This is a genomic window from Microbispora sp. ZYX-F-249 (genome assembly GCF_039649665.1).
In the GTDB taxonomy this organism is placed as follows: Bacteria; Actinomycetota; Actinomycetes; order Streptosporangiales; family Streptosporangiaceae; genus Microbispora; species Microbispora maris.
Genome location: NZ_JBDJAW010000012.1, coordinates 54968 through 166969, shown reverse-complemented (window position 1 = coordinate 166969; position 112002 = coordinate 54968). Strand labels below are relative to the sequence as shown.

General features: G+C 72.4%; 108 protein-coding genes and 2 pseudogenes (2 of these 110 only partly in view). 56 read left to right on the top strand and 54 right to left on the bottom strand.

The features are described 5' to 3' along the window. Both AAH991_RS17035 and recD2 read left to right on the top strand, forming a co-directional pair. On the top strand, window positions 1–88 hold the 3' end of the coding sequence (locus AAH991_RS17035; RefSeq protein ID WP_346226807.1) for an SDR family oxidoreductase. Its footprint begins 749 nt before the window's first position; 88 of the gene's 837 nt are visible here — the last part of the coding sequence; its start codon lies off the left edge, out of view; the stop codon is at window positions 86–88. A gap of 108 nt (window positions 89–196) precedes the next feature. After that, the gene (gene recD2 / locus AAH991_RS17030) at window positions 197–2452 is read left to right on the top strand and encodes an SF1B family DNA helicase RecD2 (protein WP_346226806.1); all 2256 of its coding nucleotides are present in this window, start codon (window positions 197–199) and stop codon (window positions 2450–2452) included. A 50-nt stretch (window positions 2453–2502) separates the two neighbouring features. Here the strand turns inward: recD2 and AAH991_RS17025 are convergent, their stop codons facing one another. Further along, complete coding sequence (locus tag AAH991_RS17025; protein ID WP_346226805.1) at window positions 2503–3600, bottom strand: hypothetical protein; 1098 nt, start codon at window positions 3598–3600, stop codon at window positions 2503–2505. Window positions 3601–3744: 144 nt separating this feature from the next. Then, window positions 3745–4839: a hypothetical protein gene (locus AAH991_RS17020; RefSeq protein ID WP_346226804.1), complete on the bottom strand. Its 1095-nt coding sequence runs from the start codon at window positions 4837–4839 to the stop codon at window positions 3745–3747. A gap of 315 nt (window positions 4840–5154) precedes the next feature. Between AAH991_RS17020 and AAH991_RS17015 the strand changes: the two genes are divergently transcribed. The 3 genes from AAH991_RS17015 (at window position 5155) to AAH991_RS17005 (ending at window position 8403) form a co-directional block, all read left to right on the top strand. Then, on the top strand, window positions 5155–6240 hold the full coding sequence (locus tag AAH991_RS17015; RefSeq protein ID WP_346226803.1) for a cytochrome P450: 1086 nt from the start codon (window positions 5155–5157) through the stop codon (window positions 6238–6240). Next, window positions 6237–7046 (top strand): isocitrate lyase/PEP mutase family protein, encoded by an 810-nt coding sequence (locus tag AAH991_RS17010; protein ID WP_346226802.1) that lies wholly within the window; start codon window positions 6237–6239, stop codon window positions 7044–7046. The genes AAH991_RS17015 and AAH991_RS17010 overlap by 4 nt, the downstream gene beginning before the upstream one ends. 190 nt (window positions 7047–7236) lie before the next feature. Further along, window positions 7237–8403, top strand: a complete 1167-nt coding sequence (locus AAH991_RS17005; protein WP_346226801.1) for a L,D-transpeptidase — start codon at window positions 7237–7239, stop codon at window positions 8401–8403. A 50-nt stretch (window positions 8404–8453) separates the two neighbouring features. Here AAH991_RS17005 and AAH991_RS17000 read toward each other — a convergent pair whose 3' ends face one another. Together AAH991_RS17000 and AAH991_RS16995 are read right to left on the bottom strand one after the other, a co-directional pair. Then, window positions 8454–8876 carry an AQJ64_40280 family protein gene (locus AAH991_RS17000; RefSeq protein WP_346226800.1) on the bottom strand — a complete coding sequence of 141 codons (423 nt, stop codon included), beginning with the start codon at window positions 8874–8876 and terminating at the stop codon, window positions 8454–8456. A 44-nt stretch (window positions 8877–8920) separates the two neighbouring features. After that, window positions 8921–9100, bottom strand: coding sequence for a hypothetical protein (locus tag AAH991_RS16995; RefSeq protein WP_142623945.1), 180 nt, complete (start codon window positions 9098–9100; stop codon window positions 8921–8923). A 130-nt stretch (window positions 9101–9230) separates the two neighbouring features. Between AAH991_RS16995 and AAH991_RS16990 the strand changes: the two genes are divergently transcribed. Beyond that, window positions 9231–9668, top strand: a complete 438-nt coding sequence (locus AAH991_RS16990) for a helix-turn-helix domain-containing protein (RefSeq protein WP_346226799.1) — start codon at window positions 9231–9233, stop codon at window positions 9666–9668. Between the two features lie 52 nt (window positions 9669–9720). Here the strand turns inward: AAH991_RS16990 and AAH991_RS16985 are convergent, their stop codons facing one another. The 3 genes from AAH991_RS16985 to AAH991_RS16975 form a co-directional block, all read right to left on the bottom strand. Continuing rightward, on the bottom strand, window positions 9721–10416 hold the full coding sequence (locus tag AAH991_RS16985) for a GNAT family N-acetyltransferase (protein ID WP_346226798.1): 696 nt from the start codon (window positions 10414–10416) through the stop codon (window positions 9721–9723). A 215-nt stretch (window positions 10417–10631) separates the two neighbouring features. Continuing rightward, window positions 10632–11393: a phytanoyl-CoA dioxygenase family protein gene (locus AAH991_RS16980; RefSeq protein ID WP_346226797.1), complete on the bottom strand. Its 762-nt coding sequence runs from the start codon at window positions 11391–11393 to the stop codon at window positions 10632–10634. A gap of 143 nt (window positions 11394–11536) precedes the next feature. Beyond that, complete coding sequence (locus AAH991_RS16975; protein ID WP_346226796.1) at window positions 11537–12685, bottom strand: epoxide hydrolase family protein; 1149 nt, start codon at window positions 12683–12685, stop codon at window positions 11537–11539. A gap of 62 nt (window positions 12686–12747) precedes the next feature. Here AAH991_RS16975 and AAH991_RS16970 point away from each other — a divergent pair, with 62 nt between their 5' ends. Continuing rightward, the gene (locus AAH991_RS16970; RefSeq protein ID WP_346226795.1) at window positions 12748–13707 is read left to right on the top strand and encodes a helix-turn-helix transcriptional regulator; all 960 of its coding nucleotides are present in this window, start codon (window positions 12748–12750) and stop codon (window positions 13705–13707) included. Window positions 13708–13724: 17 nt separating this feature from the next. Here AAH991_RS16970 and AAH991_RS16965 read toward each other — a convergent pair whose 3' ends face one another. Genes AAH991_RS16965 through AAH991_RS16955 form a run of 3 tightly spaced genes read right to left on the bottom strand, consistent with a single transcriptional unit; the run spans window position 13725 to window position 16204 of the window. Continuing rightward, a complete protein-coding gene (locus AAH991_RS16965) occupies window positions 13725–14615 on the bottom strand; it encodes a Vgb family protein (protein ID WP_346226793.1) in 891 nt (296 codons plus the stop codon). Window positions 14616–14620: 5 nt separating this feature from the next. Next, window positions 14621–15277: a CatB-related O-acetyltransferase gene (locus tag AAH991_RS16960; protein WP_346226792.1), complete on the bottom strand. Its 657-nt coding sequence runs from the start codon at window positions 15275–15277 to the stop codon at window positions 14621–14623. 24 nt (window positions 15278–15301) lie between these two features. Next, a complete protein-coding gene (locus AAH991_RS16955) occupies window positions 15302–16204 on the bottom strand; it encodes a sigma-70 family RNA polymerase sigma factor (protein WP_346226791.1) in 903 nt (300 codons plus the stop codon). A 165-nt stretch (window positions 16205–16369) separates the two neighbouring features. Between AAH991_RS16955 and AAH991_RS16950 the strand changes: the two genes are divergently transcribed. After that, window positions 16370–17014 carry a TetR family transcriptional regulator gene (locus AAH991_RS16950; protein ID WP_346226790.1) on the top strand — a complete coding sequence of 215 codons (645 nt, stop codon included), beginning with the start codon at window positions 16370–16372 and terminating at the stop codon, window positions 17012–17014. Between the two features lie 94 nt (window positions 17015–17108). Here AAH991_RS16950 and AAH991_RS16945 read toward each other — a convergent pair whose 3' ends face one another. Together AAH991_RS16945 and AAH991_RS16940 are read right to left on the bottom strand one after the other, a co-directional pair. After that, window positions 17109–18095: a radical SAM protein gene (locus AAH991_RS16945; protein WP_346226789.1), complete on the bottom strand. Its 987-nt coding sequence runs from the start codon at window positions 18093–18095 to the stop codon at window positions 17109–17111. Between the two features lie 121 nt (window positions 18096–18216). Continuing rightward, window positions 18217–19287, bottom strand: coding sequence for a TetR/AcrR family transcriptional regulator (locus AAH991_RS16940; RefSeq protein WP_346226788.1), 1071 nt, complete (start codon window positions 19285–19287; stop codon window positions 18217–18219). Between the two features lie 103 nt (window positions 19288–19390). Between AAH991_RS16940 and AAH991_RS16935 the strand changes: the two genes are divergently transcribed. Continuing rightward, window positions 19391–20596 (top strand): cytochrome P450, encoded by a 1206-nt coding sequence (locus AAH991_RS16935; protein ID WP_346226844.1) that lies wholly within the window; start codon window positions 19391–19393, stop codon window positions 20594–20596. A gap of 59 nt (window positions 20597–20655) precedes the next feature. On the opposite strand, the gene atzF is transcribed toward AAH991_RS16935, so the two are convergent. From atzF to AAH991_RS16915, 4 genes are read right to left on the bottom strand one after another with little or no spacing between them, the layout of a single operon-like run. Then, the gene (gene atzF, locus AAH991_RS16930; RefSeq protein WP_346226786.1) at window positions 20656–22341 is read right to left on the bottom strand and encodes an allophanate hydrolase; all 1686 of its coding nucleotides are present in this window, start codon (window positions 22339–22341) and stop codon (window positions 20656–20658) included. After that, a complete protein-coding gene (locus AAH991_RS16925) occupies window positions 22334–25855 on the bottom strand; it encodes a 5-oxoprolinase/urea amidolyase family protein (RefSeq protein WP_346226785.1) in 3522 nt (1173 codons plus the stop codon). The genes atzF and AAH991_RS16925 overlap by 8 nt, the downstream gene beginning before the upstream one ends. Further along, complete coding sequence (locus tag AAH991_RS16920; protein ID WP_346226784.1) at window positions 25852–26463, bottom strand: urea amidolyase associated protein UAAP2; 612 nt, start codon at window positions 26461–26463, stop codon at window positions 25852–25854. The genes AAH991_RS16925 and AAH991_RS16920 overlap by 4 nt, the downstream gene beginning before the upstream one ends. Next, window positions 26460–27275, bottom strand: coding sequence for an urea amidolyase associated protein UAAP1 (locus AAH991_RS16915; RefSeq protein ID WP_346226783.1), 816 nt, complete (start codon window positions 27273–27275; stop codon window positions 26460–26462). Before AAH991_RS16915 ends, AAH991_RS16920 begins: the two co-directional genes overlap by 4 nt. Before the next feature lie 151 nt (window positions 27276–27426). On the opposite strand from AAH991_RS16915, the gene AAH991_RS16910 reads away from it, so the two are divergent. After that, the gene (locus AAH991_RS16910) at window positions 27427–28152 is read left to right on the top strand and encodes a TetR/AcrR family transcriptional regulator (protein WP_346226782.1); all 726 of its coding nucleotides are present in this window, start codon (window positions 27427–27429) and stop codon (window positions 28150–28152) included. On the opposite strand, the gene AAH991_RS16905 is transcribed toward AAH991_RS16910, so the two are convergent. Beyond that, window positions 28084–29631, bottom strand: coding sequence for an amino acid permease (locus AAH991_RS16905; RefSeq protein WP_346226781.1), 1548 nt, complete (start codon window positions 29629–29631; stop codon window positions 28084–28086). The genes AAH991_RS16910 and AAH991_RS16905 overlap by 69 nt on opposite strands. Before the next feature lie 241 nt (window positions 29632–29872). Here AAH991_RS16905 and AAH991_RS16900 point away from each other — a divergent pair, with 241 nt between their 5' ends. Next, window positions 29873–30196: a DMT family transporter gene (locus AAH991_RS16900; protein ID WP_346226780.1), complete on the top strand. Its 324-nt coding sequence runs from the start codon at window positions 29873–29875 to the stop codon at window positions 30194–30196. 3 nt (window positions 30197–30199) lie between these two features. Here the strand turns inward: AAH991_RS16900 and AAH991_RS16895 are convergent, their stop codons facing one another. Then, window positions 30200–31258, bottom strand: coding sequence for a GlxA family transcriptional regulator (locus AAH991_RS16895; RefSeq protein ID WP_346226779.1), 1059 nt, complete (start codon window positions 31256–31258; stop codon window positions 30200–30202). Between the two features lie 52 nt (window positions 31259–31310). Between AAH991_RS16895 and AAH991_RS16890 the strand changes: the two genes are divergently transcribed. The 4 genes from AAH991_RS16890 (at window position 31311) to AAH991_RS16875 (ending at window position 33305) form a co-directional block, all read left to right on the top strand. Further along, window positions 31311–31706, top strand: a complete 396-nt coding sequence (locus AAH991_RS16890) for a cupin domain-containing protein (RefSeq protein ID WP_346226778.1) — start codon at window positions 31311–31313, stop codon at window positions 31704–31706. A 150-nt stretch (window positions 31707–31856) separates the two neighbouring features. Beyond that, window positions 31857–32528 (top strand): TetR/AcrR family transcriptional regulator, encoded by a 672-nt coding sequence (locus AAH991_RS16885; protein WP_346226777.1) that lies wholly within the window; start codon window positions 31857–31859, stop codon window positions 32526–32528. After that, window positions 32525–32842 carry a DUF952 domain-containing protein gene (locus AAH991_RS16880; RefSeq protein ID WP_346226776.1) on the top strand — a complete coding sequence of 106 codons (318 nt, stop codon included), beginning with the start codon at window positions 32525–32527 and terminating at the stop codon, window positions 32840–32842. Before AAH991_RS16885 ends, AAH991_RS16880 begins: the two co-directional genes overlap by 4 nt. 52 nt (window positions 32843–32894) lie before the next feature. Continuing rightward, window positions 32895–33305: a VOC family protein gene (locus AAH991_RS16875; protein ID WP_346226775.1), complete on the top strand. Its 411-nt coding sequence runs from the start codon at window positions 32895–32897 to the stop codon at window positions 33303–33305. A gap of 259 nt (window positions 33306–33564) precedes the next feature. On the opposite strand, the gene AAH991_RS16870 is transcribed toward AAH991_RS16875, so the two are convergent. From AAH991_RS16870 to AAH991_RS16850, 5 genes are all read right to left on the bottom strand, one after another. Further along, entirely contained in the window at window positions 33565–35007 is a 1443-nt protein-coding gene (locus tag AAH991_RS16870; RefSeq protein ID WP_346226774.1) for an MFS transporter, read from the bottom strand. Between the two features lie 297 nt (window positions 35008–35304). Next, window positions 35305–36024: a helix-turn-helix transcriptional regulator gene (locus AAH991_RS16865; RefSeq protein WP_346226773.1), complete on the bottom strand. Its 720-nt coding sequence runs from the start codon at window positions 36022–36024 to the stop codon at window positions 35305–35307. 8 nt (window positions 36025–36032) lie between these two features. After that, window positions 36033–36698 carry a response regulator gene (locus AAH991_RS16860; RefSeq protein ID WP_346226772.1) on the bottom strand — a complete coding sequence of 222 codons (666 nt, stop codon included), beginning with the start codon at window positions 36696–36698 and terminating at the stop codon, window positions 36033–36035. Beyond that, entirely contained in the window at window positions 36695–37867 is a 1173-nt protein-coding gene (locus AAH991_RS16855; RefSeq protein WP_346226771.1) for a sensor histidine kinase, read from the bottom strand. Before AAH991_RS16855 ends, AAH991_RS16860 begins: the two co-directional genes overlap by 4 nt. A 470-nt stretch (window positions 37868–38337) precedes the next feature. After that, the gene (locus AAH991_RS16850; protein WP_346226770.1) at window positions 38338–38832 is read right to left on the bottom strand and encodes a GNAT family N-acetyltransferase; all 495 of its coding nucleotides are present in this window, start codon (window positions 38830–38832) and stop codon (window positions 38338–38340) included. Between the two features lie 112 nt (window positions 38833–38944). Here AAH991_RS16850 and AAH991_RS16845 point away from each other — a divergent pair, with 112 nt between their 5' ends. Continuing rightward, window positions 38945–39268: a VOC family protein gene (locus tag AAH991_RS16845; RefSeq protein WP_346226769.1), complete on the top strand. Its 324-nt coding sequence runs from the start codon at window positions 38945–38947 to the stop codon at window positions 39266–39268. A gap of 21 nt (window positions 39269–39289) precedes the next feature. Here the strand turns inward: AAH991_RS16845 and AAH991_RS16840 are convergent, their stop codons facing one another. Then, window positions 39290–40918 carry an ABC-F family ATP-binding cassette domain-containing protein gene (locus tag AAH991_RS16840; protein ID WP_346226768.1) on the bottom strand — a complete coding sequence of 543 codons (1629 nt, stop codon included), beginning with the start codon at window positions 40916–40918 and terminating at the stop codon, window positions 39290–39292. Window positions 40919–41171: 253 nt separating this feature from the next. Between AAH991_RS16840 and AAH991_RS16835 the strand changes: the two genes are divergently transcribed. Further along, on the top strand, window positions 41172–41738 hold the full coding sequence (locus AAH991_RS16835) for a TetR/AcrR family transcriptional regulator C-terminal domain-containing protein (RefSeq protein ID WP_346226843.1): 567 nt from the start codon (window positions 41172–41174) through the stop codon (window positions 41736–41738). 204 nt (window positions 41739–41942) lie between these two features. On the opposite strand, the pseudogene AAH991_RS16830 reads toward AAH991_RS16835, so the two are convergent. The 3 genes and pseudogenes from AAH991_RS16830 to AAH991_RS16820 form a co-directional block, all read right to left on the bottom strand. Then, window positions 41943–42578 (bottom strand): annotated as a pseudogene (locus tag AAH991_RS16830) (sterol desaturase family protein); the annotation flags it as partial. Between the two features lie 142 nt (window positions 42579–42720). Beyond that, window positions 42721–43545, bottom strand: coding sequence for a helix-turn-helix transcriptional regulator (locus tag AAH991_RS16825; RefSeq protein ID WP_346226767.1), 825 nt, complete (start codon window positions 43543–43545; stop codon window positions 42721–42723). After that, complete coding sequence (locus tag AAH991_RS16820; protein WP_346226766.1) at window positions 43532–44224, bottom strand: TetR/AcrR family transcriptional regulator; 693 nt, start codon at window positions 44222–44224, stop codon at window positions 43532–43534. The genes AAH991_RS16825 and AAH991_RS16820 overlap by 14 nt, the downstream gene beginning before the upstream one ends. Before the next feature lie 141 nt (window positions 44225–44365). On the opposite strand from AAH991_RS16820, the gene AAH991_RS16815 reads away from it, so the two are divergent. Continuing rightward, a complete protein-coding gene (locus AAH991_RS16815; protein WP_346226765.1) occupies window positions 44366–45805 on the top strand; it encodes an MFS transporter in 1440 nt (479 codons plus the stop codon). Window positions 45806–45844: 39 nt separating this feature from the next. On the opposite strand, the gene AAH991_RS16810 is transcribed toward AAH991_RS16815, so the two are convergent. Continuing rightward, window positions 45845–46834, bottom strand: coding sequence for a helix-turn-helix transcriptional regulator (locus tag AAH991_RS16810; protein ID WP_346226764.1), 990 nt, complete (start codon window positions 46832–46834; stop codon window positions 45845–45847). Between the two features lie 151 nt (window positions 46835–46985). Here AAH991_RS16810 and AAH991_RS16805 point away from each other — a divergent pair, with 151 nt between their 5' ends. Beyond that, entirely contained in the window at window positions 46986–47420 is a 435-nt protein-coding gene (locus AAH991_RS16805; RefSeq protein WP_346226763.1) for a VOC family protein, read from the top strand. A 5-nt stretch (window positions 47421–47425) separates the two neighbouring features. Continuing rightward, window positions 47426–48526, top strand: a complete 1101-nt coding sequence (locus tag AAH991_RS16800; RefSeq protein WP_346226762.1) for a winged helix DNA-binding domain-containing protein — start codon at window positions 47426–47428, stop codon at window positions 48524–48526. A 38-nt stretch (window positions 48527–48564) separates the two neighbouring features. Here AAH991_RS16800 and AAH991_RS16795 read toward each other — a convergent pair whose 3' ends face one another. The 3 genes from AAH991_RS16795 to AAH991_RS16785 are packed head-to-tail and all read right to left on the bottom strand — an operon-like array spanning window position 48565 to window position 51075. Next, window positions 48565–49365 (bottom strand): ABC transporter permease, encoded by an 801-nt coding sequence (locus AAH991_RS16795; RefSeq protein ID WP_346226761.1) that lies wholly within the window; start codon window positions 49363–49365, stop codon window positions 48565–48567. Further along, window positions 49365–50132, bottom strand: a complete 768-nt coding sequence (locus AAH991_RS16790; protein WP_346226760.1) for an ABC transporter permease — start codon at window positions 50130–50132, stop codon at window positions 49365–49367. The genes AAH991_RS16795 and AAH991_RS16790 overlap by 1 nt, the downstream gene beginning before the upstream one ends. A 7-nt stretch (window positions 50133–50139) precedes the next feature. Then, window positions 50140–51075 (bottom strand): ABC transporter ATP-binding protein, encoded by a 936-nt coding sequence (locus AAH991_RS16785; RefSeq protein ID WP_346226759.1) that lies wholly within the window; start codon window positions 51073–51075, stop codon window positions 50140–50142. A gap of 155 nt (window positions 51076–51230) precedes the next feature. On the opposite strand from AAH991_RS16785, the gene AAH991_RS16780 reads away from it, so the two are divergent. Next, the gene (locus AAH991_RS16780) at window positions 51231–51680 is read left to right on the top strand and encodes a universal stress protein (protein ID WP_346226758.1); all 450 of its coding nucleotides are present in this window, start codon (window positions 51231–51233) and stop codon (window positions 51678–51680) included. 29 nt (window positions 51681–51709) lie between these two features. Here the strand turns inward: AAH991_RS16780 and AAH991_RS16775 are convergent, their stop codons facing one another. Next, on the bottom strand, window positions 51710–52435 hold the full coding sequence (locus AAH991_RS16775) for an ATP-binding protein (RefSeq protein WP_346226757.1): 726 nt from the start codon (window positions 52433–52435) through the stop codon (window positions 51710–51712). A 200-nt stretch (window positions 52436–52635) separates the two neighbouring features. On the opposite strand from AAH991_RS16775, the gene AAH991_RS16770 reads away from it, so the two are divergent. Both AAH991_RS16770 and AAH991_RS16765 read left to right on the top strand, forming a co-directional pair. Next, on the top strand, window positions 52636–53031 hold the full coding sequence (locus tag AAH991_RS16770) for a DUF3224 domain-containing protein (protein WP_346226756.1): 396 nt from the start codon (window positions 52636–52638) through the stop codon (window positions 53029–53031). A 29-nt stretch (window positions 53032–53060) separates the two neighbouring features. Then, window positions 53061–54017, top strand: a complete 957-nt coding sequence (locus tag AAH991_RS16765) for a diacylglycerol/lipid kinase family protein (protein ID WP_346226755.1) — start codon at window positions 53061–53063, stop codon at window positions 54015–54017. A gap of 45 nt (window positions 54018–54062) precedes the next feature. On the opposite strand, the pseudogene AAH991_RS16760 reads toward AAH991_RS16765, so the two are convergent. After that, window positions 54063–54260 (bottom strand): annotated as a pseudogene (locus AAH991_RS16760) (short-chain dehydrogenase); the annotation flags it as partial. Between the two features lie 7 nt (window positions 54261–54267). On the opposite strand from AAH991_RS16760, the gene AAH991_RS16755 reads away from it, so the two are divergent. Further along, window positions 54268–55152 carry a DUF2268 domain-containing putative Zn-dependent protease gene (locus AAH991_RS16755; protein ID WP_346226754.1) on the top strand — a complete coding sequence of 295 codons (885 nt, stop codon included), beginning with the start codon at window positions 54268–54270 and terminating at the stop codon, window positions 55150–55152. A 10-nt stretch (window positions 55153–55162) separates the two neighbouring features. Next, window positions 55163–55921 carry a MerR family transcriptional regulator gene (locus AAH991_RS16750; RefSeq protein ID WP_346226753.1) on the top strand — a complete coding sequence of 253 codons (759 nt, stop codon included), beginning with the start codon at window positions 55163–55165 and terminating at the stop codon, window positions 55919–55921. A 258-nt stretch (window positions 55922–56179) separates the two neighbouring features. Here the strand turns inward: AAH991_RS16750 and AAH991_RS16745 are convergent, their stop codons facing one another. Next, window positions 56180–57070 carry a LysR family transcriptional regulator gene (locus AAH991_RS16745; RefSeq protein ID WP_346226752.1) on the bottom strand — a complete coding sequence of 297 codons (891 nt, stop codon included), beginning with the start codon at window positions 57068–57070 and terminating at the stop codon, window positions 56180–56182. A 121-nt stretch (window positions 57071–57191) separates the two neighbouring features. On the opposite strand from AAH991_RS16745, the gene AAH991_RS16740 reads away from it, so the two are divergent. The 5 genes from AAH991_RS16740 (at window position 57192) to AAH991_RS16720 (ending at window position 62506) form a co-directional block, all read left to right on the top strand. Continuing rightward, entirely contained in the window at window positions 57192–58337 is a 1146-nt protein-coding gene (locus AAH991_RS16740) for an FAD-dependent monooxygenase (RefSeq protein WP_346226751.1), read from the top strand. A gap of 80 nt (window positions 58338–58417) precedes the next feature. Next, complete coding sequence (locus AAH991_RS16735) at window positions 58418–59647, top strand: serine hydrolase domain-containing protein (protein ID WP_346226750.1); 1230 nt, start codon at window positions 58418–58420, stop codon at window positions 59645–59647. A gap of 17 nt (window positions 59648–59664) precedes the next feature. Then, the gene (locus tag AAH991_RS16730; protein WP_346226749.1) at window positions 59665–60477 is read left to right on the top strand and encodes an SDR family NAD(P)-dependent oxidoreductase; all 813 of its coding nucleotides are present in this window, start codon (window positions 59665–59667) and stop codon (window positions 60475–60477) included. 96 nt (window positions 60478–60573) lie between these two features. Continuing rightward, window positions 60574–62115 carry an FAD-dependent monooxygenase gene (locus AAH991_RS16725; protein WP_346226748.1) on the top strand — a complete coding sequence of 514 codons (1542 nt, stop codon included), beginning with the start codon at window positions 60574–60576 and terminating at the stop codon, window positions 62113–62115. After that, window positions 62105–62506, top strand: a complete 402-nt coding sequence (locus AAH991_RS16720) for a VOC family protein (RefSeq protein ID WP_346226747.1) — start codon at window positions 62105–62107, stop codon at window positions 62504–62506. The genes AAH991_RS16725 and AAH991_RS16720 overlap by 11 nt, the downstream gene beginning before the upstream one ends. A 1485-nt stretch (window positions 62507–63991) precedes the next feature. On the opposite strand, the gene AAH991_RS16715 is transcribed toward AAH991_RS16720, so the two are convergent. After that, window positions 63992–64819: an SDR family oxidoreductase gene (locus tag AAH991_RS16715; RefSeq protein WP_346226746.1), complete on the bottom strand. Its 828-nt coding sequence runs from the start codon at window positions 64817–64819 to the stop codon at window positions 63992–63994. A gap of 148 nt (window positions 64820–64967) precedes the next feature. After that, entirely contained in the window at window positions 64968–65939 is a 972-nt protein-coding gene (locus tag AAH991_RS16710) for a sensor histidine kinase (protein ID WP_346226745.1), read from the bottom strand. Window positions 65940–66494: 555 nt separating this feature from the next. Here AAH991_RS16710 and sigJ point away from each other — a divergent pair. The 6 genes from sigJ (at window position 66495) to AAH991_RS16680 (ending at window position 72549) form a co-directional block, all read left to right on the top strand. Next, on the top strand, window positions 66495–67343 hold the full coding sequence (gene sigJ / locus AAH991_RS16705) for an RNA polymerase sigma factor SigJ (RefSeq protein ID WP_346226744.1): 849 nt from the start codon (window positions 66495–66497) through the stop codon (window positions 67341–67343). A 212-nt stretch (window positions 67344–67555) separates the two neighbouring features. Then, window positions 67556–68494, top strand: a complete 939-nt coding sequence (locus tag AAH991_RS16700) for an NADP-dependent oxidoreductase (protein ID WP_346226743.1) — start codon at window positions 67556–67558, stop codon at window positions 68492–68494. A gap of 5 nt (window positions 68495–68499) precedes the next feature. Then, complete coding sequence (locus AAH991_RS16695; protein WP_346226842.1) at window positions 68500–68970, top strand: cupin domain-containing protein; 471 nt, start codon at window positions 68500–68502, stop codon at window positions 68968–68970. A gap of 101 nt (window positions 68971–69071) precedes the next feature. After that, window positions 69072–69512 carry a YkgB family protein gene (locus AAH991_RS16690; protein ID WP_346226742.1) on the top strand — a complete coding sequence of 147 codons (441 nt, stop codon included), beginning with the start codon at window positions 69072–69074 and terminating at the stop codon, window positions 69510–69512. Window positions 69513–69568: 56 nt separating this feature from the next. Continuing rightward, window positions 69569–71461 carry a glycoside hydrolase family 15 protein gene (locus AAH991_RS16685; RefSeq protein ID WP_346226741.1) on the top strand — a complete coding sequence of 631 codons (1893 nt, stop codon included), beginning with the start codon at window positions 69569–69571 and terminating at the stop codon, window positions 71459–71461. Window positions 71462–71766: 305 nt separating this feature from the next. Beyond that, a complete protein-coding gene (locus tag AAH991_RS16680; RefSeq protein ID WP_346226740.1) occupies window positions 71767–72549 on the top strand; it encodes a group II truncated hemoglobin in 783 nt (260 codons plus the stop codon). 31 nt (window positions 72550–72580) lie between these two features. Here the strand turns inward: AAH991_RS16680 and AAH991_RS16675 are convergent, their stop codons facing one another. After that, window positions 72581–73081 carry an AAA family ATPase gene (locus tag AAH991_RS16675; RefSeq protein ID WP_346226739.1) on the bottom strand — a complete coding sequence of 167 codons (501 nt, stop codon included), beginning with the start codon at window positions 73079–73081 and terminating at the stop codon, window positions 72581–72583. Window positions 73082–73144: 63 nt separating this feature from the next. Here AAH991_RS16675 and AAH991_RS16670 point away from each other — a divergent pair, with 63 nt between their 5' ends. The 4 genes from AAH991_RS16670 (at window position 73145) to AAH991_RS16655 (ending at window position 76829) form a co-directional block, all read left to right on the top strand. After that, window positions 73145–74065 carry a phosphotransferase enzyme family protein gene (locus tag AAH991_RS16670; RefSeq protein WP_346226738.1) on the top strand — a complete coding sequence of 307 codons (921 nt, stop codon included), beginning with the start codon at window positions 73145–73147 and terminating at the stop codon, window positions 74063–74065. A 132-nt stretch (window positions 74066–74197) separates the two neighbouring features. Continuing rightward, the gene (locus AAH991_RS16665) at window positions 74198–75148 is read left to right on the top strand and encodes a DUF2218 domain-containing protein (RefSeq protein WP_346226737.1); all 951 of its coding nucleotides are present in this window, start codon (window positions 74198–74200) and stop codon (window positions 75146–75148) included. A gap of 46 nt (window positions 75149–75194) precedes the next feature. Further along, the gene (locus tag AAH991_RS16660; RefSeq protein WP_346226736.1) at window positions 75195–75662 is read left to right on the top strand and encodes a ribosomal protein L7/L12; all 468 of its coding nucleotides are present in this window, start codon (window positions 75195–75197) and stop codon (window positions 75660–75662) included. 51 nt (window positions 75663–75713) lie between these two features. Continuing rightward, window positions 75714–76829, top strand: coding sequence for a tyrosine-type recombinase/integrase (locus tag AAH991_RS16655; RefSeq protein ID WP_346226735.1), 1116 nt, complete (start codon window positions 75714–75716; stop codon window positions 76827–76829). A gap of 109 nt (window positions 76830–76938) precedes the next feature. On the opposite strand, the gene AAH991_RS16650 is transcribed toward AAH991_RS16655, so the two are convergent. Continuing rightward, on the bottom strand, window positions 76939–77757 hold the full coding sequence (locus tag AAH991_RS16650) for a MerR family transcriptional regulator (RefSeq protein ID WP_346226734.1): 819 nt from the start codon (window positions 77755–77757) through the stop codon (window positions 76939–76941). Window positions 77758–77840: 83 nt separating this feature from the next. Beyond that, entirely contained in the window at window positions 77841–79295 is a 1455-nt protein-coding gene (locus AAH991_RS16645) for a pectinesterase family protein (RefSeq protein ID WP_346226733.1), read from the bottom strand. Window positions 79296–79542: 247 nt separating this feature from the next. Between AAH991_RS16645 and AAH991_RS16640 the strand changes: the two genes are divergently transcribed. Then, on the top strand, window positions 79543–80301 hold the full coding sequence (locus AAH991_RS16640; RefSeq protein WP_346226732.1) for a MerR family transcriptional regulator: 759 nt from the start codon (window positions 79543–79545) through the stop codon (window positions 80299–80301). A gap of 24 nt (window positions 80302–80325) precedes the next feature. Here AAH991_RS16640 and AAH991_RS16635 read toward each other — a convergent pair whose 3' ends face one another. After that, complete coding sequence (locus tag AAH991_RS16635) at window positions 80326–81162, bottom strand: MBL fold metallo-hydrolase (RefSeq protein ID WP_346226731.1); 837 nt, start codon at window positions 81160–81162, stop codon at window positions 80326–80328. 413 nt (window positions 81163–81575) lie between these two features. On the opposite strand from AAH991_RS16635, the gene abc-f reads away from it, so the two are divergent. Continuing rightward, window positions 81576–83270, top strand: coding sequence for a ribosomal protection-like ABC-F family protein (gene abc-f, locus AAH991_RS16630; protein ID WP_428833997.1), 1695 nt, complete (start codon window positions 81576–81578; stop codon window positions 83268–83270). 106 nt (window positions 83271–83376) lie between these two features. On the opposite strand, the gene AAH991_RS16625 is transcribed toward abc-f, so the two are convergent. Beyond that, entirely contained in the window at window positions 83377–83823 is a 447-nt protein-coding gene (locus AAH991_RS16625) for an SRPBCC family protein (RefSeq protein ID WP_346226729.1), read from the bottom strand. Further along, window positions 83820–84221: a metalloregulator ArsR/SmtB family transcription factor gene (locus tag AAH991_RS16620; protein ID WP_346226728.1), complete on the bottom strand. Its 402-nt coding sequence runs from the start codon at window positions 84219–84221 to the stop codon at window positions 83820–83822. Before AAH991_RS16620 ends, AAH991_RS16625 begins: the two co-directional genes overlap by 4 nt. Window positions 84222–84319: 98 nt before the next feature. Here AAH991_RS16620 and AAH991_RS16615 point away from each other — a divergent pair, with 98 nt between their 5' ends. Both AAH991_RS16615 and AAH991_RS16610 read left to right on the top strand, forming a co-directional pair. Next, window positions 84320–85084: an HAD family hydrolase gene (locus AAH991_RS16615; RefSeq protein WP_346226727.1), complete on the top strand. Its 765-nt coding sequence runs from the start codon at window positions 84320–84322 to the stop codon at window positions 85082–85084. 341 nt (window positions 85085–85425) lie between these two features. Further along, complete coding sequence (locus tag AAH991_RS16610) at window positions 85426–86466, top strand: NAD(P)-dependent alcohol dehydrogenase (RefSeq protein WP_346226726.1); 1041 nt, start codon at window positions 85426–85428, stop codon at window positions 86464–86466. 40 nt (window positions 86467–86506) lie between these two features. Here the strand turns inward: AAH991_RS16610 and AAH991_RS16605 are convergent, their stop codons facing one another. The 5 genes from AAH991_RS16605 to AAH991_RS16585 all read right to left on the bottom strand — a co-directional run bounded on the left by AAH991_RS16605 (window position 86507) and on the right by AAH991_RS16585 (window position 91842). Next, entirely contained in the window at window positions 86507–87256 is a 750-nt protein-coding gene (locus tag AAH991_RS16605) for a GNAT family N-acetyltransferase (protein WP_346226725.1), read from the bottom strand. A gap of 9 nt (window positions 87257–87265) precedes the next feature. Further along, window positions 87266–88693 carry an adenylosuccinate lyase gene (gene purB / locus AAH991_RS16600; RefSeq protein ID WP_346226724.1) on the bottom strand — a complete coding sequence of 476 codons (1428 nt, stop codon included), beginning with the start codon at window positions 88691–88693 and terminating at the stop codon, window positions 87266–87268. A 76-nt stretch (window positions 88694–88769) separates the two neighbouring features. Further along, window positions 88770–90095 (bottom strand): MFS transporter, encoded by a 1326-nt coding sequence (locus AAH991_RS16595; RefSeq protein ID WP_346226723.1) that lies wholly within the window; start codon window positions 90093–90095, stop codon window positions 88770–88772. After that, window positions 90092–90721 carry an ArsR/SmtB family transcription factor gene (locus AAH991_RS16590; protein ID WP_346226722.1) on the bottom strand — a complete coding sequence of 210 codons (630 nt, stop codon included), beginning with the start codon at window positions 90719–90721 and terminating at the stop codon, window positions 90092–90094. Before AAH991_RS16590 ends, AAH991_RS16595 begins: the two co-directional genes overlap by 4 nt. Window positions 90722–90891: 170 nt before the next feature. Next, window positions 90892–91842 carry a helix-turn-helix transcriptional regulator gene (locus AAH991_RS16585; RefSeq protein WP_346226721.1) on the bottom strand — a complete coding sequence of 317 codons (951 nt, stop codon included), beginning with the start codon at window positions 91840–91842 and terminating at the stop codon, window positions 90892–90894. A 63-nt stretch (window positions 91843–91905) separates the two neighbouring features. On the opposite strand from AAH991_RS16585, the gene AAH991_RS16580 reads away from it, so the two are divergent. Continuing rightward, window positions 91906–92562, top strand: a complete 657-nt coding sequence (locus tag AAH991_RS16580) for a YdeI/OmpD-associated family protein (protein ID WP_346226720.1) — start codon at window positions 91906–91908, stop codon at window positions 92560–92562. Between the two features lie 80 nt (window positions 92563–92642). Here AAH991_RS16580 and AAH991_RS16575 read toward each other — a convergent pair whose 3' ends face one another. Both AAH991_RS16575 and AAH991_RS16570 read right to left on the bottom strand, forming a co-directional pair. Further along, on the bottom strand, window positions 92643–93668 hold the full coding sequence (locus AAH991_RS16575; protein ID WP_346226719.1) for a hypothetical protein: 1026 nt from the start codon (window positions 93666–93668) through the stop codon (window positions 92643–92645). A 145-nt stretch (window positions 93669–93813) separates the two neighbouring features. Then, window positions 93814–97086 (bottom strand): efflux RND transporter permease subunit, encoded by a 3273-nt coding sequence (locus tag AAH991_RS16570; RefSeq protein WP_346226718.1) that lies wholly within the window; start codon window positions 97084–97086, stop codon window positions 93814–93816. Between the two features lie 112 nt (window positions 97087–97198). Here AAH991_RS16570 and AAH991_RS16565 point away from each other — a divergent pair, with 112 nt between their 5' ends. The 3 genes from AAH991_RS16565 (at window position 97199) to AAH991_RS16555 (ending at window position 99232) form a co-directional block, all read left to right on the top strand. Next, window positions 97199–97801 (top strand): MarR family winged helix-turn-helix transcriptional regulator, encoded by a 603-nt coding sequence (locus tag AAH991_RS16565; RefSeq protein WP_346226717.1) that lies wholly within the window; start codon window positions 97199–97201, stop codon window positions 97799–97801. A 52-nt stretch (window positions 97802–97853) separates the two neighbouring features. Next, window positions 97854–98627 carry an SDR family NAD(P)-dependent oxidoreductase gene (locus tag AAH991_RS16560; RefSeq protein ID WP_346226716.1) on the top strand — a complete coding sequence of 258 codons (774 nt, stop codon included), beginning with the start codon at window positions 97854–97856 and terminating at the stop codon, window positions 98625–98627. Between the two features lie 179 nt (window positions 98628–98806). After that, window positions 98807–99232: a hypothetical protein gene (locus AAH991_RS16555; RefSeq protein WP_346226715.1), complete on the top strand. Its 426-nt coding sequence runs from the start codon at window positions 98807–98809 to the stop codon at window positions 99230–99232. 40 nt (window positions 99233–99272) lie between these two features. On the opposite strand, the gene AAH991_RS16550 is transcribed toward AAH991_RS16555, so the two are convergent. Next, window positions 99273–99752, bottom strand: a complete 480-nt coding sequence (locus AAH991_RS16550) for a pyridoxamine 5'-phosphate oxidase family protein (protein ID WP_346226714.1) — start codon at window positions 99750–99752, stop codon at window positions 99273–99275. A gap of 133 nt (window positions 99753–99885) precedes the next feature. Between AAH991_RS16550 and AAH991_RS16545 the strand changes: the two genes are divergently transcribed. The 5 genes from AAH991_RS16545 to AAH991_RS16525 all read left to right on the top strand — a co-directional run bounded on the left by AAH991_RS16545 (window position 99886) and on the right by AAH991_RS16525 (window position 104907). Next, a complete protein-coding gene (locus AAH991_RS16545; protein ID WP_346226713.1) occupies window positions 99886–100341 on the top strand; it encodes a GbsR/MarR family transcriptional regulator in 456 nt (151 codons plus the stop codon). A 9-nt stretch (window positions 100342–100350) separates the two neighbouring features. Next, window positions 100351–101163 (top strand): class I SAM-dependent methyltransferase, encoded by an 813-nt coding sequence (locus tag AAH991_RS16540; protein ID WP_346226712.1) that lies wholly within the window; start codon window positions 100351–100353, stop codon window positions 101161–101163. 235 nt (window positions 101164–101398) lie between these two features. Then, window positions 101399–103471 (top strand): cellulose binding domain-containing protein, encoded by a 2073-nt coding sequence (locus AAH991_RS16535; protein WP_346226711.1) that lies wholly within the window; start codon window positions 101399–101401, stop codon window positions 103469–103471. Window positions 103472–103552: 81 nt separating this feature from the next. Continuing rightward, window positions 103553–103930: a MerR family transcriptional regulator gene (locus AAH991_RS16530; protein ID WP_346226710.1), complete on the top strand. Its 378-nt coding sequence runs from the start codon at window positions 103553–103555 to the stop codon at window positions 103928–103930. Beyond that, window positions 103927–104907, top strand: a complete 981-nt coding sequence (locus tag AAH991_RS16525) for an aldo/keto reductase (RefSeq protein WP_346226709.1) — start codon at window positions 103927–103929, stop codon at window positions 104905–104907. Before AAH991_RS16530 ends, AAH991_RS16525 begins: the two co-directional genes overlap by 4 nt. A gap of 97 nt (window positions 104908–105004) precedes the next feature. On the opposite strand, the gene AAH991_RS16520 is transcribed toward AAH991_RS16525, so the two are convergent. The 4 genes from AAH991_RS16520 to AAH991_RS16505 form a co-directional block, all read right to left on the bottom strand. Continuing rightward, a complete protein-coding gene (locus AAH991_RS16520; RefSeq protein WP_346226708.1) occupies window positions 105005–105736 on the bottom strand; it encodes an alpha/beta fold hydrolase in 732 nt (243 codons plus the stop codon). Between the two features lie 9 nt (window positions 105737–105745). After that, a complete protein-coding gene (locus tag AAH991_RS16515; RefSeq protein ID WP_346226707.1) occupies window positions 105746–106384 on the bottom strand; it encodes a LysE family translocator in 639 nt (212 codons plus the stop codon). 60 nt (window positions 106385–106444) lie between these two features. Then, window positions 106445–108592, bottom strand: coding sequence for an RNA polymerase recycling motor ATPase HelR (helR, locus tag AAH991_RS16510; protein ID WP_346226705.1), 2148 nt, complete (start codon window positions 108590–108592; stop codon window positions 106445–106447). Between the two features lie 528 nt (window positions 108593–109120). Then, the gene (locus AAH991_RS16505) at window positions 109121–109732 is read right to left on the bottom strand and encodes a TetR/AcrR family transcriptional regulator (protein ID WP_346226704.1); all 612 of its coding nucleotides are present in this window, start codon (window positions 109730–109732) and stop codon (window positions 109121–109123) included. Between the two features lie 208 nt (window positions 109733–109940). Here AAH991_RS16505 and AAH991_RS16500 point away from each other — a divergent pair, with 208 nt between their 5' ends. The 3 genes from AAH991_RS16500 to AAH991_RS16490 form a co-directional block, all read left to right on the top strand. Then, window positions 109941–110546, top strand: coding sequence for a CatB-related O-acetyltransferase (locus tag AAH991_RS16500; protein WP_346226841.1), 606 nt, complete (start codon window positions 109941–109943; stop codon window positions 110544–110546). Between the two features lie 130 nt (window positions 110547–110676). Next, on the top strand, window positions 110677–111993 hold the full coding sequence (locus AAH991_RS16495; RefSeq protein ID WP_346226703.1) for an erythromycin esterase family protein: 1317 nt from the start codon (window positions 110677–110679) through the stop codon (window positions 111991–111993). A 4-nt stretch (window positions 111994–111997) separates the two neighbouring features. Further along, window positions 111998–112002: the start of a sulfurtransferase TusA family protein gene (locus AAH991_RS16490; protein WP_346226702.1), read on the top strand. The gene runs 292 nt beyond the window's last position; 5 of the gene's 297 nt are visible here — the first part of the coding sequence; the start codon lies at window positions 111998–112000; the stop codon falls past the right edge of the window.

Sequence of the window (112002 nt, the reverse complement as noted above, 5' to 3'; positions counted from 1 at the left end):
GACCGACGTCGTCGAGCAGGTCACCGGCCACGCTCCGCGCACCTTCGCCACCTGGGCCCGCGACCACGCCGCGGACTTCACCGGGTAGCACCCGCGGGAACGCCGTCCCCGGCCCGCCGGCAGGCCGGGGACGGCCCGTCCCCACCCGACCGGTAGCGGTCGGGTGGGCCCCGCCGGGTGGGAGACAATGCGACCCATGACGAATCCTCCCGGAGGCGCCGCGGGCAGGCCGCCCGGCGTGCAGCTCGACGCCGTACTGGAGCGGATCACGTATGCCAACGAGGAGACCGGCTACACGATCGCCAGGGTCGCCACCGAACGGTCGGGCACCGAGCTGCTGACCGTCGTCGGGCCCCTGCTCGGGGCGCAGGTGGGGGAGTCGCTGCGCCTCACCGGCCGTTGGGGCTCCCACCCCAAGTACGGCAGGCAGTTCGAGGTCTGGTCGTACACCACGGTCCTGCCGGCGACGATCCAGGGCATCCAGCGCTACCTCGGCTCCGGCCTGATCAAAGGCATCGGCCCGAAGATGGCCGAGCGGATCGTGGACCATTTCGGCACCGACACGCTGCGGGTCATCGAGGAGGAGCCGAAGCGGCTGGTCGAGGTCCCCGGCCTCGGGCCCAAACGGACCAAGATGATCGCCGCGGCCTGGGAGGAGCAGAAGATCATCAAAGAGGTGATGATCTTCCTGCAGGGCGTCGGGGTGTCCACCTCCATCGCCGTGCGCATCTTCAAGCAGTACGGCGAGGACTCCATCGACGTGGTCCGCAAGGAGCCCTACCGGCTCGCCGACGACGTGTGGGGCATCGGCTTCAAGACGGCCGACACCATCGCGCAGGCCGTGGGCATTCCGCACGACAGCCCCGAGCGGGTCAAGGCCGGGCTGCGCTACACGTTGTCCCAGGCCGCCGACGACGGCCACTGCTTCCTGCCCGCGCCCAATCTGGTGGCCGACGCCGTGAAGATCCTCGAGGTGCCGGCCGACCTGACCACGGCCTGCCTGGAGGAGCTGGTGGCCGAGGAGGGCGTGGTCCGCGAGGAGATCCCGGCCAGGGGGAACGGCGAACAGAACGGGGACGACGGCGAGAGCACCGTCCCCGCGATCTACCTCGTCCCCTTCCACCGCGCCGAGCTGTCGCTGGCCGGCACGCTGCGCACCCTGCTGACCGCCGGGCACGACCGGCTCGGCGTGTTCGCGGACGTCGACTGGCCGGCCGCCCTCGACTGGCTGCGCGGCCGGACCGGCGCCGACCTCGCGCCCGAGCAGGCCCAGGCCGTACGGCTCGCGCTGACCGAGAAGGTCGCGGTGCTGACCGGCGGCCCCGGCTGCGGCAAGAGCTTCACCGTGCGCTCGGTGGTGACCCTCGCCCGCGCGAAGCGGGCCAAGGTCATCCTGGCCGCCCCGACCGGCCGTGCGGCCAAGCGGCTGGCGGAGCTGACCGGGCACGAGGCGACCACCGTGCACCGGCTGCTCCAGCTGCGCCCCGGCGGGGACGCCACCTTCGACCGCGACAACCCCCTCGACGCCGACCTGGTCGTGGTGGACGAGGCGTCCATGCTCGACCTGCTGCTGGCCAACAAGCTCGCCAAGGCCGTCGCCCCGGGAGCGCACCTGCTGTTCGTCGGCGACGTCGACCAGCTTCCCTCGGTCGGCGCCGGAGAGGTGCTGCGCGACCTGCTGGCCGCCCCCGCCATCCCCCGGGTGCGCCTGACGCAGATCTTCCGGCAGGCCCAGGAGTCCGGCGTGGTCGTCAACGCCCACCGCGTCAACACCGGGCAGCAGCCGCTGGTCCGCGAGTTCCCCGACTTCTTCCTGTTCCCCTGCGAGGAACCCGAGGAGATCGCCGCGCTGACGGTGGACGTGGTGGCCCGGCGCATTCCGAGGAAGTTCGGCCTCAACCCGCGCAGGGACGTACAGGTGCTCGCGCCCATGCACCGCGGCGCGGCCGGCGCGGGAGCGCTCAACATCGCCCTGCAGGAGGCGCTGACCCCCGCCCGCGAGGGCATGCCCGAGCGCCGGTACGGCGGGCGGGTCTTCCGCGTCGGCGACAAGGTCACCCAGCTGCGCAACAACTACGACAAGGGCGCGGCGGGGGTGTTCAACGGCACGGTCGGCGTGGTCACCGCCATCACCCCCGAGGAGAGCAAGCTGACCGTGCTGACCGACGAGGACGAGAACGTCGACTACTCCTTCGACGAGCTCGACGAACTCGCCCACGCCTACGCGGTCAGCATCCACCGCTCCCAGGGCAGCGAGTATCCGGCGGTGGTCATCCCGCTGGCCACCAGCGCCTGGATGATGCTGCAGCGCAACCTGCTCTACACCGCCATCACCCGGGCCAAGAAGCTCGTGGTCGTCGTCGGGTCGCGGCGGGCGCTCGGCCAGGCGGTGCGCACGCGGGGGGCGGGCCGCCGCCACACGGGGCTGACCCACCGCCTCCGCGTGCCCTGACCAGCGGCCCTGTTCCGCGTGTCCTGGCCGGCGCGCGCCGCCCGGCCGTGTCAGTACTGCGAGGTGTAGGTCACCAGCGACGGGGAGTCGACCTTGACGTTCCCCTTGTAACAGAAGACGTCGCGGACGTGGACGTCGGAGCCGGCCGTGACCCACAACGTCACCAGGTTGCAGAACTCCGGCCCGGGGCCGTACGCGGTGACCTGCACGTTGCTCGGCAGCACTCCGACCGAGGGGAACGCCACCCAGCGCCGGCCGGTCGCGGTCCTCGTCAGGGTGTTGACCGCGCCGGTGTAGTTGTAGTTGACCCCGGCGGGGGCGGGCGCGTACGGCCCGGGGGTGGCCGGGTCGTTGTCGAAGGTGTAGGCGAAGTACTTCGGCGGCACCGCCGCCCCCATGATCGCCCGCTGCCGCTGGTAGGTGAGGGTCCAGCCGGTGTCGAGCGGCACGTTGGTCGCGTCGTGGCACAGCACCCGGATCTTCTGGGCGTCCTTGGACCAGTCCCAGGCCCCGACCTTGCACCGCGCCGCCCGGCCCGAGTCGACCGCGGTGACCTGGATGTTGCCCGCCTGCACGGCCGAGCCGAGCCCGGGCAGCACGACCGTCCAGGCCCCGGTGCCCGTGTGGACGACGGAGTTGGCGGCGAGCGCCGAGTTGTAGTGGGAGGCGATGGATCCGCCGTCCCAGTAGACGTAGCCGTACGCCTGGCTCGCCGAGGCCAGCGCCCCGCTGCTGGAGGCGAAGACGATGGAGAACAACGTCTGCGCGTGGTGCCCGCCGCCGTACAGCGTGCACCGCACCGCCACCACCTCGTCCGGGCCGTCCTGCCACCACTTCTCGATCTGGCACCATTCCGGCGACTGCGAGATGGCGGTCACGTGCGCGATCCCGCCCCGGGGGATGCCGATCCTCGGGAAGCGCACGAAGTACTCACCGGGGCCGCCGGAGGTGACGCCGACCGTCGGCCCGGGCGCCCAGCTGCCCGCCTGGTAGGCCGGGCTCGGCACGCCGGATGTCGTGTTGACGTAGGCGAATCCCCACACGTCGGGAACCGCCGCGTTCGCGGCCCCCGCCCCGGCGACGGTCGCCGCGGCGGCCACCGCGCACATCAGCAGTATCCGGATGACCATGGTTCGTAACAGGCGCATGTGTCCTCCATGACGGGCGATGCGGTAGTCGTGCGAGAGGCCGCGCCGGCGGTGGCCCGGCGGGTCGTGCCCGGCCATCGGCGGCAGGGGACGCGGGCCGCGTCACCCTGCCACCACGCGGCCCGGCCCGGCGGGCGGATGCCGTCAGTACTGCGAGACGTAGGTCACGAACGACGGCTGGTCGACCTGGGTGGTGCCCTTGTAACAGACCACGTCACGCACGTAGACGTCGGAGCCGTAGGTCGTCCACAGCGTGAGCAGGTTGCAGAAATACGGACCGGGACCGTATGCCGTCACCTGCACGTTGTTGGGCGTCACGCCGACCTTGGGGAAGAACGCCAGGCGCATGCCGGTCCCGGCCGTCCGCACCGTGTTGATCCCGCCCTGTGAGTTGTAGTTGACCCCCGCGGGGGCGGGCGCGTACGGGCCGGGGTTGGCCGGGACGTTGTCGAAGGTGTAGGCGAACAGCTTGGGCGGCGCGTACGCCCCGGTGACCGCCCGCTCACGCTGGTAGGTGAGGGTCCAGCCGGTGTCGTACGGCTTGTCGGCCACGTCGTGGCACAGCACCTGGATCTTCTGCCCCGACGGCGCCCAACTCCAGGCGCCCACCTTGCACCGCGCCGGCTTGCTCGAGTCGACCGCGGTGACCTGGATGTTGCCCGCCTGTACGGCGGAGCCGAGCCCGGGCAGCCAGACCGTCCAGTCGCCGGTCGCGTTGGGGAAGACGGCGTTCACGCCGAGCGCGGAGTTGTAGTCGGAGGCGATGGACGTGCCGTTCCAGTAGAGGTAGCCGTACGCCTCCGTCGCCGAGGCCAGCGCCCCGCTGCTGCTGGCGAAGACGATCGAGAACTTCGCCTTGACGGGGGTGCCGCCGTACCGGTAGCACCGCACCGCCACGATCTCGTCGGAGCCGGACTGCCCCCACTTCTCGATCTGGCACCACTCGGCCGCCTGCGAGACGGCGGTCACGTGCGCGATCCCGCCCTTGGGGATGCCGATCTTCGGGAAACGCACGAAGTATTCGCCGGAGCCGCCGGCCGTGACGCTGACCGTCGGCCCGGCCCCCCAGCTACCCGCCTGGTAGGCCAGGTTCGGCACGCCGGAGGTGACGTCGACGTAGGCGAATCCCCAGACGTCGGGAACCGCCGCGTTCGCGGCCCCCGCCCCGGCGGCGGCGCCCCCGGCGACCATCGCACAGAGTAAAAGTAATCGGGTGAACACGGTACGTAACAGGCGCATGCCGTCCTCCATCGCGGTGGTGCCCAGTGGGCGTACGAGATGTCGACGCCGGGTGGCCGGCGAGTGGTGCCCGGTCGTGAAGCCGTGGAACGTTCTAGGAGGACGAGGGGATCACGATGGCCCTCCCGCCCTGTGATAACCCGCGGACCGATCTTTGAGAAGGCCCAAAGGTCCACACGCCGCACATCGCACATTTAGGCGTGAAACGTTCATCGTTCGACCGGAGCCGAAGGATCACGGCCCTAGCCTGCCCGGGAGGCGACATCCACCACGGAAGGGGTGAAGGGGGCGGCCTCCACGCGCCCCCGGCCACCGATGACGACAGATCCGCCCGCCGTACGGGAACGGCGGCTCACCCGGCACGCGGACGTGCGTGCCGTGCTCGCCGACCCCCGCTTCCTCGTCCCGGCCGCCCCCGCCGCGCCGCTCGGGACCGATTCCGGGCCGGGGATGGCCTGGCTGCGGGGAGCGGTCAGCAGGTTCAGCAACGGAGCCGCGCACGCCCGCCGCCGCGCGCGCGTGCTGGGGCTGCTCGACGCCCTCGACCCCGTACGGCTGCGCCGCGAGGCCCGGGAGCGGACGCGCGCCGAACTGGCGGGCGGGGCGCCCGTCGACGTGATGGCCACGATCGCCCGCCGCGTCCCGGTCGGGGTCCTCGCCACGCGGCTCGGCGTCCCGGAGGAGCGGCGGGAGGAGGTCGTCGCCGCGGTGAGGGCCATGGCCGCCGCCTACCACCTCCCCGCCGTTTCCGCCGCGCCGCCCGCCGGGGACGCGGCCGACGCGGCGGTGGCCGTGCTGGCGGCCGCGCTCGGCGGACGGGATGCGCCCGAGCCGGGCCTGCTGGCCGCCGTGGCGGGAGTGCTGGTCCAGGCCTGTGACGCCACCGCCGGCCTGGTGGGCAACGCCCTCGCCGCGGTGACGCGCATGCCCGCCGACCTGGCCCTGCGGTGGCCGGTCGAGGCGCTGCTGGCCGAGACCCTGCGGTGGGACCCGCCCGTACGGCTCACGCGCCGGGTGGCGGCCGAGGACGCCATGGCCGGGGGAGTCCCCGTGCCCGCGGGGGCCGTCCTCGTGCTGGACCTCGCGGCGGCCAACCGGGACCCCGAGGTCTTCCCCGACCCGCACCGCTTCGACCCTGCTCGTCCTCGCCAGGGGAGCGGCGGGCACGTGCGCTCCGGTGGCGGCCACCTGCGCATCGGTGGCGAGCACCTGGGCTTCGGCGACGGGATCAGGCCCTGCCCCGGGCAGGACGCCGCGCTCGCCCTGGCCGCGGGCATCCTGGAGGCCGCCGCCGGGCACCGGCTCGCCGACCCCGAGCTCCCGTACGAGCCGTCGCCGAACCTGCGGGTGCCCGCCCGGCTCTGCCTGCACGACCCCGACACGACGGAAGGACACCGATGAGCACGCACGCCGAGACGTTCCGGGCGCTCCATCACGCCGAGCGCCCCCTGGTGCTGCCCAACGCCTGGGACCACGCCTCGGCGGCCGTGCTGGCCGCCGCCGGGTTCGCCGCGATCGGCACCACGAGCCTCGGCGTCGCCGCGGCGGCGGGCAAGCCCGACGCGACGGGCGACACCGCGGCGGAGACGCTGGCGCTGGCCGCGCGGCTGGCCGGGCTGCCGTGCCCGGTGTCGGTGGACATCGAGGGCGGCTTCGCGGACACGCCGGAAGGGGTTGCCGAGATCGCCGCCGGCCTGGCCGCCCTGGGCGTGGCCGGGGTCAACATCGAGGACGGCCGGCCGGACGGCACGCTGGCGGACCTCGGCGAGCGGTGCGAGACGATCGCGGCGGTCAAGGCGCGGGCGCCGGAGCTGTTCGTCAACGCCCGCACCGACACCTACTGGCTGGGGGCCGGGGACCTGCGGGCGACGATCGCCCGGCTGCGGGCCTTCGCCGAGGCCGGGGCCGACGGCGTGTTCGTTCCCGGGGTGGCCGCCGACGACGACGTGCGGGCGCTGGTGGACGCGGCCGATCTGCCGCTCAACGTGCTGTTCCTGCCCGGCCGCCACACGGTCGCGGGTCTGGGTGCGCTCGGCGTCAGGCGGATCAGCACCGGGTCGCTGCTGCTGCGGGCCGCCCTGCACGCGGTGGCCGAGACCGCCCGGGCGGTCGCCGGAGGCGGGGACGTCCCCGCCGGCCTCCCGTCGTACGCGGACGTGCAGGCCCTCGCCACGGCGGATGCTGACTGGGTGCTTGATCAGTCTTGACCCGCACCTTACCGTCAGCAGAGACGACTCCACCGGAGAAGCGACCGAAATGTGACCTTAGCGCAGGAGAAAATGACAACATAAGAGGCAACCCCGAATAAGGTCTTATGGTGCCCTTCGCGCTCATGGGGGAGTAGTAGTTGTGCTGAGCACTGGTAGTCGCTCGAGGTGGCCGATCGCCGCAGTCGCCGTGACGTTGGCCGCGGCTCTGTCGGCGTGTTCCGGTGGATCGGACGCGCCAGGCTCGACCGGCGGCGGCTCCGGGGGCTCCGGCGACGGCGCCGCGCCCGCCGTCCCGGCTCCCGCCATCAAGATCAGCCCCGCGACGGGCAGCGCCAAGGTGCGTCCCGACAAGACCGTGGTCGTCACCGCCGCCAACGGCGCGCTGGAGGAGGTCACGGTCCAGGCGGGCGGCGAGACGCTCGAGGGCGAGTTCGACGCCACCCGCACCAAGTGGACCTCCAAGCAGCCGCTCAAGCCCTCCAGCAGATACACGGTGTCGGCCAAGGCCACCGGCCAGGGCGGCCCCGCGACCGCGACCAGCCGCTTCACCACGCTCAAGCCCAAGGTCGGGCTGGAGGTCGTGGACGTCACCCCCGGCATCAAGGGGGAGACCGTCGGCGTCGGAATGCCGATCATGGTGAGGTTCAACGCGCCGGTGCAGGACAAGGCCGCCGTGGAGCAGGCCCTCGAAGTGGACGCGGAGAAGCCGGTCAAGGGCGCCTGGCGGTGGATCGACGACAAGTTCGTCATCTACCGGACGGCCAAGTACTGGCCCGCGCACCAGAAGGTCAAGTTCACCGCGCACCTGACCGGGGTGAAAGCCGGGCAGGACACCTACGGCGTCGAGGACCACAGCACGACCATCAAGATCGGCGCGGCCTGGATCAGCTCGGTCAGCACCAGGACCCACATGATGGTGGTCCGGCGCGACGGCAAGGTCGTGAAGACCATGAAGATCAGTGCCGGCAAGGCGACCACCCGCGAGTACACCACCACCAGCGGCGTCCACCTGACCATGGAACGCGGCAACCCGGTCACGATGATCTCCCCCGGGAAGAAGGAGGGCGACCCCGGGTACTACAAGGAGGTCGTCAACCACGCCGTCCGCATCTCCAACAGCGGTGAGTACGTCCACGGCGCACCGTGGTCGGTCGGCTCGCAGGGCCGGGCCAACGTGAGCCACGGGTGCATCAACGCCCACCCCAGCGACGCCAAGTGGTTCTACGACAACTTCCACCGGGGCGACGTCGTCAAGATCGTCGGCACCGACCGGGCCCTGGAGTGGAACAACGGCTGGGGGTTCTGGCAGATGCCGTTCAGCAAGTGGCAGAAGGGCAGCGCCCTGGAGGCCTGATCCGCTCGCCCGGCCGGCGCCGGGCGTGGCTGACGGCGTCCGCGAGCGCGCTATGACCGCGCTGACATCCCCTCACCCGAGGCGTTCGCGCGAGCGGTCCTCGCCTCCTCGCCCATCAGGTAGTGCACGGTCGTGCCCGGCAGGGTGGGCAACTCGGCCCAGTGGGTGATCGGGTCGTCACAGTACTGCGGGTCGCCGGGGTCCTGCGGGTCGTCACGGTCCCGGCCGTAGGGCGGGCGGACGATGCCGTCAGAGTCGACGAAGCAGTCGCGGTACTCACGCCCGTCCTCACCGATGTGACGGGTGGTGAAGTACATCGGCCGCACCAGCCAGAAGTCCTGTCCGGCGCCCGGATCGCACTCGTCCGCGTCGCCGGACGCGAAACGGCCCGCGATCGCGGCGGCCACGGGCATTCCCTCCTGCGGCAGCCTCTCCCGCGAGTCCACCCACTCGACCTCCGTGCGCATGTCCATCCCAGCTCCGATCCTTCGTCGGGTACGGCCAGTGCGGCGGCGTCCTACTGGACGCCCCACTTCATGAGAGCGAAGGCGCCCACGATCTTCAGCGCGACGAGCGCGATGACCACGCAGAACACGATCAGCGCGGGGCGGTGCTCGAAGTGCTTGCCCTCCTTGAGCGGAGGGCGCTTGGCGACACGCTCGGCGATGCGCTCTTCGATGGGTTTGCGGTGGAACATGAACGCAGACTACCTCCCGGGTCGCCGGTCCCGCTCGCGACCTTGGCCGCTCATGCCCTCAGAACTCCCCAACCTGCCTCTTCGGACAGCTGGATAGGGTACGTGGGGGAGCCGGACGGAGGGGAGTGGGATGCCGCAGCAGCCGTACTCGGTGGAGCAGGTGGCGAACCTGCTGGGCCTGCACGTGAAGACCGTGCGCAACTACGTGCGCGACGGGCGGCTGAAGGCGGTGCGCATCGGCAAGCAGTACCGCATCGCCCGCGAGGACCTGGAGGCGTTCCTGGGCCATCCGGCCGAGCCGCCGGCCGCCGAGACCGCCCGGCGGCGCCGTCACGTCGAGGCCTCGAGCATCGTCCAGATCGACGCCATCGCCCCCGACGAGATGACGACCCTGGGCAACATGCTGATGGCGGCCACCGCGAGCCGTTCCCCCGCCGACCGCCCCCTGCGCGTCGAGACCGTCTACGACGAGGAGCGGGCGAGTCTGAAGATCATCATCGTGGGCGGCGTGGCCGACACCACCGAGGTGTTCCGGCTCGTCACCACGCTGGTGGGGGAGCCCGCCTGACCGCCCGCCCGGCGGGTCCGTGGCGCGCGGCCGAGGCCTCACCCGCAGGCCGTCACGGCGTGCGGAACCCCCGGAACGTCACGGGCCTTCGGGTGTCGAATCCGAGCCGCTCGTAGAGGGCGATCGCGCCGGTGTTCGCCTCGGCCACGTGCAGGAACGGCCGATCGTTGCGGGCCACGACACGCGCGACGAGCGCGCTGACCAGGCGGGCGGCGAGCCCTCGCCCGCGCGCCTCGGGGGCGGTGCAGACGGCGCTGATCTCGGTCCAGCCCGGTGGCCGGAGCCGCTCGCCCGCCATCGCCACCAGCGTCCCGTTCTCGCGGACGCCGAGGTAGGTGCCGAGTTCGCGGGTGCGCGGCCAGAACGGCCCCGGCCGGGTCCGCGCGACGAGGCCGAGCATCTCGGGCACGCTGCCTGCGCCCAGCTCGACCACTTCGAGGTCGTCGGCGCCGGGGTGGTCGGGCCGGCCGCCGGGCCAGACCATCTGGCGGCCTTCCAGCACGAAGACCGGCTCCCAGTCCCGCGGCGGCGAGGCCGGGGAGCTGAACATGTCGGCGAGCTCCCCCCGGCCGAGCAGCCGGGCGAGGTCGGCCCATTCCTCCGCACGCGGGTCTGCCGTGACCGTGGAGAAGGTCGCGACCTCCGGCAGGTAAGTGGCGGCCCCGCCGAGCCGTCGGGCGAGATGCGCGTGGTGACCGCGCAGCGATTCGCCCACCGGGTCGTCCAGTACGACGGCGTCGCGGTCCACGGTCGTGCTGCACCTCTCGTTTCGTCTCGTGTCGTGCTCAGTCGACGGCGGGCGGCCGGGCACGCCCGCTGTCGTCCCGGCCGACGGCCGGGCAGCACAGAACGACGCTTTCCCCGGCGTTCAGGGTACGGCCGAGCGGCGGCTGCCGGCTCCGGCAGCGAATGCGACGCCGGGTGTGGCCGGAGGGAGAGCTTGCCGGCCCGGCCCCGCTCCGCTCAGCCGCCGAGGCCGAGCCGTACGGCCCGCGCGAGGGGTGTGGCGTCGCCGGGGGCCAGCGGATCGGTCAGGAAGAACGGGATCTGGGACATGAAACGCGGCCGCGTCCCGTGGTGAGGCTGGGCGGCGTGGACGAGGTGCGGATGGCACAGGTAGACGTCGCCGGGCAGTCCCGTGGCGTAGGTCTCGGGGCGGTGCGCGCTCGCCTCGTCCAGCAGCGGGCCGGAGGCGAAGAACTCCAGCCCCTGCTCGCCGTGCGGCTCCAGCACGCGGGCGGTGTCGAGGTGGGATCCGGCCCTGATGCGGGTGGGCGCGTCGTCGGGGCCGACCTCCGACAGCAGGACCAGCACGAGCATGGTGCGGGACCTGAGCGTGACCGTTCCCCAGGCGCCGGCCGGTCCGGGGTCGTTCTGGTCGATGTGCCAGCCGGTGTCCCCGGCGTCGGAGGGGTGCGGGAAGCGGACCGGCGTGTTGCCGATGGTGCCGCGCGGCTCCCAGCCGCCCTTGCCGGCGATCAGGTCCAGCGCCTCGGCGAGGCGCGGGCTTCGCATCGCCTCCCCGGACGGGCCCTGCCCCGTCGGGTCGGGGGCCGCCCACACCACCGGCCGCCTCCAGTCTTCCGGCCGGTCGGGGGACAACCCGATCTGCCGCCACAGCTGCTGCCTGATCCGGTCCCCGGTCTGGCGGGGGAAGGCCTCTTCCACCTTGAGGAACCCGTCGGAGACGAAGCGGTCGAGGTCGGTCTCGCTGAACGCAGCCATGGCGGGACGGTAGCGACCTTCCGCGCCCGACGTCGACCTATTTACCCCTCGGTGCCTGACCCGCCGGGGTCCGGCAGGCGGCGGGCCGCGTCGAGCGCGGCGACGAGGCGGGCGACCTCCCGCTCCCCCGGAGGCCCCTCCGGCTACCGGGCCCGCAGGCTCCGGAAGAAGTCCCGGATGTCGGTGACCAGCAGGTCGGGCGCCTGCAGCGAGGCGAAGTGACCGCCGCGGGGGAACCGCGACCAGTGCGTGACGGTGTTCGACAGCTCCGCCAGCCCGCGGATCGCGCGGTCGCCCAGGAAGTTCGCCACTCCCGTCGGGACCGGTGAGGGCGCCGGCCGCCGGCCCCAGGCCTCCGACGCGCTCTCGAAGTACAGCCGCGCGGCCGATCCCGCGGTCGCGGTCAGCCAGAAGATCGTGACATTGGTCAAGACGGTGTCGCGGTCGACGGGGGTGCGCTCCGTACGGGTGGGGTCCCAGTCCACGAACCATTCCAGGTTCCAGGCCAGCTGCCCGGCGGGGGAGTCGTTGAGCGCGTAGGCCAGCGTCTGCGGCCGGGTGGACATCTGGGTGGCGTAGCCGGAGTGGGCGTACCACCATTTCCGGTTGCGCTCCGCCTGTTCGCGTTCCTCACCGGACAGCTTGTCCAGCACGCCGGGGCCGGTCGCCGTCGAGGCGTTGACCAGCGCGTTGACGTGCACGCCGATCACGTGCTCCGGTGCGATCCGGCCGAGCTCGGGGGAGACGATGCTGCCGAAGTCGCCCCCCTGGGCGCCGTACCGGTCGTATCCCAGGCGGCGCATGAGCTCGGCCCAGGCCCGCGCGACGCGGCCGACGCCCCAGCCGGTCTCGCGGGTCGGACCGGAGAACGCGAAGCCCGGCACCGAGGGCGCGACGACGTGGAAGGCGTCGGCCGGGTCTCCGCCGTACGCCCGCGGGTCGGTCAGCGGCCCGAGGATGTCCAGGAAGTCGTACACCGTGCTCGGCCACCCATGCGTGACGATGAGCGGTGTGGCGTCGGGCTCGGGGGAGCGGACGTGCAGGAAATGGATGGTTTGGCCGTCGATCTCGGTGGTGAACTGCGGGACCTCGTTGAGGCGGGCCTCGTGCGCGCGCCAGTCGTAGCCGGTGCGCCAGTGGCCGGCCAGCTCCATGAGGTAGTCCTTGTTCACCCCGTACGACCAGCCGACGCCGGGAAGCTCGTCGGGCCAGCGGGTGCGGGCCAGGCGGGCGGCCAGGTCGTCGAGGTCGGTCTGCGGGATGTCGACGCGGAAGGGTTCCGGTGTGCTCATGGCCGCAAGCGTTGCGCCTATGGAGGACAGCCGCGGTCCTGCACTCAGGTAAATATGGACGGATGTCGGACACTTCCGCCCGTCTGCTCCGGATGTTGTCGTTGCTGCAGTCGCGCCGCGACTGGCCGGGCGCCGAGCTCGCCGAACGCCTGAACGTCACGACCCGTACGGTGCGGCGCGACGTGGGAAGGCTGCGCGAGCTGGGTTATCCGGTCCACGCCGCCTTGGGCCCGGCCGGTGGCTACCGGCTCGGAGCCGGCGCCTCGCTGCCTCCGCTGCTGCTGGACGACGAGGAGGCGGTGGCGGTGACCGTCGGGCTGCGCACCGGCGCCGCGAGCGGCGTCAGCGGGATCGAGGAAGCCGCGCTGCGCGCGCTGACCAAGGTCGAGCACGTCCTGCCGTCCCGGCTGCGCCACCGGGTCCAGACCCTGGAAGAGGCCATGGTCGCGATCCCGCCGCGCGGCGGGCCCACGGTGGACGCGGCCGTCCTCACCGCGATCTCCGCCGCGATCCGCGCCGCCGAGACGCTCCGCTTCGACTACGCCGGCCACCACGGGGGCCGGTCCACCCGGATCGCCGAACCCCACCGCCTGGTCGCCTGGGGCCGCAGGTGGTACCTGGTCGCCTGGGACGCCGACCGGGCCGGCTGGCGCACCTTCCGGGCCGACCGGATCTCGCTGCGCACGCCCAACGGGCCCCGCTTCGCCCATCGTGATCCACCCGGCGGCGACGTGGCGGCCTACCTGCGCAGATCGATCGGCCACGAGATCTGGCCGTATCGCTCGCGGCTGCGGGTGTACGCGCCCGCCTCCCGGGTCGCCGGGCGCGTCGACGGGATCGTCACTCCCGTCGACGACGACACCTGCGTGCTGGAACTGGCCTCCGACTCACTCGAGCTGGTCGCGCTCGCGGTGGGCACGCTCGGGGTCGACTTCGACGTCGAGTCGCCGCCGGAACTCGCCCGCCACCTGCGCACGCTGTCGGCCCGCTTCGCCCGGGCGGCCGGACGGCGCCGAAGGTGACGGGCCCGGGCGTCCTTTCAGGTCCGGCCGTGGGCCGGGGCGATGCGGGCCAGCGCGCCGATCTCCAGTGCCGTCCACAGCGCGCCGTCCGGGCCGAGGGTGATGCCGTGGGGCTCGCACCCGGGGGTGGGCAGGCCGTACACCTCGATGGTGCCGTCGGCGGCGACGGCGCCGACGCGGCCCGTGCCCCATTCGGTGAACCACGGGACGCCGCCGGCGTCGGTGGTGACGGCGTGCGGCCGGGCCGTCCGATCGGGCAGCGGGAACTCGGTGATGCGGCCGTCGGGGGTGATCCGGCCGATCTGGCCCGCGGCGATCTCCACGAACCAGAGGGCGCCGTCCTGGCCGGCGGCGATCCCCACCGGCGCGGCGTCCTTGGTCGGCAGCGCGTGGAGGCTGATCGCGCCGTCCGTGCCGATCCGTCCGAGGGCTCCGGCCTGGTTCAGGGTGAACCACAACCCGCCGTCGCCCCCGGCGGCGATGGCGGAGGGAAATCCGCCGGCGACCGGCAGCGGGAACTCGGTCACCTGCCCGTCGGGGGTGATGCGGCCGATGCGGTCGGCCGCGGTCTCGGTGAACCACAGCGCGCCGTCCGGTCCCGGGGCGATGCCGAACGGACCGCAGCCGGGCGTGGGCAGGGCGAACTCGTCGACGACGCCGCCGGTGGTGATCCTCCCGATCCGATGTGCCTGGTATTCGGTGAACCACAGCGCGCCGTCCGGGCCGGGGACGATGATCGTCGGCCCGCGGCCGGGGCCGAGTTCGTGGCTCGCCGGCTCGGAACCGGGGATCAGCCGGCCGATCCGGCTGCTGTGGACCATGGTGAACCACAGCGCGCCGTCCGGCCCCGTCGTGATCGCGTACGGCCCGGCGTCGGGGCCGGCCACGGCGTGCTCCGTGATCGTCACGTGGGTCAAAGGCTCTTCTCCAGTCCGTGCTCGGCGGCGATGCGGGCGATGTCGGCGGGGGTGCCGGCCATGATGACGCGGGCGTGCTCGGTCACCAGCTCGACGGGCCAGTCCCACCAGGCGGCCCGCAGCAGTCGTTCGATGTCGTCGTCGGCGAAGCGGCGGCGGATGGGCCTGGCCGGGTTGCCGCCGACGATGGTGTAGGGCGGGACGTCGGCGGTGACCACGGCGCCGGTGGCGATGATCGCGCCGTCGCCGATGGTCACCCCGGGCATGACCGTGGCCTGGTAGCCGAACCAGACGTCGTTGCCGATAACCGTGTCGCCGCGGCTGGGCATGCCGGTGACGATGTCGAGGGTGCGTTCGGTCCACTCGCCGCCGAACATGGTGAACGGGAAGGTGGACACGCCCATCGCCGGGTGGTCGGCGCCGGCCATCAGGAACCGGGTGCCGCAGGCGATGGCGCAGTACCTGCCGATGATCAGCCGCTCCGGCCCGTAGGCGTACAGCACGTTGCGGTGCTCGAATTCGGTCGCGCCGTCGGGGTCGTCGTAGTAGGTGTACTCACCCACCTCGATGGCCGGCGAGCTGACCAGCGGTTTGAGGAAGACCACCCGCTCGTGGGCGGGCAGCGGATGCACGGTCTTGGGGTCGGGTGTCACAGAGGAGTCCTTTCGAGGGGGAGGTCAGGCGAGGAGGCCGGCCAGGGCGCGGGCGCGGGCCGGCTCGCGCAGCTTGCGCATGCCCTTGGCCTCGATCTGGCGGACGCGTTCCCGGGTCACCCCGAACGTCCGGCCGATCTCGTCCAGGGTCCGCGGCCTGTCGTCGGCCAGGCCGTACCGCTGAGTGATGACGGCCGCCTCCCGCTCGCTCAGCGTCGCCAGCACCGCCTCCAGGTCACGGCGGAGTGAGGAAGCGGCCACCTCGGCCGCGGGACCGGGCGCGTCGTCGGCGAGAAGGTCGCTCAGCTCGGCGCCGTCGTCGCCCACGGGGGTGTGCAGCGAGATCGGCTCGCGGGCATGCCGCAGCAACTGCTCGACCTTCTCGGGTGTCAGGCCGAGCTCGGCCGCGAGCTCCACGGGGGTGGCCGCGCGGCCCAGGTTTCGCTGAAGCACGTGCCGGGCACGCAGGACCCGGTTGAGATCCTCGACCACGTGTGCGGGGAGGCGCACCGTCCGGCTCTGGTCGGCGAGCGCGCGGCCGATCGCCTGCTTGATCCACCAGGTGGCGTAGGTGGAGAACTTCAGTCCGCGCCGGTGGTCGAACTTCTCCACCGCGCGCATCATGCCGATGGTGCCCTCCTGCACCAGGTCCAGCAGCGGCAGCCCGCCCCTGGCGGCGTAGCGTCCGGCGATCGACACGACCAGCCGCAGGTTGGCCTCGACCATGTGATCCCTGGCGCGGCGGCCGTCGGCGGCCAGCCGCTCCAGCTCGCACCGTTCGGCCTGGCCGCCGGGATCGGCGGCCAGCCGCTCCGCGGCGAGCCGGCCGGCCTCGATGCGCGCGCCCAGCTCCACCTCCTGCGCGGCGGTGAGCAGCGGGGTGCGCCCGATCTGCCGGAGATACTCCTTGACCGGGTCGATGTCCACGGCTCCCTTCGGATGGCGGGCGGGGCTGGCGGGGAGCGCGGCAGTGGTCAAAAGCGGGGTCCCTTCGGTGTCGCACGAGCCCGGATCGCGGGTAGGTCAGAACTTATGTCCAACCTACAATCATGTCAACTCTAATTTTAGGTCGATTCCATGTAAGGTGGGCACATGGACACGGAGAAGACCGGCCTCAGAGCGCTGAAGAAGCGGCAGACCAGGGAGAAGATCTCCCACGAGGCCACCCGGCTGTTCCTGGAGCGCGGCTTCGACAAGGTGACGATCGCCGAAGTGGCGCAGGCGGCACAGGTGGCCAAGATGACGGTCACCAACTACTTCCCGCGCAAGGAGGATCTGGTCTTCGACCTGAGCGAGGACTTCGTGCGGTCCCTGGCCCGGACCGTCCGCGACAGGGCGCCCGGCGAATCCGCCCTGGCCGCACTCCGGCGCGCCTACCTCGCCGCGGTCGCCGGGCACGACCCGGTCATCGGCTTCTCCGGTGCCGCGTTCGCCCGGATGATCGCCGCTAGCCCGGCCCTCACGGCCCGGCTGCGGGAGTTCCACGACGAGCGCGAGAAGGCCCTGGCCGACGCGCTGGCCGCCGAGACCGGCGCCGGGCCCGGCGACATCCTGCCCCGGGTGGCCGCCGCCCAGCTCGGCGGCGTCCACCGGCTGCTGTTCGACGAGACGCTCCGCCGCGCCATCGCGGGCCAGGACGACGCGGAGATCGAGACGGCTCTCACCGGCTACATCGACGCCGCCTTCGGCCTCCTGGAACCCTCCCTCGGCGGCTATGCCGTCCGCCCCACCGCCTGAACGGCCCGGCCTGTCATGGTCCGGCCTGTCACGGCCCGGCCTTCCCAGGGCCCGGGCGGTACGGGACCGGCGACGGCTCGGGTCGCCCGAGGATTCAGACGAGGGCGAGCTGGCGGGCGGGAGAGCGCCGCCGCCGCCAGCGCCGGGCGTCCCTGCCGATGCCGTAGGTCTCGGCGAGGGCCCGCACCTGCTCGGCGATCCGCAGGCGGTAACCCTCCTCGGCGACCTGGCCCCTGCCGTACAGCGCCTGGTAACGCGGCACGAGACCGGGGTGCTCGCGCTCCAGCCACCGCAGGTACCACTCCCGGGCCCCCGCCGGCAGGCGCAGCACGATGGGCGTGACGCTGACCGCGCCCGCCTCGGCCGCCCGCCGTACGGTCGCCAGCAGGTGGTCGGTGGAGTCGGTGATGAGCGGCAGGATCGGGGCCATCAGCACGCCGCAGGGAATGCCTGCCTCGTTCAGCGCGGCGCAGATCTCCAGGCGCCGCTGCGGAGTCGCGGCGCCCGGCTCGACGGCGCGCCGCACGCGATCGTCGACGAACCCGACCGACACCAGGGCGCCGACCTGGGTCACCTTCGCGACGTCGCGTAACAGGTCCAGGTCGCGCAGGACCAGGGGGCTCTTGGTGAGCACGGTGAACGGGTTGGCCGCGTCGGCGAGGGCCCGGATGACACCGGGCATCAGGCGGTAGATCTCCTCGGCCGGCTGGTAGCAGTCGCCGGTGAGGCCCAGCGCGACCGGATCGCCGCCCCAGCGGGGGGAGGCGAGCTCGCGCCGCAGGCGGCGGGCCAGGTCGGTCTTGACCACGATCTTCGTGGCGAAGTCGGTGCCGGGGTCCAGGCCCAGGTAGCGGTGACCGCGGCGGGCGGTGCAGTAGCCGCAGCCCGCCTCGCAGCCGCGATAGGGGCTCGCGCCCCACGCGAAGGGCAGCTCGGCGGCCTCGGGCACCCGCTCCAGCGCCGCGCGGGCCGGCACCTCGTAGCAGGTGATGCCGTCGAAGACGCGGGTGACGGCCTGCCGTTCGATGCGCGGGCGGGCCGCGGCCGCCTCACCGCCCGCACCGACGAGCGGCTCCTGCACCGTCTCATGCGCTCGGGGCCGCGCCGGGCTCTGGTCCCCCGCACGGGTAGTGGCGTCGCGACGCATGAGGTTCAGTAGAACACGCATTCGACCGTCGCGCCAAGTGTCCGCGCCCGCGCGGTCAGGGTTCGGCGGAGGCGGCGGCGTGACAGGCGCCGTACCCGTCCGCGCGGGCGACCACGCGGCCCGACCGCACCCGCACGGCCGCCTCGGTCCCGTCGCTCACGGCGGTCACCCCGGCCGCCGCCGCGACGGCCCCCTCCTCGTCGTGCACCACGCGCAGGCGCGGCCAGGCCGGCGCGGGTAACGCGCGGCGCAGGCAGAAACGCAGCTCGGCGAGGGTGAGCCGGGCCAGCGGCCCCAGCTCGCCGGGGTCGCCGGTGACCAGGACCACGGTGACCTCGCCGGCGGGCGGCGTGGCCCGCACCGCCTCCTCCACGGCCCCCAGGCGGTGCAGCCCGAGGACCGCCACCACGCCGTCGCGGGCGAGCGGGGCCGGCCCGCCACCCAGCGCGTCCACCGCGGGCGGCGGCGACCACGGCCCGTCACCGGGCCGCGCGCGGGGGACGAACGGCAGATGGGGGGCGTCCCACCGGTCGCCGAGGTCCAGGTCCGCCAGGGCGGCGCACGCCGCGACGACGTCGAACGGCTCGGAGAACCCGGGCGCCGCGTCGGCCATCTGGCTCGCGCCGTACAGGGTGGTCAGGGCCGTCTCCGCGACCCGCACCAGACGCCGCCCGGGCCCGCACAGACCCTCGAGCGCGAGCCCGAGCACGATCGCGTTCAGCTTCATCAGCTGCGCGAACGGCCGGCGCACCCGCTGGTCGGCGAGCACCTCCGGCATCAGGTCCATACCGAGCCTGGCCGGGCCTTCGGTGGCCAGCGGAAGCCGGGCGACCCAGGCGCGGGCGAACGCCGCGAGCGCCTCCCGGGCCGTGCCCGCTCCGGACACCGCCCCGTCCACGGTGGCTACGGCGGCCTCCCGCTCGGCCAGATCGGCCAGCACCGAGAAGTACAGGGCCCGCTTGCCGGGGAAGTTGGAGTAGACCGCGCCACGGGTGAGTCCCGCCCGGTCGGCGATCGCGTCGACCTTGGCGTCGCGGAACCCCCGCTCGGCGAACTCCTCCCGGGCGGCGGCCAGCACCCTGGCCCGGTTGCGCGCCTGAAGCTCGGCCCTCGTGAGGCGTTCCATCGATCTCCTCGTCCGTGTACGCCCGCTTGCCGTACGGCGAGGCCCAAGATACCGTCGCCATCCAGATGACATGAACATCTGGGATTAACATCTGGAGTTGCCCGTGATTTCCCTGCCCGAGGTGGACCTCACCGATCCCGAGGTCCTGCGCGACCCCTTCACCGCGTACGGACGGGCGCGGGAGGCCGCGCCGCTCGCGCGGCTGCTCATCCCCGGCCTCGGCCCCATATGGGCGCTGACCAGGCACGACGGCGCGCGGGCGATGCTCGGCGACGCCCGTTTCGCCCTCACCGCCGACAGCTTCATGCGCCCGCCGGTCCCCGGCGACTGCCTGCCGTACATGCGGACCATGAGCGAGATGCACGGCCCCGAGCACGCCCGGCTGCGCAGACTGGCCGCCCCGGCCTTCACCCCCCGCCGCGCGGCGGAGTTCCGGCCCCGGATCGACGCCATCGTCGGCGCCCTGCTCGACGACCTGCCCGCGCACGCCGAAGGCGGGCAGGCCGACCTGCTGCGCCACTTCGCCCGGCCGCTGCCGATGGACGTCATCTGCGCCCTGGTCGGCATCCCCGAACGGGACCGCCCGCACTGGCGCGAATGGGGCGCCACCGTCGCCGCCGGAGCGGGCGGGGACTTCGCCCGGGCCATCCCCGGCATCATCGCCGGCGCCAAGGCCGCCGTCGCCGCGGCACGCGCCGAGCCGGACGCGTGCGGAGGCGTGCTGGCCGACCTCGTCCGCGCCCACGGCGAGGACGGGGCCGAGGGCGGGGACCGGCTGAGCGACACCGAGATCGTCACGCTGGTCTGGCACCTGGTCCTCGCCGGGCAGACGCCGACCACGCTGATCGCCAACGCCGTGGCCGCCCTGCTGTCCCACCCCGCCCAGTCGGCCGCCCTGCGCGCCGATCCCGCGCTGGCGCCGGCCGCCGTCGAGGAGCTGATCCGCTGGTGTGGTCCCACGCTGCTGGCGATCCCGCGCCACGCCCGTCGGGACGTCGAGCTGTACGGCGTGACCGTGCCGGAGGGCGCGAAGGTCACCGCCCTGATCGCCGCGGCCAACCGCGACCCCCGGGTGTTCGACGACCCCGACCGGCTGGACGTGACCCGCTCGCCCGGCGCGGGCCACCTGGGGTTCGCCCACGGGCCGCACTTCTGCCTGGGCGCCTCCCTCGCCCGCGTGCAGACCCAGGCCGCGATCACCGCGCTGCTGCGCCGCTTCCCCGGCCTGGCCCCGGCCGCCCCGATCGACGAACTGCGCGCCCCCGACCCCGGCACATGGCGGCTGACCGCGCTGCCGGTGACCCTGTGACCGGCGTCCCCGGCCCGGCGTCCCCGGCCCGGAGTGCCCGGCCCGGAGGGCCCGCCGCGTCAGCCGCGGACCGATCGCAAGTAAGCGCGCCACCCCCCGTACGCGGTGATGTCGGCGGCGCCCCGCAGCCCCTCCGGGGCGCACAGGAAACCGGGCACGTCCGTGCCGTCGGCCAGTTCGACCCGGCCCAGCGTCATCGGGCGGGGGAGGGCCGCGAGCAGGTCGCCCAGCCCGTCGGCGGGCAGTTCCCACACCTCGCACTCGACGGCCGCGCCGCCCTCGGCGACCCGTACGAGCCCGGGTTTGGGCGGGTCGGTGCTCAGGGCGTGCAGCCGGTAGCGCGCGGCGGTGCCGGTGGTGGCCACCAGGCGGCCGCCGCGCGCGGTGAGCTCGTGGTTGAGCGGTTGCCCCGACAGGTGCGCGCCGACCACCGCCAGGCGGGCGGCCGGCCGGAGCAGCCGGGCGACGGCGGCCAGGTCGTCGTCGGCGTGGGCCCGCCCGGCCAGCATCACCCCGTACGGCAGCCCGTCCACCTGCCCGGCGGGCACGGCCAGCGCGCACATGTCGAAGAGGTTGACGAAGTTGGTGAAGCGGCCGAGGTCGCCGTTGACGCCGACGGGGTCGGCCGCGACCTGCGCCAGGGTGGGGTGGCGGGGAGTGACCGGCAGGAGCAGGGCGTCGCAGTCCCCGAGCAGGGACATGGCCCGCGCGCGGAGTTCCGCCAGGCGTTCCCGATCGGCGAACAGGCGGTGGGCGGGCAGGTCACGGGCCGCGGTGATGATGGAGGCGACGGTGGGATCCAGGTCCGGGCCGCCCTTCTCGACGAACGCGCCGACCGCGGTGTACCGCTCGGCGACGAACGCCCCCTGGTAGAGCAGCGTGGCGGCCTCAAGGAAGGGAGCGGGGTCGATCGGGCGGATCTCCACGCCCGCCGAGGCCAGCCCGCCGGCCGCGTCCTCGAACGCCTCGGCCCAGCCCGGGGCCAGCTCGCCCAGGTCGGCGGTGGCGGGCACGGCCACCCGCCACGGCCCCGGACGGCGGGCAGGGCGGCGGGCAGGGCGCGGCGCGGGCCCCGCCGGAGAATCCGTCATGAGGGCCAGGGCCCGCTGGGCCTCGGGGATGGTCCGGGCGAAGACGCTGACGCAGTCCAGGCTCCGGCAGGCAGGGACCACGCCGCCGGTGGGGATCAGGCCGCGGGTGGGCTTGAGCCCCACGATGCCGTTGAAGGCGGCCGGGACCCGGCCCGAGCCCGCGGTGTCGGTGCCGAGCGCGAGGTCGGCCAGGCCGAGCGCGACGGCGACCGCCGAGCCCGAGCTGGACCCGCCGGAGATCCGCGCCGGGTCGGCGGCGGCACGCACCGCGCCGTACGGGCTGCGGGTGCCGACCAGCCCGGTGGCGAACTGGTCCAGGTTGGTGGTGCCCAGCACGATCGCGCCGGCCGCGCGGAGGGCGGCCACGGCGGGGGCGTCGGCGTCCGGCAGGTAGGCGTAGGACGGGCAGCCGGCGGTGGTCGGCAGCCCGGCCACGTCGATGTTGCCCTTGACGGCCAGCGTCCGGCCCGCGAGGGGGAGGTGCTCGCCGCCCGCCACGCGGGCGTCCACGGCCGCGGCCTCGGCCTCCACCTCGGCCTGTGGCCGCAGGTCGATCCAGATCTCGCCGCGGCCGGTCTCGGTGATCCGGGCGTAGGCCCTGCGGGCCCGTTCCAGTGCCGTCCCAGCTGTCGTCTCAGCTGTCGTCTCAGCCACGATCGCTCCTCAGCACCACCAGCGGGGCGCCCGCCTCCACCTGGTCCCCGGGGGCGACCAGGACGCGTTCGACGACGCCGCCGGCGGGGGCCGGGACGGCGGACTCCATCTTCATCGCCTCCAGCACGACCAGCGGCTGCCCCGCCGCGACCCGCCGGCCCGGCGTGACGCCGACCTGCCAGACGCTCGCGGTGAACTCCGCTTCCACCACCGCACACCCCGGTGGCAGCTCCAGCTCGGTCTCGGCCGGGCCCTGGGACTGCTCCGCCCGGTCGAACTCGCCCGCCGCCTGCCAGGCCGCGCGTTCGGCGGCGAAGGCGGCGGCCTGCCGTTCGCGGAAGGCCGCGATGGACTCGGCGTGCTCGGCCAGGAAACGGCGGTAGTCGGCGAGCCGGAACACCCCCTCTTCGATCTTGGGTTCGAACCGCCCCGCCGCCAGGTCGGCCCGTAGTTCGAGCAGTTCCTCGGCCGTCACCGGATACCAGCGGATGCGGTCGAAGAAACGCAGCAGCCAGGGGAAGCCCGGCCGGAACGCGCCGCGCTGCTGCCAGCTCGACCACACCTGCGTCGTACGGCCCACGAACTGGTAGCCGCCCGGTCCTTCCATCCCGTAGACGCACAGGTAGGCGCCGCCGATGCCGACGGAGTTCTCGGCGGTCCAGGTGCGCGCGGGGTTGTACTTGGTCGTGACCAGCCGGTGCCGGGGATCGAGCGGGGTGGCCACGGGCGCGCCGAGGTAGACGTCGCCGAGCCCGAGCACGAGATACTCGGCGTCGAACACGACGCGGTGCACGTCGGCCACGTCATCCAGGCCGTTCACCCGGCGGATGAACTCGATGTTGGAGGGGCACCAGGGCGCGTCGTCACGCACCCCCGCCATGTACCGGGCGATCGCCTCCCGGGTGGCGGGGTCGTCCCACGACAGGGGGAGATGGACGACGCGGCTCGGCACCTCCAGCTCCCCCGTGGGCGGCAGGTCATCCTCGAGCCGCAGCAGCTCGGCCAGCAGGTCGCGCTGCGACAGCACGGCCGGGTCGAGATGGATCTGCAGCGAGCGGATGCCGGGGGTGAGGTCGATCACGCCGGGCAGATCCCGGGCGGCGAGCGCCTCGGACAGGGCGTGCACCCGCATGCGCAGGCCCAGGTCGAGCACCATCGGCCCGTACTCGACGAGGATGTTGTCGTCCCCGCTGCGCCGGTAGGTGACGCGGGGCCGCTCGCCGGTCTCGGGCAGGCGGTGCAGCACGCCGCCGTCGCCGGGGGCGCCGACCGCGGAGGGCGCGGGGACGAAGGTGACGGTGTCCCCGGGCCGCAGCTGGCCGAGTTTCCAGCGTTCGGCGGTGACGACGGTGGCCGGGCAGACGAACCCGCCGAGCGAGGGGCCGTCGGGACCGAGCACGACCGGCATGTCACCGGTGTAGTCCACCGCGCCCACCGAATAGGGCGTGTCGTGGATGTTGGAGGGGTGCAGGCCCGCCTCGCCCCCGTCGAGGCGTGCCCAGCGCGGTTTGGGGCCGATCAGGCGTACGCCGGTGCGGGCGGAGTTGTGGTGGACCTTCCACTCGGCGGCGCAGAAGTCGCGGATGTCGTCGCCGGTGAAGAACTCGGGGTCGGCGTGCGGGCCCTCGACCACGCCGATCCGCCAGTGGTGCCCGAACTCGGGCCGCCCGCCGGGCTCCACGCCCGCGTGGGTGGTGAGACCTCCGCCGTGCAGGACGTCCCCGGCGCGCAGGGCCCGGCCGCCGTGGCCGCCGAACCCCCCGAGCGTGAACGTCGCGGCGCTGCCCAGGTAGGCGGGCACGTCGAACCCGCCCGCCATCAGCAGGTAGACGCGCAGTCCCGGCCCTTCGGCGGCGCCGACGTCCAGCACACCGCCGGCGGGCACGGTGACCGGCTCCCACTGGGGGACGGGCGTGCCGTCCACGGTGACCGGTGCGGGCGCGCCGGTGACGCAGACGGTCGTGGCGTGGCTGAAGCGCAGCGCCGGGCCGCGCAACGTGCACTCCAGGCCGGGCGCGCCGGGGTCGTTGCCCAGCGCGGTGTTGCCGTACCGGAAGGAGCGGTCGTCCATCGGCCCCGACGGCGGCACGCCCACCTGCCAGTAGCCGGTCCGTCCCGGCCAGTCCTGGACGGTGGTCAGGGTGCCGGGCCGCACCACCTCGATGCGGCGGGAGCCGTCGGCGAGCCCGGCCAGGGTGGCGGTGCCGTGCGCGGCCGCCCGTACGCAGGGATCGGCCACGGCGGCGCGCAGCAGCCCGAGGTTGGTCTCGACGCCGTCGATCCGGGTCTCGGCCAGCGCCGCGGCCAGCCGGTCCAGGGCCTGGTCCCGGTCGGCGCCGTGCGCGATCACCTTGGCGAGCAGCGGGTCGTAGGCGCTGCTCACCTGCGTGCCCGTCTCCACCCAGCCGTCGACCCGCACGCCCTCGGGGAACTCGACCCGGGTGAGCAGGCCCGCGCCGGGCCGGTGGTCGCGGCTGGGGTCCTCGGCGTACACACGGGCCTCGACGGCGTTGCCGGCGGCCCGGGGCGGGTTGCGCAGGGCGGCGTGCACGTGGCTCACGTCGCCCTGGGCCAGGCGCAGCATCCATTCGACCAGGTCGACGCCGTAGATCGCCTCGGTGACGGGGTGCTCCACCTGCAGCCGGGTGTTGACCTCCAGGAAGTACGGCTCGCCGCGTGCCGGGTCGTAGATGAACTCGACCGTGCCCGCCGACCGGTAACGCACCGAGGCGCACAGGCCGGCGGCGCTGTCGGCGAGCCCGGCCCGCACCCGCGGCGGCAGTCCGGGGGCGGGGGCCTCCTCCAGCACCTTCTGGTGCCGCCGCTGCAGCGAGCAGTCGCGATCGCCGAACGTGACGACGCCGCCCATGCCGTCGCCGAACACCTGGACCTCGACGTGCCGGCCGCCCTCGACCAGGCGTTCCAGGAACAGCCCGGCCGAGGCGAAGCTCGCGGCGGCCGTGCGCTGCACGCTCTGCCACGCCTCGGCCAGGTCACCGGCGTCGCGGCAGGCGCGCATGCCGATGCCGCCGCCTCCGCCGGTGGCCTTGAGCATGACCGGGTAGCCGATGTCCCGCGCGGCGCGCAGGGCGGCGTCGAGGTCGGGGAGCAGACTGGTGCCGGGGAGCAGGGGCACGCCGGCCCGCTCGGCGGCGGCGCGGGCGGTGTGCTTGGCGCCGAACAGGTCGAGCTGCTCGGGGGTGGGGCCGACGAAGGCCAGCCCGGCGGCCTCGACCTGCCGGGCGAAGGCGGCGTCCTCGGACAGGAAGCCGTAACCGGGGTGGACGGCGTCCGCGCCGCTGTCCAGCGCGGCCCGCAGCACCCGGCCGGCGTCCAGGTAGCTCTCGCGGGCGGGGGCGGGGCCGAGCCGTACGGCGTGGTCGGCCAGGCGGACGTGGGCGGCGCCCCGGTCGGCGTCGGAGTAGACGGCGACGGTGCGCAGGCCCAGGCGGCGGGCGGTGGCGATGACGCGGACGGCGATCTCGCCCCGGTTGGCGACGAGGAGAGTGTTCATCGGACCGTCATCCGCACGGGCGTGGGGTCGAAGCCGTTGCACGGGTTGTTGATCTGCGGGCAGTTGGAGACCAGGACCAGCACGTCGGTCTCGGCGCGCAGGGTGACGGCGAGGCCGGGGGCGGAGATGCCGTCGACGATGCCGAGCGTGCCGTCGGGCTCGACCGGGACGTTCATGAACCAGTTGATGTTGCTCACCAGGTCGCGTTTGCCGAGCCCGTGGCGGCCGCCCTCGATGAGGAAGTTCTCCACACAGGCGTGCTGGGAGTAGGTGTGGTGCCCGTAGCGCAGCGTGTTGGACTCCTTGGAGCAGGCGCCGCCGACGGTGTCGTGGCGGCCGCAGGTGTCGGCGACGACGGTCATCAGCGGGGTGTGTTCGTTGGACATCAGCACGCTGCCGGTGGTGAGGAAGATGCCGCCCTGGGCGTGGACGGTGTCGGGGGCGCTGTAGCGGACGGCGGTGTCGTGCGCGTCGTACAGCAGGCAGTCGACGGCCTGGTTGCCGCCGAGGTCGGTGATGGTCAGCTCCTGCCCGGCGCGGACGATCGCCGACCAGGGGGCGCGGGCGGGCACGGTCACATCGAGCACGGGTGTGTCGGTGAGGGTCATCGGGTCACCTCGGCGGTGTTGAGGAAGGCGCGGCGGCCTTCGGGGCTGGCCTGCCACAGGGGGTCGCCGGGGCCGGTGGGCCGGGCGCGCCAGGCCAGGACCTCCATCGGTGTGCAGGTGTAGGCCGGACGGGGGTCGATCGGGTGGGCGGTGTTGGCGATGAGCACGGTCAGCGGCATCTCGGCGCGCAGGGTGACCGACGCGCCGGCCCCGGCGGAGCCGGTGAAGGTCAGGCCGCCGTCGGGGCCGACCCGCACGCCCTGGAAGAAGGAGATCGACGGGGGCAGGTCCCGGCGCTCGAGGCCGTGCTTGGCGGCGGCGAGCGTGAACAGTTCCCGCCCGGCGGGAGCGGGGCCGTGCGGTGTGCCGTCGCCGTACCGCTCGGTGTTGCGCCGCAGGGTTGAGGTCCCGCACACGGTGTCGTGGCGGCCGGAGGTGTCGGTGACGACGGAGGCCAGCACGCGGCCCTGGTCCGACAGCAGCAGGTGGCCTTCGCCGAGGTAGGCGTTCCACAGCACCTTGACGGTGTCGGCGACGTTGAGCCGCTCCCAGGGGCGGCCCGCCACGTAGAGCAGCAGGTGCGCGCAGGCGTCGCCGGCCAGGTCGGTGAGGCGCAGTTCGGTGCCCCGGGCCAGCACCTTGTGGGTGTAGCCGCCCCCGGCGACGGTCTCGGCCCACACGAGGTCGGCGGGGGCGACGCCGTCCGGCGGGGCGGGCCAGTCCGAGGCCGGGAGCACCGGCATGGTGTCGCTTCTGGTGCCCTCCTGGGCGCGGGCGTGCTCTCGCGCGCCGTACGTCGTACTGGTCGCCATGACACGGTCTCCTGTGAGAGGGGGCAGGAATTTCTGTCGTGTGACAGAAATTAGGCGGCGCGTGTTTCCTCGCACGCGCCGCGAGGTTTCCCGTCCGTTACCGAGATCGCACAGCCACGAGGGCCCGGGGGAGGTGTGCGACGATCGTCGGGTGAGTGCCCGTTCCGACCTGCCCATTTCCGACCCGCCCAGTTCCAGGGGGACCGGCTCCGGCGTACGAAGGGTCGGCAGGCCGCGGGCCGTCGCGCGCCCGCGCAGCGACCTGAGCCCGCGCGAGGAGATCCTCACCGCGGCGGCGGCATTGTTCACCACGCACGGCTACGCCGCGACCTCGACGAGGGCGATGGCCGAGCGGGCCGGGATCAGGCAGGCGTCGATCTACCACTACTTCGACGGCAAGGAGGACATCCTCGCCGAACTGCTGGAGAGCACGGTGCGGCCCTCGCTGGAGGCCGCCCGCGCCCTGACCGGTGCCACGCCGGAGGAGCGGCTGTGGCAGCTGTGCCACTGCGACGCCGGGCTGTTGTGCTCCGGCCCGCACAACCTGGGCGCGCTCTATCTCCTGCCCGAGGTGCGCACCGAGCGGTTCGCCGGCTTCCGGCGCATGCGCGGCGAGCTCAAGGACACCTACGGGCGGCTGCTGGCCGCCACCTCCGCCGGTGCGGCGCTGACGCCCGCCGAACGGGCGCTGCGCACCGACCTGCTGTTCGCGCTGATCGAGGGCGTCATCCTGATCCGCAGGGACACCACGGGCGCGATGGCGGCCGGCGTCCTGGAAACGCTGGCCGCCGCCACCGCCGACGCGGCGCTACGCCTGGCCGGTGTTGCCGACGGGGATCTGCCCGACCTGCGGAAGAAGGGCGGCGGGCCGGCGTAGCCGCCGGTAGAGCGCGCCGAGAGCCACGACCGCCGCAAGGAAGAGCAGCGTGAACCACTGGAAGAACCAGTGGCCGGTGATCGGGGCGTACACTTCGGCCCTCGGCCAGGCCAGGTTGACCGCCATCGCCAGGCCGTAACAAAGGGCCAGCGCGTTCACCGGCAGGCCCCAGCGGCCCATGCTGAACAGCCGGCTGCCGTCCTCGGCGACCCCGGCCGGCGCCCCGCCCCGCCAGCCGCCGCGCAGGCGCTGGACCAGCAGGGGGCCCGTCACCATCGCGTACGCCAGGTAGAGCAGCACGATGCAGGTGGTGCCGATGGCCAGGAACGCCTCGGGAGAGGCGAAGTTGAGCAGCAGGACGGCCCCGGCGGCCACTCCGGTGACCAGCGCGGGCCCGGTCGGCATGCCGGTGCGGGGCGAGACCCTGGACAGCGCGGCGGAAAACGGCATCACCCCGTCGCGCGCCATGGAGAACAGCATCCTGGTGGCGGCGGTCTGGATCGCCATGGTCGCCACGGTGATCGCCAGCACCACGTCGGCCAGCAGCAGCTTGCCCACCCAGTCGCCCAGGCTGCTGGTGAGCACGTAGGACAGGCCCTCGGCGGCCAGCCTTCCGTCGGTCAGGCTGGGCGCGGCGAGCAGACCGGCGAACACGATGAGCCCGCCGAGCAGCCCAGCCGCCGTGAGCGCGGTCAGGATGGTGCGCGGGGCGACCCGCCGGGGGCTGCGGGTCTCCTCGCTCAGCTCGCCCGCGCTGTCGAACCCGATGAGGACGTAGGCGGCGGTGAACGAGCCGACCAGCAGCGCGCCGACGGCCCCGCCGTGCCCGCCGGTGCTGAACGTGACGCCGGGGCCGTGCTCGGCGTGGGTGAACAGCAGCACCACGATGAGCACCGCGCCGATGATCTCGGCGGTGACGCCGATGCTGTTGATCCGGGCGAGAACGCGGTTGTCGACGGCGTTCACGGTCGTGGTGAGCGCGAGCAGGACGAGGCCGAGGACGGCGGCGTTGGCCGCCCCGGTGGCGGTGGTGGGCGCGGGGTCGCCGCCGACGAGCTGGAAGCCCGGCCAGATCGCGGGCAGCACGACCTGCAGGGCGAGCGCCGCGGCGGCGATCACGACGATCTGCCCGAGGATCATGATCCATCCGGCGAACCAGCCGAACGCCGCCGTGCTGAGCCGGCTGGACCACTGGTAGATGGCGCCGGAGATGGGGTAGCGGGCGGCGAGTTCGGCGAAGCAGAGGGCGACCATGATCTGCCCGGCCAGCACGACGGGCCAGGTCCAGAAGAAGGCCGGGCCGCCGGAGGCGTACCCGAAGGCGAAGAACTGGAAGACCGTGGTCAGCACGGAGATGAAGGAGAATCCGGCGGCGAACGAGGCGTACCTGCCCATGCTGCGGTGCAGCTCCTGGCGGTAGCCGAACGTCTGCAGGGCGCTCTCGTCGGTGGGGGGCGAGGGAGGGACGGTGACGGCCATCGTGGCTCCGGGAGCTGGGGGGATTTCTGTCGGTTGACAGATATGTACGGGGCCGTCGTTTCCCCGTCGTCACGGGCGCGTTCATCCGCCGTAACGCATCCCTCACCGCTGGCCCGGCCGGCAGGACCCCGGCCGACGGTTCACAAGCCTGGAGCACCCGGTTGGTCCGCCCATGGTGCTGCGACGCCTTGCCGAGTAAAATTGGGACAAGCGTACAGTTTTTGTTCGGAGAGGTTCCCCCATGGCCTGGCTCCTGCTCGTCGGCGCGATCGCCTCGGAGGTCCTGGCCACCTCCGCGCTCAAACTCAGCGACGGCTTCAGCCGCTGGGGCTGGACCGTCGTGGTCGCCGTCGGCTACATCGCCTCGTTCGTCCTGCTGGCCTGGGCGCTCAAGCTCCGCATGCCCGTCGGGATCGCGTACGCGGTCTGGGCGGGCACCGGGACCGCCGCGATCGCGCTGATCGGCGCCATGTTCCTCGGCGAGCACATGAACCTCGTCAAGGCCGCCGGCATCGCACTGATCATCGCCGGGGTCGCCGTGCTCAACCTGTCCGGCGCGCACTGACCGTCACCCCCGCGGCGCACCCTCCGCTGTCACCGGGCTTGTCACCGGGCTTGTCGCCGTGCCTGTCGCCGTGCCTGTCACCGGGCCGAACCGGCGCCGGTACTCCACCGGCGTGAGCCCGATCTTGCGGCGCATCAGCGTGCGCAGGTTGGCGGCCGTGCCCAGGCCGCTGCGCCGCGCGACCGTCTCGAAGCGCGACTCTCCCCGCTCGATGAGCCGGCACGCCAGGGCGAGCCGTTCCCCGGTCAGCCACGCCAGCGGCGTGGTGCCCAGCTCCGCCCGGAAGCGGCGATGCAGCGTCGCCGCGCTGACCGAGGCGCGAGCCGCGAGGTCGGACACCGTGAGCGGGGCGTCCAGCCGCTCCTGCGCCCAGGCCAGGACGGGCGCCAGCGACTCGTCCGGCACGGCGGGCACCGGCCGCTCCACGAACTGCCGCTGCCCGCCGTCGCGGTGCGCGGCGAACACGAGCCGGCGGCTCACCGAGTTCGCGACCTCCGCGCCGTGGTCGCGGCGGACGATGTACAGCCCGAGGTCGAGCGCGGCGGCGCTCCCCGCGGAGGTCAGGATGTCACCGTCGTCCACGAACAGCACGTCCGTCTCGAGCCGTACGGCGGGGAATCGGGCCCGGAAGGAAGCCGCCCACTGCCAGTGCGCGGTGGCCCTGCGCCCGTCGAGGATCCCCGCCTCGGCCAACGTGAAAGCGCCGCTGCAGAAGCCGACCAGGCGGGCGCCGCGCGCGTGCGCCCGCCGGATCGCGTCCAGCACGGCGGGGCGGCGCGGCACCTCGACGTCGGGACGGTTGGGGACGATCACCGTGTCCGCCGACTCGGCCGCCTCCAGGCCGGCGACGCCCGCGAGCGTGAAGAACCCGTCGCGCATCAGCGTGCGCGGCTCGGGGGAACACAGCCGGAAGTCGTACAGGTCGCGCCCGAGCTCGGGCCTGCGCAGGCCGAACACCTCGGTCGCGCAGCCCAGCTCGAAGGGGTTGGAGTTCTCGTCCACGATCAGGACGACCCGGTGCGGGCCGGCTCCGCGCGTGTCGTGCGAGGATCCTTGCGCCATGCGCTATTCCTAGCACTCACGCCGGTCGTGCCGCAGGGGCCAGGATGCACTCGTGAGCAACGAACCCATCGCCCTCGGCGAGGCCCTGGCCTCCTTCGACGCCCTGTGGAGCCCGCGCATCGTCACCCGCGTCAACGACTACGACGTACGCGTCGCCAAGGTGGAAGGCGAGCACGTCTGGCACGTCCACGACCACACCGACGAGTTCTTCCTCGTGCTCGGCGGGGAGCTGTTCATCTCCGTCCGGGAGCCAGGCGGCGAGCGCACGGTCCGGCTGCCCCGGGGGTCGGTGTTCACCGTGCCCCGGGGCACCGAGCACAGGCCGTCGGCTCCCACCGGAGCCGCGATCCTCATGTTCGAGCCCACCGGGACGTCCACGGTCGGCGACCGCCACGCCGAGATCCCCGGCCACGTCGACGCGACGACCGGCCACGCGCTCGGCTCCTGAGGGCGGGACGGCGTGCGTTCGGCGCCGGCGTCTTCGGCCGCCCGGCCCGCCCCGAGCAGGGCATGATTTGTCAGGAACGATCTGAGGGTGATCCGGCACGGCTCACCGGCCGGCGGGGGAGCCCCCGACGATCCAGGGGAGGATCACGGCGTGCCCGATCAGGACCGGCCCGTACCCGTACCGGCGGCGGCCCCCGCACGTGGCGTGGCCGTGCGGGCGCTCACCGCCCCGCGGCCGCGGCGTCCGCAGGAGCGTGCCGTACGCCGCCGGGAGGCGCTGCTGGACGCGGCCGTCGACCTGCTCGGCGACGGCGGGTTCGCCGCCGTGACCCACCGCGCCGTCGCCCGCCGGGCCGGCCTTCCCCTCGCCGCCACCTCCTACTACTTCAGCAGCCGCGACCAGCTGCTGGCCGAGGCGTTCGCCCTGCTCGTCGAGCGCGAACTCGCCCGCATGCGGGAGTCGGTGGACCGCCTCCACGGCCGTACGGCGCCCGCGGTCGCCGAGACGCTCACCGGCGTGTACGCCTCCGACCGGCTGCGCCAGCTCGGCCTGTGGGAGCTGTACCTGCAGGCGGGCCGCGATCCGGCGTTGCAGGCCATCGCCCGCGCCTGGACCGACGGCTGCGACGGCGTCGTCGCCGGGGTGCTGGAGCGCGCCGGCTACCCCTGCGGGCCGGCGGAGGTCCGCTTCGTCGCCGGCCTGCTGTCGGGACTGTGGGTCGAAGACGTCGTCGAGGCCCGCCCCGACTCCAGGGACCGGGCCAGGGAGGCGGTGGCCCGCGCGCTCGCCGCGCTCGGACCGCCCGCTAGGGTCGGCCCATGATCTTCCATCTCGCGCTGGCCGCCGACTGGGACGCGGCCGTCACGGCGGGCGAATACCGCGTCTCGACCCTCGGCCGGACCCTGGCGGAGGAGGGCTACATCCACGCCTCCGCCGACCTGACCCAGGCGCGAGGGGTCGCGAACCGCTACTACGCCGGCGTCGCCGAGCCCCTGGTGCTGCTGGAGATCGACGAGGACCGGCTCGGCTGCCCGGTCAGGCTGGAGGTGCCCGAGGGGAGCAAGGAGGCGTTTCCCCACATCTACGGGCCGATCCCGGTGGCCGCCGTCACGGCCGTCACGCCTTTCTCCCGCTGAGCGTCCGATTCGTTCAAGACGGCCGACCGGCCCGCCCCCTAGCGTGGCCGCCATGGCACCTTCGTTCGATCTCATCGGCCTGGTCGTCACCGACATGGCCGCCTCCCTGTCCTTCTACCGCCGGCTCGGACTGGACATCCCGCCCTCGGCCGACACCGAGCCCCACGTGGAGGTGACCCTGCCCGGCGGGCTGCGCCTCGCGTGGGACACCGCCGGCACCGTCCGCTCGTTCGACCCCTCCTGGTCACCCGCGAGCGGCGGGCCGCGCATGGGGCTCGCCTTCCGCTGCGACGGCCCCGAGGAGGTCGACCGCCTGTACGCGGAGCTGGTCGAGGCCGGATACGAGGGACACCTGCCGCCGTGGGACGCGTTCTGGGGGCAGCGCTACGCGTCGGTGCACGACCCGGACGGCAACGGCGTGGACCTGTTCGCCGCCCTGCCCACCGCCCTGCCCGCCACCTGACCCGCCCCGCTCGCGGGCCCACCACGCCCGCCGGGCTCCTCCTGATCGGCGGCGGCCGTGCGGCCTATCCAGGCAGCAGACTGACCATGATGAGGAGCACGGCGACCGTGCTCAACACAGCGGACAGACGGATGACCCCGGCTGAGGGCCGGGCCATGCACCGTCGGCCCGGCCTCGTAGGGCGCGGGCGGCGCGGCGCGTCGCCCGCGCTGCCCGGTCCTGACCGGTCCCGGCGGAGGCCGGCCGCCCGCGGCCATGGTCATCGCCGGTCGTCCGCCCCGTCGTGGGTGTCACCGGTCCCGGGCGGCGGAACCCCTGGCGGGACCGCTGGCGGGAGCACTGTCAGCGCGGCGGTCAGCGCCGCGCCCCCGAGCACCGCCAACGCGACCCGGGCTCCGGCGGTTCCCGGTCCTCCCGCGGCGTACAGGGCAAGGGTGACGACGGCGATGCCCAGCGCGGTCCCGACACCGCGTGACATGTTGATCAATCCTCCGGCAGTCGCCGACAACCGTGTCGGAACGGCGGCCATGACGGCGGCGTTGTTGGCCGGGACGAACACGCCGAGACCGGCACCCAGCAAGGTCAGGTGAACGGCCAGCGGACCGGGAGCGGTGGGCGCGATCGCCGCCAGCCCGACCGCTGCGGCGACCGCCGCGGCCCCGGCCAGGCAGCGCGGCCGATTCCCCCAACGGTGCGGCAACAGGTGATCGGCCGCGAGCGCGGCCAGTGCGAACCCCGCCGGCAGTGCGCTGAGCACCAGCCCTGCGTGTGGCTCGCTCAGACCGGCGGCGAGCAGCACCTGCGGGATGAGCACCAGCGGGCCGAATAGGACGAGGTACCCGCACATCGCGCCGGCCAGCCCCAGCGCCACCACGCGTCTGCCCACCATGGCGGGATCGAGGAGAGGGGCGGCCGCGTGCCGTTCCCTGGCTCGCAAGGCCAGCGCGGACGCCGCGGCGACGGCCAGCAGAGCGACGACCGCCCACATCGGCCATTCCATTCCGGACGCCGCCGAGACGGCCAGCAGCAGGCCCGATGTCGCGCATGCGAGCAGCACCAGGCCGGCCAGATCGAAGGCGCGGCCGTGTGCCCGCTCGCGGGTGCGAGGAAGCAGATAGCGTCCGGCGAGCACGGCCACCAGCCCGACCGGCACGTTGATCCAGAAGACCCAGCGCCAGCCGGCCATGGCGACGATCAGTCCGCCCACCAGCGGGCCGATGGCCAATCCCAGCGACTGGGCGGCGGCTTGGACCCCCAGCGCCGCCCTCGCTCGATGCCGGGGGACACTGGTCACCACCAGAGCCACGCTGTTGGCTTGCAACATCGCCGCCCCCACCGCCTGCGCCACCCGGCAGGCCACGAGGACGGGCAGCGACGGCGCGAACCCGCATGCCGCCGACGCGACGGTGAAGACGACGAACCCGTACAGGTAGACCAGCTTGCGCCCCGCGACGTCGGCCAGGCGACCCGCACCCGCCAGCAAGGCGACCACGGTGAGCAGATAGGCCAGCGCCACCCACTGCACCGCCGCCAGCGGCGCATGGAACCCGCGCTGAAGAGCCGGGAAGATCAACGTGACGATGCTCGCGTCCAACTGCCCCATGAACGCACCGACGCACACCGCCGCCACCGCGAACCAGGGCGCGTGCCGGTGCCCCCGCACACGGGCCGGACGCGCCCTCTCCCTCAGCAGCCGGGCCATACCCGCTCAGCGCTCCCGGTGCCGGACACCTGGTGACCGCCGAGACAGACCGCAGCCGTCGCCGGAACGGAGAGGACAGGTCGACGAGTTGCGTGTCACAGCGAGACCCCCGAATCCGGCTGGTCGACACGGCGCCCCCGCACACGGGTTCCACCGGCCCCCTCATCACCTGTCGCGGAAGGCTGGGCAACCTGGCGTCTGTCTCGGGCAGTACTTGGAGTCTACTCTCGCCACCCGGCATCCCCCCTGGTCAGCGGCATCACGCTGCCGGGTCCGCCCCCGGGGCCGGGGTGACGCTCAGCGGGCCAGCGCGCCGAGCGTCACCCCGGTCAGCGACTTCACCTCGCGCGACAGGTGGGCCTGGTCGGCGTACCCGGCCACGGCGGCCACCGTGGCGAACGGGGCGCCCTGGCGGGCCAGGTCCACCGCCCGGTTCATCCGCAGGATCCGGCCGAGCGTGCGCGGCCCGTACCCGAACGCGTCCAGGCACCGGCGGTGCAGCCGCCGTTCGCCGACTCCGGCGTCGGCGGCGATCCGCGCCACCGGAAGGCCCGCCCGCACGCCGTCCACGACGGCGCCGACGAGACCGGCGTCGGCGGGACGCGGCGCGGCGTGGAGCCGGCGCGCCGCCGCCTCCTCCAGGACCGCGCCAAGGAACATGTCCGGCGACGGGTGCCGGCCGGCGGCCTCGCCCGCCCGCTCGGTCAGCCGCCGTACCTCGGCGCCGGGCCACAGGTCGGCCAGCGGCACCCGCCGGTCGCGCAACTCGTGCGCCGGGACGCCGAGAACCACCGGGCCGGTGCCGGGGCCGAAGCGCAGCCCCACATAGCGGACGCCGGGCCGGTCGCGCACCACGTGCGCGCCGGTGTCCGGGCCCGCCACCAGCAGCGCCCCGTCCGCCCAGATCACGTCCATGCACCCGTCCGGCAGCACTCGCCGCTCGCCGGTCGCCGAGCCCGGGGCGGTGCTCCACCACAGCACCGCCCCCGGCACCCGCGAGGCCCTCTCCCCGTACATGCCCGGCATTATCCCGCCCGGGTGCCGACGAGCCCCATCTCATAGGCGGTGATCACGAGCTGGACCCGGTCCCTGGCATCGAGCTTGGTGAGCAGCCGTGACACGTGCGCCTTGACGGTGGCCACCGTGATGAACAGGTCCTGCGCGATCTCGGTGTTCGACCGGCCGCGTCCCACCAGGGTCAGCACCTCCCGTTCCCGCTCGGTGATGCCCTCGATCGGTCGTCGGGGACGCTCCTTGGCGGCTCCGGGGCGCCCGGCGAACTCCGCGATCAGGCGGCGCGTCACACTCGGCGCGATCAGCGCGTCGCCGGCGGCGACCACCCGGATCGCCGCGAGGATGTCATCCAGCGCCATGTCCTTGACCACGAAACCGCTCGCGCCGGCCCGCAGCGCGCCGTAGACGTGGTCGTCCTCGTCGAAGGTGGTCAGGACGAGGACGCGGGACGTCGCCGGACCGGCCGTGATCCGCCGGGTGGCCTCGATCCCGTCCATGCCGGGCATCCTGATGTCCATCACGACGACGTCGGGGCCGAGGTCGCCGACGAGCCTCACCGCCTCGGAGCCCGTGGCGGCCTCACCCACGACCTCCAGGTCGGGATGGTCGGCGATGAGCACACGCAGCCCGGACCGCACCAGCGGCTGGTCGTCGGCGAGCAGGATCCGGACGGTCATCGGGCCTCCACCGCGGCGTGGGAAGGGTCGGGCAGCGGCAGCCGGGCCGCCACCCGGAAGCCGCCCTCGGGGCGCGGCCCCGCGCTGAGATGGCCGTTGACCAGGGCGGCCCGCTCCCGCATGCCCACGATGCCGAAACCGTGCGGCGGCACGTTCCCCGTGACACCGCAGCCGTCGTCGACGACCTCCACCGACAGGTCCTCATCCCCGTAGTCGATGGACACCCGGCAGTAGCCGGTGCCCGCGTGACGGACCACGTTCGTCAGCGCCTCCTGCACGATGCGGTAGGCGGCCAGATCGATGTCGGCGGGCACAGGCCGTCGCCGTCCACTGCGGCGCACGTCGACGCGTACCCCCGCGTCCGCGGTCGCCGCCGCCAGCCGGCCGACGTCCGCCAGGCCCGGCGCGGGCGCCAGCGATGACTGCGCCGAGGCGGTCTCGCCCCCGTCGGCCTGACGCAGCGCCACAAGCGTGCGCCGAAGGCTCGACAGGGTCTGTCTGCTGGTGGCCTCGATGGTGCGCAGCGCCTCCTGGGCCTGCGCGGGCTGGGTCTGGATGACACGGCTGCCCACACCGGCCTGGATGGCGATGATGCCGATGCTGTGCGCGACCATGTCGTGCAGCTCCCGGGCGATCCGCAGCCGTTCCGCGGTCACGGCCTCGGCCACCTCCTGCGTACGCAGCGCCGCCGCGTGCTCGCGGCGCTCACGGCTCAGCAGACCGGCCATGCACGACGCGGCCATCGCCAGGACGGCGATCACGCCGTCGCCGGTCAGGTCGTCGCCGTGCGCGAAGCCACCGATCACCAGGAACTGCACGGTGAACGACACGGCCACGGCGGCGATCGAGGCCCGGCGCGCGCAGGTGGCGACGACGAAGCCGAGGACGAGGTCCACCGCCAGATAGGACAGGAACCGGCCCTGATAGGCCGCCAGCCGCTCATCGACGGGGCCCTGGGCGCCCACCACCACGGCGGTGGATCCGAACAGCGCCAGTGCCAGCGCCAGCAGCGGCATCCGCCGCACCACGCCGGCGAGCAGGGTCACGGCGAGCAGGGCGCCGGCGGCGTGGACCATGCCCGGCGCCCGCGGCGCTCCCCCCACCAGCAGACCCACCATGAGGAGGTAGGAGGCGCCCCCGGCCCAGGCCATGGCCTTCGTTCTCGTCATCGGCGGCGTGCCCTTCCTCGGGCAAGGCCGCGGCATGCGACGCGCGCAGGCGATGGGCCGGCCGTTACGGGATCCATGCCGGGAGACTAACCGGCGGCCGCTCACGCGGCGTCGGCCCGGGGACGTACGCCCACGGGCCGATCCGCGCCGCGCGCTCGCCGCCCACGGCCTCATGCCCGGGCGGGGGTCCTGTCGGCAGTGTGGGCTCCGTCTCGTCGGGCTGGGCCTGGGGGTTCTGCTCAGGCACGGCGCCACGGCCATGATCGCTGGCGTTCTCGTCCTGCTGATACTGCCCCCCATGTTCTCCGAGAGCGATCGCTGGCCGGCGGACATCAACCATGCGATGGTGCCGGCCGCGTGGAAGCGCCGCGTCCAGACCTGGGAGCCGGATCCCGGATCGCTGGGGTGCACCGCCACGGTGGCCGCTCCTGCATCGTGTACGCGCTCTGGCCGCCCGCCGGGCAAAGGCGTCACCCTGCCCCGGTGGCCTTGGCCATGACGTACTTGCGCAGGCCGGGGTCGTGCGGATGAAGTTCGTACTCGCCCGTGTCACGGAATCCGAGCCGCCGGTAGAGGCGTTCGGCGGGACCGTTGCCGGAGATGACCCACAGCTCCACCCGGGGACGTCCCGTCTCCCGCGCCCAGGCCACCACCTCCAGCGCCAGGCGCTCGGCGATCCGCCCGCCTCTGACCTCGGGCCGCACCCACATCCCCGACAGCTCCACGGCCCCGGCCCGATCCGCCGGGACCCGCCCCGCCACCACGCCGACGGGCAGGTCCGCGGCGAACGCGGCCACCTTGACACCCTCCTCGGCCCACGTCCGCCACCGCGCCTCGTCGTAGGCGCGTTCCTCTTCCGGGTCCCCGTGGAAGACGCCGGGCGCGTCGGCGAGTGCCGCCAGCCGGAGCTCGCGCCAGGTACGCCAGTCCGCGCCGCCGAGACGGCGGATGACAACCCGATCCATGCTCGCGATTCTCCGCTCTTCCCCGGGTGATCCTCCTTCTGCCATGGTCGAGATCCGGAACGGCCCGGACAACCGGTCCGGGCGGGATCGCCCGCACGCCGAGAGGACAGGAATGAGCATTCGCGTGGGTGGCGTGGTCATCGACGCCAACGACCTCGACGGCCTCGCCGGATTCTGGAGCCGGCTTCTGGAACGGGACGTCACCCGCCGCGAGGACGACTGGATCAGTCTCGGCACCGGCCTGGCCCTGCAACGGGTCCCCGAGCCCGGAACCGCGAAGAACCGCATCCACCTGGACCTGGTCACCGACGACTTTCCCGGCGCGGTCGCCCGCGCCGCCGCGCTCGGAGCCACCCCCGTGGGGGAGATGCACGAGAACCTCTGGCAGGTCTGGCGAGACCCCGAAGGCAACGAGTTCTGCATCTGCGTGTCCTGAACGGCAGCCCCGGGGCGTGCCCTAACGGCCGCGCCGGACCCGGGCCTCGTCCCACATCGGCTCGGCGCTTTCGTACACCGTTCCGTCGGCGCCGAAGACGAGGAAGCGATCGAAGTCGGCGGCGAACCAGCGGTCGTGCGTGACGGCCAGGACCGTGCCGGAAAAGGACGCCAGCCCCTGCTGCAGGGCCTCGGCACTGGCGAGGTCGAGGTTGTCGGTCGGCTCGTCGAGCAGCAGCAGCGTCGCACCGGACAGCTCCAGCAGCAGGATCTGCAGCCGTGCCTGCTGCCCGCCGGACAGGGTCTCGAACCGCTGCTCGGCGGCCGGCGCGAGCTCATAACGGGCCAGTGCCGCCATCGCGTCGTTCAGCGTGAGCGCGTGCCCGGCTGTCACCAGTTCGGCGGGGGTGCGGCCGTGCAGGTCGGGCCGGGCGTGGGTCTGCACGAAGTGGCCGGGCACCACCCGGGCGCCCAGCCGTACGGAACCGCTGTGGCGCACCGTGGCGACGGCGCCGCCGCCGGCCTCGGCCAGCAGCCGCAGGAAGTGGGACTTGCCCGAGCCGTTCGACCCGACGACGCCGACGCGCTCGCCGTACCAGATCTCCAGGTCGAACGGCCGCATCAGCCCGGTGAGCTCCACGCCCTCGCAGACGACCGCCCGCTTGCCGGTCCGGCCGCCGCGCAGCCGCATCCGGACGTTCTGCCGCCTCGGCGGACGCTCGGGCGGGCCCGCCTCCTCGAACCGCTCCAGCCGGGTGCGGGCGGCCCGGTAGGCCGAGGCCACCGCGTCGTTGCCGGCCGCCGTCTGCCGCAGGGTCTGCACCAGGCGCCGGAGCTTGGCGTGCTCCTCGTCCCAGCGGCGCCGCCGCTCCCGCAGCCGGTCGATGCGGTCGCGGCGGCCCTGGGCGTAGGTGGCGAAGCCGGCGCCGTGCACCCACACACCGCGCGACTCCACCGTGACGATGCGGTCCGCGGCCTCGGCGAGCAACCGCCGGTCGTGGGAGACCAGCAGCACCGTCTTGGGCGTGGCACGCAGCCGGCCCTCCAGCCACTGCTTGGCGGGCACGTCCAGGTAGTTGTCCGGTTCGTCCAGCAGCAGCACCTGGTCCGGGCCGCGCAGCAGCGCCTCCAGCACGACACGCTTCTGCTCCCCGCCCGACAGCGAGCCCACCGGCCGTCGCCGGACCACGTCGTACGGCAGGCCGAGCGCCGACGTCGCGCAGGTGTCCCAGACCACCTCCATGTCATAACCCCCGGCGTCGGCGTAGTCGCTGATCGCCTGCGCGTAGGCCAGTTGTGCCGCCTCGCTCTCACCCGCCGCCAACGCCGACTCCGCCCGCCGCAGGGCCGCCGCCGCGGCCCGGACCCGCTCGGGGGCGACCGACAGCAGCAGGTCGTGCACGGTGCGCTCGTCGCGGACGCCGCCGATGAACTGCCTCATCACGCCGAGCCCGCCCGAATGAACCACCCGGCCGTCGTCCGGGCGCAGGTCCCCGCTGATGAGCCGCAGCAGGGTCGTCTTGCCCGCGCCGTTCGGCCCCACCAGCCCGGCCTTGACTCCGTCGCCGACCCGGAAGGACACCTCGTGCAGGAGCAGCCGTCCGTGCGGCAGCACGTAGGTGAGCCGGTCCACCTCCACGTGTCCCGCCATCGTCGTCCCCTACCGCCTCTCCGGATCGGCGTTCCGGCCACCGGATCATTGGTCCGGTAGCCGATCACCATACTAGACTCGCTCCCGGCGACGAGGAGGACGCGAAGTGGCGGGGAAAGGCTCGGGATCGGCCGGAGAGGTGTGGCTGCGGCCGCCCACGCGGGCGGCGCGTGAGGCGCCGCCGCTCAGCCGGGACCGGATCGTCGAGGAGGCCGTCGCCCTCCTGGACGAGGAGGGCGCCGACCGGCTGACCATGCGGCGGCTCGCCGAACGCCTCGGCACCGGTTCGACGACGCTGTACTGGCACCTGAAGACGAAGGACGACGTCCTCGACCTCGCCCTCGACGCGATCTTCGCGGCGGTCGAGATCCCCGGGGAGGCCGGCCGAGGCTGGCGCGCCGACGTCACCGCCCTGATCACCGGGTGGCGCGCCGTCCTCCTGGACCACCCCTGGTCCGCGGCGCTGCTGGGCCGCCCCATGCTCGGTCCCAACGTGCTCGCCCGCAGCGAGTTCCTGTACGCCACCCTCGTGCGGGCCGGGGTCGCCGAACCCCACCTGACCGCCGCGGCGTACGGGCTGTCCAACTATGTCATCGGGTCCGCGCTCATGCAGACGACCTGGACGGCGCGGGGCGAGCACGCCGCGGGACAGGCCGCCCGGGATCTCTTCCGCGCCAAGAGCGGCGACTATCCCGTTCTCGCCGCCCATGGCCCCCTGGTCGCCGACGGCGACTGGGACACCAGCTTCACCATCGGCCTCGACTGGCTCCTGGACGGAATCCAGGCCGGCGCGGCTCCCATCACGTCCCGGCAGGAGTAGAACCGGGCCGGGACGGCTCGGCGTGACAGGCGCCCGAGGCGCGGAAGGGCTCGGCCAGTTGCGCAGATAGCCGGTGGGGTAGCCCGGTTTGGCGGCCATGCCGAGCAGCTCGGAGGAGAACCGGCGGGCGGGGTCGTAGGAGAAGGTGCCGAGCAGGTGGTCCCAGACGAGGGTGAACAGGCCGAAGTTGACATCCCCGACGCCGGCCCACTTGAGGTGGTGGAAGCGATGCCCCTCGTTCAACGCCAGCACATACCTGGCCGCTCCGACGCGGTAGTCGACGTTGGAATGCTGCAGCAGCAACTGGACCGCCACGGCGAGCGCCAGCACGGAGGCCACCTCGACGGGCAGGCCGATCAGCAACAACGGGGCGACCCCGGCGGTCGTCTCCACCGTCTGATGCACAGGGTGCTTCATCAGCCCGTTCAAGCCGTAGAACCGTCTCACCGAGTGGTGGACGGCGTGGAAGCGCCACAGCACGCCGACCTTGTGACTGGCGTAGTGCACCAGGGTGATCCCCAGATCGGCGACCAGCACGGCGGCCGTCACCTGCACGACGAAGGGCCAGGAACGCGGCCACAGCCCGACGACGGTGACGTGGGCGGCCAGCAGCGGGACGGCCGCCACACCGACGAGCAGCAGGCTCTCGTTGACGAAGGCGTGGACGGCGTCGCGCCGCCCGTCCCCGGACAGCGGGGCGTTCCAGGCGTCCTCGTACGGCAGCAGGCGTTCGGCGGCGAACGAGCAGCCGACCGCCAGGAGCAGCAGGCCGAGCAGCCAGAGCTCGGCGGCGCCGGCCGCGGCCAGGGCGACGCCGGCGCCGTCGACGCCGACGAGCATGAACGGCACGTAGCCGTAGCGGATCACGGCCTGAACGGCCGGGTCCACGGTGCGGTTGTTGGTGCGGCTGATGGTGCGATGCATGCCGTCCAGGCTGGGGGAGACGCGGCCCGGCGGGCTTGGACGGATCCGCCGGCCTCGCTCAGGGCGCGGGCGGGGACAGGGCGGCGAGCAGGTGGGAGGGGGCCAGCCCGAACATCTCCCGGGTGACGCGGGTCAGGTGGGAGCTGTCGGCGAAGCCGGCCCCGTGCGCGGCCTGGGTGAGGCTCGCCCCGCCGGCCACCAGTTCCACGGCGCGGCGCAGCCGGGCCCAGCGCAGGTACGGAGGGAACGGCAGGGCGAGCTCGGCGGAGAAAAGGTGGCCCAGGCGGCTGGCCGAGATCCCGGCCGCGGCGGCCAGGTCGGTGAGCCGGACCGGGCCGTGCAGCAGCCCCGGCAGCACCCGCAGGGCGTGGCGCAGCGCCGGGTGCCGCGCGCCGGCGGGCGCGCTCCAGCCGCGGACCAGCGCGGCCGGGTCGGGCGCCGCGCCGGGGACCGCGGGCGGGAGCAGGGCGCGGGCGGCGGCCGCCCACCCATCGAGCCGGTCACGGTCCGGGCCGCTCAGGCAGGCGGTCAGGCGGCGGCCGGCGCCGCCGGCGGGGTCGAGATAGATCATGGTGGCGCGCGCGCCCGGCCCGGCGTGCAGGGCGTGCCGGACGCGGGCGGGGATGATCGCGGCCCGCACCGGGCCGCGGGCCCGATGAGGGTCGGTCAGCTCCATCACGCCGTCGGTGACGATCAGGACCTGCACGGCGGCGTGGGCGTGCGGCTCGGTGGCGCCCGCCACGCCGGTGTAGGCCAGCCAGCCGGGCCGCAGCAGGGTCGTGCCGTGCCACCCGCCGTCCGCGATCGCCGGATCGGGGCCGTCGCCGCCCGCCGCGGCAGGGCTGCGGCGGCCCGGTCCGGTGCGGTGGTCAGCCCGCGCCATGCGGAGCCGGCGCCGCGCGGGCGAGCAGCCCGTCGACGAGCGCGCGCAGGCCCTGGGGGTAGGTGTCCCGCGCCGCGAGCGCGGGCCATTGGTCGCCGATGGCGGCCAGGTGCGGCACCCGGGACGCGTCGAGGCCGCTGAACAGGGCCTCACGGTGGCGCTCGTCGACGACCGGCCGGCGGGCGGAGTGGGCGCGGACGAGGATCTCCCCGACGGTGTAGTACCAGATGCCGCGGAACAGGTCGACGGCCTGCACGGACGTGCATCCGTGGTCGTGGGCCCCGGCCACGATGGCCTCGACCATCCACAGCGCCGACTCGTCCAGCAGGCCGACGAAACCGTCGGAGGTGAGGACCTCCGCCGCCCACGGCCAGGCCGCCAGGGCGTCGTGCAGGGCGATGGCGGCCGCGACGATGCGCTCGCGCGGCTCGGCGGGCAGCAGGGGGCGTTCGAGCTGGTCGACGTAGTGATTCAGCAGCAGGACCAGCAGGTCGTCCTTGTCCCGGATGTGGTGATAGAGGGTCGTCGCCCCGATGCCGAGCTCGGCGGCCAGCCTCCGGATCGTCAGCTTCTCCCAGCCGTCCCGGTCGATCAGCCGGCGGGCCGCCGCCACGATCTGCGTACGGGAGGTCAGGGGTGGCCGGCCGGTGCGGCCGTGCGCTGCGGGCGGTCGGGGCATTGCCCCATCATGCCGTTCCGCCGTGCCCGGTCGCCAAGCAGAGCGCCGGTTCCGCCCATGGGGGTTTCCCGCGGCCGGTCCGGATGCTACTTTCGGAACATGTTCCGAAAGTCTGCCGGCGCACGGAGAACGGAGCCCGTGATGACGCACAGCCCGACCGCCCGGCCAGGACGCACCCTCACCGCGGTGGCCGTCGTGCAGTTCATGGTGTCGCTGGACCTGTCGGTCGTGAACGTCGGACTCCCGCAGATCGCCGCCGGCCTCGGCTTCAGCGCAGTCGGACTGACCTGGGTGATCCACGCCTACGCCCTCACCTTCGGCGGGCTGCTCCTGCTGGGCGGCAAGGCCGCCGACCGGTACGGCCGCAGACGCGTCCTGCTGCTCGGCCTCACCCTGTTCGGCCTCGCCTCCCTGTCCGGCGGCTTCGCCCAGGAACCCGGCCACCTCGTCGCCGCCCGGGCGGCACAGGGCATCGGGGCCGCCGCGCTGGCCCCGGCCGCACTCGCGCTGCTCACCGCGACGTTCCCCGCCGGCAGGGCCCGCATCCGGGCCTTCGGCGTATGGAGCGCCATGAACGCCGCCGGAGGCGCCCTCGGCGTCCTCATCGGCGGCCTGCTCACCGAGTACGCCGGCTGGCGCTGGGTCATGTTCGTCAACGTGCCGATGGCCGCGTGCGCACTGGCCCTGACCTGGCGAGCCGACCCCGGCCCGCCCCCCGCCCGCGGCGGCCGCCCCGACGTGCTCGGCGCCGTCCTGGCCACCGCCGGCATGACCCTGCTGGTGTTCGGCATCGTCCGCACCGACCACTACTCGTGGACCTCACCGGTCACCCTGACCACCCTCGGGGTCGCCGCCGCCCTGCTGACCTCCTTCCTCCACGTCGAACGCACCACCACCCGCGAACCGCTGATCCGGCTCGGCCTGTTCGCCAACCGCTCGGTCACCGGCGCGAACGCCTACAACCTCCTGGTCGGCGCGGCCATGGCCTCCGCCTTCTACTTCGTGTCCCTCTACCTCCAGCGCGTCCTCCACACCGGGCCCGCGCTGACCGGGGTCATGTTCCTGCCGTTCGCCCTCGGAGTGGTCGCCGGCTCCGCGCTCGCCGTCAAACTCGGCTACCGCCTGGCCCCCCGCACCCTCCTGGTCATCGGCGGGCTCCTCACCGCGGCCGGGTTCGCCTGGTTCGGCCTCATCGGCCCCGACGGGACCTTCACCACCGACGTCCTGGGACCCTCCATCGTCGCCAGCGTCGGCTTCGGGCTCTGCCTCGCACCGGTCGTCTCCACCGCCACCGCCGACGTCGCACCCCACGAGACCGGCACCGCATCAGGCCTGCTCAACAGCTCACGCCAGATCGGCGCCTCACTCGGACTCGCCGCCCTCGGCACCATCGCCTACAACCGCACCGGCCCGACCGGCACACCCGCGGCCCTCAGCGACGGATACGCCCTCGGCCTGACCCTCGGCGCCGCGCTCCTGCTCGCCGCCGTCCTCATCGCCCTCACCGTCCTGCGCCGCACCAGCCCACCGGCACAGGCCGAGCACACCGCAGACCCCGGCCTGACGCCCGCCCGGGACTGACCGGGACAGACCGGCGGGGGACCGGAGGTCCGGCCGCGCTCACGGGATCGGGGACCGCACGACCGGCGGGCCGCTCGCCGCCGCGGCGAAACGACCGGCCAGCCGCGCGAAGGCATCCCTGAGCTCGGCCGGACCGACCACCTCGATGTCGGCGTCGAACCTGCCGATATCGGCGGCCAGACCCGCCCACGACCACGACCCCAGCACGAGCCGGCACCGGTCCGGACCGAGTTCCTCCACCACCCCGTCACGCGCGTACAGGGACACCGAGGCGGCCGGCAGCCCGAGGATCACCTCGCCCCGGCAGGGCCACTCGCCGGAGCCGCCCGAGCCCCGGAACATCGCGGACACGAAGGCCGCCACATCACCCCCGGGCAGCTCACGCGGGGCGAACCGCGGCCCGGTGGGGGAACGCGGCGTGATCCGATCGGCCCGGAAGGTCCGCCAGTCCTCCCGGTCGAGGTCCCAGGCGACGAGATACCAGCGCCCGCCCCGGGCCACCAGATGATGAGGCTCCACCCGGCGCGGCACACCGCCGTCGTCCACCCCCGCCCGGGGCGCGTAGTCGAAACGCAGCACCTCACCGGCATGGACGGCGGCGCCGAGCGCCATCAGCACGCTCCCGTCGACCCGTACGTCCGGCCGCTCGACAGCGGTGACCTGGAAAATGTCGATGCGATGGCGCAGCCGCGCGGGCATGACCTGCCGGACGGTGTTCAGCGCCCGCGCCGCGTCCTCCCCGATGCCGGCGCCGGTCGTGGCGGCCGTCTGAAGGGCCACGGCGAGGGCCACGGCCTGGTCGTCGTCGAACAGCAGCGGAGGCATCCGCGAACCGGCCTCGAGCCGATAGCCGCCGTCGGGCCCCTTGAAGGTCGTGATCGGATAACCGAGCTCCCGCAGACGGTCGACGTCACGGCGGACCGTGCGCGCACTGACCCGCAACCGCCCGGCCAGCTCCTCACCCGGCCACTGACGACGGGTCTGCAGCAGCGACAGAAGCGCGAGCAGCCGCGCGGACGTCTTCGGCACAAGACCCATCCTGCAGCAGTAGAGGACACACCCCGTCCGCTACCCATGGAAACGTGAGGTCATCGACGCCGGCCGAGGCCGAACCCGCGGCAGCGACGCATACCCGGCCGCTCCCGGCGCATGTCCGAGTGATCCAAGGCGAGGAGCCACCATGCCCATCACCACCACGACCCACCTGAACTTCCGCGGCGACGCCCACGCGGCCCTCGGCTTCTACCACTCCGTCTTCGGCGGCGACGTCGTCGCCGTCACCTACAAGGACGCGGGCGCCGTACAGAATCCGGACGAGGCCGACTGGGTGATGTGGGGCCAGGTCACCGCGGACAACGGCTTCCGCGTCATGGCCTACGACGTCCCCTCCCACACCCCCTGGAACCCCGGCGAGAACGCCGTCTTCGTCTCCGTACGCGGCGACGACACCGACGAGATCACCGCCCTCTGGGACCGACTGACCGTCGGCTCGACCATTATGCGCCCACTGGAGCCCGCGCAGTGGGCACCGCTCTACGGCATGGCCAAGGACCGCTTCGGCGTCGTCTGGGTCCTCGACGTCGCGGCACCGGCCGACGACCGAACCCCGGCCTGACAACCATGACGATCCTCGACAGCCGCGCACTGAACCGCGCCACGCTCGCCCGGCAGTTCCTGCTCGACCGCACCGGCACACCGGTCCTCGACGTCGTCGCGCACCTGGGCGGCCTGCAGGCACAGGAACCCCAGGAACCGTTCGTCGGGCTGTGGTCCCGCATACGCGCCTTCCACCCCACGGCCCTGGACGACCTGCTGACCGGACGCCACGTGGTACGCACCCACCTGATGCGCCGCACCGTCCACCTCGTCACCGCCGACGACGCACTGGCCTGGCGCACCCGGCACGACACCATGCTGCGCCAGCGGGTGCTGACCACCTACCGCCGCGAACTCGCCGGGCTCGATCCGGACGAGGTGGCGGCGGCCGGCCGGGAGGTCATGGCCGACGGACGGCCCCGCACGATGTCCGAACTCGTCGACGCGCTCGCCGCCCGCTGGCCCGCGCCACCGCGCCGGGCACTGGGCGAACTGCTCGTCGCCGCGCTCATCCCGATGGCCCAGCTGCCCCCGCGCGGACTGTGGCGCACCAAAGCAGGGGTACGCAACCTCCCCCTCGCCACATGGCTGGGACGCGACGTCGCCCCGATGCCTGCGGACGGACCCGACCAGATCGGCCAGGCGCTGGTCCGCCGCTACCTGGCCGCGTACGGGCCCGCCTCGTCCGCCGACCTGCGCGCCTGGTGCGGCCTGGCCGGGCTGCCCCCCGCGGTGCAAGCCATACGCGGAGAACTCCTCACCTTCCGCGACGAACGCGGCCGGCAACTGCTCGACCTGCCCGGCGCGCCGCGCCCCGACCCCGACACCCCCGCGCCCGTGCGCTTCCTCCCGGCGTTCGACAACGCGATCCTCGGCTACCACGACCGCAGCCGCATCGTCGACGACGCCCACCGCGGCCTGTCGGTCGCCGGCGCCCGCGCCGTCCTGGTCGACGGCCGGGTCGCCGCGACCTGGAACGCCACGGCCGGCGCCGTCGTCGTCACCCCGCTGCGCCGCCTGTCCCGATCCGACCGCGCCGCCGTGACCGAGGAGGGGCGGTCACTGGCGTCATTCCTGACGGACGGCGACAGCGACCGCGTACGGATCGACCCGTCACCCGCCTGAGCGCGAGACACCGCCGCGGGGGCGGGGGAGTCTCGCCCTCAGTCACACAGGACCCGGGTCAGGCGCCGGGAGGCGAACCAGACCCCCACCCCCGCCAGCGCCACCAGGTAGGCCGCGTGCCCCAGCAGCCCCCACCCCGGCACACCCAGGCACAGGCCACGCACCAGCTCCACCGCGTGATACAGCGGCGTGACCTGGACCAGCACCTCGACCGCCGCCGGATAATCCCGCACGGGAGAGAACGTCCCGGAGAACAGGAACAACGCGAACTGCCCCGTCCCCATCAGGTCGAAATCCTGCCAGCCCCGCATCAGCGTGCTGACCGCCATCCCCAGCCCGCCGAAGGCCAGGCCCACCAGCACCGTCGCCGGAAACGCGGCCAACGCCCAGCCGGGCTCCGTCAGCCCCATCGCGACCATCACGACCAGGAAGATCCCGGTGTAGAGCGAACCCCGCACGATCGCCCAGACCAGCTCGCCGACCGCGATCTCGATGGGCCGCACCGGCGTCGCCAGCACCGCCTCGAACGTCTTCATGTACTTCAACTTGAAGAAAAAGTTGAACGTGGTCTCGGCCAGCGCCCCCGACATCGCCGACACCGCCAGCATCGCCGGCGCGACGAACGCCGCGTACGGCATGGTCCGCCCGTCCACCGTCAGGTCGCCGACCAGCGCACCGACCCCGACACCGATCGACAGCAGATACAACAGCGGCTCGAAAAAGCCCGACACCAGGACGATCCAGTACGACGGCCCGGAACGCAGCGCCCCCACGTTGCGGCCGATGACGGCGCCCACCCGGCCGGGGGAGACCCGGGACGCCACCAGCGCGGTCACCATCAGTCCTCCAACCTCCGCCGGAACGCCCGCACCGCCAGGAAGAACCCCACCACCGCCCACGCCAGCAGATACCCGGCATGCACCACGACCGGCCAGGCCGGGGCCGTGCCGAGCGTCGCCGCCCGGCACAACTCCACCGCATGCCACAACGGCGAGGCGTACGCCAGCGGGCGCAGCACCGCCGTGAGCTGCTCAAGCGGGAAGAACACCCCGGCGAACAACGTCGAGGGGATCACCACGAACCGGAACAGCAGAGAGAAGTAACTGTCATGCTCGATCGTGGCGGCGAACGCCGTCACCGGCGCCGCCACCGACACCGTCAGCACCGCGCACACCAGCGGAGTGACCAGCGCCCACGGCGAATGCAGCCCGCCGAAGAACAGCACCACGGTCAGGAAGGCCACGACCGCGATCGTCACCCGCAGCACCAGGTAGAGCAGATGACCCCGGACCATGTCCGCCGGCCCCACCGGCGTCGCCCGCATCGCGTGATACGCCCGGACCCACTTGAAGTCCCCCAGAACCGAATAGGTCGACTCACCCACCGCGATCTGGAAGGCCGTCGACGCGAGCACGCCCGGCGCGATGAACGACGGGTACTCGACCCCCTGCACCTTGCCGACATAACCGCCCACACCGATGCCGATGCTCAGCAGGAACAGCACCGGCAGCACGAACGAGGAGAACACCGACGCCTGCCACAACCGCCGGTACAACGTCAGGTGCCGCTCCAGCACCGCGACCGTCGGATGCACCCCAAGGCTCACGGCCATCTCAGTCCACCAACGTCCGGCCCGTCAGGTGGAGGAACACATCCTCCAGCGTCGACCGCCGCACCAGCACGCTCGACGGTTCCAGCCCCCGCCGCTGGATCTCGCCCAACGCGGCGTCGCCGTCGTCCACATAGACCAGCACCCGGTCGGGCAGCGGATCCACCCGCTTGCCGACCCCCTCCAGCGCCGCCGCATGCCGCGCCCCCGACTCGGGCATGCCGGGAAAACGCAGCTCGACCACCTCGGCCGTCGAATAGGTCTCGATCAGCGACCGCGGCGACCCCTCCGCCACGATCCTGCCGCCGTCCATCACCACCAGCCGGTCGCACAACTGCTCGGCCTCGTCCATGTAGTGCGTCGTCAGCACCAGCGTGACGCCCCGCTGCTTCAGCCGGAACAACCGCTCCCACAACAGATGCCGGGCCTGCGGGTCCAGCCCCGTCGTCGGCTCGTCGAGCAGCACGAGATCAGGGTCGTTCACCATCGCCCGCGCGATCGTCAGCCGCCGCTTCATGCCCCCCGACAGCGGCTCCACCTTCCCGCCCGCACGCTCGGCCAGCTGCACGAACTCCAGCAACTCGTCGGCCCGTCTGCGGCTCTCCGCCCGCGACAACCCGAAATAACGGGCGTACGTCACCAGGTTCTCCCGCACCGTCAGGTCGGGATCGAGGTTGTCCAGCTGAGGACACACCCCCAGCCGCGCCCGGATCCGCGGCCCGTCGCGCACCGCGTCCATACCCAGGATCCGCAGCTCCCCAGAGGTCGGCGTGGACACGCAGCCGATCATCCGCATGGTCGAGGACTTACCGGCCCCGTTGGGCCCGAGGAAACCGAACGCCTCACCCGGCGCCACCTCGAGGTCGATCCCGTCGACGGCGGTGAACTTCCCGAAGCGTTTGACCAGGCCGCGCGCGTAGATCATAGGTTGATCAGCCACGATCCGAGACCCTAACCAACGGCCCCGACATTTCCGCAACAGGTTATCCGCGCCGCGAGCCGGGCCCCGTCCCGCCTCCCCGGGCGGCCCCCGAAGATCACAATCCGCCTGGTCCGGTGCCCCTACGCCCCGCCCGACGCCGTACGCTGACTTGCGTGAACACGTTCGAGCTGGGCACCGACGGCCCGCGGGTGATCCTCGCCGGCATCGACGGCTCGGAGACCTCCATGCGCGCCGCGGCCTACGCCTGGGGCCTCGCTCGCCGGCAGGGCTCGCACGTCGTCCTCGTCCACGTCACCAACCCCGGCACGATCAGCACGATGATGCCCGCCGCGTCGGCCTCGGTGATCGAGGCGGGGGAGCAGGTCGCCGCCGAGCTACGCGACCAGGTGGCACGCTTCGCCCAGGCCGCCCACTCGCGCGTCGACTACACCTTCCGCACCGAATACGGCGACGCCTCCGGCGTCCTCGCCAGAATCGCCGACGAGATCAGGGCGGACGCGGTCGTGGTGGGAGCCTCCACACAGGCCGGCCACCGCTTCATCGGCTCGGTCGCCCTCCGCCTGGTCCGCGCCGGCCGCTGGCCGGTCACCGTCGTCCCCTGACCCGCCCGGCACCCCGCGCGGCCGCGCCCTCAGCCGCGCACGTCCAGCGCCCGCAGGCCCTCCAGCACCCGCCGCAGCGTCGCCTCGTCCGGGCCGTCCTCCCGCACGCCCACCGGATGCCGCCGGACCCGCCGCGGCAGCCCCTCCACCGACCTCCCCACCGACCTCCCCGCCGACGTCCCCGCAGACGCCCCTGCCGGGACAGCCTCGGCCGTCCGCTCCCGCGGGTCCGTCGCCGGCACCCCCGCCGACCCCCTCGGGCGCATCCCCTCGACCGGGACGATGGCCAGCTCACACCACACGATCTTGCCCCGGTCCGGCGCCGGGTAGTGCCCCCAGCTCCGGGCCAGGCCGCCGACCAGCGCGAGCCCCCGGCCGCCCTCGCCCAGATCGCCCTCCACGTCGCCGCCCTCGTCACCGCGCTGCACCGGCTCACGGTCGCTGACGTCCCACACCTCGATGAACAGGCTGCGCCGCCCGGACGCCACCCGCACCCGCAGCGCCACCGTCCGCAGCGCCACCGGGAACATCGACGCGGCGACCGGCGGGTTGACCACGGCGTCCGTCGCCCGCACCGCGTTCGTCACCAGCTCCGAGACGACCAGCTCCGCCGTCTCGGCCAGATGCGCGAGCTCCCACCCCCGCAACTGGCACCGTACGAACGCGCGCGCCCGGCGCGGAGCGGTCGGAGCCGATCCGAACACCTCGAACGCGGTCCTGCGGCCCTCCTGAGAAGGAAAGGGAGAGGTCAGCATTCCGGTGGACGCGCCTGGACGGACCGGCCGGCGAGGACCGGGGCGGCCGGTCGGGGAAAACCCATGCCTCCGATCATCTGTCATGAACGGCTGCAAAGTGGCCGGCTTGACGGCATTCGCCGAGATTTCTCCTTCCCCTCACCCGCAAGTCACCGCCATACCTGACAGAAGATGACAGGAACACGCGGCACGCTGGACATATGAACGGACACGCGACCGGAACCTTCGACATCACCGGCTGGACCGAGCTGGCGACCGAGGAGAAAGAAGGCGCCACCTTCGGCCGCAACCACATCGCCAAAACCTTCGAGGGCGACCTCGTCGGCACCAGCACCACCGAAATCCTCACCGTCGTCACCCCCGGCGGCCCCGCCGCCTACGTCGGCGTCGAACACTTCGAAGGAACCCTCCACGGACGCAAAGGCACCTTCGTACTCCAGCACAGCGCGGGCAGCCACGACGGCGAGCAGTGGATGAAATGGCAGATCGTCCCCACCAGCGGCACCGGCGAACTGGCCGGCCTCACCGGTGAGGGCACGATCCGCGTGGAGGACGGCCACCACTACCTCCTCGACTACACCCTGCCCGACGCCTAACCCGCCCCCATCCGGGTAGCCGGCAGTCCATGGTGAAATCCGCTGACCGGCGGTCCACGGACGAGCCCGCCACCGCCGCTACCGCCACCCCCCGCACCACGGCGCCCCGCGTCGCCGTCATCGCCCACCGCAAGAAGACCATCGGCGGGGGACTCGACGAGCTCCGCAAACTCATCACCGGATACGACGTCGCCGACCTGCTCTGGTACGAGGTCCCCAAGAGCAAGAAGGCCCCCAAGAAAGTCCGCCAGGCCCTCAAGGACGGCGCGGACCTCTTCTTCCTCTGGGGCGGCGACGGCACCGTCCAACGCTGCGTCGACGCCCTCGCCGGAAGCGACGCCACCGTCGCCGTGATCCCCGCAGGGACCGCCAACCTGCTCGCCCGCAACCTCGGCATCCCCGAGGACCTGCCCGAAGCCGTACGGATCGGCTTCGAGGGCCGCCGCGCCACCATGGACCTCGGCAAGATCAACGGCGAGCACTTCGCGGTCATGGCCGGCGTCGGCTTCGACGCCGAAATGATCGCCGACGCCGACCGCGGCCTCAAGGACCGCCTCGGCCGCTTCGCCTACATCTGGACCGGGCTGCGCCACGTCGGCGGCGCCGTGACCCCCATGAAAATCAAGGTCGACGGCAACGACTGGTTCGAAGGCGACGCCAGCTGCGTCCTGGTCGGCAACGTCGGCACCGTCACCGGCGGCATCGACGTCTTCGAAGACGCCCGCTTCGACGACGGCTGGCTCGAAGTCGGCGTCTCCACCGCCGAAGGCCCCATCCAATGGGCCCGCGCCCTCGGCCGCATGAGCGCCGGAAACGCCGAGAAGTCCCCCTTCGTCCGCATCACCCGCGCCAGGAAGGTGTCGGTCAAACTCCGCACCCCCATGGCGTACGAACTGGACGGGGGAGCCCGCGACCGGGTCGACCGCATCACGGTCAAAGTCGTGCCCCAGGCCATCACGGTCTGCCTGCCCGAGCCCCCCGCCTGACACCGGCGGCCCCGGTGGCCGAACTCTGATCCGGTTCAGGCCGCCGTCGACGTACAGGCCCGAACCGGTGATGAAGCCACTCTGCTCGGAGGCGAGGAACGCCACGACGGCGGCGATCTCCTCCTCCGGGCCGGGAGCGAGCCCCGACGTACCAGGGGTGTCGGTCGGGCCGGGCGCGGTGGTGTTCGCCTGCCCGGGGCCGGCCCGCCGGGTTGACCTTGACGCTGCGTCAACTTCTAGCATCCCGGCCATGTCGATCACTGTCCTTGACACCTACTCCGCCATGAGGCGGATCCTGCCCGCCCCGGCCGCCGACCGCGCCGACCTGCTGCGCTCGATGCTGGAGCCCATCCGAGGCATGTACCGCTACCAGCCCGGCGAGGTCGACCTGGTTGCCGTACACCGCGAAACGTCCGGATTCCCCATCGACCGCGACGAGGAGCGCTGCCTCGACGCGCTCGAAACCCTGGCGGCGGCCGGAGCCTGGGAGCGGATGCAACGCGCCTTCGACGACGCCCTCGACGTACTGCTGGAGGCGACGCCTGGGCTGGAGGCCCCGGACATCACCGTGCTGTTCGTCCTCGGCGATCCGGCCGACGAGCACTTCATGGGTCCCTGCCGAGGAATGACCGGGTTCGGCGGCATCTCGGGCCACATCACCATCACGCTCTGGCCCTTCCCCGAGAACGTGGAGCGACTGGAGGCCACCGCCGTGCACGAACTGCACCACAACCTGCGGTGGAGCCCGGGCGGGGTCGGGTGGGACCCGATGACCGTCACGGTGGGTGATCACATCGTCGGGGAGGGCCTGGCCGACGCCTTCGCCCGCCAGCTCTACGGCGACGAGCTCGGCTACGCCCGCATCGCCGTGCCGCACCTGCACGACGACGAGGTCTTCGCCAAGGTGCTCACCGGGCTCGACGTCACCGGTATGCAGAACTTCACCGCCTGGGTGCACGGCGACCCCAGCGCCGAGCGCTTCGGCCTCACCCCGGTCGGGCTGCCGATGGGCGCCGGGTACGCCGCGGGCAACCGCCTGGTCGACACCTACCTGGCGGCGACCGGGCAGACCGCCGCCCAGGCCCTGCACGCCGACAGCTCGGAGATCATCGCCGCCACGCTCCACCGAGGGTGACACCGCAACGATGGAGTGGACGATCCAGGAGCTCGCGGCGAGAGCCGGCATCACCAGCCGCACCCTTCGCCACTACGACCGCATCGGGCTTCTGGCCCCGTCCCGGGTCGGCGCGAACGGATACCGCTACTACGACCCCGCCGCGGTCGCCCGGCTACAGCGGATCCTGTTCATGCGCCGGCTCGGCATGGGCCTGCAGGCCATCTCCGAGGTCCTGGCCGACGAAGTGGACACATTCGACGGGCTCCGTGCCCACATCGCCGCCCTGGAAGAGGAACGGGACCGCATCGAACGGCAGATCCAGTCCGTGCGTCACACGATCGAGGCCCTGCAAGCGGGGGCGGAACCCCGGATGGACGTCATGCTGGCGGGCTTCAACGACCACTACCAGGACGACGTGATCTCGCGCTGGGGCGAGCGCGCGTTCCGGGTGAGCAACGACTGGTGGCACGGCAAGCCCCTTGACCAGCAGCGGGCCTGGAAGCGGGCCGCCGAGGACCTCGTCGCCGCATGGGTCGCCGCGGCGAAAGCCGGGGTCCGTCCGGCATCGGAACACGCTCAGGAACTGGCCGCCCGGCACGTCCGGTGGCTGAGCCGGATCCCGGGCACCCCCACGGCCGAGGGCGACCGGGATCGCGCGATCGAGATGGTGACGTGCCTGGGGGACATGTACGTCGACGACCCCCGCTTCGCCGGCATGTACGGCGACGTCCGGGCGGCGTCCCTGGTCCGCGACGCGCTGCGGACATACGCGCGGACCCGGATGTAGCCCGTGTGCTTCGTGGCAACGACCGGTTCGCGAGGCTGAGCGGAGTGCGGCACGGCGAGCGGCACCATCCCACAGCCCTGTACGCCTGCATCCCCGCACCACGAGGGTGCGGGGATGCAGCGCTGCTGGGCTTCAAGCTGCTGCCCTGGCTCAGGGCGAGCCCTCAGCCCGCTGTTCTGGGCTCACGTGAACCCCTACGGCCGGTTCCGGCTGGACATGGACACCCGGCTCGACTTCACCACGGTCTGAACGGGCTCTTCAGGCCGACGGGAGAGGGCCCAGGTCGCGGATGATCCCGGCCAGAGCCCGGATGGGCTCGCTCTCCGCCTCGCTGCGCCACACCAGCGCGTACGGCAGCGGCTCCAGGTCCCTGACCGGCAGGTAGGCGATGTCAGGCCGTGCCCAGTAGCGGCTGACGTGGGCGGGGAAGAGCACGACGAGTCCGTCCATGCTGGCGAGGGTCATGGCCTCTTCCGCGTCGCGGACCACGGGGCCGCGCTCGATCTGACGGCCCCGGTGGGTGAGGCGCGGAGCGTAGGCGTCAAACCAGTAACCGGGGCCGGTGTCGGCGTGCGGGTGCTGAAAGTCGGAGATCGTCTCCAGCGAGACCGACGCGCGCCCGACGAGCTGGTGGTCGGCGGCGACGGCCAGCACGCGCTGCTCGGCGAACACGACCGGCCCCACGGTGAGGTCGGGTTCGTCGACGGGCAGCCAGCTCACCAGGACGTCGATGTCCCCGCGCCGCAGCGCGGGAAAGGCTTCGCCCAGCTGTGCCTTGTGGATGCGCAGCTTCCATCGCGGGTGGCGGAGGCGGAAGACGTCCCAGTAGGGGCGTAGGTCGTAGGCGTTGAGGGGGAGCATGCCGACGCGCAGCGTGCCGGTGATGCCCTGACCGGCGAGCTGGGCGCGTTCCACGCTCTCCTTCAGCCCGGCATACAGCGGACGCAGGTCGTCCCGGAGCTGACGCCCCACCTGGGTCAGCCGGACCGTGCGGTTGTTGCGCTCGAACAGCGCAGCGCCGACCTGACGTTCCTGCTTCTGGATCGCCTGGGTGACCCGGGCGGGCGACAGGCACAGCCGGGCGGCGGTCCGACCGAAGTGCAACTCCTCGGCCAAGGTCAGGAAGATCTCGATGTCCCGCAGTTCCACGCCTGACCTGCTCCGTCCACTCCCACTGAAGGTGATCTTTCGGGGTTCGTCATTGTTCCGGGTGTTCACCGTACTTGATCCTCGATTCGTACGAATCGCCGCTGGTCGAGGGAGCACGTGGATGGACGTCCTTGTTTGCGGTGCCGGCGTCGCCGGGGCCGCCCTGGCGTACTGGCTGCGCCACCACGGCTTCACCCCGACGGTGGTGGAGCACGCGCCCGGACTGCGCGCGGGCGGCTACGCGACGGGCCTGCGCGGCGAGGCACTGGACGTGCTGGACCGGATGGCCCTGCTGGACCAGGTCCGAGCGCTGGACCTGCGCCTGGGCGGCGCGGCGATGGCGGACGAGAACGCCCTGCCGGTGGCGATCCGCCCCACCGACGTCGAGATCCTCAGGGACGACCTGGCCGGCCTGCTGTACCAGGCCACCCGGCGGGAGGTCGAGTACGTCTTCGACGACTCGGTCGCCACTCTGGAGCAGGCCGACGCCGACGTGCGGGTCACCTTCGACCGCGGCCGGCCGCGCCGCTTCGACCTGGTGGCCGGCGCTGACGGGCTGCTCTCGCGCACCCGCTCGCTGGCCTTCGGGCCGCAGGAGCGCTTCGTCCGGCACCTGGGCCTCTACACGGCGGTCTTCGGCCTACCCAGTCGGCTCGGCGCCGAGGCCGGCGGCCAGGTTCACCGCGTACCGGGCAAGGCGGCCGGGGTGCTCGCCACCCGCGACGGCGCCCGAGCCCGCGCGGTGTTGCACTTCGCCTCCGGGCCGCTGGCCTACGACCGCGACGACGCCGGGCAGCACAAGCGCATCGTGGCCGAGCGGTTCGCCGGCGAAGGCCGGCTGGTCCGGCGCCTGCTGGAGGAGATGTGGGAGGCGGAGGATCTGTTCTTCGAGGCGAACGCCCAGGTCGAGATGGACCGCTGGTTCTCCGGCCGGGTGGTGCTGGTCGGGGACGCCGGTTACTGCGCGGCGCCGGCCTCGGGTCGCGACGCCTCCCGGGCGTTGATCGGCGCCTACATCCTGGCGGGCGAACTGGCCGCCGGCGGCGGCCACGCGGAGGCGTTCGCCGCCTACGAGCGGGAAATGCGCGGCTTCGTCGCCGAGCATCAGCAGATGGGGCGAGAAGGCGCCGACCAGTTCTTCCTGGGCCCACCTCCGGAGAAGGAGCTCGGCCGCACGACGGTGGCCCGCCCCCACCTCGTACGGCTCAGGAACTACGCTTCCGGCTTCGCCGGGGAGCGGCCGTCACCTGGCCGGGCTGCCCGCTGACAGGCCCCTCCGCGAGAGGAACGCACGAACGCCGGATCGCAAGGAACCGGCGGACCATTCATGACGACAAGGACAAGATCATGACAACTGGCAGGAACGGCCTGTCCGAGCAGGGACTACGCAGGCTGCGTGAGGTGCTGACCCGGCACGTGGCGTCGGGCAGGATCCCCGGCCTCGTCGCCCTGGTGAGCCGCGGCGAGGAGACCCACGTCGAGGCGATCGGGACGATGCGGCACGACGGTGGCGCGCCGATGCGCCGGGACACGATCTTCCGGATGGCCTCCACATCGAAGCCCGTCTCGATCGCGGCGGCGATGGTGCTGCTGGACGAGTGCCGGCTGCGGCTGGACGACACGGTGGACGAGTGGCTGCCGGAGCTGGCCGACCGCCGAGTGCTGACGCGGCTCGACGCCGAGCTGGACGACACCGTGCCGGCGCGCCGGCCGATCACCGTCCGGGACGTGCTGACCTCCACCTTCGGCCTCGGCATGGACATGACCGCGCTGGGCACCCCGATCCTGAACGCCATCTTCGAGCGCGGCCTGACCCCGAACCTGCCGACCGAGGTGCCGGAGCAGGACGAGTGGATGCGCCGCCTGGGCGAGCTGCCGCTGATGCACCAGCCCGGCGAGCAGTGGCAGTACCAGCTCAGCAGTGACCTGGTCGGCGTGCTCGTCTCCCGGGTCACCGGCCAGAGCTTCGAGGACTTCCTGCGCGAGCGCATCTTCGAGCCCCTGGGGATGAGCGACACCGGCTTCCACGTGCCCGCCGACCGGCTCGACCGGCTGCCCACCCTGTACGCCCCCGACCCCGCCACGGGCGAGTTCCTCGCCTGGGACGAGCCCGAGAACGGTCGTTGGAGCAAGCCGCCGGCGTTCCAGGGCGGCGGTGGCGGCCTGGTGTCGACCGCCGACGACTACCACGCCTACTTCCGGATGCTGCTCAACGGCGGAACCCACAACGGCCGCCGCGTCCTGTCCCGCGCCGCGGTGGAGCTGATGACCACCAACCGGCTCACCTCCGAGCAGAACGCCGCCCGCACCGCCCTGGCCACCAGCGCCGTGCACATCTCCTTCGGCCAGGGCCAGCAGGGCGGCTGGGGCATCGGCATGGCGGTGCGCACCTACCGCGGCGACTACGCGCCGATCGGCCAGTTCGGCTGGGACGGCGGCAGCGGCACCTCCGCCTACGCCGACCCGGCCAACCAGCTCACCGGCATCCTGCTCTGCCAGCTCGGCTACACCGTCCCGAATCCGGCCCACCTTATGGCCGACTTCTGGACCACCGTCTACCAGGCCATCGACGACTGATGCAAGGAGTGAATGTCATGCGTGTGTGGTTCATCACCGGTGCGTCCAGGGGGCTGGGCAGAGCGTTCGCGGAGGCGGCGCTGGAGCGAGGAGATCGCGTCGTGGCCGCGGCCCGCGACATGGCGCCGCTGGCGGCCCTGCGGGCCCGCCACCCCGACACCCTGGCGTGCCTCCCGCTCGACGTCTCCGACCGCGCCGCGGTGCACGAGGGCGTGGAACGGGCGGTTGCCGCGTTCGGCAAGCTCGACATCGTGGTCAACAACGCCGGCGCGATGTTGTACGGCATGGTCGAAGAGGCCACGGAGCTCCAGATCAGAGCCCACTTCGACGTCAACGTCCTGGGCCAGATCTGGGTCACCCAGGCCGTGCTGCCCCACCTGCGCGCCCAGGGCTCGGGCCACATCCTCTTGGTGACGACGATGGGCACGGGCGGCGGGATGGCCTCGGCCGGCCTGTACGCGGCGGGAAAGTCCGCGATCGACTCCCTCGGCCAGGCGCTGGCCATGGAGGTCGAGCCCTTCGGCGTCAAGGTCACCATCGTCCAGCCGGGCGGCTACGACACCGGCCTGTTCACGACCGGCACGACAGCCACCACGCCCAGCCCGGCGTACGAGCCGCTGCGGGCGAAGCTCGCCGAGATGTGGGGCGACGAAACGGGGCCCGACCCGAGCACGGCCGCGCCGGTCGTCATGCAACTCGTGGACCTGCCCCGCCCGCCCCTGCGGCTGATCGTCGGCAGCCAGTCCTTCGACCTGGTCCAGCAGATGAACCAGGCAAGGACCGAGGAATACCGCGCCTGGGAGCATCTCAGCCGCCTGGCTCCCGGCTGACACCTCCGTCCCGACATGATTGAGAGATCATCGATGATGAAGCACCACGATGCCACCCAGCCCGCGGAAGAAGAGCGGCCGTCGGACAATGCCGACGTGATCATCGTGGGGGCCGGCCCGACCGGTCTCATGCTGGCCGCCGAACTACGCCTGGCCGGAGTGCGGCCCCTGGTCCTGGAACGGCAGCCGCGACCCCGCGACACCCCCAAAGCCGGCGGCCTGGGCGGCCAGATCCTGGACCTGCTGCGCCACCGAGGCTTGCTGGACCGTTTCGAAGCGGCCTGCACCGGCCCGATGCCCGCCCCCCGGTTCCCGTTCGGCGGGGTGCACCTGGACTTCACCCGGATGCCGGATCCCCCGATGCACGCCCTGCCGCTGCCGCAGCAACTGCTGGAGCGGCTGCTCGGCGAACGCGCCGGCGAACTCGGCGTGGACCTCCGCCGCGGGCACGAAGTGATCGAGGTGAGCCAGGACGACGACGCGGTGACCGTGGACGTGCGCGGCCCGGACGGACCGTACCGGACGAGCAGCCGGTACCTCGTCGCATGTGACGGCGCGCGCAGCGGCATCCGCGACAAGGCCGGCATCCCGTTCCCCGGCACCACCTATCCCGAGGTCAACCGGCTGGCCCAGGTCACCCTGCCCGACACGGTCACCGTTCTCGGCAACGGCGATCTCGACGTTCCCGGCTTCGGCACCATCCGCGCCGGATTCACCCGCACCGGCCAGGGCCTGCTCGGCGTCGGCTCCTCACCCGGCACCCGGTCCGTCTCCCTCTACACCATCGAGGACGAGACCACCGAATACGACGACGACGTCCCGATGACCCTCACCGAACTGCAGGACAGCATCCACCGCGTGCTCGGCGTCCACCTGCCGCTGGCCGGATCGACCCGCCTGTCGCGCTTCACCTTCAAGGCCCGTCAGGCCGAGCGCTACCGCGAGGGCCGCATCTTCCTGGCCGGTGACGCGGCGCACCTGTTCCCCGCCACCGGAGTGGCGCTCAACGCCGGCATGCTGGACGCGGTCAACCTGGCCTGGAAGCTCGCCGCCGACCTGCACGGCACGGCCCCGGCTGGCCTGCTGGACACCTACCACACCGAACGCCATCTCGCCGGCGCCCGCACCATGCTGCACACCCGAGCGCAGGTGGCCCTGCGCCGCGGGCACGACGCAGCCGCCGAAGCGCTCCGGGAGATCTTCACCGAACTGCTCACCGACGAGCAGCCGCTGCGCCGCATGGGAGCCCTCGTCGCCGGCACCGACATCCGCTACCCGATGCCCGGCACCGGACATCATCCGCTGGCCGGCACCTTCGCCCCCGACCTCACCCTGCACACCGATGAAGGCGTCGTCAGCGTGGCCGAGCTCATGCGCACCGCCCGGCCCGTCCTGCTCGACCTGGCCGACCGCCCAGAGCTCCGCCAGGCCGCCTGGGAATGGCGGCATCTCCTCGATGTCCACACTGCCAAGACCGCCGACCGGCAGGCCGACGCCCTGCTGATCCGCCCGGACGGCCATCTCGCCTGGGCCGCCGGCCTGGACGAACCTGCGGACACCGCCACGCCTTCGCTGCGTGCGGCACTCTCCGCATGGTTCGGAACGCCTTCGAACACCGGAGAGAGACATGACAAGTAGATTCACCGAGTTGACCATCGACTGCCACGACCCGGAGAGAGTCGCGGCCTTCTGGTGCGAGGTCCTGGACCTCAACGTGATCGACCGCAACGAAGGCAAGGTCGAAATCGGCTCCTGGGAGCCGACCATCGAGCAGGTGCTCACCCGCCAGATGCCGCCCACCCTGCAGTTCATCCAGGTGCCCGAGGGCAAGACCGTGAAAAACCGGCTCCACCTCGACGTCAGCCCGATCGACGGCAGCACCGACGACGAGGTGACCAGACTGCTCGGTCTCGGCGCCGTCAAGAGAGATGTGGGCCAAGGCCCAGACCGAAGCTGGGTGGTCATGGCCGACCCCGAGGGCAACGAGTTCTGCGTCGTGCGCACCCTGGCGGTGACGCACCACAGTTAGCGTCCCTGTTCCTGCCACACATTCGTCGTGCTGAGATGCCCCGGGCCTCGTGATCTTGTCTCTTGGACATGGCCGGCGGCGATGTCGTCGGTTGGCTTGGTGTACAGGCTTCGCCTGGTACGACAACACGGATGGCCGGCCGTGCTGGCGAACCTCAAGTCGCTGATCGACACGGGCGACGTCCTCCCGCAAGCGCCATGAGAGACGTCGCCCGCGCCCGCCTGAGACGGCACTCGCCACGCACGGCTTCGAACCGCGAGAAAAAGAGGGCGACCTGCTGGACGCCGCCACAGTGGCCGACCGCGGGGGAGTGAGTCTCGTCCCGGCTGCCGGACCGCGACAGCGGGTCGCGCTCGTGGGCACGGGCCTCGAGCGGCGGACAAAGCGGGGGAGAGGGGAGCGGTGACTGTGCGTGACCGGCCCCCGCAGGGCTCGCCGAGGGGCCGACCGGAGACGGATAGAACAAGGGGCCGTCCCGGTGGCAGCTGCGCCAGGCGTATCGAACCGGGCAAGGACGGACGCGGCCACGGCGGCCCTCGTCGTGGTTGTGTGGGCGAAGCATCCGTCCGCAGCAGGGAAAGCAGCCGCTGGGCCCGCGCTCGGTGCCGATGCCGGTGCACGCCGCACCCGCGGGCTGCGCTCGATGCCGCAGCGGCGTGAGCACCCCGATCCCGGCGGACGGGGAGGGCCTTCAAAGCACTACTTGACATAATGTTCATTATCGAGCATTGCCGGAAGGGGGTGCCAGGGCAGGAGAAGGCGGGGTAACCCGGCCAATTGGCCTCCCGGGCGCCGTGAGCCGAGTCCACGCCGCACGCGGCCCGGCGATCGTCGACCGGGTCCTCGGACTCGACCGGCGAACTCTCGCACCGGCGCGGCGGCGACGACGGCCGCGCCGTGTACGCGGCGGCGGCCGGACCGTTCCGGCAGCGCCGGGACGCGCGGGCTCCGATGGCCCTGCCGGCCTTCAGGGCCGCCGGAGCCCGGCCGGCCCGCCACTCACCCGCGCGCCATAGGCGCAGCGCCCGCCGCGCCGACGACATCCGGAACCCGCGATTGCATCGTCACCGCGGCCCCGAGCACCCCGCCCGCAAGATGGCTGCGATCCGCTGCGAGGCCTCGCCCATCGGACAGAAACCCCCGCTCTCCGCCATACCGGACAGAAGGTGAATTCTGTTTGGTATAGGCGGAAATGAACTATATCCGCCTAGAGTGTCCGGTCTGGGGGAACTCGGCCCCCCTGGCTCATCAAGGCGGCCCCCTCGGCGCCAGCCGTCGCGTCAAGTGACTCCAGATGCCGGCCCTGGCCCTATGGAGATCCCGAACTCGCCGGTGAGCTACCGGCGATCGGCTCCCCACTCCCCTGCTGGAGCTCGCGCAACGTCATGATCATCGATCGCGGACGCTGCCGGTGCTGCCCCATCTGCAGCGGCAGCGCCTGCTGCCAGCGGAGTCGGAGTCCGCTTCATCACGAGAAGATCGCGATCAGCAGGAAGCCTCGCCCAGGAACTGCCGCGCGCCACGTAGCGTGGTCCGGAGCCGCCGCTGGGTCATGTCGCATTCCAGACGCACATCGAGCGGTCCGGGTATACCGCTGTCCGCCCGCCGGCCTGATGGCAGACCACTTTCGTCGAGGCCGTCACGCCGGGCGATGAGCACTCCCAGCTCGTATCGGCTCACCGCGTCGGCCCCCGCGACGTGATGGACTCCGTGATGCCCGGACACGGCGAGTTCGAGGAGCGCGGCGGCGAGATCGGCGACGTGCACGGGACACCGCACGTCGTCGGTGAACAGCACTCCCCTCGCCCCGCCGGCCAGTGAACGCACCAGCGCCTCGTGCGGGGAGTCACCGTCGCCGATGATGAGGGACGTCCGGGCTATGACCGCCGACGGCGCGATCGCGGCCACCGCCGTCTCTGCGGCGGCCTTGGCCGCGCCGTACGGAGTGATCGGGTCGGGAACACAGGTCTCGTCATAGCGGATCGCGGCACCGGAGAAGACCGCGTCGCTCGACACATGGACCAGACGCCCGCCAGCCGCACAGGCAGCGAGAGCCACGTTCACGGCTCCAATCGCGGTGGGCGCCCAATCCGTCTGCCGGAACGCGGCGTTGACGACCACATCAGGCCGGAATGCGCTGATCAGCGCGTCGACGGCCTCTTTCCGGCGCACATCGAGCGGCAACCACTCAATGCCGGCGGTCTCTCCTGATCGGGTGAGGTAGGTCGCGGCCACCTCATGTCCGGACGCCAGACACCGCCGAGCGAGTTCGCTGCCGAGAAATCCACTGCCACCGACGATGAGGAATCTCATGGCCGGTCACCCTAGTTGAGCAATGACTCGGCGCCCCGTCGGCGGGCGACGCGATTCGGCGGTTCCCGCGATTCCCTGCGGGCCCGTGGCGTCACACCTGGCGGAAGCGGCACGCGTGGTCCCCCGGCGCCAGGGCCGGACAGATCGATCACGTGCGGCCGCCCGGCGAGAGCGGCATCCGCAGGACGAAGCACGCTCCACCCCATGCGCATCCCTCGACGTGGAGGCTGCCGTGGTGGGCGGAGGCGATGCCGCGAGCGACGGCCAGGCCGAGGCCGGCGCCTCCCCTGTCCCGGCTGCGGGCGGCGTCCAACCGCACGAAGCGGTGAAAGATCCGCTCGCGGTCGGCCGGGGGAATGCCCTCTCCGTCGTCGGCGATTGACAGCTCGGCGCGGTCCCCCGCGCGACGCAGGCCGATCCTTATCGTGCGGACGGCGTGCCGCCGGGCGTTGTCGAGCAGGTTGCCCAGCATCCGGATGATCTGCTCGGGATCACCGTCGACGTTCACTTCGGGGTCGAGCCGGAGGTGGATGTGGTGCCCGTCGATTTGCCGGGCGGCCTCTGCCCGGACCAGCGCCGTGAGGTTCACCTGTTCCACTCTCCGGGGGGCGGTCCCCAGGCGGGTCAGGAGGAGCAGGTCGGTGACGATGCCCTGCACCCGGTCGAGGTCATGCAACGTGTGGCCGAGGAGATCGTCCAGATCGGTCTCGCGCGGATGCAACTGCGCATCCTCCAACCGCATGCGCAGTGCGGCGATGGGAGTGCACAGCTCATGAGAGGCGTCCGCGGCGAACTGCCGCTGCCGTTTGCGCGCGCGTTCGGCGCGATCGCAGGCCTCGCGCAGCCGTTCCAGCGTCGTGTTGACGGCCCGGGCCAGCTGGGCGGCCTCCCCGTTCCCGTCTGTCTCGGAGACCCGGGTGTTCACGCCCGCGAGGTTGATGGCGTCCAGTTCGAGGCGGATGGACGCCACCGCTCGCAGGGATCTGTCCCGTACTCGCCGGGCCTTCAGGGTCGCCGGGACGGTCAGGAGGACGTCGGCGACCCGCCCGGCGGGGATTTTGCGTAGGCAGGCGGCGAGTGCCCGTACGGGCCCGTTGCCGCCGCGAAAGGTCATCGTCATGACCGCGCTCCTGCTCAGCGCTGGCCGTGTTGTCGGGGAGTCGAGTTCGGGGCCTGCGGATGCGGGCCGTCGAGCGCGGTTTCGCCCGGCGTGCTGCCAGCCGTCCCCCACGCCGGCGTGGCCGTGACCGCGTCGGCGCCCGCGGGATGATCCCGACGGAGGACTGGACGATTTCGTCCAGTTTGTTGGGTAATGTCGGAATTGTCAAGCGTGTCGGTGGCGCGACTCCAGGGAAGAACGGCCCCTCGTGATCGCCCTCGACATGATGCCGGACAACGCGAAGGCCCAGGTCGGGGACCTCTATCGCCGGTTTGACACAATCAGACAACTAACCGCAAAGTGGACGATATCGTCCAAATCGGCCACGGTGCTTCAAACCGGGTGCGACAGAAGAGCGTTGAGGCCGATGTCGTTCCTGCGATCGATGCGGGCGCCGTCTGAACGAAGGCCGACGCGAAGACCTCGGCGGCACCGGACTCGAGGATTCGCACGCTGGAGGAGGTCGCGGTTCTCATGTGCGACGATTACGCGCCTGGAGGGTCTGAGCACGAGGACATGCTCGGGGCCGAATGGGAGAGGCACCGGCCCGCGGTTTTCGGCGTGGCCTACCGGCTGCTGGGCAGTGTGGCCGATGCCGAGGACGTGACCCAGGACGTGTGGCTGCGGGCGGCCGGAACAGATCTGCAGGACATCGATGATCTGCGGGCCTGGCTGGTGACGGTGTCCGCGCGGCGGTCGTACGACATGCTCAAAAGCGCCCGTTTCCGCCGGGAGACCTACATCGGGCCGTGGCTGCCGGAACCGCTGCTGACGGGGCCGGACGCGTCGGAGCCGGTCCTCGTCGACGAGTCCGTCGGCTCGGCGATGCTCCTGATCATGGAGGAGTTGAGCCCGCCGGAGCGGGTGGCCTTCGTCCTGCACGATGTCTTCGGTCTCGAGTTCGTCCGGATCGCCGAAGTGCTGGCTGTCTCCGTGCCGGGTGCTCGGCAACTGGCCTCGCGGGCGCGGCGGCGGGTGGCCGACGCGAAGCAGTCTTCGCCGCAGGCGTCGAAGGCGGAGCGTGAACGCGTGCTGACCGCCTTTCGCGCCGCCTACGAGACCGGGGATCTGGCCGGCCTGGTCAGGCTGCTGCACCCCGAGGCCGTCTACATCACCGATGGCGGCGGCAAGGCCGCCGCCATGCGCAAGCCCGTCTCCGGTGGCGAACGCGTCGCCGGGGTGATGGTGCGCGTGGGCCGCCGGTGGCGTCCGGACCGCATCGACCTCGTCGAGGTCGGCGGCGAGCTCGCCCTGGTGTGCCAACGGGAGGGCCGTGTCTACTCCGTGGACACGTTTCAGATCACCGACGGTCTGATCAGCGCGTACCGCAGGGTCATCAACCCGGACAAGCTTTCTCACGTCTGAGCTGTCACACCCCGGGGGGTCACCTCGTCTCCCTGGTGAGAACCACTCGATGAGAACCACACGGGACAGACGGACGAACGCTCGTGAGCAGATGAGCTCGATCAGCCGGACGTGAAGGCGTCCACCTGCCGCGTTCCTCCGACGAGCCGCGACGAGCCCTGCCGGTGAACGGGCCGCGCGCTCGAGCGCCCCTTCCCGGGAAGGACCCTTCTGTGCAAGCCATAACTGTGCGGGACCGTGAAGCCGGTCTCGCCGGGCTGTCCCTGTCGGACGTGCCCTACCCCCAAGCGGCCGGGAACGACGTCATCGTGCGAGTGCACGCCGCGGGCTTCACCCCTGGAGAGCTGGACTGGCCGACCACGTGGACCGATCGCGCAGGCCGCGACCGGACGCCGAGCGTGCCCGGGCACGAGTTGTCGGGCGTCGTCGAAGAGCTGGGGTTCGGCACGACCGGTCTGAGTGTCGGCCAGCGGGTGTTCGGCCTGGCCGACTGGACCCGCAACGGCTCGCTCGCCGAGTACACCGCGGTGGAGGCCCGCAATCTCGCGCCGCTGCCGGCGGACGTCGACCACACCCTGGCCGCCGCGGTGCCGATCTCCGGGCTGACCGCCTGGCAGGGCCTGTTCGACCACGGCCGCCTCACCGCGGGCCAGACCGTCCTGATCCATGGCGCCGCGGGCGGCGTCGGCTCGATCGCGGTACAGCTCGCCCGCGAGGCAGGCGCCCGTGTCATCGGCACTGGCCGGTCCGCCGACCGGGACAGGGTGCTCGCACTGGGCGCCGACACCTTCCTGGACCTGCAGACGGAGAAGCTGGAGAACGCCGGCGAGGCCGACGTCGTGTTCGATGTGATCGGCGGGGACGTTCTCGACCGGTCGGCCGCCCTGGTCCGGGCCGGAGGCACGCTTGTCTCCATCACCCTGCCGCCCAAGGTTCAGCCCAAGGCCGGGCGGGCGGTCTTCTTCGTGGTCGAACCCGACCGCGCCCGGCTCACCGAGCTCGCGATGCGACTGAGGGACGGCCGGCTCACGCCGGTCGTCGCCGCCGTACGGCCGCTCGCCGAGGCACCCGCCGCGTTCGCCCCCGCCACGCGCACCCGGGGCAAGACGATCATCCGCGTCACAGAAGACCGAACAGGAGACCCGTTGTGATCGGAATGCGGTTCGCCGGGGGACTGCTGGCCGTCGCCACGTTGACCGCGGCCGCGCCCCGCTCCACCTGGGACCGGCCCGCTCATGTCACGACGCCGACCGTGGCCGTGACGTCGAGGCACCCCGCCGAGACTCTCACGCCTCTGCTTCAGCAGAGCCTCCCGAATGTGAAGGGCAGGACGTTCACCTCGGCGATCGTCGACTTCCCGCCCGACGCACGAGCGAGGCCGCATCGTCACGGCACGGCGTTCGTCTACGCCTACGTCCTCGAAGGCACCGTGCGCAGCGGGCTCGCCGGCGAGCCCGCGCGCATCTACCGCCAAGGCGAGAACTGGGTTGAGCAGCCGGGCGCCCACCACGTCGTCACCGAGAACACCAGCCGGACCAAACGGGCCAAGCTCCTGGTCGTGTTCGTCTCCGACACCGGAGCCAAGCTCAAGGTCGACGACCCGAGGTCCGTACACGGTGCGGCATGACCTGATGCTCGGCATCGGCTGGTGTTTCGAGTCCTGCATCCAGCGATATAAGCGGCGAGGCTTTCATGGAGATACACCGCTTCGGGAAAATAGCGCATAGCGTGGGGATCTCGACTATCCGCTATGGGCTTGTGGTCAACCTTCTGGAGATCGGGCGGATAAAATTCGAAGACTACGAGGTGGAGAACATTCGTCCCCTCGTCACCTCCAGCCCTCCGCTCGCGTGGCTCATCGCCAGGATGGGCGAGAAGAATGTCGCCAGGCTGCTCGGCGTCACCGAAATCGTCGTGGGTTCGCTGATCGGGGCAAAACCGTTCGCGCCGCGGGCGTCAGCGCTCGGCAGCTTCGCCGCCGTCGGCATGTTCGCCACCACCCTCAGCTTCCTGGCCACGACGCGCGAGGCGTGGCAAGAGACACGCGGGGAACCGAAGCTGTCACTCACGGGGCAGTTCCTGGTGAAGGACGTCGTGCTTCTCGGAGCCTCCTTGCTGACGGCCGCGGACGCCCTGCGAGCCGCCGAGCGCCGGCGGCTCGGGACCTGACCGGGTGCCGGGCGGCGTCCCGATGAGCGTGCGGCTTTACCGCGATTTTGCGGCCCGTGCGTAACGTCGTCTTCTTCTCCGGGTATCCGGCGCTGATGAGCACCACACCCATCGCCGACCTCGCGTTGGTGTCCGATCGTCATTCCGCCGGCCTCATCGGCCGGGACGGATCGGCCGAGTGGCTGTGCTTTCCCCGATTCGACGGGCCGTCCGTCTTCGCCCGTCTGCTGGACGACGATGCCGGGCACTGGGCGATCCGCCCGGTGGTCCCGTACGAGACGACGCGCCGCTATCTCCCGCAGACGATGGTGCTGGAGACCACCTTCCGCACCGGAAGCGGCACGGTCGTTCTCACCGACGCCCTGCTCGCCGGGCCGGACGACGGCGGCCATCGGCTCGGCGTCGGTGTGCCGCACCTGCTCGCCCGACGGGTGTCCGGCCTCGGTGGCGAGGTGCCGATGGAGATCGAGTACCGGCCCCGGCCGGAGTACGGCCTGGTCTACCCGATCCTGTCCGTCGTCGAGGGCGGCGTGACCGCCCGAGGCGGCGTGGATCGGCTCGTGCTGACCACGCCTGTCCCCCTCTGTATCGGCGACTGCAGCGGGTACGGCGTGTTCACGGTGCGAGAGGGCGAGACGCGGCACTTCGCGATGCAGTGCTCGACGCCGGAGGAGACTCCCGCGCGGGTGTGGGATCAGGCGGAACTGGCGGCCCGGCTGGACGGCACGATCGTCGCCTGGCAGTCGTGGTCCGGCCTGCATCAGGCCTACGACGGCCCGTGGCGTGATCTGGTGCACCACAGCGGGCGGGTGCTGCAGGCGCTGTCCTTCCAGCCCAGCGGCGCGATCGTCGCGGCCGCCACGACGTCGCTGCCGGAATGGGCCGGCGGCGAGCGCAACTGGGACTACCGGTACACGTGGGTACGGGACGCGTCCCTGACGATGGGCGCCCTGTGGGTCGCGGCCTGCCCCGACGAGGCGAGCGAGTTCTTCGCCTTCCTGACCACCGCGGCCCCATCCCTGCACAAGGACCGCGCGCTGCAGATCATGTTCGGCGTCCGCGGCGAGCACGACCTGAGCGAGCGTACCCTGCCGCATCTGCGCGGCTGGCGCGGCAGCCGGCCGGTACGCGTCGGAAACGGCGCGTGGAACCAGCGGCAGATCGACGTGTACGGCGAGCTGCTCGATGCGGCCGTGCGCCTCGAACAACAGATCGGCGACATCGACGACGACGTCCGGCGCTTCCTCGTCGCCTGTGCCGACACCGCGGCCGGGCGCTGGAGGGAGAAGGACCAGGGCATCTGGGAGATACGCGGGGAGCCACGCGACTTCCTGTACTCCAAGCTCATGTGCTGGGTGGCGCTGGACCGCGGCATCGCCCTCGCCGGCCTCCTGCGGGCGCGGGGTCGTGTGGAGTCCTGGCGGCGGACCCGCGCCGAGATCCGCGACACTCTGCTGCGTGAGGGCTGGAACGATCGGGTGGGGGCGTTCACGCAGGCCTTCGGCTCCGAGGAGCTGGACGCCAGCGCCCTCATGGTGCCGATCACCGGTTTCCTGCCCGCCGGCGACTCGCGGGTGCTGGCCACGATCGACGCGGTCGCGGACCGGCTCACCGACGACCATGGCCTGGTCTACCGCTACCGCACCGGGGACGGCATCGACGGCCTCGCCGGTGAGGAGGGCGCCTTCCTGCTGTGCTCGTTCTGGCTGGCGCAGGCGCTCGCCATGTCCGGACAGGTCGGCCGGGCCGGGGAGGCGTTCGAGCGGGCCGCCGCGTACGCCAACGACGTGGGCCTGCTGTCGGAGGAGGTCGACCCCGGGAGCGGGGAGCTGCTCGGCAACTTCCCGCAGGCGTTCAGCCACATCGGGCTCGTCAACGCCGCCTGGGCCATCGACGAGGCCGAACGAACCGCAAGGGCCGGCGGGGCGGCCGGCGCAGGCGGCGCCTGAAACGCGCCTGAAACGCGCCTGAAACGCGCCTGAACCGCGCCGACACCTCACCCGGCGGGCGAGCAGGTGGCGCCGCTCCCCCGCCGCCCTGAACGTCGACGCGTGCGTAGACGTCGAAACCGGCCGGCGAGAAGCCGTTCTGGCTGTGCCGTGCAAGCCGCTCGCCGGCCGCCGATGCCGGTCGGCATGGCGATGACCGCCGCTTCGCGGAGACCGCCGTTCGGTGGTCACGGATCACCGAAGCCTGCGGTCCCATAGCAAGAAAGCGTGATTACAATATTACAAGTACTCGGACACTGCGGCCTTTGGGAGACACGCACATGATCGTGGAGTACATCCGCTACCGGATCGACCGGCAGGACGCCGAGGAGTTCGAAGCCGCCTACGAACGCGCCGCGGTGCCCCTGTCGGCCGCGCCGCAGTGTGTGGACTACGAATTGTCCCGCTGTGTCGAAGAGCCCGAATGGTACGTCCTTCGCATCGCCTGGACCTCCGCCGAGGACCACCTGCGGGGTTTCCGGGGCGGCGAGCACTTCGGGAGGTTCTTCTCCGAGATCAAGCCGTACGTCCGGCAGATCGAGGAGATGCGGCACTACGAACGCACCGCCGTACGCGGCACCGGCTCCTCGGTCCCGAGCCTGTACGACTGGGCGGGCGGCGCCGAGGCGTTCGAGCGGCTCACCGAGACGTTCTACGAGCAGGTGCTCAAAGACGATCTGATCGGTCCTCTTTTCGCTCATATGGATCCGGGCCACCCCAAGTACGTCGCCATGTGGCTGTCGGAAGTGTTCGGCGGCCCGTCCCGCTACACCGACGAACGCGGGGGCTACCACCACATGCTCGTCCAGCATCTCGGCAGGGCCATCACCGAACCGCAGCGCCGCCGCTGGGTCGATCTCCTGATGGACGCCGCCGACGTGGTCGGGCTGCCGGCCGATCCCGAGTTCCGCGCCGCCTTCGCGGGCTACATCGAGTGGGGCACCCGGCTCGCCTTCGCCAACTCCCAGCCGGGTGCCCGTCCCCCGCAGCAGGCTCCGGTCCCCCGCTGGGGCTGGGGCGTGGCCCCGCCCTACATCCCCGAACCGTGACCTGCCCCCGTTCCCGCCGCGCGTGGGTCGTTCACGTGCCGGGTTCGTCCTCCTCGCGTACGGTGAAGCCGCCCCGGCCGTCGAAGGTCACCGTGTGGACGGCGTCGAAGCCGTCCGACAGCCGGGGACGGCGGAGGCGTCTGGCCGTGGCGAGGACGCCGACGTCGGGCACCCGCTCGCGGCCGGTTCGCCTGGCGTTGCGGGCCAGGGACGCGGTGAGGTCGGGAGGGAACCAGTAGGCGACCACCCGGGCGCCGTTCTCCTTGGCCGTGACGACGAGCGGGCCCCACTCCTCGGGAGCGGGGTTGGTGTTGTCCACGGCCACGTCGCGCCCCTCCCCCAGCGTCTCGGCGATCACTCGCAGCTGGCGCCGCTGCCGGTGGCGCGCGTTGGGCCAGTTGTCCTTGCTGACGTGGGCGTGCGTCGCCGCCAGGCGCTGCCGGTAGAAGGTGGACTTGCCCGACGCCTGCAGCCCGACGAGCACGGCGACCTCCCGGCCCGTGCCGGCCGCGGATCGCACGCCGGGGGTCATGTCTCCTCCTCCCCCGGTATTGTCCCGCCTCCGGTCCCCGCGCCGGTTCCGTACGATCGCGGCATGGCGGAGCATGATCGGCACGACCGTGAGGGCGACGGTCCGGAGGGGACGTTCCCGTACGCGAAGGAGAATGCGCCGGCCGGTCCGGCCGGAGGGAGCTCTGCGGAGCCGGACGAGGAGGAACTGACCGGGGGTGGTGTCAACCGTGTCGTCCGGGTGGGGGGCACGGTGCGCCGGCCCGCGCGCCGGTGGACGCCGGCGGTGCACGCGCTGCTGGACCATCTGGCGGCGGCCGGGTTCGCCGGGGCGCCGAGAGCGTACGGGTGTGACGACGCGGGCCGGGAGGTGCTGGATTTCGTCCCGGGTGAGGTGCCGGACTATCCCCTGCCGGCGTACGCGATGACGGACGAGGCGCTGGCGGGTGTGGGGGCGTTGCTGCGGGACTACCACGACGCGACGGCGGGCTTCGCGCCCGCGGACGCCGCCGGGTGGTACTTTCCTCCGCGCGTTCCGGCCGAGGTGATCTGCCATGGTGACGTGGCGCCGTACAACTGCGTCTTCCGGGAGGGGCGGCCGGTGGCGTTCATCGACTTCGACACCGCGCATCCGGGGCCGCGGGTGTGGGACGTGGCCTATGCCGCCTACCGGTTCGTGCCGTTGCACGATCCCGGCCGTGACGAGAGCGCGCCCGGTGTGGAGGAGCAGGCGCGGCGGCTGCGGGTGTTCGCCGACGCCTACGGGCTCGGGGCGGCGGACCGGGAGGCGCTGGTGGAGACCGCGCGGGCGCGGCTGGACCATCTGGTCGCCCACATGCGTGCGGAGGCGGGGGCGGGTCACGAGGCGTTCGCCGCGCATGTCGCGGAGGGGCACGATCTGCTGTATCTCACCGACAGCGCGCACATGGCGCGTCATGAGGGGGTGTTCGTGGCGGCGCTTTCGCCGCAGGCGCCGGGCGGCGGGGTGGGGATGTCGGCGGGGTAGAGCGAGAGCAGTCGTTCACGCGAGGAAGTGCCGAGGATCGTCGACGCTTTGACGGCCCGGTCCGAGGGCCAGCAGAATCGCCGGGCCGAAGCGTCGACGTCTCTCGGCGTTTGATCACTTGGAGGAAAGCCGATGCCTCATTCGACGGCGTACGTGATGACCGACCGGCCCGACCGCTACATCGGGCAGCTGGTGGCGCACCTGGGTCACGACGCGGAGGCCGTGCTCGGCGGCGACGGCCGGGCGGTGATCGACCTGCGGCCGGGGCGGTGCGTGCTGCGGCCGTGCGCGGGCGGGTTCGAGATGATCGCGACGGCCGCCGGCGAGGAGGCGCTGGCCGGGGTGCGGGACGTCGTCACCGGGCACCTGCGGCGGTTCGCGACCGGTGAGGACCTCGTGGTCGACTGGTCGCCGCCGCTCGCGGGTGACGCGGTGTGGGACGTGTCCCCCGTCGTGGACGATTACCTGCTGACGCATTGCTCCCCCGCCGACGAGGTGCTGCGCGATCTGGTCGTCAGGACGCGGGAGGAGACGGGCGGCGCGGCCGGCATGCAGATCTCGCACGACGAGGGCGCCCTGCTGACGATGCTGGCGCGGATGTCGGGCGCCCGCCTGGCGGTTGAGGTGGGGGTGTTCACCGGCTACTCCTCGATCTGCATCGCCAGGGGGCTGCCGCCGGGCGGGCGGCTGCTGGCGTGCGACGTGAGCACGGAGTGGACGTCGATCGCCAGGAACTACTGGGAGCGGGCGGGCGTGGCCGACCGCATCGACCTGCGGATCGCGCCGGCGCTGGAGACGCTGCGCGCGCTCCCGGCCGAGCCGGTCGTCGGTTTCGCCTTCATCGACGCCGACAAGGTGAGCTATCCGGACTACTACGAGGAGGTGGTCACGCGGCTGTGCCCGGGCGGCCTCGTCGTGGTCGACAACGTGTTCCAGGGCGGGCGGGTGTTCGACCCGGCCTTCCAGGGGGACGCGCAGCTGGCCGTACGCCGCCTGAACGAGACGATCGCCCGTGACGAGCGGGTCGAGTCGGTGATGCTGCCGGTGCGTGACGGCATCACCATCGCCCGGCGGGTGGGCTGATGCCGAAGGGCTGACTGTCCCGTGGGGCAAGGCTTACGATCACCCCATGCCCAACATCGGTCCGTTCGAGTGGATGGTCCTCCTCGTCATCGTGATCGCGCTTCTCGGTGTGGCGCTCGCGGCCGTTCGGGCCGGTGCGCGTCCCGCCGGGCCGCTCGCGTGGCGCAGTCCGGGGCTGCTGCCGCCGGTCTCGGCCGACCTGCAGCACCGGGTGCGGGACCTGTACGCCGAGGGCAAGAAGATCGAGGCCATCAAGCTGATCCGCGAGCAGACCGGGCTGGGGCTGAAGGAGGCCAAGGACCTGGCCGAGGCCCTGGCCTCCGGACGGCCGCTTCCGGTGGCGCCGGGGCACGCGCGGCCGGATCTGGCGTCGCGGGTGCGGGAGCTGAAGGCGGCGGGGCGCGGCGAGCAGGCGGTGTTCCTGGTGCGCGGTGAGACGGGGATGGGCCAGGCGGAGGCCGAGCGGTTCGTCGAGGCGGTCGACGTCGCCGACGCGGGGGACGGCGGGGCGTAGGAGACCACCGCGCGGCGTTCGTTGTCGGTGCGTGTCGGTACGGTGTCGATCATGCTGCCCGCAGAGGTGAACAGGCTGACCGTGCAGGAGGCCGCCGACCGCTACGTGGAGCTGGTCCGGGCCAAGACGGTGACGGGCGGGTTGTCGCCCGCCACGGCCGAGGTGTACGCGCGGGACGTGGCCACGTTCGTACGGCTGGCCGGGCCGGACCGGGTGCTGGACGACCTGACCGGCGAGGACGTGGACGCGGTGCTGCTGGCCTTCGCGCGCAAGCCGGACGAGCGCAGGAAGGGCGGCGCCGAGGGGACGGACACGGGGAAAGGCACGGGGAAGAGCCCCGGGAAGAACACAGGGCAGAGCGCGGCGTCGCAGGCGAGGTTCCGCCGGTCGGTGTCGGCGTTGTTCCGGCACGCGGCGTCGGCGGGCTGGGTGCACCTGGACCCGATGGCGGCCTCGTCGGTGCGGGCGCGGGAGCGGGGCGGGCTGCGGCCGGAGCGGCGGGCGCTGACGCGGGAGCAGGCCGAGGGCCTGATCGAGGCGGCCGGCTCCCCCGTCGCGCCGCCGGTGGAGGCGGCGGGCCCGGCGGCAGGGCGCCGGCGGCGGGCCGACCAGCGGACGGAGGTGCGGGACGCGCTGGTGGTGCTGCTGCTGACCACGCTGGGGCCGCGGGTGTCGGAGCTGGTGCGGGCCAACGTGGAGGACTTCTACACCAACGACGGGGTGCGTTACTGGCGCATCTTCGGCAAGGGCGGGCGGACCCGCGACGTACCGCTGCCCGATGCGGTGGCGGCGGCGCTCGAGGCGTACCTGGCGGTGCGGGCGGGCGGCGACGGCGAGAAGGCGCTGCTGCTGTCGTGGCGGGGCAGGCGGCTGGCGCGGGGTGACGTGCAGGCGGTCATCGACCGGGTGCAGCGGCAGGTGGATCCCGGGCGGCGGCGGGCGGTGACGCCGCACGGGCTGCGGCACACGACGGCGACGCATCTGCTGGCGGACGGCACGGACATGGACGCGGTGCGGCGGGTGCTGGGGCACAGCGATCTGTCGACGCTCGGCCGTTACCGGGACGACCTGCCCGGGGAGCTGGAGGTGGCGATGGGGTCGCATCCGCTGCTGCGCCGCCGGCGCGGCCCGGCCGGGCGGGACGGTCAGGCCGGGCCGGACGCGTAGCGGGGGTTCGGGCGGGCGCGTACGGGTCGGCGCGGGATGGTGCGCGTGGCTGCCGTGAGGTGGATCTCGTGATGCGGGCCGGCGTGGGCGGGTGCGGCGGTGTGCCGGTTCACGGTTCGTCCTCCAGCCGGATCATCAGGTGGGTGACCAGCCGCTCGGGCGGGGTGGTCGCGGGGTCGGAGACGTAGACCTCGCGGAGGGGGCCGGTGGGGACGTGCCCGCGTTCGGCGCACCAGGTGAGCAGGGCGTGGGCGGTGAGCGGGACATGGTCGTAGGGGCCGAGGTGGGTGGCGGCGGCGAAGGCGCCTCCGGGCAGGATGTCGGGCCGGGCGCCGGGCACGTCCGGCAGGTCCGGCCCGGTGAGGGCGACGGCGACCGGGACGGCCTCGCCGTAGTCGAGGGGGAACAGCCCGACGAGCGCGGGCGCGGCGGTCATGGGGGCGGCCAGGAGGCGGGCGACGCAGGCGGAGGTGGCGCGGCCGATGTCCTCGGGGGTGGTGGCCAGGTCGTGGACGACGATCGCGGGCCGCGGGGGTTCGGTGACGACGGTGGCCTCGGCGGCGGGCAGGCCGGTGGCGAGGACGCGTTCGAGGGTTTTGAGTGCGCGTTTGCGGCGGGCGAGTTCGGCCTCCAGGTCCTCTTTGACCTTGGTGAGCGCGGCGGCCCCGGCGGCCTCTCCCCCGGCGTCCGCGTCGTCGTCCCGGCCGGCGGTCAGGACGGCCGCGACGACGGGCAGGGGGACGTCGAGGGAGCGCAGCAGCCCGATGGCGAGCGCGTCGCGGGCCTGGGCGGTGCGGTAGTAGCGGTATCCGCTCGCGGGGTCGATCCAGGCGGGTTCGAGCAGGCCGAGTGCCGCGTAGTGGCGCAGTTGCTTGACGCTGAGCCGGGTGAGGCGGGCGAACTGCCCGATCGGCAGGAGGTCGTTCACGTGCTCAAGAATGGCCCCTCCCGCTGTGGGAGAGTCCGGCGCTCCCGGCCTCTACCCCGTGAGGTGTCCTTGCGGCTGTCGATTCAGCCGGCCGGGTTCCAGCCGTCGGTTCCGGCCAGGTACTTCTGCGGGGTGTAGTTCGCGGCCTGGGAGTCGCTCAGCTGCGGCCGGTTGGCGTTCACCCCGGCACCGGCGCCGGTGTTCCGGTATTCGAGGAAGCGGGCGTTCTTCCAGGAGTTGCCGGACATGTCGGTCCAGGGCTGCGAGGTTTTCATGGTGGAGCTGAGGGTGGACTCCCGGTAGAGCACCTGGGCGTTGGGGCCCCAGGGCCGGCCCAGCTGGGTGGTGTTGTTCGTCGCGCCGGTGATGCGCGATTTGTAGATGAGGAAGCCGTAGGTCTTGGCGGCGTCGGTCCGCGCGGCGGTGATGGGCCCGCCGGTGCTGCGCTTTTCGTAGATGTCGCAGTCGTCGATCACGATGGTGCCGTCGCCGAAGATGAAGTCGACGGTGCCCTCGACGTAGGAGCGGGTCATGTAGGCGCGGGCGGACGCGTTGACCAGGAACGTGTCCTGGTCGCCGAGCAGCCGTACGCCGGACAGGACCGCCCGGTCGGCGTTGAGGTTGAGCGCGACGGCCTGCTGGCCGCTGCTGCCGGTGTTCTCGTCGAAGTCGTTGGAGACCGTCAGGTTGGTGAGGGCGGCGTCGTGGCCGTTGACGAACGCGGTGGCGCTGTTGAAGGTGCCGTAGGTGCCGGCGGAGTGGTTGTTGACGATCACGACGTCCCTGGCCGACCCGCCGAGGCCCTGGAGGGTGACGTACGGCTTGTTTGCCGGGATCGTGACGATCTCCCGGTAGGTGCCGGGTTTGATGGTGATGACAACGCGGCTGCCGTTGTTGGCGGGCACCGCGTCGATCGCGGCCTGGACGGTGCGGTACTTGCCCGTGCCGTCGGCGGCCACGGTGGCCGTGCCCTGCGTGCCGGCCGGGGTGAACAGCCATTGCTTGTTGGTGTTGGCGGTGCAGGTCTCCTGGATGACGGCGGCGCCGGAGGTGGTGGAGGCTCCCTTGTCGCTCAGGCAGAGTCCGCTGGCGACGCTGACGATCTGGTAGGTGCCGCTTCCCGAGGCCGCCAGCCGCCACTGCTGGTTGGCCTGGCCGTTGCCGCAGCTCCACTGCTGGATCTGCACGCCGGAGGCGGTCGAGGCGCCCGGGACGTCGAGGCACATGCCGCTGTTAGCGTTCACAATCGTGAAGACGCCGGACCCGGCCGACCTGAGGGTGAACTGCTGCCAGGCGGCGCCGGAGCAGCCCCACTGCTGCAGCAGCGCGCCGTTGCTCTTGGAGCCGGACACGACGTCCAGGCACATGCCGCTCTTGGTGACGCTGATCTGGTACGTCCCGCCGGCCGCGGGGACCGCCGCCTGCGCGGGACCCGCGTGCAAGGTGACGGCGGCCAGCGGCAGCGCCGCCACCGCGGCGGCCCGCAGTGCCGCACGCCGGAGGCTCGGGGGGCTTGCGATGGGGGGTGTGAGGTGCATCTGCGCTCCTTCGGTACGCGCGCCGAATGGACGAAGAGCGCTGCTCGCGCCGTACGGCCGCCGGCCCGGCACGAGAGCCCCCGCACCGTAGGATCAAATGCGGGAATATGTCAATCGTCCCAACTAAGTAGCCCTGTCGTCGCTGTTCAGCCGGGGTGCGCCGGATCGAAAGTTTCATCACGCGTGATCCGCTTGACCCTCACGCCGCGTGAGGCCACAGACTCGGATCCGGAAGGGAGGAGGACCCGTGGGTTACTCGGTCGGCCAGGTCGCCCGCTTCGCCGGGGTGACCGTGCGGACGCTGCACCACTACGACGAGATCGGGCTGCTGACGCCCAGCGAGCGGTCGGCGGCCGGCTACCGCCGCTACACCGAGCCGGATCTCGACCGGCTGCAGCAGGTGCTGTTCTACCGGGAGCTCGGGTTCTCCCTGGAGGAGATCGCCGTCGTCCTCGACGATCCGGGCGCCGATCCGCTGACCCACCTGCGCCGCCAGCACGAGCTGCTGCGCCGCAGGATCGGCCGGCTGGAGGAGATGGCGGCGGCGGTCCAGCGCGCGATGGAGGCGAGGAAGATGGGCATTTCCCTCACACCGGAGGAGCGGTTCGAGGTGTTCGGCGATTTCGACCCCGACCGGTACGCCGAGGAGGCGGAGGAACGCTGGGGCGGCACGGACGCCTTCGAGCAGAGCCGCCGCCGCACGGCCCGCTACACCAAGGACGACTGGCGGGCCATCACGGCGGAGGCCGGCGAGGTGCTGGAGGCGTTCGCCGCGGCCTTCGCCGCGGGGGTCCCGGCGGACGGCGAACGGGCGATGGACGTGGCCGAGCGGCACCGGGCGCACATCAGCCGCTGGTTCTACGACTGCACCTACGAGATCCACAAGGGTCTCGGGGAGATGTACGTGACCGACCCGCGCTTCGCGGCCAACTACGAGCGGGTCGCCGAAGGGCTGAGCGGCTACGTGCGCGACGCCGTCCACGCGAACGCGGCGCGGCACGCCTGACGCGCGGAGGGCCGCCGGCGATCGCTAGCGGGGCGTCCCGTCGCGCTCGCTCGTCCGGGCGAGGCGCCGGAGCTGCCCTTCGTGCACGTCGCTGACCCATTCCCAGCCGGGCCTGGCCGATGGGCCGACCCGTGGGTCGGCGGGGACGTGGCCGTCCCGCACCGCGAGCACGTACGCCCGATCCTGGTCGATCCGTGCCCCGGCCTGGCCGGGTCCGCCGACGGAACCGTGGCCCGGGACGACGACGCCGACGCCGCCCGCCACGCCCTCCAGCAGCCGCAGCGCGGCGAGGTAGTCCCCGATCGGGTCAGCGGTGCCGTCCACGGCGAGCATCGGAATCAGGACATCGGAAAGCATGTCGCCGGCGACGAGGACCCCGCGATCCTCGATCAACAGCGCCGCATGACCCGGTGCGTGCGCCTGATGCTCGATGATCCGGACCTCGGGGCCCTCCCAAGGGACGTGCGGGGTTGCGGCGGGCAGGCCGGTGATGAGGCCGAGCAGGTCCAGCGGCACCTGCCCGGCGATCTCTGTCTCCAGCAGGTGGGCGGCGATGCGGGCCTTCGCGTCCGCGTCCGGCAGCCGCTCCCGGACGACGGCCGCGCAGCGCGCCGTGCCGTACCGGGGCGCCTCGCCGAGCCGGGCGTGCCAGAGCAGGTGATCCCAGTGCGGATGCGTCGAGAAGCCCGCCACAACGGGCCGGCCCAGCTCGCGGAGGTCGTCGGCGAGGCAGCCGAGCTCGGAGCCGGTCACCCCGGGGTCGATGAGCAACACACCGTCCCGGCCCTGCACCACGACGGTGTTGCTCTGCACGAACTCGCTCTCGTGGACCAGCACGCCCTCCGCGACCTGCCTCAGCACGAGCTCGCCTCCTTCGCGTCCCGGCGGCGGGGCCATGCGTCGCGACGCCCCGCTCGGACGATCGCCGCTCCGGCTCCTCTTCCCACCAGTGATTGTATTTCGCAATCACTATCGGCGGGACGAGATGCCTGTCAAGGAGGAAGAACCAGGCCCGATCTTTCCTGTGCCCTTCTCCGTCATTCGGTGCGACCAGGAGTATGGCAATCAGCGAGACGAGACGGTCCGTATTGACTAATGGCGACCAAAAGTCCATACTCGCTCTCATCGAGACGGACCGTCTCGTCTTTATTAGCGGAGCATGCGTGACCTGTTCGCGCGGTGCGCCACGGCCCCGAACCGGCCGGCGGGAGGCGCACGGACGGCGATCAGGTGTGCGGTCATGTCTGCGCGCGGACACGAGGAGGTGGGGCGCTCTGCGCACCCCTGCCCAACTGGCACTCAACGAGGTCACCAAGCGCTACGGCAACCGCGTCGTCCTGGACCGGGTGTCGCTCACCGTGAAACCCGGCGAGCGGCTCGCAGTGATCGGCGACAACGGGTCGGGCAAGTCCACGCTGCTCAAGCTCATGGCGGCCGTCGAGCGTCCGGACAACGGCGAGCTCGTGGTCGCCGCGCCCGGCGGCATCGGATACCTGCCGCAGTCGCTCGCGCTGCCACCGCATGCCACCGTCGCCGACACCGTCGATCTGGCGCTGGCCGACCTGCGCGAGATCGAGGCCCGGATGCGAGCGGCCGAACGCTCGCTCGGCACCGCGGGCGCGGAGGAGCGCGCGGGCCTGGACGCCTACGCGGAGCTGATGGCGGAGTTCGAGGCGCGCGGCGGCTACGAGGCCGACCTGCGGGTGGAGACGGCGCTGCACGGGCTCGGGCTGCCCGGGCTCGGCCGGAGCCGCCGGCTGGGCACGCTGTCCGGTGGCGAACGCGCCAGGCTCGCCCTGGCCGCCACGCTGGCGTCCGCTCCCGAGCTGCTCCTGCTCGACGAGCCGACCAACGACCTGGACGACCAGGCCACGGCCTGGCTCGAACAACGCCTGGGCGCCCACCGGGGCACGCTTGTGGTGATCACGCACGACCGGATGTTCTTGGAGCGGGTGACCACCGCCATCGTCGAGGTGGCCGACGGGCGGGTGCGCCGCTACGGCGACGGGTATGGCGGCTATCTCGCCGCCATGGCCGCTGAACGCGCCGCGCAGGCACGGGCCCACGAGGAGTGGAAGACGGAGCTGGACCGGCATGCCACGCTGGTTGCGGCGAACGCGGGGCGGCTGGCCGTGATCCCGCGTAAGACGGCCAAGGCGGGCATGGGCACCGGCGCCTGGCGGGCGCGCTCACGTGCCCACGGGGCGGCCGGCCGCATCCGGCAGTCCCGGCAGCGGCTACGGTGGCTCACCGATCACCCGGCGGCGCCGCCGCCCGAGCCGCTGCGCTTCACCGCCGTCCCCGCGACGGCGGGCGCCGCCGCCGGGGACGAGGTGGCCGCACTCAACGGTGTGGTGGTGGCCGGGAGGCTCCGCCTGGAATCCCTGACCGTCCACGCCGGTGAGCGGGTGCTCGTCACCGGCCCGAACGGGGCGGGCAAAACCACCCTGATGCGGGTGCTGGCCGGAGAACTGCGACCGGACGAGGGCGTGGTACGCCGGGCCGGCCGGATCGGGTTCTTCCGGCAGGAAGAACCGGGCACCGGCGACACGCGGTGGGCCCTCCGGCAGGACGGGCCGGTCGGCGCGGCGTACCGGACCGTGCTGCAGGCCTACGCGCACGGGCGTCCGGGGAGCCCGGACGAGCACGCGGACGCCCTGCTCGCCCTGGGATTGTTCCGGCCGTCCGACCTGGGGCTGCGCCTGCGTGAGCTGTCCTACGGGCAGCGGCGCCGGATCGAGCTGGCGCGGCTGGTGAGCGAGCCCGTGGACCTGCTCCTGCTCGACGAGCCGACCAACCACCTGTCACCGATGCTCACGGAGCAACTGGAGGAGGCGCTTGCCTTCTACCAGGGCGCGCTGGTCGTGGTGACGCACGACCGGCGCCTGCGGGCCGGGTTCACCGGCACCCGTCTCGAACTGGCCGCGGGCGTGGCCACGCCGGCTGGACCCGCGGCGCATCCGTTCTGAGGCGGCCGGTCACGGCGACTGCGCGGGCGCAGTCGCCGTGACGTCACCGGTCCTTTGCCCACGCTCCGGCGGGGGGTGTCACAGCACGCCCGTCACAGCACGCGTGTCACAGCACGGCGGCGAGCGAGCCGGTCATCAGGCGGCGCCATCCGCCGTCCATGATGCTGCGGGCCCTGCGCTGCGACTCGCTGCCGGGATCGAAGCCCTCGTGGGTGAGGAACAGGCGGGTGCCCCGGCCTTCGGGTTCGAGCGTCCAGGTGATGGTCCAGTCGGCGCCGGCCGGGCTGGCGGGGTCGGCGTCGCGCCAGCCCAGCCGGAGCATGCGCCCGGGCTCGAAGGCCAGCACCTCGGCCTGCACGGTGCCGCTGAACCCGGTGCCGGGCATGGCGATCCCGCGCATCGTGTAGCGGTGGCCCACGCTCAGGCGGAAGTCCCCCGGCATGAACCACCGGGCGAGCAGGCCGGGGTCGGTCAGGGCCTGCCACACACGGGCCGGCGGATGCGCCAGATACTCGTCGAGGTGCAGCACGGTGGGATCGTCGGCGTCGGTCATGGCCTCTCCTCAGAATGGGCTCGGGTGCCGGTGTCGTCGGCGGTGTCGTCGGCGGTGTCGTCGAGCAGATGGCGCAGGGCGGACAGCCTGTCGCGCCAGAACCGCTCGTAGGGGTCCAGCCAGTCGCGCACGTGGGCGAGCGGGACGGGCTCCAGCCGGTAGAGGCGGCGCCTGCCGTCCCTGCGTTCGCTGACCAGGCCCGCCTGCCGCAGCACCCGCAGGTGCTCCGAGAAGCTGGGCCGGGCCATGGTGAAGCGGGAGGCGAGGTCCTGCACGGACCGGGGGCCGTCCTCGCGCAGCAGGCGCAGGATCTCGCGCCGCACGGGGCTGGCGAGCGCGGCGAAGACGGCGTCTTCCGTCGGTGACGGCCGCAGCACGGGGGCGGGGATGACATCCACGAGCCCATAATAGGTAGGAAATTTCCTACCTGTCATCTCCCGGCGCCTTCACAGCCAGGAAACGCGACGGAAACACGGCCCAGTCAAGATGAGGACTCGTGATCAGGGCCATTCTGTTCGACCTCGACGAGACCCTCTTCGACCATCGCCGGGCGGTCGCGCACGCCGCGACCCGCTGGACCGAGTCGGTCTGCCCCGGTCACGAGCTGCTGCCGGAGACGCCGGCACTGTGGCTCGACCTGGAGGACAAGCACCTGCCGGCGTGGCACGCCGGAGAGTGCTCGTTCGCCGAGCAGCGGCGCAGGCGGCTGCGGGAGTTCTGCCGCCGGCTCGGATTGCCGCAGCCGGCCGACCCCGACGCGGCGTTCGCCGCCTTCCTGACCCACTACGAGTCGGCCTGGGCCGCCTTCCCCGACGTGCACGAGACGCTGCGGGCGCTGGCGGCCCTCGGCGACGCCCCGGCGCTGGGCGTGCTGACCAACGGCCTGCCGGGGCAGCAGGAGGCGAAACTGCGCCGCATCGGCCTGATGGACCGCATGGACGTGGTCCTGACGCCCGACGCGCTCGGCGCGTTCAAACCCGCCGCCGAGTGCTACCGGCAGGCGGCGGCGAAGCTGGGCCTGCCCCCCGAGGAGGTGCTCATGGTGGGCGACAACCTCCTTCTCGACGCGGTCGCCCCCGCCCGGGCCGGGATGCACGGCGTGTGGCTCGACCGGTACCGCGCCGAGCCCGGCCCCTCCTCCCCCGCCGTCACCAGGATCACCACGCTGCGTGCTCTGCCCGGCGTGCTGGCCTCCCTGAATCGGCCTCGCGGGAGTATCGGAACGACGATCAGCGGTCGTGCGGCGGTTCTGACCCGCTGACGGCCGGAGCACGAGCGGCGGAGCCGTGCCGGCAGGGTGACCGGGCACGGCCGCCCCGGGGTCGGCATCGTCTGCCCGCACGCTGCTCCCGCTGCCCGCCCCGTCCGTACCGGGCCGCGCGAAGCCCGCACAAGGGGCGGGCCCCGGCCTGCCGGCAGGCCGGGAGGTCCGGAACTCGCGGACTTGGCTAAGGTGGTTCTCGCTCCCCAGACCGGGCGGCCCCGCACCTGACAGGGGCGCCCTGGCAGTACGCCCTTCAGCAGTGCCCTCTTCCGCGCGCTGACCGGCGTTTTCAATAGGAGCGGTCACATCACCGGGCCCCGATCAAGGAGCGATCCTTCATGCGTGTACACGCCTATGCCGCGCCGGCCGCCGCCGAGCCGCTCACCCCCACGGTCATCGAACGGCGTGACGTCGGCCCCGACGACGTGCTCATCGAGATCAAGTACGCCGGCATCTGCCATTCCGACATCCACACCGTCAACGGCGAGTGGGGGCCCCAGGCCTATCCCCTTGTTCCCGGCCACGAGATCGTCGGCATCGTCGCCGAGGTCGGCGCCGACGTCACCCGGCACCGGGTCGGTGACCGCGTCGGAGTCGGCTGCATGGTCAACTCCTGCGGCCGGTGCGCCAACTGCCTCCGGGGCGACGAGCAGTACTGCGCGGACGGGTCGGTGCCCACCTACGGAGGCGTGGACCGGGACGGCACCATCACCCAGGGCGGCTACAGCACCCACGTCGTCGTCGACACCGGCTTCGTCCTGTCGGTGCCCGAGGGACTCGACCTGGCCGCCGCGGCGCCGCTGCTGTGCGCCGGCATCACCACCTACGCGCCACTGCGCCGCTGGGGAGCCGGCCCGGGCAGGAAGGTCGCCGTCGTCGGCCTCGGCGGGCTGGGCCACATGGCCGTCAAGCTCGGCCACGCCATGGGCGCCGAGGTCACCGTGCTGTCGCAGTCGCTGAAGAAGCAGGAGGACGGCCTGCGGCTCGGGGCCGCCCACTACCACGCCACCAGCGACCCCGACACCTTCGAGCTGCTCGCCGGCCGGTTCGATCTGATCGTCAACACGGTCAGCGCTCCCATCGACGTCGACGCCTACCTCCGCCTGCTCGCCGTCGACGGCACCCTGGTCAACGTCGGCGCCCCCGCCGAGCCGCTGAGCCTGAACGTGTTCTCCCTCATCAGCGCCCGGCGCTCCTACGCCGGCTCGATGATCGGCGGCATCGCCCAGACGCAGGAGATGCTCGACTTCTGCGCGGAACACGGCATCGGCGCCGACATCGAGCTGATCCCGGCGGAGCAGATCAACGACGCCTACCGGCGTGTCCTGGCCTCCGACGTCCGCTACCGGTTCGTCATCGACACCGCCACCCTGGGCTGACGAGCGGCGCTACCCGTGACGCGTTCGGCCGTACGGGCGGTCAGGCGCGGAGAGCGGCGGCGGCGACGCGGCGGCGGGCGAAGCCGAGCCGTTCGTAGACGGCGAAGGCCGCCTGGTTCCAGTCGTCCACCATCAGCGCCGCGCGGCCGTGCTCGGCGATCAGCGCGGACGCCACGAACCGGCACACCCGCTCCCCCAGCCCGCGTCCCCGCGCCGGTGCGGCGGTCGCGACACCGGCGAGCAGGCCCACCGTCGGGGCGGACCACGCGTCGGCCGCGACCGCCAGCAGGGCCCCCGAACCGTCCCGCACCCCGGCCCACCGGCGTACGCGCGGCAGCCCCGGCACGGCGTAGGAGCCGGGGCTGGCGGTGGCGAGCAGGGCGGTCACCTCCGGCGCGGCGGAGTCCGCCAGCCAGGCGGGCGGCCGCTCCCCGCCCGCGGTCTCCTCCCGCGGCGGGGCGAGCTTCTCGGTGCCCATCCAGGAGAAGTGCGCCTCGAGCTTCAGCTCCGGCACGGCCTCGGCGACCCCTTCGATGAGCGCGGCGTCGCCGAGGGGCCGGTAGGACGGCCCGGCCTGGGCGAGGGCGTGCCGCACAAGCGGGACGACCCGGCCGGGTGCGCCCCGCACCACCAGGCGGTCGCGCCGGGAGGCCTGAGGGCTCGTCACCGCCACCGCGTCGCCGTACGCCCAGGCGCGCACGCCGGGCCGCATGCCCTGCGCCGCCCAGACGACGAGGTCGTCGTCGCCGGAGGCGGCGACGACCTCGGCCTCGCTCACCAGTTCACGCACGGGTGTTCCCTACAGGATCGCACCCGGGACGTAGGCGGCGTCGCCGGGATGGCGCGCGGTGATCTCGCCGATCCGCGCGGTCACGGCCGCCACCTGACCGGCGGCCGCGCCGGCGAAGGAGGCACGGTCGGCCAGCAGCGCGTCGAGCTCGGCCCGGCCGAGGGGGAAGCGCTCGTCGGCGGCCAGCCGGTCGAGCAGCTCGTTTCCCGCGCCGCGCGAGCGCATGGCCAGCGCCGAGGCGACCGCGTGCTCCTTGATGATCTCGTGGGCGGTCTCGCGGCCCACCCCGGCCCGCACCGCCGCCATCAGCATCTTGGTCGTGGCGAGGAACGGCAGGTAGCGGCCCAGCTCGGCCTCGATGACCGCGGGGAACGCGCCGAACTCGTCGAGCACGGTCAGCATGGTCTCCACCAGGCCGTCGAAGGCGAAGAACGCGTCGGGCAGGGCGACCCGGCGGACGACCGAGCAGGACACGTCGCCCTCGTTCCACTGGTCGCCGGCGAGCTCCCCGGCCATGGAGGCGTACCCGCGCAGGATCACGGTGAGGCCGTTGACCCGCTCGCAGGAGCGGGTGTTCATCTTGTGCGGCATCGCCGACGAGCCGACCTGGCCCTCCTTGAAGCCCTCGGTGACCAGCTCGTGCCCGGCCATCAGGCGGATGGTCTTGGCCAGGGAGGAGGGGGCGGCGGCCAGCTGCACCAGCGCGGTCAGCACGTCGTAGTCGAGCGAGCGGGGGTAGACCTGGCCGACGCTGGTGAAACGACGGGCGAACCCGAGGTGCGCGGCGACGCGGTCCTCCAGCGCGGCCAGCCGGTCCTCACCGCCGAGCAGGTCGAGCATGTCCTGGGCGGTCCCGACCGGGCCCTTGACGCCGCGCAGCGGGTAGCGGCCCAGCAGGTCCTCCAGCCGCTCGTAGGCCACCAGCAGTTCGTCGGCGGCGGTGGCGAAGCGCTTGCCGAGCGTGGTCGCCTGCGCGGCGACGTTGTGCGAGCGCCCGGCCATGACGGTCGCGGAGTGCTCGGCGGCCAGGCGGCCCAGGCGGGCCAGCAGCGCCACGACCCGGCCGCGCACCAGCAGCAGGCTGTCGCGGATCTGCAGCTGCTCGACGTTCTCGGTCAGGTCGCGGGAGGTCATGCCCTTGTGGACGTGCTCGTGCCCCGCCAGGGCATTGAACTCCTCGATGCGGGCCTTCACGTCGTGCCGGGTGACCTTCTCCCGCTCGGCGATGGAGGCCAGGTCGACCTGCTCGACGACCTTCTCGTAGTCGGCGATCGCCTGCTCGGGCACCTCGATCCCGAGGTCGGCCTGGGCCTTCACGACGGCGAGCCAGAGCCTGCGCTCCAGCACCACCTTGTGCTCGGGGGACCACAGGCGGGCCAGCTCCGGCGAGGCGTAACGGGCGGCCAGGACATTCGGGATACGCGGCTTGGCATTCACGTTGGCCCAGTCTATTGAGCCCGCGACGCCCGGCCGTGCGCAGGTGCCGGGCCACGCATCCGCGCACGCCGGCGCGTCACCGGACGTCGCTGCCGACGGGCCGGGCGCCGGGCTCGGCCGCCCGCTGCCGCGCGCCCCGGCCGCGCAGGCGGTCCATCTCACGCCACTGCGGCAGCAGCGCGGCCAGGTTGGTGGTCAGGAAGTACGCGGCGCCGGCGATCAGCAGCGCCGGGACGAGCCCCGACGTGACCACGACCGCTCCCGCGATCAGCCCGCCGAGGGGGATGCCCGCCCACGCCATCGAGTCGCCCAGGGCGTTGACGCGGCCGCGCAGGCCGGGCGGCACCCGTTCGAAGGCGATCGCCCCCAGGATCGGGTTGAGGAAGCCGCCGCCGGCCCCGCTTCCGGCGAACACCGCCAGGACCACCCACATCGGCGCGTCGGCCGCGAGGACCAGGAACCGCGGCGCTCCGGCGAGCAGGAACCCCGCGAAGAACACCACCCGGCGCGGCATCCGGTGCGCGACGGCCGCGGCGACCAGGCTGCCGGCGACCGCGGCGGCGCTCCACACGCCGTTGCTCAGGCCGATCGCGGTCGGGCCGTTGCCGGACCGCTGGGCCCACACGGGCAGCAGGACGGTGTTGAACGCCGCGTCCAGCAGGTTGGTGATCCCGACCATGACGATGACGGTGAGCAGCAGCGGCTCCCCCCGCAGGAAGGCGAAGCCCTCGCCGAAACGCCGCCAGTAGCCGGAGGCGGGCGAAGCCCGTTCCGCCTCCGCGGGGCGTCCCATGCCGCGCGGCAGGGCGAGCGCGATGATCAGGGACCCGAGGGCGAAGCACACGGCGTTGAGGACCAGGCCGGTCAGCGGTCCCAGCAACGCCACCATGAAGCCGCCGGCCGCCGGTCCGAGGGTCGAGGCCAGCCGCTCGGTCACGCCGGACAGGCCGGTGGCCCGCTCCAGCGGCACGCCGGCGCGCTCGGCCGCCTCCGGGACCATGATCTCCTTGGCCAGGTCGCCGGGGCCGCGTACGGCGCCGATGACCGCGACCAGGGCGAGCAGCACCGGGAAGGACAGCAGGCCCGTCGCGTGCAGCAGGGGCACGGCGCCGGCGGCGGCCGCGCTGGCCGCGTCGGTGCTCCAGGAGATCACCCGCGGTCCGGCCCGGTCCACCAGCGGCCCGGTCAGCGCCTTGACCACCACGTAGGGAGTCATCTCACAGAAGGCCACCAGCCCGGTCTGGGTGGCGCTGCCGGTCGTGACCAGGACGAACCACGGCAGTGCGATGGCCGACACGCGGGTGCCGGTCAGCGCGACCGCCATGGCCGCCAGCAGCCCGCCCAGTGGGCGCAGCCCGCCGACGCGGGACGGAGCGGCGGTGATCGTGTCCTCCCCCGTCATCGCTCGTCGTCTTCCGGCGCGGCGGACGTGTCCAGCTCGGGCAATATGTGCACGATCACCGTCACGCGTTCGGCGTCCGCCGGGGCGCCACCCGCCTCCGGGGTGTCCCTGCGGTGCCGGGTGACGACCGCCCACAACTCCTCCCGCAGGGCGGTGGCCTCCTGCGGGGTCAGCCGCAGCCCCCAGTCGCTCATGTCGGTCGCGTCCCGCCACGCGGGCGGCATCGTCTGGAGCTCGTTGATCGCCCGCTGGACGCGCAGGGTGTGGGTGGCGGCGACCGACTGCAGGTACGCCAGCGTCGCCTCGGGCTCCCGCTCGATCAGGTCCGGGTCGTTGAGCCAGGTCGACATGTGGGCCGCGCGCCACCAGCGCTCGCGGGCGTTCCCGCGCCCGGTGTCCTCCTCGACGAAGCCCGCGGCGGCGAGCCGGCGCAGGTGGTAGCTGGCCGCGCCGGAGTTGATGTTCAGCAGCTCGGCGAGCCGGGTGGCCGTCGACGGGCCGTGCTTGCGCAGCAGGCCCACCACCTGCACCCGCACCGGATGCGCGAGCGCGCGCAGCCCCTTCGCGTCCAGGACGACCGCGTCCTGCGCGGCCGGAGAGTAAGGCGTCTCAGCATGATCGGGCATGCCACCACAATAAACCGCAAACAGTTCTTCGCAAACATCTCTTCGCGGTTGAGTCCGCCCTTACGGCGTCCCGGCGTCCCCCGACGTCCCCAGACGTCCCGGGCGGCCACGATGCGGGAGACGCCGGCGCGGCCGACGGCCATGCCCCCGCGGGTGCGCATCGCGGCGGGTTACTGGTTGTCCTCGAGGAGTTGTCGTGTGCGGGCCAGGAATGCCTGGCGGACCTCTTCCGGGTGCAGTATCCGGAGGGGTCGGCCGAGGCTGAGCAGATACCGGGCCAGGCCGTCGGCGTCAGGCCCGCCGATGTCGATGATCGTGGCGTCATCGCCGTCCGGATGGTGGACGCCGACCGTTGGCGGCACCAGCCTGCGGGCCTCATCGGCCGGTACGGCCAGGCGGATCGTCACCCGCACCGGGTAGGGCCTCAGCGCGATGCCCGTGCCGACCATCCGTTCCGGATCGGGCGGGTCGGGCAGGGCAGCGGCCTGCCCGATGGCTGCGGCATCGACGATGCGATCGGTACGGAAGGTGCGCCAGTCCTGCCGCGTCAGGTCATAGGCGAGGAGATACCAGCGGCGGCCTGTGTAGATGAGCCGGTAGGGGGCTACCCGTCGGGCGGACGTCGTTCCGGCCCCGTCACGGTAGGTCAACCGGGTGCGTTCGCCTCGCCGGCACGCGGTGGCCAGGCCGAGCAGCAGCGCGGGGGAGATCTGGCCGTCGTCGGGTCGTGCGGTGTGGGTGAACGCGGCGTCCAGCTCGCCGAGCCGGCCTGCGATCCTGGCCGGCAGCACCTGGCGGAGTTTCAGCAGCGCCGACAGGGCTGCCTGGTCGCTGCCGGAGACTCCGCTGAAGGCGGCGGTGCGCAGCCCGACAGCGACCGCGAGGGCCTCCTCCTCGTCAAGCATCAGTGGCGGCATGCTGGTTCCGGGCCCGAGGCGGTAGCCGCCCCAAGGGCCCATCTCCGATTCGACGCCGTAGCCGAGTTCACGTAGCCGGGCGATGTCCCGGCGAACCGTCCGTTCGGTGATCTCCAGCTGGGCGGCCAGATCAGCGCACGTCCAGGACTGCCGCGTCGACAGCAAAGACAGCAGCCGCAGCAGCCGCGCCGAGGTGTTGACCATGGCTGACAGTCTGCTCGACAACCAGGACCGTTTCTGACCGGGTCATGCCGTAACGTCGCCGGCATGACCGAGAACTCCGACCTCCTCCATGCCTTCGATGATCATCAGGGGCGCATGACGATGAGCGACGAACCACCGGAACTGACCCTCACCGATGCCCGAGCCTGGCGGGAGTGGCTCGGCAGGCACCACGACAGCTCGGCAGGGGTGTGGCTGGTCCTCGCCAAGCAGAACACGACCCGGCCCACCAGCCTGACCTATGACCAGGCGCTCGACGAAGCGCTGTGCCACGGCTGGATCGATGGCCGGCTACGACGGCGGGATGAGAGCACCTTCTGCCGGCGCTTCACCCCTCGCGGAAGGCGGAGTCCCTGGTCAGCGCGGAACGTCTCCATCGTCACCCGTCTGATCGGCGAGGGCCGCATGCATCCGGCCGGAATGACCGAGGTCGAACGCGCCAAGGCCGACGGCCGCTGGGACACGGCCTACGCGGGACAAGCCGGCATCGAGGTACCAGCCGACCTGGCCGCCGCATTGGCCGCGAACCCCCAGGCGCAAGCGATGTTCGACATTCTCACCTCCCAGAACCGCTACGCCGTCCTCTATCGGATCGCGAACGCCAAACGCGCCGAGACCCGAGCCCGCCGTATCACCCAGTTCGTCGACATGCTCGCCCGCGGTGAGGCGATCCACCCGCAAAAGCGCGCCCTCGGCGGTTGAACGCCGGCCCGATCCTCCCCCCGCATCGCCCCTCCACGCACACGCACATGCGGCGCCGCGTTCAGGACGATCAGGGCCACTTACGTGAGCGAGGGCGCCGGGGGCAACCGCGACACCTGGTCCAGAACCGGCTTGAGCTCGCGCCGTACCAGCCGGCGAATGGTCCAGACGTGCCGCATCCGCGGTACGGCCGTCGGGAATCGCGTGAACCGCGGACGCCATCGGTGGTCGAAGGACAGAATTCCTTCGAGGGGGAAGTCCCACGGGAGCCCCTTGGCGGGCGGAGCGGGCGGGATGTCCGGCAATCGCGGTAGCGGTGGCCACTCGGCGCCGGCCGCCTCGGCGGACGACCTCGTCGCGTACTCCTGCGCGACGCCCTCCCGGAAGGCGCGGTAGTCCTCGTCGCCGTAAACGAGCACCAGCAGCCGGGCAGGTGCGACGGTGCGCACCGCCTCGGTGAACTCCCACATCGTCCCCGGGCCCGGGGACGCCGTGATGATCACCGCGTGCGCGCCCCGCAGCAGCCTGCTCACCGACTCCTGCCAGTCGTCGGCGGCGGGCAGATAGCCGCGCTCCGCCCCGATCTCCGGTAGACGCTCGCCGGGTTGCCCGATCGCGACGATGCGGCCGAGCCCGCGGAACTGACGCACCAGGAACTCCTCCTGTGTGAGCCCCGGAAGCTCGAAGGGCGAGCGGGACTGCCAGCCCGGGGCCTCGGCCGGCGGCAGGGCCATAAGGGGGTCGATGAAGAAGGGCCGCAGGTAGAGCAGATAGCGCTCCCCCACGAGCTCGTCGAAGGAGGGGATGACCCGATGGCGGTGCCGCCTTCCCCGTTTCAACAGGCCGCCGCTGCCGGCGAAGAGCAGAATCCCGGTGACGAGGACCGCGGCCACGATCAGCAAACTTACGCACACCGGGAGGCGTGCCACATCGCCATCCGCCTCGGACACAAGGGCCTTGTACAGCGCGTAGCCGCTGAAGGACAGCAACAGCCCCAGCGCGCCCAGCGCCCACGCCAGAGCGGTCAGCGCACATCCCCGGGCACGGCTTTGCCGTCCAGGCCGGCCGTGGTCGCTCGTCGTGACGGCATCGGGAACGGGGGACACCCGCCGATTATCTTCAGATGAAGCCGCGAGCGGGGCCGAATTCACCGTGCTCCCACGGGCTCGCACGGGCTCGGACACGCGCTTCGCCCGCCGCCCGTACCGATCACCGGTACGGGCGGCGGGCGGCACACCCGATCGAACGGGATCACTTGGCCGGTTCGAGGGCCTCCTTGTCGTACACGGTCAGGTCGCCCTCGCCCTGCGCGGGCGGCTTCGGCGTACGGCGCATGCGCTCCTTGAGCCGCTCCACCATGGTGTAGAGCGTCGGCACCAGCACCAGCGTGAGCAGCGTCGAGGAGATCAGGCCGCCGATCACGACGATGGCCAGCGGCTGGGAGATGAACCCACCGGAACCGGTCACGCCCAGTGCCATCGGGGTGAGCGCGCAGATCGTCGCGATCGCGGTCATCAGGATGGGGCGAAGCCGCCGCCGGCCGCCCTCCACGACCGCCTCCACCACGCCCAGCCCCTGCTCGCGGTACTGGTTGATCAGGTCGATCAGCACGATCGCGTTGGTGACGACGATGCCGATCAGCATCAGCATGCCGATCAGGGCGGGCACGCCGAGCGCCGTGTCGGTGGCCAGCAGCAGCCCGATCGCGCCGGTCGCCGCGAACGGGATCGACACCAGCAGGATCAGCGGCTGCACCAGGCTGCGGAACGTCGCCACCATGATCATGAAGACGATCGCCACCGCGAGCAGCATGGCCAGCCCCAGATCGGCGAACGCCTCCTGCTGGTCGGAGCTCGCGCCACCGATCTTGTACGTCACCCCCGCCGGCAGCGTCAGCGTCTTCAGCGTGTCGGTGACCTTCGCGGTGATCGCCCCCAGATCGGAGGCGTCGGCGGTGCCCGACACCGTCGCGGTGCGGTCGCCGTCCTGACGGGTGATCTGGGTCGGCCCGTCGGCCTTCACCACGTCGGCGACGTCACCGAGCTTCACCAGGCCCGCCGCCGTGGGAATCGCGAGCTTCCCGATCGCCGCGACGTCCTCCGGCGCGTCACCGCCGGCCCGCAGGATCACGTCGCTGGAGCGGCCGTCGACGTCGATCGAGCCGACCGGCGCGCCGCGGAACGCCTGCGCGACCAGCTGCCCGATCCCGGCCTCGGTCAGGCCCCGGGCGGCGGCCTTCTCCCGATCCACGTGCACCTCGACCCGGGGAACGCTGTCCTCCAGGTTGGAGGCGACGTCCCGCAGCCCGTCCACCCCGGCCATCGCGTCGCGTACCGCGGTGGCCGCCGTCTTCAACGCGGCCTGGTCCGAGCCCTGCACGATGACCTGCACCTGGTCGGAGTTGAACCCGCCGCCGTTGCCGCCGACCGTGACGTCGCCGACCCCCGTCAGGCCCTTCAGCCGCTCCCGGAGCCGCTCCTCCAGGGCGGACGTGTCCACGCCCTCCTTCAGCGTCACCGAGAACGACGCCCGGTCGGCGGCGCCGCCGAGCCCCCCGAGGAAGCGGTTCCCGCCGCCGACCGTCACCTGATAGGACTTCACGCCCCCGTCGGCCGCCAGCACCTCCTCGATCTTCTTGGCCGCCGCGTCGGTGGTCGCCAGGTCGGTCCCGGCCGGCATCCGCTGACTGATCTGCGTGGTGTCGTTGCCCGAGTTGTCGAGGAAGTTCGTCTTCAGATTCGGCGCCAGCGCCATCGTGGCCGCGAACACCACCACCCCGATCAGCACCGTGACCAGACGCCGCCGGGTCGCGAAACGCAGCACCGGCAGGTAGATCCGCTGCAGCGGGCTGCGCAGCTCCCTGCGCTCGGCGTCCTCGCGTACGGCCTGCGCCTCCTGCGGCGTGAGCGCCGGCGCCTTCAGGAACCAGTACGCCAGCACCGGGATGACGGTCAGAGAGACCAGCAGCGACGCCAGCAGCGCCACGGTCACCGTGATCGCGAACGGGCTGAACAACTGCCCCACCATTCCGCCGACGAAGGCGATCGGCAGGAACACCGCCACCGTGGTGAGCGTGGAAGCGGTCACCGCGCCGGACACCTCGCGCACGGCCGTGAGGATCGCCCGCCGCTTCTCCTCGCCGTAGGCGAGATGGCGCTTGATGTTCTCCAGCACCACGATCGAGTCGTCGACCACCCGGCCCACGGCGATCGTCAGCGCCCCCAGCGTCAGCAGGTTCAGCGAGTAGTCGCCGATCCACAGCGCGATCAGCGCGATCACCACCGACATCGGGATCGACACCGCCGTGACCAGGGTCGAGCGGACCGAGAGCAGGAACACCAGGATGACGAGCACGGCGAACGCCAGGCCCAGCAGCCCCTCGGTCGTGAGGTCCTCGATGGACCGCTCGACGTACGGCGCCTGGTCGAACACCACCGTCAGCTCGGCGGTGTCGCCGAGGGCGCGGGTCAGGTCCGGCAGGGCGTCGTTCACGTCGTGGGAGATCTGCACGGCGTTGCCGTCGGGCACCATCGTGACCGACACGCCCAGGGTCGGGGTGCCGTTGGTCCGGGTGAGCGTGGTCGCGACGGCGTCCTCGACCTTGATGTCGGCCACGGAGCCGAGCTTGACCGGCTTCGGCCGGGCCGCGGCGGCCCGCGCCTGCGCCGCCTGTCCTGCCGCGCCCTGCCCCGCGCCCTGCCCCGCACTCTGCCCCGCACTCTGGCCCGCGCCCGCGCCGCCGCGCTGCCCGGCGGCGGCGCCCTGGCCCGCCGCGGGCGCGGCGGCGGGGGTCAGGTAGAGGTTCTCGAGGTCCTTCACCGTACGCACCGGGTCACCGATCTGCACGGTCAGCGACTTGCCGTCCTCGGCCAGGGTGCCGGCCGGGATGGACACCCCGTTGGCCCGCAGGAGGTCGGGGATGGCCGCGGCCGACAGCCCCAGCAGGGCGAGCCTGCCCTGGTCGGGGGTGATGACGACCCGCTGCTCACGGGCGCCGCTGACGGTCACGTCGCGCACGCCCTCGATCGACTGCAGCTCCGGCACCATGATCTTCTCGATCTTGTCGACCATGGCGTGCTCGTCGCCGCCGTCGCCCACCGCGATCGCCATGACCGGGATGTCGTCGGTGCTGCCCGCCACCACCTGCGGATCGACGTCGGCCGGAAGCTGCGCCTTGATCCGGCTCACGGCCTGCTGCATCTTCCCGACCATCTGGTCGATGTCGGTGCCGAACTCGTAGGCCACCTGCACCTGCGACATCCCCTCACGCGAGGTGGAGGTGATGTCGGTGACACCGGCGATACCCTGGAACGCGCTCTCGATCGGCTTGGTGACCTGCTCCTCCACGATCTCCGGAGCGGCACCGGGATACGTCGCCACCGTGAACGCCGCCGGGAACTCCAGCGACGGGAAGAGCTGTTGCTTCAGCGAGGGGATCGCGAACAAGCCGAAACCCGCGAGCACCACCGCGATCATGATCACGAGAGTGCGGTTGGCAAGGCTCAGCCTGGCCAAGGAGGTCATCCGAGCTCCTGACATCGGGGGAAGAGTGTTCGGCCAACCCTAACACTTCGCACTATCCGAACATTCAGCTGTTGCATTAACGGCTGGTAACCTCTCCCCTCGAGAGGTGACAGTGAACGACAGCCCAGCCGAGCGGCGCACCGGAACCGGCGCGGCGGCCGCCCCCCGCCCGCACCACGACCCCGCCACCCCTCCGGCGGCCCCGACCCCTGCACCAGCCCCTTCACCGGCCCCATCACCGGCCCCAGAGGAGGACGCCGAGCGCGGCTGCCTCATCGCCCGCCTGGCGGAGCTGCAGCGCAGCATGGGACGGTTCTTCGCCCGCGACCGCTCGATGCCGCTGCTGGCCTCCACCCTCACGATGCAGCAGCTCAAAGTCGTCATGTTCCTGTCGTTCGCCGGGCCCACCTCCGGGCAGGAGCTCGCCCGCCACCTCGGCGTCGGCCTGGCCACCGTCACCGGCATCGTCGACCGGGTCGTCGCCCAGGGCCTGGCCTCCCGCCACGAGGACCCCCACGACCGCCGCGTACGCCGCGTCGAGCTCACCGAGGCCGGGCGGCACCTGACCACCGAGATCATCGAGGCCGGGACCGGCGGCTACATCCGCCTCCTGCGGCATCTCGACACCGAGACCCTGCGCACCATGGAGACGGTGATGCGCAAGATCGAGGACGCCATGCGCGAGATGCACGCCGACGACGCCGGCACCGCCTGACCCCGTCTCCCGGCCCCGGTCCCGGCCGGGCCCACTGCTACCTTGCGGCGGTATGCCGACCTACATCGAGGAACTGTTCGCGCTCACCGGCCGGGTCGCCCTGGTCACCGGAGGCAGCTCCGGCATCGGATACGCCATCGCCGAGGCGCTCGGACGCGCCGGCGCCTCCGTCGTCCTGGTCGCCCGGCGGCCCGGGGAGCTCGCCGAGGCCGTCGGCAGGCTCGAAGGCCACGGCGTGCGCGCGGCGGCGATCAGCGCCGACCTCGGCGACCGCGCCGGCGTCGCCCGCGTGTGCGACGAGGCGGACGGGTTCTTCGGCGCGATCGACATCCTCGTCAACGACGCCGCCAACAACATCCGCAGACCCATGGCCGAACTGAGCGCCGACGACTACGACCAGACCATCGCCGTCAACCTCACCGCGCCGTTCCTGCTGGGGCAGCACTTCGGCCCCCGCATGGCCGCCCGCGGCCGGGGCCGGATCATCAACATCGGCTCCCAGCAGTCCATCAGCGCCTTCGGCGACAGCGGCGTGTACGGCGTCGCCAAGGCCGCCGTCTGCGGGCTGACCCGTTCCCAGGCCGAGGCGTGGTCGGCCCACGGCGTCACCAGCAACACGATCATCCCCGGCTTCGTCCTGACCCCGCTGACCGAACCCGCGCAGGCCGTCCCCGGCCGGGTCGAGCAGATGGCCGCCCGCTCCATGACCGGGCGCAACGGCCTCCCCGACGACTTCCGCGGCCTGGCCGTCTTCCTCGCCTCCGACTCCTCGGCGTACGTCACCGGCCAGGCCATCTGCGTCGACGGAGGCTTCAGCGTCCACTAGGCGTGCTTCCGCCGCCGGGCGAAGCGGCCGCTGACCAGGCCAAAGGACCGGCAATGACCTGTGCCGATCTTGACCAGCACCGCCGCGGCCGCCACCCGGACGGGTATGTGCCTCACGTCCCGGCGGCACCGGAGATGCGACAGCGAACGCCGGTCAGGAACAGGAAGGCACACACCGACATGTCCCGCTCCCGCGCGCGCGACCCGCGCCACACCGACGTCGTCGCGACGGCCACCGCGACCCGGCGGCTGACCATGGCCGCGCTCGTGCTCACGGCGGTGGGGATCGCGGCCGCGCAGCCCGCGATCGCCCGCGTCGCCCCGCACCGTCCGCCTCACGCGCCCACAGCCCTCCGCGACCCCCGTCCGGGTGGGGGCGGCGGTCAGGTGATCGCAGGAGGGCGCGCGGGCGGCGAGCAGGGCCGGTCGGGCCAGGGCCGTCACAACCAGAGCCTGAACGGCGTCATCAGCCCCACCTTCGTCAAGGGGCAGGCTCAGCAGGCCATCACCGACCAGGGCGGTTTCGAGGTGCAGTCGGCCTTCTGCGGATCACAGCCGGACAGCTGCCTGCTCGGCCAGAACATGCCGGTCCGCATGCGGAAGTGACGGCCCCACCGGCCGCCCGGTCAGCGGTGGCCGGCGGCGGTCAGCGGCGTCGGACCACCCGGTGGCCGGAGCCCTCGTGCCACATCTCGATCACCAGGTGCTCCCCCGCCTCGTCGACGCGCGTGAAGACCACCTCGGTCAGGTCGACGCGGAACAGGTGAGATGCCTCCCCCTGCGGCACGCCGAACGCCTCACGCACGGCCGGATCGGTGACCTCGGCGGCGCGGCCGGCCAGCTTGGCGTCGCCGCTCCAGGCGCCCGGGTTCGCCTCGTCCGGATCGTCGGACGGGCTGTGGATCGCCACCCGGGGGTCGCGCCGCAGGTCGAGGGCCTTCATCGCGCCCGGCATGGACCCCAGCCAGACCTCGCCGTCCCGGAAATCCACCTCGGTCCCGCTGATGCGCGGCGAGCCGTCCCGTCGCAGCGTCGCCATCGTCTTGTGCTTGCCCTTCCCCATGCTCGCCAGCACACGGGCGGCCAGCTCGGGGATCTCCTTCTCTATCTCACGCCAGGAAGCCATGCCGTGATCCTGCCAACCGCCGCCGACATTTCGCTGACGGCCTTCCAGATTGACTTTGCTACGTATTTCAGTCATGTTTGAAATGACTAGCCACCAAGGCCATGGACCACGTGCGCCGACGGAGGATGGGGCGATGAGCACTGAGGAACAGCAGGACCGGCTGCTCCGCTGGGTGGAACGGGTGGCAGCCTTCTGCGTCGAGGAGTGGGGGCTGCCGCCCATCACCGGACGCATCCTCGGCTGGCTCATGATCTGCGATCCGGCCGAGCAGTCCGCCGGCCAGATCGCGGAGGTCATCCAGGCCAGCCGGGCCTCGCTCACCTCGAACATGCGCTTCCTCACGGCCATCGGCCTGGTCAAGAAGGTGAGAAGGCCCGGGGATCGCACCTCCTACTACCGCATCGAAGACGACGCCTGGCAGAAGGTCATCCAGCGCAAGCTCGAAAGCCTGAGCGCGTTCGGCGAGATCGCCGACGAAGGGCTCGGCATCGTGGGCGGCGAGGGACACCGCACCGAGCGCATCAAGGCCGCCCACGACTCCCTGACGTGGCTGCAGAATCTCGCGGCCCGCCACCCGCTACGCCGTTAAGGAATCCCCATGCACCGCCGGCAACCCGAACTCGGGCTGATCCAGGAAACGCTGCTGCTCACTCTCCACGCCAGAGCCCTGGACGCCGCGCAGCCCAGCCCGATCCTCGGCGATACGCTCTCCGCCGACCTGGCAGGCACCATCGACTACGACTTCGGCAAGCTGAAGGTCAAGCCCAACCTTGTCCTCACCACGGCACTGCGCGCCAAGAAGCTCGACGACGTCGTCCGCGCCTACATCGCCGCTCATCCCGGATGCGTGGTGCTCGACCTGGGCTGCGGCCTGGACACCAGGATGTTCCGCTGCGATCCCCCGCCCGGCGTCGACTGGTACGACATCGACTTCCCGGAAGTGGTGCACCTGCGGGCCGACTGCCTGCCCGGCCGTTCCCACCTGGTCGGAGCCGACCTCACCAGCTCCGACTGGCTCACAGCCATCCCCGGCGACCGGCCGGCGATGATCGTCGCCGAGGGGCTGCTCCCCTTCATGCCCGGCGACTCCTTCCAGACGATGACCCGCGCGCTGGCCGGCCATTTCCCTTCGGGCGAGCTCGCGCTCAACGGCTACACCCGCTTCGCGGCCTGGGCCATGAAGTACCACCCGACCATCAAGGCGCTCGGCATCAAAGCCGCCCAGGGCTTCGACGACCCGCACGAACCGGAGTCCTGGGACGCCGGCCTCGAACTGATCGAGGAGCAGATCCTCACCCGCGCACCGGAGACAGCCCGGTTCCCGCAACCCCTGCGCGCGCTGACCCGTCTCACCGCCCGCAGCACGGCCTTGTCCCGGCAAGGGGCACGCGTTCTCCGCTACCGCTTCTGAGCCCGTGCGGGCGGCGGTTGCGACAAGCGGCGCTCTCCAGCTTGTGAACGCGCCGCCGCCTGCCGCGGCTTCACCACATCGGCCGGCGAGCAGCCCTCTGCTGACCTGCCCTGTGAAAGTTGCACGACCCGCCTAACTCCGCCGCAGCTCACGGCCGTATCCGCAGGCGCCCGCTTGACCGTTTAAGACGTCCTGATCACGATCGCACGGCAAGATCCTCCAGAAAAGGAACGTAATGAGCACCCTGCGCATCGCCAGGCCGGCCCTCGCACTCCTCACGGGCGCAGCGGTGGCCGCCCAGCTCCTCACCGGCGTACCCGCCGCGTCCGCCGACACCCCCGCCGACACCGCACCTGTCAGCGTCACCGTCAACACCCGCGCGGGCCTGGCCACCGCGTCCGACACCGCCGTGGGCGCCAACCACGCGATCTGGGACAGCAACCTCGGCACGAACGAGACGGCCGACCTCCTCAAGGCCGCCGGGGTGAAGATGCTCCGCTACCCGGGCGGGTCCTACGCCGACATCTACCACTGGAAGACCCACACCGCGCCCGGCGGCTACGTCGCCCCCGGCACCGACTTCGACACCTTCATGAGCGGAGCCAAGCGCACCGGCGCGCAGCCGATCATCATCGCCAACTACGGCACCGGCAGCGCCCAGGAGGCCGCCGACTGGGTCGAGTACGCCAACGTCACCAAGAAGTACGGCGTCAAATACTGGGAGATCGGCAACGAGAACTACGGCAACGGCCACTACGGCGCCGACTGGGAGGCCGACGACCACGCCGACAAGAGCCCGGCCGAGTACGCCAGGAACGTCGTGGCGTACTCCGACGCGATGAAGGCCGTCGACCCGACCATCAAGATCGGCGCCGTGCTCACCGCCCCCGCCAACTGGCCCGACGGCATCGTCGCCGCGGGCGACCAGGCCACCTGGAACGACACCGTCCTTTCGATCGCCGCCTCGAAGATCGACTTCGTCATCCTGCACTGGTATCCCCCGCACAACGACGTGGCCGACGTCCTCACCAAGACCGCCCACATCCCCGACATGATCCACCTGGTGCGCGGGCAGATCGCCAAGCACGCGGGCGCCCGCGCCGCTGACATCGGCATCGCCATGACCGAGATCAACAGCGGGATCGCGTACAACACCCAGCCCGCCGCGCTGTTCGCCGCCGACGCCTACGCGGGTCTCATGGAGCAGGGCGTCTTCACCGTCGACTGGTGGAACGTCCACAACGGGATCGGCACCATCAGCACCGTCGCCGGCCACACCGACTACGGCGACTTCGGCATGCTGTCCAGCGCCGGCTGCACGGGCGACGTCTGCGAACCTCCCTTCAACACGCCCTTCGCGCCCTACCACGCGATCTCCATGGTCAGCGCGTTCGCCCGCCCCGGCGACCGGTTCGTCCGCGCGGCCACCGACGAGCCGCTGGTCGCCGCGCACGCCGTCCGCCGCACCAACGGCGACCTCGCCGTCCTGCTGATCAACCGCGACCCCGACGGCGAGCACCAGGTGAAAATCGGCTACGACGGGTTCACCCCCGCCGCCGAGGCGCCCACGGTGCAGACCCTCACCAACGGCGCGACGTCCGTCAGCACCGGCCACGGCGGCACCGCGACCACCCAGACCCTCCCGCCGTACTCGCTGACCACGCTGGTGCTGAACCCCGCCGCCGCCACCACCGGCGCCCCCGCCGCCCCCGGGCAGCCCACCGCGAGCGACGTCACCGACAAGACCGCCACCATCTCCTGGCCCGTCGCCGCGCCCGGGGCGAGCCCCGTCGCCAAGTACGAGATCCACCGTCAGAAGGGCGCCGTCACCGAACAGCTCGGCGAGACCCCCGGCACCTCCTTAACGGTCCGCAACCTCGTGCCCGGCACCCGCTACACCGTCAACGTGATCGCCCGCGACACCGCGGGCCGCGTCTCCTGGGCCTCGCCGCCGCTCACCTTCACCACCGGCACACCCGCCAAGAGCTCCTGCTCGGTACGCCTGAGGGACACCAACGACTGGGGCAACGGATACGTCGGCAGCGTCGACATCACCAACACCGGCACCGCCGCCGTCGACGGCTGGACGCTCCACTTCACCTGGCCCACCGCATGGCAGAGCGTCAGCAGCGGATGGAGTGGCAACTGGACCCAGAACGGGACCTCCGTGACCGTCACCAGCACTCCGGACAACGGCAAGCTCGCACCCGGCGCGAGCACCTCCGTCGGCTTCGTCGGCGCCTACAGCGGCCCCAACGTGCTGCCGGCCGCCTTCACGCTCAACGGCGCCCTCTGCACCGCGGAGTGATCTCCGGCTTGGCAGTGATGTCCGGCTTGCCGTGATGTCCAGCTTGACTTGGAGCGCGCTCCAACTCCCAGACTGGTCCCCATGGACGAGGGGATGACCATCGCGCAGGTGGCGCAGCGTACCGGCCTCACCGCCCACACGCTGCGCTACTACGAGCGCGCCGGGCTCCTGCTGGAGCCGCCGCCGCGCGGTGACAACGGCCACCGGCGCTACACCGAGCGGGACACCGACTGGATCGCGCTGCTCACCCGCCTGCGGGCGAGCGGCATGCCCATCGCCGCCATGCGCCGGTACGCCGAACTCGCCCGCAGGGGCCAGGACACCTACGTGGCCCGCAAGGAGCTGCTCGAGGCCCACCGGGCCGACGTGATCGCCAGAATCGAGCAGCTCCGACGCGATCTCGAGGTCGTCGACCACAAGATCGACCTCTACCGCCGCAGAATCACGGGAGAACAATGAAGCAGCACACGCTCGGCCAGGGCCTTCGCACCTCCGCGCTCGGTCTGGGCTGCATGGGGATGAGCGACTTCTACGGCCCGGGCGACGAGTCCGAGTCGATCAGGACCCTCCACCGCGCCCTCGACCTGGGGATCACCCTCCTCGACACCTCCGACGCGTACGGGCCGTTCACCAACGAGAGGCTCGTCGGCAAGGCCGTCGCGGACCGGCGCGACCAGGTCGTGCTGGCCACCAAGTTCGGCATCGAGCGGCTGCCCGACGGCACCCGCGTGGGCGTCAACGGCCGGCCCGACTACGTGCGCCGCTCCTGCGACGCCTCGCTCGAACGCCTGGGCGTCGACCACATCGACCTGTTCTACCAGCACCGCGTCGACCCCGGCGTTCCCGTCGAGGAGACCTGGGGCGCGATGAAGGAGCTGGTCGAGGCGGGCAAGGTGCGCCATCTGGGCATCTCCGAGGCCGCGCCCGCCACCGTGCGCCGCGCGCACGCCGTCCACCCGGTCACCGCCGGGCAGTACGAGTACTCCCTGTTCACCCGCGACATCGAAAGCGAGCTGCTGCCCACGCTCCGGGAGCTCGGCATCGGCCTGGTCGCCTACAGCCCTCTCGGCCGCGGCCTGCTGACCGGGGCGTTCACGAGCACCGGGGAACTGTCCGCCGACGACTTCCGGCACCACAACCCCCGCTGGCAGGGCGGCAACTTCGCCGCCAACCAGGCCCTGGCGGCCAAGGTCGGCGAGATCGCGGCCGCGCTCGGCACGACCCCGGCACAGGTGGCGCTCGCCTGGGTGCTGACCCGGGGCGGAGACGACGTCGTCCCGATCCCCGGCACCAAGCGGGTCGCGCGGCTCGAGGAGAACGCCGCCGCCCTGGACGTCCGGTTCGAGGCCGGCCACCTCGACGCGCTCGACTCCCTCGCCGCTCAGGTCGCCGGCGACCGCTACAACCCGGCCGGGATGACCACCGTCAACCACTGACCGAACGCCCCGAAGGCGCCGCCGAGCCCCTTCGGGGCGTCGGGTTTTCGGAATTGATCATTGTTTTCCGATCAACCGAGCGCCTTTACAATGTAGATCAGGACAGGAAGTCGCACAGCAGGCTCGTGATCTCGGCCGGGCGTTCCAGGCTCGGCAGGTGACCGGCCCAGTCGAGGTCGAGCAGCGTTGCGTGCGGCATCGTCTCCGCGATATGCCGTCCGCTCCCCCGGAAGTACGGCAGGTCGTGGCCGCCGACGACCACCAGCGCCGGCGCGGTGACCGCCGGCAGGTCGATCGGATCCCTCCCCCGCTCGGGCTCGGGGTCGGCGGCCAGTTGCACCTCGAACGCGTGACGCTGCATCGCCGCCAGCCGCATCCCGACCGCCTGGTCCGCCTCAGGGCCGAGCCACGTGCGGACGTTGAGGTCCACCGCTCCCCCGACGTCGCCCGCCTCGATCAGCCGGTCCTCCTCCGAACCGAACGCCTCCAGGTCGGGTGTCGGCGGCAGGCCGCAGCCCGCGTTCAGGAGCACCAGCCGCGCGACGAGATCGGGATGCCCCGTCGCCAGCTCCAGCGCCACCCGGCCGCCGTACGACGATCCGACGAGCGCGACCCCGGCGCAGCCCGAGCGCAGCGAGCAGGTCCGCGACGTCGCCCGCGTCCGAGTACGGCCCCTCCGCGGCGTACGGCGTCCTCCCGTGGCCCCGGAAGTCGGGCCGGACCACGTGGAACCTCTCCCCCAGCGGCTGCCACTGGGGATCCCACATGCCCGAGTCGGCGACGCTGGAGTGCAGCAGGACGACGGGATCACCGGAGCCCCGCTCCTCATGCCAGATCGTCATCGGGCCTCCACCGCCACCCGGAGGCCGAGCGCCACCAGCACCACCCCCGACACCTGTTCGAGCCGGCGGCGCACCGCGGGCCTGCCCAGCACCGCGCCGGCCCGGCCGACCAGCCAGATCATGCCGACGTACCAGATCACGTCCACGACCACCCAGACCACCGCGAGCAACGTCAGCGTCAGCGGCACATGTGCGCCCTGCGGCACGAACTGCGGCAGGAACGACATCGCGAACACGGCGGCCTTGGGGTTGGCGCCACAGGTGGCGAGCCCCAGCGCGTACGAGCGGCGCCACCCGGCGGCCGTCCGCGCCTCGTCCCCGTCGCCTGGCGCGGACGCGTCGAGTGCCACCGGCGCGCGTCTGGCCTTCCACAGCGACTGCACGCCCATCAGGACCAGCAGCGCCGCGCCCACCGCCTTCATCGCGCCGTACGCGACCTCGGAGGCCACGACGAGCGCGGACAGCCCGGACACGGCGGCCATGGACCACAGGAAGATGCCGGTCTCGTTGCCGAGCAGCGCGGCCACCCCGGAGGACCGCCCGGCTCTGAGCGTCTGCCGCAGGATGACCGCGGTGCTGACTCCCGGGATCATCGCGAGCAGGAAGCAGGAGCCGGCGAATGCGAGCCAGATCACCCGGCCATCGTCGCGGCGCGGGCCGCAGCGCCGCAACTCGTTTGCCGGCCGGCTCCGGCGTCAGGCGCCGGTGAGGATGACGAGCCGCTGGGTCGCGCGCGTCATCGCGACGTAGCGGTCGACCGCGCCTTCGACGCCCTCGCCGAACCTGTCCGGGTCGACGAGGACGACCAGGTCGAACTCGAGCCCCTTCGCCAGCTCGGGGGTGAGTGAACGGACACGGGGCGTCTCCCGGAAGGATGGATCCCCGATGACGCAGGCGACTCCGTCGGCGTGTTCGGCGAGCCAGGCGTCGAGGATCGGGCCCAGCTCCGAGGCCGATCCGTGGACCACGGGGACGCCGCTGCCGCGGATGGAGACCGGCACGTTGGCGTCCGGGAGCACGGCCCGGATGACCGGCTCGGCCTCCGCCATGACCTCCTTCGGCGTCCGGTAGTTGATGCTCAGGGTGGCCAGGGTGATCCGGTCGAGCCCGATCCGTTCGAGCCGTTCGCGCCACGACTCGGTGAACCCGTGCCTGGCCTGGGCGCGGTCCCCGACGATCGTGAAGCTCCGGGACGGGCAGCGCAGCAGCAGCATCTGCCACTCCGCGTCGGTGAGTTCCTGGGCCTCGTCCACGACGATGTGGGCGAACGGGCCGGCGAGCCGGTCCGGATCGGGGCCGGACAGCGCGGCCTCGTCGACCAGGGCGTCCTGCATGTCCTGTCCGCGCAGCATCGACATCACGAGCATCTCGGAGTCGTCGGCCTCGATCAGGTCCTCGGCGACCCGCGCCATCTGCTCACGCTGGGCGGCGACGGCGGCGTCATGGCTGCGCTTGCGCCGGGACGCCTCCGGATCACCGAGCCGCTGCCGTGCGGCGTCCAGGAGCGGCAGATCGGACACGGTCCACGCCTGGGCGTCCGTACGCTGCAGCTTCCTGACCTCCTCGGGACCGAGCCAGGGCGCGCACAGCCGCAGATAGGCGGGCACCGACCACAGGTCTCCGACGAGGTCGGCCGCTTCGATCAGCGGCCACGCGCGGTTGACGGTCGTCAGCAGCTCCCTGTTGCGCAGCAGCGACCTGCGGACCAGCTCGGCCGGCGCCTCCTCGTCGTGCTTGTCCACCAGGATCGTGACCAGCTCCTCCCAGATCCGGTCCCGCGCCTCGTTGTGCGGGGTGCCCGGTTCCGGCGCGTCGAACGCCTCGGCCCAGTCGTCGGGGCTCAGCCAGACCTCGGACCAGGGGGTCGTCACCGTCATCCCCTCGGTGGGGGGGTTCTCGTAGAACCTGACGGCCGGTTCGATCGCCTTCACCAGATCCGCGGACGACTTCAGGCGGGCCACGTCCGGGTCGGTCTCGATCGCGGCCGTGGCGCCCTCCGCGACGAGGTCCCGCAGGGTGCAGGTCTGCACACCCTCCTCGCCGAGGCTGGGCAGGACGTCGGCGACGTAGGCCAGGTAGGGCTGGTGCGGACCCACGAACAGCACCCCGCCCCTGCGGTGCCCGAGACGGGGATCGGAGTAGAGGAGGTAGGCGGAGCGGTGCAGGGCGACCACGGTCTTCCCCGTGCCCGGACCGCCGTCGACGACGAGAGCGCCCCGGGACCCCGCGCGGATGACGGCGTCCTGGTCGGCCTGGATGGTGCCGAGCACGTCCCGCATCCGTCCCGACCGGCTGCCGCCCAGGCTGGCGATGAACGCGGACTGGTCGTCCAGCGCCGCGTGCCCTTCCAGTCCGGCCGGGGTGAACACCTCGTCCCAGTAGTCGCCGACCCGGCCGCGGGTCCAGCGATACCTGCGGCGGCTGGCCAGGCCCATCGGGTTGGCGTGGGTGGCTCCGAAGAACGGCTCGGCCGCCGGGGAGCGCCAGTCGAGCAGCAGGCGGCGACCCGCGGCGTCCGTGAGGCCGAGCCGACCGACGTACACCGGCTCGGAGCCGTCCGCGGCGACCATGCGTCCCAGGCACAGGTCGAGGCCGAAGCGGCGCAGCAGGCGCAGACGGGCGGTCAGCCGGTGGATCTCCAGGTCCCGGTCCAGCGCCTGCCGGCCCAGGCCACCGGGCGCCCTGAGCTCGGCGTCGAGGCGGGCGGACAGCTCGGCGATCGACTGCTCGAGGGTCTCCGCGACGGCGGCGAGGTGCCGCTCGTCGGCGGAGATCAGCGCCGGGTCCGCTTTGTGGGACAGGCGTTCGGAAAGGTCGAAGGCGCTGGTGGTCAAAGGGTTCACGTGATCAGCTCCGATCTGCGGTCGCTTCGCGACCATCACGCGCGGCAAGGCGGCGGGCCGGGCGTGACGAGTGGCTCCGCCTGGCGGTCTTTCAGCGGCTTGCGGCCGGTCGCCGGGGCCTGGAGGTCTCGTGCTCCGGGTCCTGGACGGCGGGACCGGGTGGTTCACGCGGGCGCCGGTTCAGCCGCCGCCGGTTCGGCGTCCCCGAATGACCCGTGGGTCGACAACAACACGCGCATCTCGCGCTCCCCCGTCTTCGCAGGCTCCGGCCTCAGGCCGACGATTCTGCGGTACGACCCGGGTCTTGCCGCAAGACCCCCCGTGCGCTATACGTTGAGAGTGGAGGGGACCGGTGAGTCCCCTTTTTCTGTGCGTTCTCTGTCTGGGCGTTTTTCCGTGCGGTGATCGCCTCGCGCGCGTTCACCGCTTTTCCCGGCTCGCCGGCTCGTGCCGTGAAGCGGAGCCGGATCCCCCGCCCTCGTGGAAACGCGTCACGCGAGCTCGGCCCCGGCCCGGCGCGGTCCCCGCTCAGGTGCCGCTCGCCGACGGGGGCTCGGCGAAGGCGCCGGCCGCCGCGGCGAGTGCGGCGGTTCTCGCCGCGTCGTCGGGCAGGTGCGGGTCGGGTGGTGTCCGCAGGAGCACCAGCTCGTGGTACAGCGGCGCGGTGGAGGCGATGAGCAGCCGCCGCGCGTCGGTGTGCGGCGGGAGTTCTCCGCGCCGGACGGCCCTGCTGACGACGATCTCGCAGCGGGCGTAGCGGTCCTCCCAGAGCCGTCGCTGGGCGTGTGCGGCCTTCTCGGAGCGGAACGAGGCGGCGATCAGGGCTGCCATGATCGGCGGCTGTGCGGTCAAGGCGTCCTGGATCTCATGGTTCAACGCCGCCAGGTCTCCTGTCAGGGAGCCGGTGTCCGGAGGCCGCCAGGCGTCGTCGCCCGCCGCGTCCAGGACGTCGGCGAGCAGGCCGCCGACGTCTTCCCAGCGCCGGTACACCGTCGCGCGGTGCACGCCGGCCCGGGCGGCGACGGCCTCCATGGTGAGCCCGTCGTAACCGTGTTCGCCGAGCTCGGCCAGGACCGCGTCGAGCACCTGCGCACGGGTCCGGGCGGTGCGGCCTCCGGGCCGGCGGCGGGGCGGCGGCACCGGTCCGGTTTCCTCGGGTCGTGGTGGTGCGGAGGTCATCGTGATCAGTCCGGGTTTGCTCAATCGATCGCTGGTGTGGCAGCATCCTAATGCATCATCTGTCGCGTTAGTTACCACCCCGAACGACGCGATCAGGGCGAGGAACCTGTGCCGAAGGAAGTGATCCGTGACGCCGCCCACTCCCCCCGACCCGACCGCGCTGCATCCGATGCCCGAGCAGCCGCGGGTGGTGCTGCTGAAGCCGCTGATCACCTCCCCGCTGATCGAGGTCGGCGAGTTCTCCTACTACGACGACCCTGACGACCCGACGGCGTTCGAGACCCGCAACGTGCTGTACCACTACGGGCCGGAGAAGCTGGTCATCGGCAAGTTCTGCGCGCTGGGCGAGGGGGTGCGGTTCATCATGAACGGCGCCAACCATCGCATGGACGGCCCCTCGACCTTCCCATTCCCGATCATGGGCGGTTCCTGGGCCGAGCACTTCGACCTCATCACCGGCCTGCCCGGGCGGGGAGACACCGTCGTGGGCCACGACGTCTGGCTCGGCTACCGGGCCATGGTGATGCCCGGCGTCCGCATCGGCCACGGAGCGATCGTCGCCTCCGGTTCCGTGGTCGTCGACGACGTCCCCGACTACGGCGTCGTCGGCGGCAACCCCGCCCGGCTCATCCGCCGCCGCTACGGCGACGCGGACGTCGATCGCCTCCTCGCCCTGGCCTGGTGGGACTGGCCGGTCCGGCACATCACCGAGCACATCCGTACGATCATGTCCGGCGGCGTCGACGACCTCGAGAAGGCCGCTCCTTCACGATGACGCCATACGGCGGCGAGGCCGGGCGGCGTCACCCTCGTGTCCCCGGCCCCCGGCGCCTGCCCGACGTGCGGTGGCCATTCCCTCGCCGGCGAACCCACCACATCCCAGCACCGAGAATCGAGCTGCCCGCATGCCCGCTTCGCCTCACCACACCACGTTCGCCGACTGGCTGCGCTCCCACGCCGTCCCGCTCGCCCACCTCGACGCCGAGGCGCCGCTCGACGACCTGGAGCCGCTGCGCGGCATCATCGGCGATGCGCGCGTCGTCGCGATCGGCGAGAACTCCCACTTCATCACCGAGTTCGCACTCATGCGGCAGCGCATCCTGCGGTTCCTCGTCGAACGCTGCGGTTTCACCGTCCTGGCCTTCGAGTACGGCTTCAGCGAGGGCTTCCCCCTCGACGCCTGGGCCCGGGGTGAGGGGACGGACGACGACCTGGCGACCCACCTGGACGCGGCGATCCCCGTGGGACTCGACGATCCCCTGCGCTGGATCCGCCGGCACAACCGCACGGCCTCGCCACCGGTGCGTTTCGCCGGGATCGACATTCCCGCGGCGGGTGGGTCCCTGCTGCCCGCCCTGACCCCGGTCGCCGACTACCTGCACGAAATCGACCCCGAGACCCTGCCGATGGTCGAGACGGCGACGCGGATCGCCGGATCGTTCGCCGGCCCCTCCGCCGCGTCCGCCGCACCTGCGTGGTCCCGCCTGCCCACCGCCGAGCAGGACGCTCTCACCGCGGCTCTGCTGCGTCTGCTTATCCGGTTCCGCGCCGTCGAAGCGCTGTACGTCTCCCGCGGGGACCGGCACCGTTATGACGTCGCCCTGCGTTGCCTGGAGGCCGCCTGCCACGCCGACTACGGCTTCCGCGCCATGGCCGGCCTGTACGCCGGCACCGGTCTGACCGCCGACACCTCGGCCCGGGACGTCTACATGGCCGGTTCCGTCCTGTGGCACCTGCAGCGCTTCGCCCCCGGGACCCGCGTTGTGCTGGCGGCCCACAACGCCCACATCCAGAAGACGCCGGTGTCTTTCCACGGTCACCTCACCGGGCTGCCCATGGGACAGCATCTGCACCGCTCCCTGGGGGATGACTACGTCGCACTCGCGCTGACGAGCATCGCCGGGCACACCGCCGACATGCGCCCGGACGAGAACGCGCGCTTCGGTTTCACCGTCGAGAACACCGAGCTGGAGCCGCCCGAGCAGGGCAGTGTCGAGGCCGCGTTCGCCGATGCCGGTCTCGGGCTCGGCCTCGCCGATCTGCGCCGGGCACGCCCCGGCATCCCCGGTGACGCCGGCCTCGCCCCGGGTCCCGACCGTATCCGGATACAGAGCGCCTACCTGCACACTCCCGTCCTCGAAGCGTTCGACGCGATCCTCAACGTCCCGGCCTCAACCGTGGCCGACGGTCTCGGGGGTCGAGGAGGCCGTCGAGGAGGATGAGCGAATGAC

Bases quoted from the DNA above. Each gene is read 5' to 3' on its own strand.
- recD2 (WP_346226806.1), top strand. From the start codon at position 197: ATGACGAATCCTCCCGGAGGCGCCGCGGGCAGGCCGCCCGGCGTGCAG.
- AAH991_RS17025 (WP_346226805.1), bottom strand. From the start codon at position 3,600: ATGCGCCTGTTACGAACCATGGTCATCCGGATACTGCTGATGTGCGCG.
- AAH991_RS17020 (WP_346226804.1), bottom strand. From the start codon at position 4,839: ATGCGCCTGTTACGTACCGTGTTCACCCGATTACTTTTACTCTGTGCG.
- AAH991_RS17015 (WP_346226803.1), top strand. From the start codon at position 5,155: ATGACGACAGATCCGCCCGCCGTACGGGAACGGCGGCTCACCCGGCAC.
- AAH991_RS17010 (WP_346226802.1), top strand. From the start codon at position 6,237: ATGAGCACGCACGCCGAGACGTTCCGGGCGCTCCATCACGCCGAGCGC.
- AAH991_RS17000 (WP_346226800.1), bottom strand. From the start codon at position 8,876: ATGGACATGCGCACGGAGGTCGAGTGGGTGGACTCGCGGGAGAGGCTG.
- AAH991_RS16995 (WP_142623945.1), bottom strand. From the start codon at position 9,100: ATGTTCCACCGCAAACCCATCGAAGAGCGCATCGCCGAGCGTGTCGCC.
- AAH991_RS16990 (WP_346226799.1), top strand. From the start codon at position 9,231: ATGCCGCAGCAGCCGTACTCGGTGGAGCAGGTGGCGAACCTGCTGGGC.
- AAH991_RS16980 (WP_346226797.1), bottom strand. From the start codon at position 11,393: ATGGCTGCGTTCAGCGAGACCGACCTCGACCGCTTCGTCTCCGACGGG.
- AAH991_RS16975 (WP_346226796.1), bottom strand. From the start codon at position 12,685: ATGAGCACACCGGAACCCTTCCGCGTCGACATCCCGCAGACCGACCTC.
- AAH991_RS16970 (WP_346226795.1), top strand. From the start codon at position 12,748: ATGTCGGACACTTCCGCCCGTCTGCTCCGGATGTTGTCGTTGCTGCAG.
- AAH991_RS16950 (WP_346226790.1), top strand. From the start codon at position 16,370: ATGGACACGGAGAAGACCGGCCTCAGAGCGCTGAAGAAGCGGCAGACC.
- AAH991_RS16940 (WP_346226788.1), bottom strand. From the start codon at position 19,287: ATGGAACGCCTCACGAGGGCCGAGCTTCAGGCGCGCAACCGGGCCAGG.
- AAH991_RS16925 (WP_346226785.1), bottom strand. From the start codon at position 25,855: ATGAACACTCTCCTCGTCGCCAACCGGGGCGAGATCGCCGTCCGCGTC.
- AAH991_RS16920 (WP_346226784.1), bottom strand. From the start codon at position 26,463: ATGACCCTCACCGACACACCCGTGCTCGATGTGACCGTGCCCGCCCGC.
- AAH991_RS16915 (WP_346226783.1), bottom strand. From the start codon at position 27,275: ATGGCGACCAGTACGACGTACGGCGCGCGAGAGCACGCCCGCGCCCAG.
- AAH991_RS16905 (WP_346226781.1), bottom strand. From the start codon at position 29,631: ATGGCCGTCACCGTCCCTCCCTCGCCCCCCACCGACGAGAGCGCCCTG.
- AAH991_RS16900 (WP_346226780.1), top strand. From the start codon at position 29,873: ATGGCCTGGCTCCTGCTCGTCGGCGCGATCGCCTCGGAGGTCCTGGCC.
- AAH991_RS16895 (WP_346226779.1), bottom strand. From the start codon at position 31,258: ATGGCGCAAGGATCCTCGCACGACACGCGCGGAGCCGGCCCGCACCGG.
- AAH991_RS16880 (WP_346226776.1), top strand. From the start codon at position 32,525: ATGATCTTCCATCTCGCGCTGGCCGCCGACTGGGACGCGGCCGTCACG.
- AAH991_RS16875 (WP_346226775.1), top strand. From the start codon at position 32,895: ATGGCACCTTCGTTCGATCTCATCGGCCTGGTCGTCACCGACATGGCC.
- AAH991_RS16870 (WP_346226774.1), bottom strand. From the start codon at position 35,007: ATGGCCCGGCTGCTGAGGGAGAGGGCGCGTCCGGCCCGTGTGCGGGGG.
- AAH991_RS16865 (WP_346226773.1), bottom strand. From the start codon at position 36,024: ATGTACGGGGAGAGGGCCTCGCGGGTGCCGGGGGCGGTGCTGTGGTGG.
- AAH991_RS16860 (WP_346226772.1), bottom strand. From the start codon at position 36,698: ATGACCGTCCGGATCCTGCTCGCCGACGACCAGCCGCTGGTGCGGTCC.
- AAH991_RS16855 (WP_346226771.1), bottom strand. From the start codon at position 37,867: ATGACGAGAACGAAGGCCATGGCCTGGGCCGGGGGCGCCTCCTACCTC.
- AAH991_RS16850 (WP_346226770.1), bottom strand. From the start codon at position 38,832: ATGGATCGGGTTGTCATCCGCCGTCTCGGCGGCGCGGACTGGCGTACC.
- AAH991_RS16845 (WP_346226769.1), top strand. From the start codon at position 38,945: ATGAGCATTCGCGTGGGTGGCGTGGTCATCGACGCCAACGACCTCGAC.
- AAH991_RS16840 (WP_346226768.1), bottom strand. From the start codon at position 40,918: ATGGCGGGACACGTGGAGGTGGACCGGCTCACCTACGTGCTGCCGCAC.
- AAH991_RS16835 (WP_346226843.1), top strand. From the start codon at position 41,172: ATGCGGCGGCTCGCCGAACGCCTCGGCACCGGTTCGACGACGCTGTAC.
- AAH991_RS16825 (WP_346226767.1), bottom strand. From the start codon at position 43,545: ATGGCGCGGGCTGACCACCGCACCGGACCGGGCCGCCGCAGCCCTGCC.
- AAH991_RS16820 (WP_346226766.1), bottom strand. From the start codon at position 44,224: ATGCCCCGACCGCCCGCAGCGCACGGCCGCACCGGCCGGCCACCCCTG.
- AAH991_RS16815 (WP_346226765.1), top strand. From the start codon at position 44,366: ATGACGCACAGCCCGACCGCCCGGCCAGGACGCACCCTCACCGCGGTG.
- AAH991_RS16805 (WP_346226763.1), top strand. From the start codon at position 46,986: ATGCCCATCACCACCACGACCCACCTGAACTTCCGCGGCGACGCCCAC.
- AAH991_RS16800 (WP_346226762.1), top strand. From the start codon at position 47,426: ATGACGATCCTCGACAGCCGCGCACTGAACCGCGCCACGCTCGCCCGG.
- AAH991_RS16795 (WP_346226761.1), bottom strand. From the start codon at position 49,365: ATGGTGACCGCGCTGGTGGCGTCCCGGGTCTCCCCCGGCCGGGTGGGC.
- AAH991_RS16775 (WP_346226757.1), bottom strand. From the start codon at position 52,435: ATGCTGACCTCTCCCTTTCCTTCTCAGGAGGGCCGCAGGACCGCGTTC.
- AAH991_RS16770 (WP_346226756.1), top strand. From the start codon at position 52,636: ATGAACGGACACGCGACCGGAACCTTCGACATCACCGGCTGGACCGAG.
- AAH991_RS16765 (WP_346226755.1), top strand. From the start codon at position 53,061: ATGGTGAAATCCGCTGACCGGCGGTCCACGGACGAGCCCGCCACCGCC.
- AAH991_RS16755 (WP_346226754.1), top strand. From the start codon at position 54,268: ATGTCGATCACTGTCCTTGACACCTACTCCGCCATGAGGCGGATCCTG.
- AAH991_RS16750 (WP_346226753.1), top strand. From the start codon at position 55,163: ATGGAGTGGACGATCCAGGAGCTCGCGGCGAGAGCCGGCATCACCAGC.
- AAH991_RS16740 (WP_346226751.1), top strand. From the start codon at position 57,192: ATGGACGTCCTTGTTTGCGGTGCCGGCGTCGCCGGGGCCGCCCTGGCG.
- AAH991_RS16735 (WP_346226750.1), top strand. From the start codon at position 58,418: ATGACAACTGGCAGGAACGGCCTGTCCGAGCAGGGACTACGCAGGCTG.
- AAH991_RS16730 (WP_346226749.1), top strand. From the start codon at position 59,665: ATGCGTGTGTGGTTCATCACCGGTGCGTCCAGGGGGCTGGGCAGAGCG.
- AAH991_RS16720 (WP_346226747.1), top strand. From the start codon at position 62,105: ATGACAAGTAGATTCACCGAGTTGACCATCGACTGCCACGACCCGGAG.
- AAH991_RS16715 (WP_346226746.1), bottom strand. From the start codon at position 64,819: ATGAGATTCCTCATCGTCGGTGGCAGTGGATTTCTCGGCAGCGAACTC.
- AAH991_RS16710 (WP_346226745.1), bottom strand. From the start codon at position 65,939: ATGACGATGACCTTTCGCGGCGGCAACGGGCCCGTACGGGCACTCGCC.
- sigJ (WP_346226744.1), top strand. From the start codon at position 66,495: ATGCTCGGGGCCGAATGGGAGAGGCACCGGCCCGCGGTTTTCGGCGTG.
- AAH991_RS16695 (WP_346226842.1), top strand. From the start codon at position 68,500: ATGCGGTTCGCCGGGGGACTGCTGGCCGTCGCCACGTTGACCGCGGCC.
- AAH991_RS16675 (WP_346226739.1), bottom strand. From the start codon at position 73,081: ATGACCCCCGGCGTGCGATCCGCGGCCGGCACGGGCCGGGAGGTCGCC.
- AAH991_RS16670 (WP_346226738.1), top strand. From the start codon at position 73,145: ATGGCGGAGCATGATCGGCACGACCGTGAGGGCGACGGTCCGGAGGGG.
- AAH991_RS16665 (WP_346226737.1), top strand. From the start codon at position 74,198: ATGCCTCATTCGACGGCGTACGTGATGACCGACCGGCCCGACCGCTAC.
- AAH991_RS16660 (WP_346226736.1), top strand. From the start codon at position 75,195: ATGCCCAACATCGGTCCGTTCGAGTGGATGGTCCTCCTCGTCATCGTG.
- AAH991_RS16655 (WP_346226735.1), top strand. From the start codon at position 75,714: ATGCTGCCCGCAGAGGTGAACAGGCTGACCGTGCAGGAGGCCGCCGAC.
- AAH991_RS16645 (WP_346226733.1), bottom strand. From the start codon at position 79,295: ATGCACCTCACACCCCCCATCGCAAGCCCCCCGAGCCTCCGGCGTGCG.
- AAH991_RS16625 (WP_346226729.1), bottom strand. From the start codon at position 83,823: ATGACCGACGCCGACGATCCCACCGTGCTGCACCTCGACGAGTATCTG.
- AAH991_RS16610 (WP_346226726.1), top strand. From the start codon at position 85,426: ATGCGTGTACACGCCTATGCCGCGCCGGCCGCCGCCGAGCCGCTCACC.
- AAH991_RS16595 (WP_346226723.1), bottom strand. From the start codon at position 90,095: ATGACGGGGGAGGACACGATCACCGCCGCTCCGTCCCGCGTCGGCGGG.
- AAH991_RS16590 (WP_346226722.1), bottom strand. From the start codon at position 90,721: ATGCCCGATCATGCTGAGACGCCTTACTCTCCGGCCGCGCAGGACGCG.
- AAH991_RS16585 (WP_346226721.1), bottom strand. From the start codon at position 91,842: ATGGTCAACACCTCGGCGCGGCTGCTGCGGCTGCTGTCTTTGCTGTCG.
- AAH991_RS16580 (WP_346226720.1), top strand. From the start codon at position 91,906: ATGACCGAGAACTCCGACCTCCTCCATGCCTTCGATGATCATCAGGGG.
- AAH991_RS16570 (WP_346226718.1), bottom strand. From the start codon at position 97,086: ATGACCTCCTTGGCCAGGCTGAGCCTTGCCAACCGCACTCTCGTGATC.
- AAH991_RS16560 (WP_346226716.1), top strand. From the start codon at position 97,854: ATGCCGACCTACATCGAGGAACTGTTCGCGCTCACCGGCCGGGTCGCC.
- AAH991_RS16555 (WP_346226715.1), top strand. From the start codon at position 98,807: ATGTCCCGCTCCCGCGCGCGCGACCCGCGCCACACCGACGTCGTCGCG.
- AAH991_RS16550 (WP_346226714.1), bottom strand. From the start codon at position 99,752: ATGGCTTCCTGGCGTGAGATAGAGAAGGAGATCCCCGAGCTGGCCGCC.
- AAH991_RS16545 (WP_346226713.1), top strand. From the start codon at position 99,886: ATGAGCACTGAGGAACAGCAGGACCGGCTGCTCCGCTGGGTGGAACGG.
- AAH991_RS16540 (WP_346226712.1), top strand. From the start codon at position 100,351: ATGCACCGCCGGCAACCCGAACTCGGGCTGATCCAGGAAACGCTGCTG.
- AAH991_RS16535 (WP_346226711.1), top strand. From the start codon at position 101,399: ATGAGCACCCTGCGCATCGCCAGGCCGGCCCTCGCACTCCTCACGGGC.
- AAH991_RS16530 (WP_346226710.1), top strand. From the start codon at position 103,553: ATGGACGAGGGGATGACCATCGCGCAGGTGGCGCAGCGTACCGGCCTC.
- AAH991_RS16525 (WP_346226709.1), top strand. From the start codon at position 103,927: ATGAAGCAGCACACGCTCGGCCAGGGCCTTCGCACCTCCGCGCTCGGT.
- AAH991_RS16520 (WP_346226708.1), bottom strand. From the start codon at position 105,736: ATGAGGAGCGGGGCTCCGGTGATCCCGTCGTCCTGCTGCACTCCAGCG.
- AAH991_RS16500 (WP_346226841.1), top strand. From the start codon at position 109,941: ATGCCCGAGCAGCCGCGGGTGGTGCTGCTGAAGCCGCTGATCACCTCC.
- AAH991_RS16495 (WP_346226703.1), top strand. From the start codon at position 110,677: ATGCCCGCTTCGCCTCACCACACCACGTTCGCCGACTGGCTGCGCTCC.